Genomic DNA, 115,343 nt, shown 5'->3' on the forward strand with positions numbered 1-115,343 from the left:
TTTTATTGGCGTGGTTCTAGACCGCATAACCAAAGTTTGGGCATTAGCAGCGCTTAGTGGCGGAAAAAACATTGATATTTTTCCACACTTGCTCTCTTTTACTCTTGTTAGGAATCCTGGAGCATCTTTTGGCTTAGGATCTTCTTTTACTTGGGTTATTAGCGTGTTAGCGTGCGCTGCGTGCGCTGCTATGATTGCGGTTATTAAGCACACAAAATCCTTATATTGGACTATTGCGCTTGCTTTAGCTTTTGCTGGAGCTTTTGGAAATCTTATTGATAGAGCGCAATATGCTCAGGGCTTTTTGAACGGAAAAGTCGTAGATTTTATAAACTACGGATGGTCTGTTGGAAATGTTGCAGATATTGAGCTTATGTTTGCAGGAATCGCAGTTATATGCCTTATTTTGATTGGGATTCCTCTTATAGAGCGCGCTGATGAGTGATATTCGTTTTACGGTTACGAGTCAATTTGCAGGATGCAGGTTCGACGTATGTTTGTCGAAGCTTATGGGAGTATCGCGTGCAAACGCAATATCGCTAATCGAAAGTAGCAAAGCAAAAATCCTAAATAGAAAGTCGCAAAAATCGTCTATTTTGCAAGAATCAGATGTGATTGTTGTAAATAAAGAAGACGATTGTGCTTGCGATTGTGCTAGTGCTCGCGATTCTTCCAGTAATGCTCAAAGTAAGCCTTCTATATGCGATTTAGAAATCGTATACAACGATGACGATGTTGTAGTAATAAACAAGCCTGTTGCAATGGCGTCTCACGCAGCAAAAGGGTGGAACGGGCCTACTGTTCCAGAAAGCCTAGAAGCTGCTGGGATTAGAATAAACACAACGCTTTGCGACGAATCACGCAAAGGAATCGTAAGCAGGTTAGACGTTGGAACAAGCGGCCTTATGCTCGTTTGCAAAACGGATTTTGCTTACGAAAAGATGAAGCAGCAATTTGCTAGTCATAGTGTTTCAAAAACTTATACGGCATTAGTGCAAGGAAATTTGGAGCAAAACAAAGCAACTATTGAAGCTCCGATTGGAAGGTCGAAAGTATCTGACTTTAGATTTACTGTAACCAAAAATGGCAAACCAGCTGTAACACATTGGGATGTTTTGGAGCGCTTTGGAATTGCAACTTTAGTTAGCGTAAATTTAGAGACGGGTAGAACTCACCAAATACGCGTGCATTTTTCTTCGATTGGCCATCCATTAGTGGCGGATAAAATGTATGGAGCAAACCCAAAACTCGCAGAAAAACTAGAGTTACAACGCCAATGGCTTCACTCAACTAAGCTAGAATTTAAGCATCCTAGAACAGGAAAATTAGTTAAGCTTGAATCGGAGTATCCGCTAGATTTGCAACACGCTTTACAAGCCGTGCGGCAACTATAAAAGCGAGCATATTTAGCAAAACAGGTCATATTGCATCTATAAAATAGCAAGCATGACTAGGCCAGAAACAAACTTTGTACATTTGCATAATCACACGCATTATTCGCTTTTGGATGGTGCTTCAAAGATACCAGACCTAGTAGCGAGTGCAAAAGAATTGGGTATGCCAGCTATTGCGATTACAGACCACGGCAATATGCATGGAGCATACGAGATGTGGAGCACGGCTGTAAAAGCTGGGATTAAGCCGATTATTGGAATCGAAGCTTATGTGACTCCAGAAACAGCCAGACAAGACAAAAGCCGAGTTCATTGGGGAACGGAAGCGCAAAGAAGCGACGATGTTTCTGGCGGTGGTTTGATTACTCACATGACAATGTGGGCCGAAGATGATGAAGGCTTAACAAATTTACTTAAAGCATCGTCTATAGCCAATTTGGAAGGTCGCGTTATGCGATATCCTCGAATGGATAAAGACGTGCTTTCAAGGTATTCTAAAGGCGTTATAGCGTCTTCTGGATGTCCGTCTGGAATTATTCAAACGCGTCTTCGTCTAGGTCAATTTGATGAGGCTTTACGCGCTGCAGGCGAGTTCCAAGATATTTTTGGTCGAGATAATTTCTTTATTGAGCTTATGAATCACGGGCTTTCTATTGAAACACGTGTTACAAAAGATTTGCTCGAGATTGCTAAGAAGCTGAATGCCCCACTTCTTGCTACAAACGATTTGCACTATGTGCACGAAGAAGATCGCGAAGCGCAAGATGCAATGCTTTGTATTAATTCTGGATCTCGCTTAGATGATCCAGATCGTTTTAAGTTTGACGGTTCTGGCTATTATTTGAAGTCTGCTGAGCAAATGCGTGAGCTTTTTAAGGAGTTTCCAGAAGCTTGCGATAATACTCTTGAGATTGCTCGCCGATGCAATGTTATGTTTGATGACGGCGAAGATGGCGCTTTTATGCCGCAATTTGACTGCCCTAAAGGTTGGGATGAGACTTCGCTATTTCTTAAAAAAGTCGAAGAAGGATTAGAGCGCAGATATAACAAAAACGTTCCTATTGAAGTCTTAAAACAAGCAGACTACGAGTGTGGCGTTATATGCCAAATGCAATTTTGTGGCTACTTTTTAGTTGTTGCAGACTATATTAATTGGGCAAAAGAGCATGGGGTTATGGTTGGCCCTGGCCGAGGAAGTGCAGCAGGCGCAATGGTTGCGTATGCAATGGGCATTACCGAACTAGATCCAATGAAGCATGGCTTGATTTTTGAACGATTCTTAAACCCAGAGCGCGTGTCTTTGCCAGATATTGACGTTGACTTTGACCCAGAAGGTAGAGCCAAAGTTTTGGAATATGTTGGCGAAAAATATGGAAAAGATAAAGTAGCGCAATGCGTGATTTATGGCACAATTAAAACAAAACAAGCACTTAAAGATTCTGCTCGAATAATGGGCTATGAGTTTTCTGTTGGAGAAAAAATTACAAAGATTTTGCCGCCTCCAAAAAACGGCAAAGATATGAGTTTCCACGATATTTTTGACGAAAAGTCAAAGCGTTATGCGGAAGCTCGCGAGTTTCGCGAGATGTATGATAGTGACCCAGATACAAAGCGAATTACAGAAGAAGCAAAGGGTATTGAGGGTCTGATTCGCCAAACGGGTGTACATGCTTGTGCAACGATTATGGGTTCGGAGCCTATTACAGATACATCTCCTCTGTTGGAGCGCACTGATGGCACGATTACAACTACCTTTGAGTATCACACTTGCGAAACGCTTGGCTTAGTTAAGATGGATTTTTTGGGTCTTTCTAATTTAACAGTTATTAGAGATACTCTTAAAAACGTTGAAAATAATGGAAAAGAGCCTATTGACTATACTAAAATTCCGCTTGACGATAAAGAAACATATCAGCTTCTTGCAAGAGGAGATACTTTAGGCGTTTTCCAGCTTGATTCCGACGGTATGCGTGCGCTTCTTCGCACTCTAAAACCAGATAACTTTAACGATATTTCTGCTTTGATTGCGCTTTACAGACCAGGTCCTATGGATATGGATTCGCACACCAATTATGCTAAGCGTAAGAACGGTTTGCAAGATATTACGCCTATTCATCCAGAGGTTGCGGAGCCACTAAAAGATGTTCTTGGAGAAACTTATGGTTTGATTGTGTACCAAGAGCAGGTGCAGTCGGCTGCTCGTATTTTAGCTGGATACAGCCTTGGCAAGGCAGATGTTTTGCGTAGAGCCATGGGTAAAAAGAAGCCAGAAGTGCTAGCTAAAGAGAAAATACCGTTCTTTAAAGGCATGAAGGAACATGGTTATTCAGAAGAAGCTGCCCAAGCTGTTTGGGATGTTCTGGTTCCATTCTCGGGTTACGCGTTTAATAAGGCTCACTCGGCTGCATACGGTTTGATTTCTTATTGGACTGCTTACTTAAAAACGCATTATCCTGTGGAATTTATGGCTGCATTGCTTCAAAACGAGCGCACTAATAAAGATAAGACAGCACTCTACTTAGGCGAAGCAAGGCGCATGGGTATTCGCGTTTTGCAACCAGATATTAATGAGTCGGTTCTTGAATATTCTGCAGTTGGAGATGTTGTGCGCTTTGGCCTTGGAGCTGTACGAAACGTTGGAGATAAAGCAGTTAACGATATTATTAGCGAGAGGGAAAGCGAGCGCGGAAAATTCGTTGATTTTAAGGATTTTGTAAATCGCGTATCGTTTGAATCTCTGAATCGCAGACTTGTTGAATCGCTTATTAAATCTGGTGCTTTTGACTCAATTAGCACTTGTAGGCGAGCACTTTTTGAAGTTTATAATCCACTAATTGACTCAGTTATTTCTATTAAGCGAAAGCAGGCAGGTGGCCAATTTGACCTTTTTGCCGATTTGGATGATTCAAGTAACGAGCTTGGAGACGCACAAATCAATATTCCAGATGTTGAAGAGTGGGATAAAAAAACGAAGCTAAACTTTGAGCGAGAAATGCTTGGACTTTATGTTTCGGATCACCCTTTGAGTGGACTTTCTGCTGTTTTGGCTGGTCTTAGAGAAATGTCGATTGCGCAGCTTCTAAACCGTGCTAGAACTATGAGCGAAAATCAACAAGTAACTCTTGCAGGACTTGTTACTAGCGTAGATAGGCGAGTGTCTAAAAAAGGTAATGCTTGGGCGATTGTAACTATTGAAGACATGGAAAGCTCAATACAATGCATGTTCTTTGGCAAAGTTTACGAGTCTTCTGCTGCAGAACTTGCGATTGATCAAGTTGTGCGAATTAGGGGCCAGGTAGAAGTTCGAGACGAAACTGTTTCTTTAAGAGCTACGGATTTTGAAGTTCCAAGCTTAGAGGCAGAAGACGCTCAACCTGTAACTATTGTTTTGCCTTTGCAAGCGCTAGAAAAGTCTCGTATAAAAGAGCTTGAAAACATTGTTACAAGGCATCCCGGTTGTTGCGAAGTAAATCTTGCTTTGATTGACTCTAAGGGGTGCGCAAAAGTCTTATCTTTTGGAGATAGATTTAGAGTCAAGCGAGATACGTCACTTTTTGCAGAGCTAAAAATATTGTTTGGCCCAGCTTGCTTGCCAAGTGCTTAAAATAAGCGCCTAAAATAAGCTAATCGCGTAGAATATTCTTAGAGTGATTTAGAGTGATTTTAAGCGTTTTAAGAAGTGATAGTTATAAGTAAAGATAAGTGAAGATAAGTAAAAACAAGTAAAGCAAGGCTTTTTAATTTAGAAGGTAAAAGATATGTGTAAAGATAACGACGATTTGAGTAAAAACAATAACGTTAGCGATAATAATAATGGCGTTAATGGCAATAATGGCGTTGGTTCTAATGATTCTAACGATGTTCGTACTTCTTTTACCGATAAAGAGCTGGAAGACGCGTTGCTTGGTTTTGAAAAAGAGTTTAGCGAAGAGCAAAATCGTGATTCAATCGATGATGCTGTAAAAAAGATTGAGCAAGCGGATTTTGAAGAAGATTTGCAAGGTTTGCTTGGAAAAAAGGCAAAGTGCGCGCTGTTCTTAACAGCTATAGAGCCAGGAGAGCTTCTTGCATCTTTTTGCAAAATGGCTGGAGTTAATGCGGATTGTTTTAACGACGAAAATGGTGGAGTCGCAGTTTTACGTGATTTAGACGAAGACAATCCAGAAAAATCAGTTAAAAAATTTACCGACTATTTTCGTGGAATGCCTGCTGTTCTAATGGTAAATCGCGCTAATAAGATTGATGCAAAAGTTTATGAATACAATCGAGGCGTTTTAGACGTTGTTCCTCCTATGATTCTTGCAATGGCTGCTAGATGTGTTGAAGATCTTATGATTTGTTACTCAAGTGTTAAAGATCTTAAAGAATCTGGGATTGAAGTTACAAGTACAGATGATTTAAGCGATGATCAAGCCAAAGAGATTTTTTATAAATATGGCAAAAAGATGTAGTCTATGTTAAATAGATTGCTACTAGATTGCTATTAGATTGTTACATTAAAAATAAGTAAATTCATGCTCATAAAGCTAAATAAAAGCGAAAAGTAAGAGATAATATAATAATTAGTCTCTTAAATATTAGTCAAAGAGTATTAGAGAAAAACACATAGTTACACACTTAAATTGATTGGACTGTAGATATGGATAGACAGCAAGAATTCGCTTTGCGTACAGTTGAAGAGCGTGACGTTCGTTTTATTCGACTATGGTTCACGGATGTTCTTGGAACGCTTAAATCGGTTGCTATTGCTCCAGCAGAGCTTGAAGCTGCGTTTGAAGAGGGTATTGGCTTTGACGGTTCTGCGATTGAAGGCATGACTCGCGTTTTAGAAGACGATATGATTGTTAAGCCAGATCCTTCGACTTTCCAACTTTTGCCATGGCATGGCGGTCCAGAAGGCACGGCGCGCATGTTTTGCGACGTTTTAACGCCAGATGGGGAGCCGTCTCTTGGAGATCCGCGTCACGTTCTTAAAACTGCGCTCGCAAAAGCTAAAGAAAAAGGCTTTACTTTTTACGTTCATCCAGAAATTGAGTTTTACTTATTTGAAGCGCAAGATGATTGGTCTAAGGCGCCTGTTCCTATTGATGAAGGTGGGTATTTTGACCACGTTCCAAGAAGTTCGGCAATGGACTTTCGTCGTAGTGCTGTGAGCATGCTTGAACAGATGGGTATTTCTGTTGAGTATTCTCACCACGAAGGCGGTCCTGGTCAAAACGAGATTGACTTAAGATATGCAGACGCTCTTACTACTGCAGATAACATTATGACTTTCCGCACTGTTGTTAAGGAGATTTCTCTTGAGCGCGGAATGTATGCCAGCTTTATGCCTAAGCCGCTTACAGATCAGCCTGGTTCTGGTATGCACACGCATTTAAGCCTGTTTGAAGGAGATTCCAACGCTTTCTACGAGGCTGGTCAAGAGTTTAATATGTCGCTTATTGCGCGCCAATTTGCGGCTGGTATTTTGCATCATGCTGCAGAAATTTGCGCTGTTACAGATCAATACGTTAATTCTTACAAGCGCTTGTGGGGTGGAGCGGAAGCTCCTAGCTATGTTTGCTGGGGTCATAGCAACCGTTCTGCGCTTTTGCGTGTGCCTCAATATAAGCCAGGCAAAGGCAATTCTTGCCGTATGGAGTTTCGCGCGCTCGACCCTGTGGCGAATCCATATCTTGCATACTCTGTTTTGTTGGCTGCTGGTTTAGATGGCATTGAAAAGCAAATGACTTTGTGTGATCCTACTAGCGACGACGTTTGGGAGCTTACAGATGCTGAACGTCAAGCTATGGGAATTCAGCCTCTTCCTGAGTCTTTGGATGAAGCTTTGAAGATTATGGAGAAGTCTGATTTTGTAGCTAGCGTACTCGGTGAGCATGCGTTTGAATACTTCTTGCGCAATAAGCACAAAGAGTGGGAAGAGTATCGTCGCCAAGTAACGCCTTACGAGCTAGAGAAATACTTGCCTAGACTGTAGGTTTTTGCGTTTAGTTTGTGTTGACTATTAAAATCGCGTGATGTGCTGTGGCGGCGTGTCGCGCGATTTATTTTTAGGTTTTTCTTTGATTATTTTTTAACATTTTTCGCAAAATTTTTTTCATATTGTTATATCTGAATGTTTATGTTTGAATGCTAGTTTCTAAGCATAATTTAAACGTTTGTTTATTTAATTTAACTTTTGTTGGCAATTGAAACATTTTATAACAAAAATCGCAAACTATTGCACAATAAAGAAACAATGATATATCTAAAATTATCCAATTGTAATGTTGATTTTCAAAATTATGATAATAAAATTTTTGCTTGGTTGCATTTGAATAATTTTGAAAATATTCGCGCAATCCATGATTTACAACGACTGTAAGATCATGCCAAATACACAAAGGGAGGTAACTCAAGTGAAGAAGCTGATTCTTGATCTTGATACTGGTGTTGACGATACTCTCGCTATATCTTATGCTCTTGGAAGCCCAGAAATGGAGCTTATTGGCATAACTGGTACGTATGGCAATGTTTTAATGGAGCAAGGTGTTCGTAACGCGCTTGCAATCACAGACTTACTTGGGCATCCAGAAGTAAAAGTTTATAAGGGACTTTCGCACGCAAGCACAAAAGATTCGTTTGAAGTTCTTCCAATTTCTGCATTTATTCACGGAGATAACGGAATTGGCGATGTTGAGATTCCAGATTCTGCACGCAAAGCAGAAGATGAATCAGCTGTTGATTTTATTATCGATTCTGTAAAGAAATATGGCAAGGACTTGGTGTATGTTCCAACAGGACCAATGACAAATATTGCTGCTGCGTTGAAGAAGGCTCCAGAAATCAAGGACGAAATCGGAAAGATTGTTCTTATGGGCGGAGCGCTTACCATTCATGGAAACGTAAACGCTTGGACCGAAGCGAATATATCTCAAGATCCAGATGCTGCAGATGTACTATTCCGCTCTGGTGCTCCAGTAACAATGATTGGTTTGGATGTTACTTTACAGACTTTGCTTACTTACAAGGAGACAAAGCAGTGGCGTGACCTTGGCACAAAGGCTGGCAAGTTCCTTGCAGATATGACCGACTTTTACATTAAGGCATATGAGACAACGGCTCCACACCTTGGCGGATGCGGTTTGCATGATCCTTTGGCAGTGGCTGTAGCTGTGGATCCAACACTTGTTACAACGCTTCCAATCAATATGCAAGTTGATGTTGAAGGCCCAACTCGTGGGCGCACAATTGGTGATGTTACGCGCTTGAATGACCCTGTTAAGACAATGCAAGTTGCTGTTGGTGTTGATGTTCCACGATTCTTGAACGAGTTTATGACGCGCATTTCTGGCTTGGCAAAAATCGCTGGCTGAGTGCGGATTTTACGCGTTTTAATTCCGTTTTAGCTCCGTTTTTTGTTGTTCGACACGCCGCAAATCGCAACATTTTTCGCAATATGCGACGTGTCTTGTTTGCCAATGTAAAAACTAAAAATATTAATTGATTGGATTATTATGACTGAGATTGCAAAATCTAGCGCGGTAGACCCATACGAGGATCCAAAAACCCGCGACAAAGTGGCGATTTACTCGCTAATTTTACTTCTTATAACCTTTATTCTTGGAACATTGTGTTTGCAAGGATTTAATCTGGTATTCGATCAGATTGGTAAAGCTGTTGGCGCGCCTAATCAAGCTTCGCTTATTACGAGTTTGCCAATTATTGTTTTAGGCATTGTATGCTTTATTTACGGCTCTTTGGGTGACTTTGTGTCGCTTCGTAGACTCATAACAATCGGACTTGTAACACTGTTTGTTGGATCGTTGTTTGGTTTTATTGCAAACTTCTTCTTCACTCCAAACTTGTGGACTGTTATTATTGCGCGTATTTTACAAACCGCTGGCGAGCAAGTAGCAGGTTCTTCCTTCCTTGTTATTGCAACTAAGTATTTGCGCAACGATCTTAAGGTAATTTTCTTTGGACTCTTTACTGCTGCTTATCAGCTTTCTGCTTCTATTGGCGTTTTTGCTGCTGGTGCTCTTAGCTCTATTGCTTGGCAGTATTTGTTCTTGATTCCTGCAATTACTATTCTGTTCTTGCCAGTTCTTGTTAAGTTCTTGCCTACAAAGAACGGTATTGGTGGAAAGATAGATAAGCTTGGCTTTACAGTGTTTGGTATTGCTGTTGCATTGCTGACTTTGTTCTTCTCGTACAAGGCATGGGGATTGTTGCTTGGATCCATCGTGCTGTTTGTTGTGTTTGCTGGATACATTATGAAGGCAAAGAACCCGTTTGTAACTCCTGCATTCTTTAAGAATAAGCGTTGGCTTTCGGGCATTATTTTGATCTTCATCTTCTACTTTACTAACTATTGCATGCCTCCAATTTACAATGTTATTGGTGGAGCTTTGTATCATATGAGCACTGAGGCAGTTTCTTCCTACCTTGTATGGGCATTCGTTGTAGCAGCAGTGTTTGGAACATGCTCTGGAACAATTATCGGTTTCATTGGACGTAAAGCTGGCATTATTATAGCTGCTGTTCTTATGATTCTTGGATGGGTTGGAGCTGCTGTATTCATAAATTGCGGATTCCTTGTTCTAACTTTGTGCGCATGCGTCTACTACGCTGGTTGCGGACTTATGTATTCGCCAATCGTTTCAACGGTTCTTAGCGCATTGCCTGTTGAAGAATCGGGTCGTGGATGCGGTATGAACGATTTAGTTATGAATGTTACAGCATCAATCGGTATTTCCATTTTCAGCGGATTCTTTGGCGGAAACTTGCTAAAAGGATTCTCTTTTGCTGGAATCCAAGGCTTAGGTGCAGGCTATTCTAACTTGCTTATGATGGGCGCTATTGTAGCCTTTATTGGCTTAGTAGTTTACATTGCTCGTAGCCTTATGGTTAAAGAGTAATTATTATTTACTCAATATGTTAGTGGTCACTATCTTGCAGTCATCTTTGGCTGCGTGGATAGTGACCACTTTTTTGTAGTCTTATGCCGCGCATTTTTAAACTAACATAGTTTTTACACTAACATAGTTTTTTCATACGCTGAACACTAATCTTTTGATGTTGGATTGGTGAAGCTTATTTCTAATGATTATTTAAATTAATTACCGTTATAGCCAAAATCCTCACTTTTTAATACTTCTTTCCACCATGATTCTCTGCCTAAAACAAAATCATCTTTAACTTTCGCATTATAGTTTTCAAGAATTGAATATTGGAAATGGTCTTCAATATATTTGATTCCCTCAGTTTCAACTAGTTTTATAAGCTTTTTATTTCCGCCATGACCAGTTTCTAAGTAGTCCTTCCAGCGTTTTAGCAACATTTCATTTTCTGAAGTTGCAGAGCCAACATACAATTTACCTGTATTCGTGTCTGTTATTAGATATACTGCCTTTTGATTGCTTAGGGCTGCAATCCAATCATTATAACTGTTTTTAACAATACGTTTTAAATCTGAATATGAAAGTTTAACATTGTCATATCCAGGAAAACTATCATCTCTGAACGTGTCTGGTAAAATTTGAGAAACTTCTAAGTCGCTTTTAAGATTGTTAAGCCATCTAACTAATTGTTCATGTTCATTGTGGAATTTTACAATTATTCTTCCAAAATATTTTTCATATTCCTTTATTGGAGTTCCTTCATAGCCTACTCCATCGTGTTTATTTAAATCTTTGCTGACGGTGTCGATTGTTGTTAATAGCCATTGATCTTTGTTTTTGAGCATGCGTACTAAACATATTGCGATTTGTCCAACTTGGAATAGGGACTTATTACCATTCTTGTAAAGCCATTCTTTATTGATTTTCTCACGATCATCTTGATAAAGCTGAATAGGATCGCAATAGCCATTATTCATATTAAAACGTATTTTTGTATTTGCTGCCTGTTCTTCTGTGAGATTTAGCAAATCATTTAATTTAATCATTTTATTCCTTGCTTCTAAATTATCTGCATAAATCTTCGTTGGTTTTTATGCATGTTTTAGTGCAATCATTGCGCTAATTCTAAGTGTACTGCCACTATTATGTACATATGAATAGATTGAAGAATCTTTATCTAATTTTTTATAGATTGCGTCAATTATGTTATTTGTATCTTTTGTGGAAAGATTTATGCCATTCTCTATGTATATTAAGGCGCCACCTTTTATTAAATTGCTGTCTATGTTATCAATTTGCTCACTAATTTCATCAACGGCATTATTGAGGTCTTTTTGTTCTGATTGAACTAATTTTAGAACAGAGCCTTTTGCAACCAACAAAATATCTTCATTGCTTAAACCCATTTGATTGTTTGGGCTTGTTATGTTTTTTATAAATTCCATAGATTTATTTAATGTTGTGTTAGCATCTTCTGTATCAACTGGTGCAAAAATTAAATCTGTAGTAAGTGAGTCTTTGTTGTTTTTGTTAAATATAGAAGCAGTCAATTTGTAATCTTTATTGTTTTGCATCTTATTATATTCCTTTATTTATGTTGTTAGCTTTTGTGGAATATGACAATTATAAAATGTAAATACAATAGTTAAAACTACTTATGAAAATATTTACATTAATTGATGTTGATGGCCCAACTCGTAGACGCACAATTGGTGATGTTGCGCGCTTGAATGACTATGTTAATGCCACGCAAGTTGCTGTTGGCGTAAATGTTCCACGATTCTTGAACGAGTTTATGACGCGTATTTCTGGCTTGGCAAAAATCGCTGGATGAGTATGCAGATCCTTAACTTTTGTGTTAGAAAATCTTTTTCATACGCTGAATACTAATTGGGTATGCTGTTCCAAGCTCTTGCGCCCAAAGAGAAACATAGAATTCTTCGCACATCCACTTTAGTTTTTGAGCTTTTTCTTGAGCCTCATCTCTATTAGGCCCTGCAGGCAAGCTTTCTGCTCTCTTTTGAGCTTCTAACACAAGCTTATGAGCTTCATCTGCCTGCCAAGCCCATTGAACATCTCGATCTTTGTTTGACTTAGCTTTGTTAAGTCGAATCAAATCCGCATGTAAGTAGCGCTCTATTGAAGTAAGTGCGCTAGAATCTGTTTTTGCAATAAATCCAGGAAAAACAAGCGAAGATGCGTGTTCTTTAATCGATTGAAGAACACTAAGCATTGGCAAGTCGGCTTTGCCGCTAACAGCGGACTCGACTTTAGCAAATCGCTCCAAAATAGCAATAACACTGTGTGCAACGCTATAAACCGTGTCTTCGTAAACCTCGGCAATATTGCCAACAGCTTCTTTAAGCTCAACATCGTTAGTAATTTTTTGCGTATTTGGTATAAGGCGCTTAATAGCAGCCATTTGCAAATCTTGAGCCAAATCTTTAGAAGACTTATAAGGTGCAGAAGCAAGTAGCAAAGCCTCGCTGCCGAGCCATCTAGATGTAATGCGCTTATCGTCTAAAATAAGCATGTTAAGCGCGCCTTGCCAAACCATTTGAGATCTAGAAAGATTAGTCGCACCAGACTTGTGTAACAAATCTGCTCTCTCAACAACATTTCCGGCCTTTGCAGCTTTAATCGCCTTGCTGTTAACAACATTTAATGCACACTCTTGAGCTGATTTTGCAAATCGATGCTGAAGACTTATTAGCGACTTATCTGTTCCTAAAACAGTAGGCTTAATGCGCTTGTTGCTTTGATTATGCGAATTGTTTTGATTAGGTTTGTTTTTATTAGTTTTCTTTTGCTCAACGCTAAAAGTTACGCGCAAATAAGGAGATAACCGTTGCAACTGCTCATCGCTTAAAACCTCTGGGTGGATTTGTGCTCCAATAACACTAATCGCAGCTTTAGTAAAGATTTCGCTAAAATCTTGCCAAACAAAATCTTCTTGTGGATTCTCGTTTATTCCTGGAAGATAATCGTAGTTTTCGTCAATCCACTCGCGGATCTTACGCGCAGTATCTGGAGCTGGCACGAATTGCACGCGCAAAGTCTTAGGAAGAGACTTAATCATGCCAATAATAAGCTCATCTAATAAGCCTGGCACATTCCAAGTAAACTCTTGAGACTTAAGTCGCAAAAGCGCATGAAGCGGAACGTGTACAGTTACGCCATCTAAAGGATTATGCGGATCGTAAATGTAGCTTAAGCGCAAATTAATTTTCTGGCCGTCTGTTCCAATCGTATGCCAAGTATCGGGGTAGTCTGCTAAATCAGTGTCATTTGCGTATTGCAAGCGCTCAACACAATCTGGGTTAAAATCAAGAAAATGCGGGTCTTGAAGTCTGTAATTTTTCCACCATTTAGCTAAATCTGCAATAGTCGTAGCTTCTTGAGGAAGTTTATTATCGTAAAAAGTAAACAAATCCTCGTCATTTACAGTTTCGCTTGCCTGCCTAGTGCGATTTGTTTGATTATCGGCATCGTTCAAAACGTTAATATTTGAGGAGATAAAATCGTTGAATGGAAAACGCTGCTGAACGTTTCCTTCGACTAAGCCTTGACGAATCATTAACATTCGAGATTCGTAAGGGTTGATTTTAGACCATTGAACAGTGCGATTTTGCACAATAGGTAAGCCGTACAAAAGCACTTTCGATTGAGCAATTGCCGCACCTTTGCTTGCGCTCCAATGAGCATCTAAATATGTTACGCGAGTAAGATTCTTAGCTAAAGATTCCGCCCAAGCAGGGTCGATTTGCGCGCAATACCTTGCCCAAAGTCTAGAAGTTTCAACCAATTCCGTACACATAATCCAAGAAGGAGTTGCTTTAGAAACAGATGAAGATGGGAAGATTGAAAATCTTGTGCTTCTAGCGCCTTGATAATCGTTTTTTGCCATTTTTTGAGCGCGCTTAATTGCGCGAATTTTGGCTGTTCCTCGAAGTCCTGCAAAATCCGAAGCCTTAGGCTCGCGAATAACTTGCATGCCAATCATAGAAAGCAAGCCAGAAAGCATAGAAGAGTGGATTCCTTGATAATCCCAAGTGCAGCAAAGACTGTGAGCCGCCTGCTGATTGTTTGGCAATTGGCGGATTTGCAAAGGCGCGCGTTTAATTGGCAGAGCTTCGCCAACATTATAATGGAGTTCTTTGCATAAATCTTTAAGCTGATTAACTAAATCTTTCCACTGTTTTAGGCGTAAAAAGTGGAAAAATTCCTCTTTGCAAAGTCGCCTTAGTGCGTTGTTGCTGATTTCGCCATCTGCCTGGAATATGCGATCCCAAATATTCAATGCTGTTAAAAAGTCACTTAACTCATCGGCGTAACGATTGTGTAATCTATCTGCTTCGTCGCGCTTGTCCTCTGGGCGCTCGCGCGGATCTTGCAAACTCAAAAATGCAACAATCACAAGAATCGCAGCTAAAGTATTAGGCGTAGTGTTGCGCGCAGCTTCAATAATCATGCGGCCTAAACGAATGTCAATTGGAATATGACTAAGCTCGCGGCCAATTCGAGTCAAGCTTATAACACCAGATTTTCTGCTTATTGCGCCAAGCTCGCTAAGCTCGTTAAAGCCGTCGCTCACAGCCTTAATATCTGGAGGATCAATAAATCCAAAATTCGTTATATCTTCGCCAGTTTTAGCAACACCGACAGAGAGCATGTGCAAAACAACAGCGCCGAGTGAAGTGCGCAAAATCTCGGGATCGGTAAAGCGCGGGCGAGTATCGTAATCTTCCCTAGAATACAAGCGAATAGCAATGCCATCTGCAATTCGCCCACAACGACCAGAGCGCTGATCCGCGCTTGCTTGAGAAATAGGTTCTATAGGAAGACGCTGAACTTTAGCAGACTTAGAATAGCGCGAAATTCTAGCAAAACCAGGGTCTACAACGTAGCGAATATCAGGCACTGTAAGAGAAGTTTCTGCAACATTAGTGGCGATTACAATACGCTGATGAGTGTGATGCTCAAAAACGCGATGCTGGTCTTTAGAAGAAAGACGCGCAAAAAGTGGAACAATCTCAATGGCGTCACTGCGATTCATGTCGCTTGTGCGTGTACCGAAATAAGAACGCAACGATGCTTCAAACTCGCGAATATCGCGCTCGCCAGAAGCAAAAACCATAATATCTCGCGCGCCTTGAGTGTGTGTTGAATGAATAACAAGTTGAGCACATGCGCGAGTTACAGCAGAAGCAATGTCTTCATCGCAAATATCTCCGCTTTGCGAAAAACTAGAAAGACTTTGGCTTTGCGCAACGCTTTCATCATCCATAGCAATATCTGCAAAACCTGGAACATGCTTCATAAGCGAAGGCGCGCTTCCAAGCGACTCGTAAAGTACGCGCACGGGGTATGTTCGCCCAGAAACCTCTATAACAGGAACTTTAATGTGCAAAGCTTGCTCAAAATGGTCTTTGAACTTTGCAGAATCGATTGTTGCAGAAGTAATAATAAGCTTTAAGTCTTTGCGCTTTGGCAAAAGAGTTGTTAAATATCCAAGCAAAAAATCAATGTTTAGGCTGCGCTCGTGAGCTTCGTCAATAATAATCGTGTCGTAGCGCGTAAGAAGTGGATCGCGCTGAATTTGAGCAAGTAGAATACCGTCTGTAACTATGCGAAGCTTTGTTTTAGATGAGCTTTCGTCGTTAAAACGCACTTGGTAGCCGATTTCTTCGCCAAGCTTAACACCCATTTCGCTTGCGATTCGCTCGGCAACTGTGCGCGCAGCAAGCCTACGAGGTTGCGTGTGAACAATTTGCTTTCCGCGACCGCCTCTGCCAAGTTCCAAAGCCATTTTTGGGATTTGAGTGGTTTTGCCAGAACCCGTTTGACCAGATACGATTACAACTTGTGACTCTTTAATAGCTTCAATAATCTGGTTGCGTGCGGAACAAATCGGCAGTTCACTAGGATAGTCAAAGTTCATATTCAATCCTGTTAAATCTTGCTAAATCCTGTTAAATCTTATTTTCTTAAGACTTCTATAATCCTGTATCCCTTAGAGCTTGCGTATTTTTCAACGCTAAAATCTTCCCCAAGATTTTTAGAAAGCCAAGGGATTAAGGAGTCGGAACCAAGATTTTTTTGAACAACTAAATAAGCAGCTCCACCAACTTTTAAGCGAGGAAGCCACGTGAGCAAAATATTGTGCAAAACGTCTTTTCCAACGCGGATTGGAGGATTAGACCAAATAAGATCAATGTCTTTTAGCTCATCTTCTTTTAGCGCATCTTCTACAAGATAAGTGTGAATGTTATTTAATCCAGCATTTTTGGCATTAATATTAGTAAGTTCTAGAGCGCGCTCGTTAACGTCTACTGCGTAAATTTGCGCATTAGGGGATTCAAAACCTAAAGCCAAACTAATAGCGCCCCATCCGCAACCGATGTCGCAAAATCGCCCATTTTCTGGGGGTTGTGGAGCGTGCTTAAGAAGAACTGCAGTTCCTAAATCAAGCTTAGAAGAGCTAAAAACTCCGTTAGAAACTTGCACGCTAACTTTGTGACAGCGCAAATCAACTTGCAAAGTTCGTCTTAAGTCTAAAGAATTTGGATTAGCGGAAAAATACTGTTCGCCGCTAGTCTTAGATTCTTTAGTATTTTTGCTTGTTTTAGTAGCATTAATGCTGCTCGTCTTTTTAGTTTTATTAAAAGTGTTAATAGCCATTTTAGTGTTGCGTTAAAAATTATGTCTTCTAGATTCACAATAATAAAACAAACGTTGTAAATCGTGTATTAACTGGGGATTTAGCGTTAGTAGTTAAAGCAAAATAGCAAAGGGCATAGTTTTGGTAGATACTTTAGCAAACAGCGATTTGGCAAGTGGTGATAATAATATGCCTGAGCATAAAAATGAGCATAAAGACTTTCTTTCAGGCCATAGTGAAGTTCTGCTAGACAATGCAAACGCTGGATCAAGTCTAGAAAGTAACGACGAAGCTTGGCAAGAGCGCGAATCAAGAAACGCGTTAAAACGAGTTGCTGGCCTTGGAGAATTACAAGACGTAACCGAAGTAGAGTACAGAAAACTAAGGCTGGAACGCGTTGTTTTAGTAGGTGTGTGGTCTAGCGCTCGCGGAACTTTAAGCCAAGCAGAAGAGTCTCTTAGAGAGTTGGCCGCTCTTGCTAAAACCGCTGGAGCAGTAGTGTGTGACGGCATGTTGCAGCAAAGATATAGGCCAGATGCAGCAACGTATGTTGGTTCTGGAAAAGCGCGTGAACTTGCGGCAGTTGTGGCACAAAATGATGCAGATACGATTGTTGTAGACGACGATCTTCCACCAAGCCAGAGAAGAGCTTTGGAAGATGCCACTAAAGTCAAGGTTGTAGACAGAACGGCTGTTATTCTAGACATTTTCGCTCAACATGCAACAAGTAGGGAAGGAAAGGCACAAGTCGAGCTTGCTCAGCTCCAATACATGCTTCCGCGACTTAGAGGTTGGGGTGCTGCTCTTTCTAGGCAGGCTGGCGGCCGCGCTGCTGGAGACGCTGGAATAGGCTCTAGAGGTCCTGGCGAAACAAAAATCGAGATGGATAGGCGCGCAATTAGGAATCGAATTTCAAAATTGCGTCACGACATTGCGCTAATGGCACCAACTCGCGAGACAAAGCGCGGATCTAGGCGTCGTCAAGATATTCCAACCGTTGCAGTAGTAGGGTATACAAATGCTGGAAAATCTTCGATTATAAATAGGCTTACTGGCTCTAAGGAGCTTGTAGAAAATGCGCTTTTTGCCACTTTGGATACTGCTGTTCGAAAGTCTTTAACTAAAGATGGTCGCGCTTATACGCTTGTAGACACGGTTGGTTTTGTGCGAAGGCTGCCAACTCAGCTAGTAGAAGCGTTTAAGTCCACTTTGGAAGAGGTTGGCCAAGCAGACGTTATTTTGCACGTTGTTGACGGATCTCACCCAGACCCTGTTTCTCAAATTGAAGCAGTTAACGAGGTTTTAGCTCAAATTGATGGAGTGGAAGACATTGCGCAAATTATTGCGTTTAACAAGTCGGATGTTATGCAAGAGCCAATGCGTTTGCGCTTGCAATCGTTGTACCCTGATTCTTTAATTGTGTCTGCTGCAAGTGGAACAAATATTGACCGTTTAAGAACGCGCATAGAAAATTTGTTACCTTCACCACACGTTCATGTTAAAGTTAGGCTTCCTTATAGTGATTATTCTGGATCTTTGCTATCTAAAGTTAGAGAAAATGGCATTGTAAAATCGGCGGAATATAAGGATTCTGGCATAGAATTAGATGCTTTTGTTGGAGATTCTTTGGCGGCAAAACTTATGCAAATTGCGTTTTAAGCAAAACTCCTTAGGTGTGATTAAAGTAAAAACTGTTCATGCATATATCTCTATTATTAGAGCAGCCCTTATATTTTGAGTTATTTATTAGCTAGAGGGCTGATTCGGTTTGTGGAAAAGGGGTTTTCTAATGGTGAATTCTCAGGTTAAGCCAACAAAGCTTGCGATTATTGGTGCTGGCGCAGTAGGTTCTACGCTTGCGTTTGCTGCTGCTCAGCGCGGTGTTGCTCGTGAAATTGTGCTTGAGGATATCGCTAAGGAACGTGTTGAAGCAGAAGTGCTCGATATGCAGCACGGTTCTAGCTTCTACCCAGCTGTTTCTATTGCTGGCTCCGACGATGTTGAAATTTGCCGCGATGCCGATATGGTTGTTATTACTGCTGGCGCTCGTCAAAAGCCTGGACAGACTCGCTTGGAGCTTGCAGGTGCAACCATAAATATTATGAAGTCGATTATTCCTAATGTTGTTAAGGTTGCTCCAAACGCAATTTACATGCTTATTACAAATCCTGTTGATGTTGTTACGCATGTTTCTATGAAGCTTTCTGGTCTTCCTGCTAATCAAATGTTCGGATCTGGTACAAACCTTGATTCTGCACGTTTGCGCTTCCTTATTGCTCAGCACACTGGTGTGAACGTTAAGAACGTTCACGCTTATATTGCTGGCGAGCATGGCGATTCCGAAGTCCCTCTTTGGGCTTCTGCAACTATTGGTGGCGTTCCAATGTGCGAGTGGAATGCTCTTCCAGGACATGAGCCATTGGATGAAGCTAAGCGCGAAGAGATTCATCAGGAAGTTAAGAACGCAGCATACAAGATTATTAACGGTAAAGGCGCTACAAACTACGCTATTGCAATGTCTGGCGTAGATATTGTTGAGGCTGTTCTTCGCGACACCAACCGCATTTTGCCAGTTTCCTCTTTGCTTGAAGACTTCCACGGAATCTCGGATGTTTGCATGTCTGTTCCAACTTTGTTGAACCGCAACGGCGTAAATTCTCGCTTGAATACTCCAGTTTCGGATCGCGAGCTTGCTGCTTTGAAGCGTTCTGCAGAGACTCTTCGTCAAGCTGCGGCACAATTTGGATTCTAATTAGCTTTCTGCTTTATGATTTAAGCGTTTATGCTTTTATGCTTTTATGCTTGGCTGTTCGTAAAGCGCTAATTACTAAGATTTAAGTCTTGAAAGTCGCTCCTTCAATCATTGTTTTGGGGGAGCGGCTTTTAAGTTATAAATTTGATTAAAAGGTGATTTTGAATGTTTAATCATAAAAATCTTGATACAGACTTTGCGCTAATGCGCGATTTTGAAGATTTAAGGCTCCAATTTCCAATTTTAAGTCGCAAAGTGCATTCAAAACCCTTGATTTACTTGGATTCTGCAGCAACTTCTCAAAAGCCGCAAGTTGTAATTAATGCCGAAAGCGAGTTTTATAAAACGATTAATGCTGGAGTGCATAGAGGAGCGCACGAGTTGGCAGCGCTTAGCACAGTTGCGTTTGAAGGAGCGCGCGCAAAGGTTGCAAAACTCGTTGGTGCTTGTAGCAAAGAAGGCAGCGAAGAGATTGTTGTTACGCCTGGCGCTACAGGCGCGTTGAATCTTCTTGCAACTTCTATTGGAAATGCCACTATTAACGCTAAGCTAAATCGCTCTGGTTTTGCGGAAGATAACTTAATTTTGCGCCAGCATTTTGTGATTAATGAGGGAGATAATATTGTTGTTTCTCGCGCAGAGCATCATTCCGTTTTATTGCCATTCCAAGAGCTTGCGATTCGATCGGGTGCGGAGCTTCGCTGGATTGATGTAACTGAAGATGGCCGAGTGCGAGCGGACGCGGATTATTTGAGCACTGTTATTGATGAGCGCACGAAAATCGTTGCAGTTACGCATATTAGCAATGTTACGGGCGCAATCACGGATGTTTCGCCGATTTGCAAGCGCGCGCACCAGGTTGGGGCGATTTTTGTTCTTGACGCTTGTCAGTCCGTTCCGCATATTCCAGTTGATTTTCACGCGCTAGATGTTGATTTTGCAGCCTTTAGTGCTCATAAAATGTACGGACCGACGGGAGTTGGGTTCTTGTATGGTCGACGTGAGTTTCTTCAAGCTCTTCCGCCTGCTAATTTTGGGGGGTCCATGGTGGAGCTTGCGTGGCTTAATAAGCCAGCGCAATATATGGAAGCGCCTTACCGTTTTGAGGCAGGAACTCAGCCAGTTGCGCAAATGGTCGCTGCAGGAGTAGCTGCGGATTGGCTTCGAGAGTTGGGCATGAATCGAGTTGCACAGCATGAGAGTCAGATTGCTGCAGAATTGCTTAAATTGCAAGATGTTCCAGGAGTTCGCGTGCTTGGCCCACTTGATTTAAGCAAGCGCATTGCAACGGTTTCTTTTGAAGTTGAAGGCGTGCATCCGCATGACGTTGGCCAGTTTTTGGATGCGCAAGGGATTGCGATTCGCGTTGGGCATCATTGCGCTCAGCCGATTCATCGCCATTTTGGCGTGTACGCTTCGAATCGCGCGTCTGTTGGAGTTTATAACACAATCGAAGAAGTTCGCGAATTAATCGAAGCTGTTTCCCAAGTTCGCGCATATTTTGGCGCATAGTCGTAATATTTTAATGCAAGGAGAGCGTATGTTTGATATGAGTTTTGATGACGCTAACGGTGCAAGTAACAGCTTAGAAAGCATGTATCAAGAAGTTATTCTAGATGCTGCTAGAAATCCGCACGGAAAAACACATTTTTTAAGCACAGAGAGTCTTTCTAAAGCAGAAGAGCGTGAAGAGAAAGTTGAGGAGGCTTCTGGTAAATCGCAAGCAACCGATGAGCTAAAAAACGATTCTAATATAAAAATTACAAATCATCACGAAAATTGTGCTGTAGAAGCTAATAAAGATTATGCTTTTGGCGAATCTCATCAATTTAACCCAACTTGTGGAGATGAGGTTACAATGCATGTGGAACTCGCTAAAAACGTTGATAATTCAAGCAATGCGCTTATTAAAAGTATTAAGTGGGATGGCCACGGTTGCTCAATTTCGCAGGCGAGTCTTTCGATTATGGTTGATTTGGTTGAGGGGAAAACCGTTGCGGATGCATTGCGATTGGCCGCTCTTTTCCACAAACTTATGGAATCTAGGGGAGTTGGATTAAAAAGCGAGCAAGACGAAGATGAGTTGGAAGATGCTATGGTTTTTCAAGGCGTTTCTAAATATCCAATGCGAATCAAGTGTGCGTTGCTTGCGTGGGAAGGCTTAAAAGACGGTATTGCAAAGGCTATTGAGGCTTTATAAAATCGTATGTAGCTTTATAAAATCGCGTTGTAACACTTAAAAAAATCGCGTTGTAACACTTAAAAATAAGGAACGAGATGGCAGAAAATCAAGCAGAATCAACTCTTAGCGCAAACAATATTGGGCGCGTAACTGAGGAAGATATTCAAGAGGCTTTGCACAATGTTGTGGACCCAGAGCTTGGTATTGATGTTGTTGACTTGGGATTAGTTTACGGGATTGAGATTGACGAGCTTGGTCGCGCGATTCTTACGATGACGCTTACAACGCCTGCTTGCCCGCTTACGGATTTGATTGAAGACGAGTGCGCGAGTGCGCTGGTTGGACTTGTAGACGAATTTAGGATTGATTGGACTTGGAAGCCGCGTTGGAGCGTTGAAAATATTACGGAAGATGGGCGCGCGCAGCTTGAGGCGCTTGGCTATAATTTGAACAATTTGCCTGCTAGCTTTGGGGCTGGGCTTGGGGCTGGGGTTTCTGGCGTTGGTTCTTCTGTAGCTCCTGGCACTTCTGGAATGTCATCCTATGTTGGCGGAATTTCGCCAACCGAATAATTTAGGATTTTTAATGGTTTGTACAGAAGATTTTTCGCATGATCGCGATGATTTTAAGAATAGTGACGATTGCAGGAATAGCGACGCTTATTGCGATTTGTGCGCGCAAAAAATTATTGAAAACGGCATAACAGATGTTGTTTTTGACCTGCATCTTCTTGTTGATTGGGATGCGCGCCGCACATTGGAGTCAGATTACCCAGATTATATTGGCGAAGTTCTGTTTAGTTACGAGCCAGAATGGGGTTTTGAGTTTCACGAAGCTTTGCTAGAGGCGGCATGGAGCAGCCAGCGCGCACTGGAATCGTTTAGCGAGCATCACGGTCCTGCTGTAACTTGGCTTTATCGCCTGTATTTTAAGAATTTTTCACGCGGATTTTTAGGGGAGCGAGCGCGTTTTGCGTCTTTTGCTCGCGATTTAATCGCAAAAGGTGTGCGCGTCTGGGCGCTTGGAAACGCTTCGCAAGAGTGGATGGATTGTGCGCGCGAAACTTGCCCAATACTTAGCGAGATAAATGGCGTTAGTGCATCTTGCGAATCTCATTTGCTAAAGCCGAATATTATGATTTATAGAGATTTTTTGAGCAAAAATGGTTTGCGTGCATCTTCTACTGTTTTTGTTGAATCTGATTTGCGTAGCCTAAAAACTGCGCAAAGAATCGATTGTGCGTTTGCAAAACTATTTACTCTGTAATAAAACTATTCACGCTATAGTTGCCTCAACATTTGTCGGCTGATTCGAGTGAATCGTAGCCATACATGTGCACAGTATTTTCAATAATCATCTGAGTAAGATTTAGATTTTTTGCCGTTAAATCTTCTATAAAAGTTTTATATTTAGCAAAAGTTTCGGCAGAATACGTGCTTAATTCTCCTCTCAAATACGTTTCAAAAGATGTATTTTCTTCTGTATCTTCGCTTGTTTTTAGAACGCGCATTGCAAGACCTAAATGAGGGTAGTGATTGCGAAAATCATCGGCCCACTTAACTTGCGTTAAAATAATCTTCTCTTGCTCGCTTTTTCTAGGCTCTAAAATCGGCTTAATATAAGGCTTAATCGTGCGTTCAAAAATTTCTGGGGCAGTAGACTCCATCATTCTTGCATATTTTTCTGTTATCAAATTTCTGCCATTGCTATTTGCGCGCTCAAGATCTTTTTTATAAGACTCTTGCAAATCCAGAGGCCAAGTTAAAAATTGGCTCATTCGCATAATGTGGAATGTTGGCCAGTTTCCTTGACAATTCGCGCGTCCGCCTTCGTTTTGCGTAAGCTGGAATTGCTGCCATTCTAGTTTTGTAATTTCTTCTGCAAGCTTTTGCGTTTTTGGATTTTGCGTTTTTGGATTTGATAATGAATTGCACATCATAAGCTCCTTAAGCACGCAGCGCGCGAATTAATATGCGCTTCAACATACGGGCGCTGCCATTCTAAAAATGTTTCATTGCAATCGCTCAAACCTTGATATTTAAGCTCTTGCACTACTTCGTTGCACACGTTTTGAATAATCTCGTTTATTTTAGACTCAGATTCGCTGCTTCCTTTTGTGCCTTCGCCAAATCCGATTCCGCCAAAGCATGCCGCACTACTTAGTCGCATAAGCGATTCAAGTTGATTTGCTACGCCAGAAAGCCTAGACGCCATTCGCGCGCTTAGCTTGCGAAGTGCTGCAAATTGCCACTTATAATATGGCAAATATCCTGCGCTTATTGGGTTATTTAGCAAGAACACGATTGAAGCGGTTGCGCGCACAAACTCGTTTATAGAAAGCCACGCTGCAGCTCCGTCTTTTCGCGCTAGCATTCGTGGAACATTGTATTGACCTGCTTGAGCCATCATGCCAAGCCTTCTAGAGATTAGCGAGATTCTCACATCGTCTGGCATAAGCTTAAAACTTTGACGCGTTTTGCTAAATTCTCCAAGTGGGTCTGCAAAAATTTGGCCGTTCGTAGCTGCAGCAAGTGTTGGCTCGCTTAGCGAAAGCCATAAATGCGGCTCGTCTTGGCTTGGAGCGGCGGAAAATCCTGTTATGTTTTCAAAAAATTCGCTTATGCTAAATACTCCGACTCGCTTGCTGCTTTCGCATGATTTAGCGCGCGGCGTTTCTTCGCGAGAGCCAAATCCAGCAAATTCTTGCGGCAAATCGTTGTAAGCTGCTTGCAAATCATAGCCAATTTTCGCATAGTCTTCATCTGTAAGCCATATGCAGAATCCTGGTCCAAAATCATGATCGCGAGAAATCTCGTCGTCAAATCCGTAGCATTCCGATCCGTGGCCAACTAATCCTGCAGCTATGCGGTTTTTATAGTCCCTAAATTTTGGTAATTCCAGTAGTTGCTTTACGTAAGTTTGCCAATATTCTTTTGAAAGTTGCATGCCGTTTTTTATTTTTGGATTATCTTCTGCTTTTTTAGTTCTGCTTGATTTTATAGTGTTATTTGATTGTATAGTTTTATCTATTTTTATGGTTTTATTTGATTCTGGATGCGGCTCATCGGTTTCTGGCGATTTTTCCGCAGCGCACTGAATCGCATCCGCCACGCCAGTCTCCGTAAATTTTTCTGCTGCCTTCTGTGCTTGCTGCAAATTTTCCAACGTAATCGCGTACGACTCACTATCTTTTCCGTAACATTGTGCTATTAAATCAAGCGCTTTACTGTATGCGTCTACAGAATCGGAATACTCTTTTCGTGCGTATTGAACTTGCGCATATCCTGCCAACGCAGAAGCGTAATGCGGTTGATCTTGGTTATTTCCTGCAATGTACATGCGAACGCTAGCTGAAGCGTGTTCAAAAGCAGCGTTAAGACTATTAGATTTGCTATTCGTGCTTTCACTAGGCTGCGAGCATTCTTGCAAAATCGCAATCGCAAGATTTGTGTGAGTTGCTGCTATGTCTATGTCTGTTGAAGGATTGATACTCGATTTTTGCAATATGTCTAATGCTTTTTCAAGCTGATCTATTGCTTCTTTAATTTTGCCTGTTTCGCTATAAAGCATTGAAAGATTGTTGTGAAGGGCAGCGAGCTTTCTATCGTTTGGTTTTAGTGTTTTCGATGATTCTTTAAGAGCTTTAGAATATATTTCTGTTGCGCGCTCATAATCGCCAGCTGCGCGAAGGCTAGTAGCAGCGTTTATAAGTGTTGTTGTGCCAGCTTCACTGCCTGCTAGTTGCATTTTATCTGAAAGTTTTAGCGCACTATCAATGATTGGCTTGTTTTTTGCGTATTCTCCTCTAGACCTATAAAATCCCATCAACTCATTTAACACAGATAGTTGCAATGCTTGAGCGCTTGCTTTTTCTTGGTTTGATTCTTGGCTTGCATCTTGCGGTTCGTCTGGCTCGCAATTTGCTTCGTGCAGAGCATTTAGCAAGTATTTTTCGATTTCTTGTGCGTTTGCGTGATTAGCAAACATATTGTCTAGTTCTTTATACAATTGCGAAACGCTTAACATTTAAGCCACCTTGCTTCTTGCGATTTAATTCCGTTTTGCTCACTACTCAATCATACAAAATTATGCGTTTATACAGAATTATAAGTTTATAAGAGTGTTGCAATACGCGCGATTGTGCAAAAATCAAAAGTCGGGCTGGTGGGATTTGAACCCGCGGCCTCTTCGTCCCGAACGAAGCGCGCTACCAAACTGCGCTACAGCCCGATGTTATTGTGTGAATTCATCTTACGAATACATGATGCAGCTACATGCTGTAATCGCTCATGAAACACTACAATAACTTGGTTATAATAGCGTGAACTTGCTACAAAATATCATTGTGTGTCGCTTGTGCGTTGCTGTGTGTGTCGTTAGTGTGTGTCGCTAGTAAATAAATTTTTTGAGATTTTATTAAAAATTTACTTTCACTTTTTTATAGCTTGCATGCAATCTGCAATATTTGCAAAATCATGTCTCTTTTCGTAAATAATTTTGTATATCTTAATAAAATAATAAAAATTTTTACTGTAAATCTATTTTTCTTCCGAAAACAGAAAAATATAAATATTTCTATAAAAATGTGTATTTGATGTAAAAATGATTCGCACAATCAACTAAATAACGCAATAAAACGTATTTGTTGTGCACTTATCTGTATTACCTAGTAGCTACAATTAGCGACTATGAGTGACACGAATACTACAATGCTCGCTGCGCAAAACGATGCAGCAGAAAATGAATCAACAGACAACGTCAACGAAATTGACACCGTTGAGCATGCCGAAATGCTGCTCGCGCAGGATGAGGTTATTGCTAAGCGTGTAAACGAGGGCGCAAGCCTGGATGAAGCAATTGACCCAAGCAATAAAGAGTTTGGTCCGCTTGCGCACCCAGAGCAGGTGCAAATGCGCGTTGCAAAGCGCGCGATGATGCTTAAGGAAGGCGTGCAACCATACCCGGTGCATCTTAATGTTACGGATACAATCGAAAAAGTTCGCGCTGATTTTGACGGCAAGCTTCAAGCTGGCGAAGAAACCGATACAGAGGTTGGCATTGCTGGGCGCGTTCTTTTCTTGCGTAATGCTGGCGGCTTGTGCTTCGTTAAGCTTTCTGCTGGTGACGGCACTACTATTCAGGCTATGGTTTCCAAGAAGGAAATCGGCGAAGAATCCATTAAAAGCTTCAAGCAGATGGTTGATTTGGGAGACCATTTGTACGTTCGCGGTCGCGTAATTTCTTCAAAGACGGGTGAGCTTTCCGTATTTGCAACAGAGTGGGCGATTGCTGCTAAGGCTTTGCAGCCGCTTCCAGCTTTGCATAAGGAATTAAGTGACGATACTCGTACTCGCAAGCCATATATTGGCATGATTGCAGACGAGAAGATTCGCGATATGGTTCGCAGGCGTTCGCATGCTGTGGCTTCTCTTCGTCGCACTTTCGACAGCCACGACTTCCTTGAGGTTGAGACACCAATGTTGCAAACGGTTCACGGAGGTGCTGCTGCTCGTCCGTTTACAACTCATATGAACGCTTTCGATATTGATCTCTACTTGCGTATTGCTCCAGAGCTTTTCTTGAAGCGTTGCTTGGTTGGTGGCATTGACCGCGTGTTCGAAATCAACCGTGATTTTAGAAACGAAGGCGTGGATGCAACTCACGCACCAGAGTTTACAATGCTCGAGGCATACCAGGCTTACGGCACTTACGATACGATTGGCGCTCTTACTAAAGAGCTGATCCAAAAGGCTGCTGTAGACGCATTCGGCTCCACTAAGGTGACTTTGCTTAATGGCGAAGAGTATGATTTTGGCGGCGAATGGAAGCAAATCACCATGTATGGCTCGCTTTCCGAAGCTTTGGGCGAGGAGATTACACCAGAAACTTCTGTTGAGCATTTGGGCGCAATCGCAGACAAGCTTGGCGTTGAGCGCGACGAAGTGGAGAATCACGGCAAGTTGGTTGAGCACTTGTGGGAGCACTTCTACGAGGACAAGCTTTATGAGCCAACGTTTGTGCGCGACTTCCCAGTGGAGACAAGCCCACTTGTTAAGGGTCACCGCACAAAGCCTGGAATGGTTGAAAAGTGGGATTTGTACGTGCGCGGCTTTGAGCTTGCAACTGGCTACTCCGAGCTTAACGATCCTGTTGTGCAGCGCGAGCGCTTTGTTGCTCAAGCTAAAGATGCTTTGGCTGGAGACGTTGAGGCAATGGATATTGATGAGGACTTTATTGAGGCTCTCGGCGTTGGTATGCCTCCTGCTGGCGGCATGGGAATGGGAATTGACCGCTTGCTAATCGCACTTACGGGCGCAACCATTCGCGAGACGATTACGTTCCCACTCGTAAAGCCACTTCGCTAGTTGTGATTATCGCTAGTTGTATTAGTTATAATCAGTTGAATTAATCTTAAAAGTCGTTGAATGCTATTCAAGTGTTCGGCGACTTTTTTGATTAAATTTTTCGTGTTTGTTTACTTCTTGTAAGTAGTCGTACGAAACGAATAGACTAGGTAATTATGACATATAAATTAGTATTGCTCCGACATGGTCAGAGCGCATGGAATAAGACCAATCAGTTCACTGGTTGGGTTGATGTACCGCTCACTGAGCAGGGTGTTGAGGAAGCTAAGCATGGTGGCGAGCTTCTTAAAGAGAAGAATGTTCTTCCAGACATCGTGTTCACTTCTTTGCTTCGTCGTGCTATCAATACCGCGAATTACGCGCTTGATGCAGCAGACCGCTTGTGGATTCCAGTTCGTCGCAGCTGGCGTTTGAACGAGCGTCATTACGGTGCTTTGCAAGGCAAGAACAAGTCTGAGATTCGTCAGGAATATGGCGATGAGAAGTTTATGATTTGGCGTCGTTCTTACGCAACTCCACCTCCACAGATTGATCCAAACGACGAGTATTCTCAAACGAATGATCCTCGTTACGCAGGCGACCCAGTTCCAGAAACTGAAGCTTTGGCAAACGTTGTGACTCGCGTAACTCCTTACTGGGAGTCCGATATTGTTCCAGAGCTTAAGTCTGGCAAGACTGTAATGATTGCAGCTCACGGCAACAGCTTGCGCGCAATCGTTAAGATGCTCGACAACTTGAGTGAAGAAGAGATTTCCAAGGTGAATATTCCAACGGCTATTCCTCTTCTTTACGAGTTGGACGAGAACTTTAAGCCAATCAAGCCTCGCGGTGAGTATTTGGATCCAGAAGCTGCTGCTGCTGGCGCTGCTGCCGTGGCTGCTCAAGGTCAAAAGTGAGTTTGATTAGCTTAATTATCTTAAATTAACTTAAATAAAAAGTAGGTTTGCAAAATTAATTGCAAGCCTACTTTTGTTTTACAAGCTACTTTTTTAGGTTTCTATTTAAAAATTATGTTCTACGCCACTTGTGTTTTATGCTACAACTGTGTCTTTATCTGGTTCTGGTTTCTTAGTTGGGTCAAATCCCGAAACAATAAATACAACTTGCCTTGCTGCAGCAACTGAATGATCGCCTATGCGTTCCATGAATCTGCTTAGAAGCACCAAGTCAATCAACTGTTTTCTAGTGCCGTTCCAATCTTCGCCTTCTACAAGAGCAAAAATATCTTCGTGCAACTTATCCATTACGTCGTCGCCGTGAATAATTGCATCTGCTACATTAACGTCTCTATTTGAAAGCATGTCTGTTAATTGACCTGCAAGAACATGCAAAAAGTCAACCATTTTTTCAACAGTTTCTTTTGCTTGACTTGGTATTGCGCAATCAGGCCATGTGCGTCTTGCGATTTGTGCAACGTGACTTGTTAAATCGCCCATGCGCTCAAAGGTTGCAGCAAGCCTCATAGTTGCAACTACTTCTCGCAAATCTGTTGCAACTGGATTTTGACGTGCAAGCAATATTAAGCATTGATCTATAACGTTTGCTTCTAGTGCGTCTAGCTTTGCGTCGTTATCTATAACCGTTTGCGCAGCTTCTAAGTCTGCGTTTACTAGAGCGCTTCCAGCATCGTTCATGGCTCTTGCAACAAACTCTGCCATGCGTTCAATGTTTAATGCAACTGCCTTCATCTCTTCGTTGAAAATCACTCGCATGGTGTGTCCTTTCTTGCGTTCAATCGCGCTAAATTGCATTGGAGCATATTCGCGTTTGTTTAGATTGCCCTAACCAAGTATAGACTACTGTGCGCACGTGCGTTAAACGTATTAGTCACTTAAATGTGAGAGCGTTAGAGTATTCTTTAAGAGTATGCTTCAAGATTCGCCATATTCGCCTTTAATGGTGTTTGTTGTTTTTGCTTTGATTGCACTTTGCGTTGCAATTGTTGTGGTTATGTTTGCTTTTGACTTTGTTCTATCGGCATTTCGTAATGTTTTTGTTCCGTTTTTTGATTCTACTTTTAGTCGTATTTTTATGACTTTTAGACGTGGTTCTAAGCGCATTTTTCGCATCATTTTTCATAAGAAAATGCAAAAAGTTTTAGGCGATTCCGATTCTGATTCCGACTTTGATATAGACGATAGTTCCGAAGACATTAGTTCCGACGCTTGCGCTGTTTTAGCTATGCTTCCAGGAGCTACGATTGTTGTTGATAAAAATAACGACGTTTTGCGCGCAAGTTCACAAAGTTACACTCTTGGAGTTGTTTTAGACGATTCGATTGTTCAGCCGCGCGTTTTGCAAGCTGTAAATAATGTGCGTTTCTCTGGAGGCTATGAAAGTTTTGATTTAGTGACTTTTACTCCCAAACAATATGTAACTATTAGTGAAGATAATGATTTTTATGTAGATAATGTAGATAAAACTTCGTATTTGCAATCTTCGGCTGCTTTCGATTCTTCATTAACACAATCTAGTGATTCCGCGTCTAATCCTTCTACAATTTCTAGACCTAATTGGCTTAATATTACAGTTGGAAGTGTTGGAGCCGGCAAAGTTGTTGTTATTATAAACGATTCCAGTGCTGAGCATCTTTTTGAGCAAACGCGAAACGATTTTATAAGCAATGTTTCTAATCAACTTATTAGCTCAACACGCATGATTTCCAGCCTTACTAATGTTTTGCAATGCAAAGATGTTAATGCAAGTCGTATTAAAGATATTGCTGCGTCTGCTCAAAAATCGTCTAAACACTTGGAACATATGTTAGAAGATTTGCTTCTTCTTATGCGAGCGCAAAGTCCTATTGATGCTTCAAAAGCTAGTGTTGTAAACGTTTTGAAAGTGTTGGAAGATGTTAAAAATCTTGTTTCTGCTCTTTCGTCTAGTCAAAATGTTCGCGTAATTATTAAAGCAGATTCTTCACTTAACATTTTAGCGGATTCTAATCAAATAAGCAGTGCGATTAGAAAACTTGTTGAAAACGCTATTATCTATTCTCATAAAAATAGTGTTGTTGCGCTTTGCGCTTTAAAGTCAGAAGATAATAGATTTGCTGTTATTCGCGTTGTTGATTCTGGAATTGGTATTCCGCTAAAAGATCAGCCGCGTATTTTTGAACGTTTTTATAGGTCGAGTAATCAAAATGACTTTAGCAAAGACGGCGTTGGATTGGGTCTTGCTATTGCTAAGCACGTGGCTCTTACGCATCACGGTAGCATAACATTGTGGAGTAGGCCTGGGCAGGGAACTACTGTTAATTTTGCTATTCCTCTTGCAAAGTAGTGTGCAAAGTGGTGCGCAAAGTAGTGCGCTTAATCGTATTAAGTGTTTTACTTTCCTAGTCTTCTATAATCCCAGCGATCAAAGTGTTCCCAGATTAAAAGCAAAATTCCAATTACGAATCCGCTAAGGCAAATCACAGCAAAGAACCACAATAGAAAGTGTAAAACCGCAAGAATAACTGTGATTAATGATGCTATGAGCCAAATAATCGTTCCAGTCATAAATGCTTTGCACAAGTCCACGCGTAATGGCTTTGGTGCTTCTTTGCGTGCATCTGGATTAATAATTGGTGCTAGCTTCATATGATTAACCATACATCTTTGCGTGTTCAATATCAATTTTAAGAATTACATTGCGTATTGTGTTGCGTATTGTGTTGCGTATCCGTACCACATTGTATCCTTTAGATTTGTAAGTGTGAATTTGTGAATACATTTAGAAGATTTTAGGAGCGATTTTATGAAGCATGCTGAGCATGGCGCTAAAGCGAAGGGGCGGTTTAATTCGCCTTTTATGCTTTTTACCTCTGTGCGCGGTTCTCATGCATCTTCTAATAATCGTGCTGCAGCCGTTTTAGCAAATAATGGTGCTGTTGTAAGTCTAGAAAACGTAGATTTAGAGAACGTAAATCAAGAATTTGCTGTTTCGTTATCTCGTCGCCAGCTTCGTTTAGCACGTGTTGCTAAAGAACGTAAGAATCGCATGATTATTTCCGCTTCTTTGTTTGCATTAGTCGGAGCTGCTTTAACTTCTATGACGTTGAACAAGCCTAATAGCATGGATTCTTTGGCTTCTAAACCTTATTCTTCTAAGTTGAGTTTTGTAGACGATTCTTCTGCTCAAGCAGCATCTCGTTCTAGTATGCGAGAAAGCATTAATCGCGCTAATAAATATTTGAACTTTAGCAGCGCAGTTGCTGGACTTGAATCCGATTTAAGCGCATTTTCTACTAAGTCTTCTCATAAGTCTAAGTGGGATTTGGGTTCTAATTCCGATTTTAAGGTGTCGGAAATGTCTAAGTCTGCAGCAAATAATCCGAATGTTGCTGTTTTCTTGGATTCAGACGCAAAGATTGTTCCATCTGGTTTTAATCCAAATCACGATTCTGGCGATTCGGGAAATGCTTACGAATTTAGCCAATGCACTTGGTGGGTTTATGTTCGCAGGCATCAGCTTGGACTTCCTGTTGGATCCAATATGGGAGACGGATGGATGTGGGGCTGGACTGCTCGCAAGCTTGGCTACTGGGTAGATAACACACCTCGTCATGTTGGAGACATAATGGTGTTTGGCCGCGGTCAGGCTGGAGTTAACCGCGCTTATGGCCACGTTGCTATTGTTGAAAAGATTAATCAAGATGGTTCTATAGAAACATCTGAATCTAGTGCCGAATATCATGGTAGAACCTATTCAAGAGTCGTTAGCGCTAAAGATGCTTCCGCTTTTGAGTTTATTCACTACTAAATCTTTTAAGCATTACTCGCATAATATTAGATTTATCAACTTTTGTTGGTTTGCTACGCGTTTTTAGGTGCTTTGTATTGTTAATGTGTTAACATCGCTAATGATGGTTGAGCAAAAGATTAATCAAAATATTAAACAAAATAAGATTTTTTCTTCTATAGTTGCGGGAGCTGTATGCACAACTCTTCTTGCTACTATGGTTCCTTTTGCTTGTGCTTATGCAGAAGAGTCTGCAGTTACTTCTACGCGTTCCTTCCCTAAAGTAACATCTGTTAAGCGCGATTTATTAACAGAATCTACTTCTACAAGCGTTGACTCTAATTCGCATTGGGGCGGTATTGAGTCTTTGAATGTTCCACAAACTAAAAGTGCTGCAGAATTGGCGGCTCAGGCTGCAGCTCAAGCGGCTGCAGAAAATGCGCGTAATGCTGCTCGCAATAATGATGGCGATTACGATTCCGCTGCAAGCCGTTCTGGTGCTAGAGGAACATCGCAAAGCTATTTTGTTGCTCCTCCAGATGGTTCTTCTACGTCGTCAATGCTTAATTTTGCTGCTCAATTCTTAAACAAAGTGCCGTATCGTTCTGGTGGAACAACTCCTGCTGGTTGGGATTGCTCTGGCTTTGTACAATACGTTTTTGCAAATATGGGTGTTTCTTTGCCTAGAACTTCTGGCGCGCAAGCAACAGTTGGCACAGCTGTTCCAAGTCTTGCTCAAGCAGCTCCAGGAGATATTATTGCAAATGGCACTCATGCTGCGATTTACGTAGGCAATGGAATGGTTATTAATTCGCAATATGGCGGAACAAAATATAGCCCTATTCCTTACGTTTTTACATCTGCTTATTCCATTCGCCGAGTTTTCTAGCGTTAGTTTTCTAGCGTTAGTCGCAAGTTGTTTTAGCAGAAATCGGCAATTGGCAAGTCATAAATAGCAAATCTTCTGTGTCGCGATAGACTCAAAACAATTAAACGGCTATTGTAGTATTTAAGCAAAGATTGCAAAATTCGCGCAATACTAGGAGGATCTAGATGACACAGAATGTTATTACACAAGAAAAAGCTGTTCTTGTAGGCGTTGATGGTTCTCATGCAAGCTATAAGGCTGTTTGGTGGGCGTCAAACTACGCTAAGCATGCTGGATTGCAACTTCAAATTGTTTGTGCATACTCTTTGCCAAGTTATGCTGCTGTGTCTTTTGACGCAACTTATACTGCCATCGGAGACGATAATGTTGCTCATCAAGACGCTCAAGAGATTCTTTCTAAAGCTAAAGCTGTAGCTTTAGAGCAGGGTGTGGATGCAACAACTTTGATTGTTACTGGCGACCCATCTTCTGTGTTTGTGGAGCTTTCTAGAAACTATCAACTTATTGTTATTGGAAACCGTGGCAAAGGCGGATTAGCAGAGCGTTTACTTGGCACAACAAGTTCTTCGCTTCCTGCATACGCTTATTGCCCAATTGTTGTTGTTCCATATACGGATGATGATGGTCAACGAATCCACTTGAACAATAAGATTTCTAAGATTGCTGTTGGCTCCGACGAGTCTAAGTGGGGATTAAAGGCACTTGAGATTGCTGCAGATTTGGCAGATAGTTGGAATGCTCAATTAGATGTGATTTCTGCTGTTCCTAGCGTTCAAGGAGCCGAGGGAGATACTGCAGTTATGGGATCTTATATGGAAGATCTTGACGAGCGTGTAAAGCCAATTTTGCAACGCTTGCCAAACTTAAAGATTCATCGTTCTGTAGTTCCTGGCTCTGCTGTAAACGCTTTGACTCAAGCTAGCTTAAACAACGATTTGGTTGTTGTTGGATCTAGGGGCAGGGGTGGATTTACTGGTTTGCTTCTTGGCTCGATTAGTCAAGGTTTGCTTCAGCATTCGTCTAGACCAGTGTATGTTGTTCCTCGCAAGTATGTGGAGCTGAGCGCTGCACAAGTGGCTCAGCAGGCTAAGGTAAGTAACGATACTAGTGCTATTGATTCTATAAGTGGTGTTCATAAAGTTGATGTTCCAAAGGCTGGTGTTGAAGAAGCTAAGCAAATTGAGCAAACAATCGATCCGCTTCACTAAAGTAGTAACGCTAAGTAGTAACACTAAGCGTTAAAACGTAAATCGCGTATAAGGCACTAATTGTGTTTTATACGCGATTTTTCAAACATACATATGCTAATATGCTTTTAGTTTTTCTTAAGCAAGAAACGCGCTCGTCTTGCCTCTCGAGCAGCGCGCTTTTTAGCAAGTTCTTGATTGTTAATGCTGATTGCGCGCTCATAAATCTTAATTAACTCTTGAGCTTGCTTTTTAAAGTCATTATTCTTTGAATATTCAAGAACATTTGCTTTTAGCTGCTCTTGCTCTTCTTTGCTCATATTAAGAACGCGGCTAAACACTTGCTTAAAGTCTTCTTTAGAATCCCATTGGTATCCATTTTTGCCACTAATAATTTGATTTTCATTAGGAGCGTCGTGCTTAACAAGCGCAAATAAGCCAGAGGCCATTGCTTCCAGCATAGAAAGCGAGTGCATCTCTGATAGTGAAGCGGTAGTGTAGTAGTCCATTGCGTGCAAATATTTAGGAATTTGCGTGTGTTCAATAGGTCCTAGAAGGTAGATTCTATCTTCAAATCCTTTGCTTGCTACCTTATTGCGCAAGTCTTCTAGATCAGGGCCTCCGCCAATAACAACAAGTCGAGCTAAATCGCGAGGAAAATCACAATACATAAAGTTGTCAATCAACTCGCTAATGTTCTTTTCGGCTCCGATTCTTCCAACAAAAACAAACAGCTTTGTAGAATCTGCAATGCCGTATTTTTTACGGAATTCTTCTCTAAAAGCAATTCGTTCTGGTGTTGGCAAGAACTTTTTGTATTCAACAGCATTGCTAAGAACAACAACCTTTTTATCAACTTTTTGGCGGTCAATATAAGCTTGAGCCTTAGCAGACATGCTCGTAATAATTGTTGCGTTTTTAGAAAATCGCGTAAAATATTTTGCCGATATATTCCTAGAAAATTCAGTAAAATGCTTTAGACCAATGTAAAACAGGAATTTATCGTATTCGGTGTGTAGCGTGTAAACAACAGGAACATGCTCTTTTTTGGCCACTTCTAGGCCTATTTCTCCAATGCCAAATTCGTTTTGAATGTGAATAACATCTGGCTTAAAGTTAATCGGGAATTTTTTGCGCATGTTTCCAATTGGAATTGCAACTCTATACTTATAAAGCTTTTTCAAAAGAATGCCTGGAACGTACACAACGCCGTCTACAAGCTTGGTTTTACGCTGTTTTTCGGAGCCAACTGTAACAACAAGAACTTCGTGCCCAAGCTCTTCGTACATTTTTTTAAGCATGTAGGATTGTGTTGCTACGCCGTTTATGTATGGTGGATACGTTTCTGTAAAAATCGCGATTTTCAAAGTTTCCTCCGATTACATAAATAGCTTACATAAATAGCTCTAACAACGTTAAAAGTTTAGCATTGTGTTTAGCATTGCGCCACAAATTGTGATTTTTTGCGTTTTTAGCGTTTTATATTTGGTGTTTTTAATGTTTTAGTGTTTTAGTGTCTTAGTGTCTTATATTTACTGTTACACGCACTTGTGCGCCACGTTCAAGAGTGTGCTTAACTGTGCAACCCTTGCTAATATGCTTTTTCATACGCTCTTTTAGTGCTTGTGCATCTTCGTTAGTTAGTGCAGGCTTTGCGCTTGTAGCGTCTACTGTTAAGTCTTCTTGGAATCTTAAGTAAGTTCCTTCTTCTGGGTCGTAAGTGCCATTTACAACTACGCGCGCGCCTTTTCCTTCTCCAATCGTGTGTTCAACAGCGTATTGGCTGCTTAAAGCTGTGCAACCAGCTAGAGCTATTTGCATTAGTTCTACGGGAGAAAATTGCCCTTCGCCTTTGCCAAATTTTAGTGTTGCTCCGTCTTCGCTTTTTGCAATCCAAGAGCCGTCTTCTAAACGCTCAACCCATATTCTTCTAGCCATTTTTGCTCCTTTGCATTTGTTGTGCTTAGCTAAAACAATTATATAGAGATGTACAGTATAAGTATATTTGCACATGCATTGGTAGTGTTGAATTTAGCTAATGATAGAATAAACGTATGGCTTTAACTCAACAAGAACTTGCAGATTTGCGCGCGCGCGTGTCGCAAAAACCAGTGTCAAATATTCCTACTCCTTACGAGGATTTGGTTAGAAAAATCTTTATGGAAGGCACATTAAAATCAGATCGCACTGGTACGGGAACAATATCTCTTTTTGGTCAACAAATTAGATTTGACTTAAGCAAAAGTTTCCCGCTTATAACAACAAAAACTGTGTTCTTTAAGGGGCTTGCATACGAGCTTCTTTGGTTCCTTAAAGGCTCTAGCAATGTGCGCTGGTTGCAAGAAAACGGCGTGCATATTTGGGATGAGTGGGCAGACGAAAATGGCGATTTAGGGCCTGTTTACGGCGTTCAGTGGCGTAGTTGGCCAGCTCCAACCGAGAAAAATCCAAATCGCACAATCGACCAGATTGCAAACGTTATGGATCTTATTAAAAATCATCCTGATTCTAGAAGAATGATTGTTAGCGCTTGGAATCCTGCAGAAGTAGAGAACATGGCTTTGCCTCCGTGCCACTCGCTTTTCCAGTTCTACGTTGCCGATGGCAAGCTTTCTTGCCAGCTTTACCAGCGTTCTTGCGATATGTTCCTTGGCGTGCCATTCAACATTGCTTCTTACTCGCTTTTAACAATGATGATGGCTCAACAAGCAGGATTAGAACCGGGAGAGTTCGTGTGGACTGGTGGCGATTGCCATATTTACGACAATCACGTTGAGCAAGTGCTTGAGCAGCTTTCGCGCGAGCCTTACCCGTATCCGCGGCTTGAGATTCGCAAAGCTGATTCCATTTTTAGCTACGACTATAGCGATTTTAAGGTTGTTGATTATAAGCATCATCCTACGATTAAAGCTCCTGTAGCGGTGTGACTTTTGCTTTGTTTAGTGATTGATTAGTAGGCTTACGTAGGAGTTTTATGACTAACAATATTATGACTAGCAATATTCCTGTGCGCTTAATTTGGGGGCAAGCATACGATTTTGAAGGCCACACAGGCGCGATGGGCGTTAATGGCGGTATGCCTTGGCGACTTTCCCCAGATTTGCGCTATTTTAAGGCAATGACAATCTCTTGCCCAGTAATAATGGGTAGAGGAACTTGGGATTCTATGCCAGAAAAATTTAGGCCTCTTCCTGGTCGAGAAAATATTGTTGTTTCTAGGAATCCAGACTTTAATCCAAATGGAGCAAAAAGTTTTACAAATATTGAAGACGCAATATGCTACGCAAAAAAGTGGATTGAAGATAATCCTATTGAGCATATAGATTCTTTTGATTTGCCAAAAGATGGCAGAGCAATTTGGATTATTGGTGGCGGCGCAATCTTTAGAGAAGTGATTGAGTCACAAATTGTTGACGCATCTTATGTAACTCAAATTGACGCTAGAGTAGAAGCAGACACGTTTGCTCCAAACATTCAAAAACTTGTAGATGATGGATTGTGGAAAGTTGCGCGCGATGGCGATTGGCAGGAATCGCCTATAAAAGTTGGCGAAAAACAATTCAATACAAAATATAAGTTTATGGTTTATGAGCCAGTTAAATCTAAAAAATAAGCTAGATTAAGGATATGTATGGAATCTTTAAGCAAAATTCACGTAGATGCTAAGCATCCGTATGTTGTTATGACAGTTTGCACGGGGAATATTTGCAGATCTCCAATGGCAGAAATTGTTTTGCGTAACGAGTTTAAGCTTAGAGGATTAAGCGATGTTGTTGCTGTAAAATCGTGTGGTGTAAGCGACGAAGAATACGGAAATCCGATTGATAGGCGTGCGCAAAAAGAGCTTAAAAGTAGGGGATATTCTTTGCCATTAAGCCATTTTGCGCATAGGATTGAGCGAGACGAAATAGAAGAGACGAATCTTTTTCTTCCAATGACGGCTTCGCATATGCAATCTTTGCTTAGGATTATTCCGCCGCAAAAGCGTAGTCTTGTACACATGTATAGGTCTTTTGATCCGTCTTTAGAAAAGCCACAAGCTGGTCGCGAAGCTGTTTTAGATTTGGCAGACCCTTGGTATGGTGGTCCTAAAGAGTTTGAGATTGCAATGGATCAAGTGGAGGAGTGCGCTCCGTACATTGTTGATTGGGTTCAGTCGCGTATAACGCGTGAATAGTATTTGCATATAAATCGCAAGTAAAATCGTAAGTAAAATCGCGTATAAATATATTAAAACCAGACGAACCGCTTGGAACGTCTGGTTTATTTTATACGAAAAAACTTAAGAATTTATTTTCCTCTTAAAGCTCTGCGGCTCACGCGTGGAGTATGAGTTGGGTCAATTCCCTTTGGAATTCCAAACCCTTGCTTTCCTTGCAAAGTGCGTAAACGGTCGTTTAGAATCGCAAGCTCTGTTTTAGTAAGGAAGAATCTGCGATTTGGATGAATTGCAGCAAGAGGAGCAAACTTGTGATTTGTAGGAATCAAAGTTTTAGACTTTAGAACTTTACTCCTTAAATCCTTAAGCTTAATTTGATTTTGGCCATTTCCAACGCAAATGCGGTAAACAGGAATATTGGATCCAGCTGTAACACTTTTAATAGCATGCTCTTGGCGTTCCATAGCATGAGTTAGGCGTTCGTAATTGCCTTCTCCAACAAGAAATATTCCGTTAAAACCAGTTCCACGCCAAATTGCATCTTTGGTGCGAGGATCAACCCATACTGGCTGTTGTGGGAAAGTAAAACCGCCTTTATTGATTGCGCTTAAAATTCCAGCTGCAGCTCCAGGTTTACCTTCTAGTTTTGCGTATCCAACTTTATCTGCGCGCTTTGTTAAAACAACAGTAAAAAGCAAAAGACCAAGCATAAGCGCTGTTACAACCATCATAATCCACGTAAAAATGGACCAGCGTAAAATAGCGCCAACTATAACGCATAGCACTACAGGGGCTACGAAAGCCAGGCCAAGCCAAAGCGGAAGCTGCTTATCGTCTGTATGCGTGTACTTGTAAATGCGCACAATTTGTGAAATCATGCCCGATTTCTTAGTGTTCTTTGACTTCTCGTTTGCCATTTTGCGTTTATCCCCTATACGATATTCGCGTTAATTTTGTTTTGTGCTTATTGCAAGGTTTTCTACAACGGGTTTACTACCACATTTGTGCAACTATTACTTAAGTAGCCTTAAGTAGCATGCTACAAACACACATTTCTATAAATCATATCTTTGTTGGTATACTAGCGTTTTACTTTGGCCAATTACCGCGCTTTGGCGTGCTCGGCTTTGGTAGCCTCCATCTGCGCATTTGTATTGCGCGACTGCAAGCATACATTGCAGACCTAGAGCTTTTAGCAACAGCAGCTTGGCCGTACCTTTTAACAAGTTCTTTTCTAAGTTTTCGCCACATTATTAAAACGTCAATAATCGCAGCAAAAAGATACGCGTAAAGAATAATCGCAAGCGCAAAATAAAGAGCAATATACTTAGTAGACAAGAAGTTTTGTGTAAAGAAGATGCAAATCATAATCACGATTGCAAATGGAACAAAAAACTCGCCAATATTAAAGCGCGCATCTACATAATCGCGAATATACACTCTCCAAGGAAGCTGCTCCGACTTTGGCATATGCGCTAAATCGCCGCTTTTCATAGCTTCGTATTGTGCGTTTTCTCTTTCGCGCAATCGTGCTCGCGCAGCCTTTGCGCTAGCTTTTCTATCGGTTGGAACTAGCGGCCTAAGATTTTGCGCTGCAGCTTCGCTTTGCTTTGGAGTTGGAGCGTTTTTTGTGCGAGTTTTTGGCTTATTTTCTACTTTATTTTCGCTATTTTTATTTGCTGATGGTTGATCGCCATTTTGTGCGTTATTATCAGCGTCTTTTTTTACGAATGGATTCCATGTCATGTTTGCAGATTACCCAACAGACTAGACGCGTTCCATAGATTTTGCTGGCTGTTAATGTTGTTAATAGTGTGATAGTGGTTAGATAGTAGTTAACCGCTTGACTATTTGTTTTGGCTATTTGTTTTAAGGAGATTTGTATGGCTAATCTTAATGTGGAAGATGTTAAGAATCGTGTTAGCGCTGCGTGGAATGATGTTATATCCGTTCTTAGTAAAAAGATAGAGCTTGGAGCTGTTTCTGCTAAAGGCATTACTGGGGATCATATGCGCGCCTCGGCTGAATACGTTGCTGGAGTATTGCGCGAAGTGGGCGTTGATGCTCGCGTTGAGCAGTCTCAAAATCCAGATGGAACTCCAGGCGCATTCGAGGTTGTTGGATCTAGAATTGTAAACCCAAGCGCTCCAACTGTTTTGCTCTACGCTCATCACGATGTTCAGCCTGTTCCAGATGCAAGCGAGTGGAACACGAATCCTTTTAAAGGAACCGAGATAGATGGGCGCTTGTATGGTCGCGGCAGCGCGGACGATGGCGGCGGAATTGCCATTCACTATGGTGCTTTGCGCGCTTTAAGTGAAGATTTAGGCGTAAACATTAAAGTGTTTATTGAAGGCGAAGAGGAGATGGGCTCTCCAAGCTTTATTCCTTTTATTGAGTCTCACAAAGATGAGTTTGAATCCGATGTAATTATTGTTGCAGATTCTGGAAATTGGTCTGCAGAAATTCCAAGCCTTACTACTAGCTTGCGCGGAAACACTACTGTAGACGTTAAGGTTAAGGTTCTTAATCATCAAGTTCACTCGGGTCAGTTTGGTGGACCTATTTTAGATGCATACACGCTTGCTTCAATGCTTGTTGCTTCTCTTTACAACAAAGATGGCGATTTGAATGTTCCTGGAATTGAATCGCAAGAGCCTGTTGGTGGCTTGCAACGCGATTTAGACGAATCGCAAGTTAGAGCCGATTCTTCGGTAGTGGATTCATACAAGCTTGCAGGAACTGGATCTTTGGCTGCACGAATGTGGACTAAGCCAAGTTTGACTGTTATTGGAATGGACGCTCATCCTGTAGAGGAAAGCTTTAACGTTATTGCTCACGAGACACGCTTGCGACTTTCGCTTAGAACTGCGCCTTGCCAGCGTCCTGAGGAAGCGCAAAAAGCATTGAGTGACTTTTTGGTTGCAAACGCCCCATTTGGGGCAGAGGTTACTGTAGAGCCTCTAGATAATGGCATGGGTTGGGCTATGGATCCAAATGCAATTGCAACTAAAGATGCGCTCGCTTCTATGAAAGACGCTTTTGGTGTGGATCCTATTAACAAGGGCGAAGGTGGTTCGATTCCATTTATTCCAGAATTGCAACGAATCTTCCCTAAGGCTCAAGTTTTGGTTACGGGTCCAGAAGATCCAAAGTCTAATGCTCATAGCCCAAATGAGTCGATTTCTCTTTCTGGCTTGAAGTCAAATATTGTAACGGAAGCTTTGCTTCTTAGTCGCTTAGCGAAGTAGTGTTGTAAGTTTTAACTCGCGCATAAAAGCACGCGAACATGTTGATTTTGTGCGCGAGTCTACACAATGCCGTAAAATTTTCACTCGACACGGGTGCTTTGCGTTAATTCGTAAAGCTGAGAGAAACCGCTTGAACGTGAATCCAGGTAATACTGGCGCACGGAGATCAGTTTTTCCCGTGCCTAAAAGTAAAAAGGCACAATCATGTCAACAAGCGTCTTCTATGCATATAGCAATTAAATGCTGTGTGCTGTTTAGATTTTTCTAATCAAGTAGGCGTTTTGGGATTGTAGGATTTGCTAAGATTCTAAGATTTGTTAAGATTCTAAAAATCTATAGTAAAGTCTAATAATCCTAAAAATAATTTAATAAATAATTAAATAAAAATCATTGCCATAAAGGATTTGCTATGCCCGATGAATCTAAAACGCAGGTTTTGAACAATACTAACCAGTACAAAGCTGAAACTTTCCTTCCATCGGCTTTTAGTGCTGCTCAGTTGCGTTTTGAGAATTGGGGTTATCGTCATGCCTCTCGCAAAGCGTTTGCTGTTCGTGGTTTGAACCTGACTATTGAAGCAGGGCAGAGAGTATTGCTATTAGGAGCATCGGGCATAGGCAAGTCCACTATTCTTGAAGGTGCTGCTGGATTAATCGGCAGCGATATTATTCTTAAAAGTGATTCAAACGATAAAAATAGTAACTCTTCTTCGCATAATGTTTTAGTTGAAGACGAAGATGGCGGAGTGAGTGAAGGCGCAGTATTTGTAGACGATGTACCAGTTCATAAGGCTCGCGGACGCGTTGGTTTAGTTTTACAAGACCCAGAATCTCAAGCGATTTTTCAACGTTTAGGAGATAACGTTGCGTTTGGTCCAGAAAACATGAATGTTCCGCGTAAAGAGATTTGGAATATTGTTGACGAAAGTCTTAAAGAGGTTGGCTTAGATGGCTTGCAACTTCATCGATCTACTGCACATTTAAGCGGTGGTCAAATGCAGCGACTGGCTCTTGCTGGTGCTCTGGCAATGAAGCCTAGTGTTCTTCTTTTAGATGAGCCTACAGCAAATCTGGATCCAGACGGCGTTGAGCAAATTGTTTCAGCAGTTGGAAAAGTGCTCGACGATACTCACGCAACAATGGTTCTTGTGGAACATCATGCTCAACCGTGGATTGATTTAATTGACCGAGTAATTGTTTTGGGGCTTGAAAATAGCGGTAATAGCGGTAATAGCAAGAATGGCGAAGATAGCGAAGATAGCAAAAACTTTGTTCACGATGACGATATTGCAAGAGGCGAGAGTGCTAAAACAGTAATCGTAGCTGACGGAACTCCAGACGAGGTGTTTAATCGCAAGGATCTTGACTTTGAAAATCTTGGAATATGGCTTCCAGATAAGTATAAGGATTCAAAAGATAGCAATATAGGTAGGATTCATGTTGAAGGAGAGCCTGATTGCGATCCTTCTGTAGGAGATGGGAAAGTAGTTTTATCTACAAAAAACCTTGCGATTAGTCATACGGATACTCCAATAGCTAAAAACATTAATCTTGAATTTAATTCTGGCCAAATAACGGCTTTGGTTGGCGCAAATGGTGCTGGAAAATCAACTTTGTCTCTAACTTTGGCAGGACTAATTCCGTCAATAGAAGGCGAAGTTGTAGCAAGCGAGGATCTTTGTAAAGAGTTAGACTCAAGTGATCCTATAAAGTGGAAGTCAACTGAACTCGCTAAAAGAATATCGTATGTTTTCCAAAATCCAGAACACCAATTTGCTTGCGGAACTGTTTTAGAAGAGGTTATGTTAGGCCCTATTAGAACAGGCATGAGCGAGGAGGATGCTCGAACAAAAGCTCAAGAATTGCTAGAGCGATTCCGATTAGGCAGATATGCCAATGCAAATCCGTACACGCTTTCTGGAGGAGAAAAGCGCAGGCTTACAGTTGCTGCATCTTTGGCTGCAGCTCCAAGAGTTTTGATTTTAGATGAGCCAACTTTTGGCCAAGATCGAAAAACGTGGATGCAAATTATAAAGCTGATTGCAAGCCTTAGAGCAGACGGCGTTAGTGTTATTGTTGTTACTCACGATAAAGAGCTAGTAGACGCTCTGGGCGCGCGTTTGGTTGAACTTTTGCCAGTTAACAATGATAAGAATAGTGATTCTAGAGATTTATCAGATTTACAAGAATCGCAAGCAAAAGAAGCTTTAGAATCATCGCAAAGCTTGTCTTCTACAACTAATTCAACGAATATTTCTCGAATAAAAGTTAGCGCCGTAAATAAGCGTGATGAGAAAGAAAGAGCCGCAAGTTGCTCGCCATTTTTGGCATCGCTAAATCCTGTTTACCGCATGCTTGGAGCTTTTATGCTTTCCATTCCTTTGCTGTTTACTCTTGATTGGCTTTCTTCGACTATTGCACTTGTTTTAGAGTTTATAATTTTATGGATTGTTGGAATGAATCCTTGGCGTGTTGTTAAGCTTTCTTGGCCTGTTTGGGTTGGTGCGCCTGGATCTGCTCTAGCAGTGTGGTTGTATGGTAAATCTGGCGGAGCAACATTGTTTGATTGGGGAATTATTCACGTAAGCGAGCACTCAACAACTCTTGCAATTGCAACGTTTATTCGTATTTTAGCGATTGGTGTTCCTGCAATTGTTACTGTTATTGGTATTGATGCTACTGATTTAGCAGATGCTTTTAGTCAAGTTATGCACTTGCCAGATAAGTTTGTTTATGGCGGATTAGCAGGAATGAGGCTTTTTAGCGTTTTACAAGACGATTGGGCAGCTCTTAGCGCGTCTAGGCGTTCTCGCGGCCTTGGAGACGATAGTAAGATTCGCGCATTTATGCCTCAAGCTTTTGCTCTTCTTGTTCTTTCGATTCGTAGGTCTAGTACTTTAGCAACAGCAATGCAAGCGCGCGGTTTTGGAGGAGAAAATCCAAGATCTCATGCACGCATAAGTCACGTAAATAAGCGCGACTATGTGTTTATGGTTGTGTGCTTAATTATTCCTGCAATTGCATTAATTGCATCTGTTTACTACGGTACGTTTGCGCTTCTTGGTGGAAATTAATTTTGATGTGTCCCATGTGAGACACATGCTGAAAACGTTGAAATAAAGCCATTTTGGGATATTTTGTGGGCTTGATGGGATTTGAACCCACGGCCTTCTGCTCCGGAGGCAGACGCTCTATCCGCTGAGCTACAAGCCCGCAACTTGTGAAAGTATACACGTTGCTAGGGATTGAGGTTGTTTTATATAAGATTAGACATGCGTTTTATGCGCTTACGGCGTTTTGCCTGGAATTGCGCCGATTTAAGTGTGGATATTTTTACGTGTTTTGTGTGATTTTTTGCTAATTTTATCTTTTGTTTGCATTTGTACTTTTATAGTGTTAGCATCGAACACAACACAAACGCATATCGTAAATTTTACGGTGTTAGGTTTGTGATTGACCACATAGGCATTTAGCTTTGCAGCTAAAGTATTTAAGGAGGCGGCTATCATGCGTAACATGAATGCTCAAGCTCGCGATACTTTTGATGCTGCTCGTATGTGGTGGTGGCAGACTTCTCTTTGGCGTAGTTTACTCTAAAGTTTTAGAAGCTGCTTGTTTAGGCTTATAAAAGACCTCTAGGGTAAACCTAGGGGTCTTTTTTATATCCTAAAACGCAAAATCTATTTGGCTTTAATCCAAATCTAAAACAATCTAAACAATCTAAAACTAACAACAATCTAAACCAAAATTGTTGAAAAACAAACAACGTAAAAATTTACGTAAAGGAGAAAATCATGAATCAAGAGTCAACTAACGTAGAAGCTACTAACACAGAGCAAACATCTGCACAGTCCGAAATTAATCAAGCAGCTACTTTGCTAAAAGGCGTAAATGTTAAAAAGCACGCTTTAGATATTACGTCTTTAGTGTTGGTTGCTGTTCTTTTTGCAGCTGGATGCATTCTTGATTTTACAGTTGCAAAGTCGCTTTCGATTGGAAACATTCAGCCAGAGTTTGTTATTGCATCGTTCTGCTTGTCTATTTTGCTTGTTCGTCCAAATGTTATTCAAGGTGCGATTATTGGCGCTTTGGCTGCTACTTTGATTCAATTTAACACTTCGATTCCTGGTCTTGAATACGCTTGCGATATTCCAGCAGCAATCATTATGACGTTAGCGCTTATGGGATATCTAAAAGCTTTCCCTAAGGATGCTGCTAGAAAGTTCAGTGTGTTCCCGTTTATATCTACGTTTGTTGCAACTGTTATTTCTGGAATGATTTTTGCAACAATCGCATCCTTCTTTATTCTTCACTCTCCAAACACTGTTCTTGTTATGCTTCCAATCATTTTGGGAACTGCTGTGTTTAATGCTGTTGTTGTGGAAGTTCTTTACACTCCAATTCGACTCGTTTTGCATAAGTAATCACAAATAAATCGCCATTGAAAATGAGAAATAAATTAACTTGAATCAACGTAAACAAATATAAATAAACGTAAATAAACGTAAATAAACATCAAAAGTCGATAATTAAAACTTGATTATCGCAACATAAAGGAGAAGAATATGAATCAGGGAATTAACGAACATGCAGGTAGCATGATCAATGCTGTAAGTGTTAAAAAGCACGCTTTAGATGTTACGTCTTTAGTGTTGGTTGCTGTTCTTTTTGCAGCAGGATGTATTCTTGACTTTACAGTTGCAAAAGCACTTTCAATTGGAAACATTAAACCAAACTTCTTAATCGCATCGTTCTGTCTTGCGATTTTGCTGGTTCGTCCAAATGTTATTCAGGGTGCGATTATTGGTGCTTTGGCTGCAACTTTAATGCAATTTAACGCATCTATTCCTGGTCTCAATTATGTTTGCGATATTCCAGCAGCAATTGTTATGACTTTGATGATTATGGCTTATGTTCACGTTTTCCCTAAGGATGCTGCTAGAAAGTTTAGTATTTTCCCACTCATAGCAACTTTTATAACTACAGTTGTTTCTGGTTTAATATTTGCTTCTACTGCATCTTTCTTTGTTCTTTATTCTCCTAAGACGATTCTTGTTATGCTTCCAATCATTTTTGGAACTGCTGTGTTTAATGCTGTTGTTGTTGAAGTTCTTTACACTCCAATTCGACTTGTTTTGCACAAGTAAGTGTTTGAATTTGTTCTAGATGATTTGTTCTAGATGATTTGTGTTGGATAATATTTAGCAAGTCATATAATTATCAAAGAATGAATCGTAGAATAAGCATAATCATAGAATAATCATTAGTAATAGTAATTGTTAGGTTTTTAAGAGTTAGGAATTATTGTGCCTTTGCTTGAGTTAAAAGATGTGTCTTTTAAGTATGTGAATCGGAATAAAGATGATTCTTTAGACTCTTCAAAGGCACACGATTCCACTCTTGCGCTAAAAGATGTAAGTCTTAGCATAGAATCTGGCGAATTCGTTGGTATTATTGGCCCTTCTGGGTCTGGAAAAACAACGCTTGCTTCGCTTTTTTCTGGCGCGATTCCGCATCATTATTCTGGAGAACTTTCTGGAAGTGTTAAGATTGCTGGTCAAGACACTAAAAATCTTGCTTTAACTAATATTGCTTGCTTAATTGGATCTGTTATTCAAGACATTGATGCGCAAATGGTTGCTGCAAATGTAGAAGATGAGATTCTTTTTGGCTTAGAAAACTTTGGCGTTGCGCATAGCGAAATACCAAGTCGAATAGATGAAGCTTTGCAAATTGTTGGCATTAGTGATTTGCGCAACCGCGATTTAGATACTCTTTCTGGAGGCCAAAAGCAGAAAGTTGCGATTGCTGCTATTCTTGCGTTAAAGCCTAAAGTTATGGTGTTAGATGAGCCTACGTGCGCTTTAGACCCTGTTTCTTCTAAAATGATTTTTTCGATTCTTAAAGATTTGAATAAGAATTTTGGAATAACAGTTGTGGTAATTGAGCAAAAAGTGGCGCTTTTAAGCGAGTATTGCAAGCGCTTAGTTGTGCTTTCTAATGGCACTTTGTCGCTTGATTTGCCTGTTAGCCAAGCGCTGAAAAACATGGATTTGCTTTATTCTATTGGAATAAATTATCCACGCACTACGCATTTGGTTAATGATTTACAGAGCAAGAATGTTTGTTCTAAAAGCGATTTGCCTGTGTCTGTAGAAGATACAGTAAATACTATTGTTAATACGATTAATAGTGGAAAATCTTTGACTTCACATGTTGATTCGCATAGTGAATTTGATAATAGTGAATGCGATAATAGTGAATGCGATTCAAATAAATCGGCGGTTGCTGGCGACTTTTCCCACGAATCGCAAGTATCCGAACAATCTTATGCGCAATATTCCGCGCAAAATCAATCAAAAAACACTTCTCCGTGTCTTTCGCTTAAAAACGTCAGTTTTTCGTACCCAAGTGGAGTTAGTGCGCTAAAAAACGTGTCTTTTGAAGCTTACGCTGGGGAGCTAGTAACTCTTGTTGGAAGAAATGGCGCTGGAAAAACAACCGTTACTAAGCTAATCAACGGTTTGCTTAAGGCGAGCAGTGGCAACATTTTTATTGATGGTAAAGACACTAGCAACATGAAGATTAGCCAAATTGCTCACTATGTTTCTACGCTTTTCCAAAATCCAGATCGTCAGCTTTGCAAAGATACTGTTTTAGAAGAAGTGGCGTTTAGTTGCATTCTTTTAGGAGAGTCTGTTAAAGATGCTAATGATCATGCAATGCAAATGATTGAAAAGCTAAATCTAGATCCTAAAGCAAGCCCATTTATGCTTTCTAGAGGCCAGCGTCAAATGGTTGCATTGGCTGCAACTGTTGTAACTAAACCTAAGATTCTTGTTTTAGACGAGCCAACGTGTGGCTTAGACTACATGGAATGCTTGCGCATTATGCAAGTTGTAGAAGACCTTAGAGATCACGGTTGTTGCATAATAATGGTTTGCCACGATATGGAAGTGGTTCTTGACTTTGCAACGCGTTTAATCGTAGTAAACGATGGCAAAATTCTAGAAGACGGAAGCATAAGTTGCGTTTTTGAAAACAATGCGATTTGCAAAGAAGCTGCATTATGTGCTCCACTTTTGTGTGCTGTATCTCAAGGCTTAGTCAAAAATGGTTTTGACGCTTGTAAGGGCTTGTATAAGAGGGATATGTTGGTTGATGCTCTTAAAAAGAGTAGCAATTTGTAAAGCAAGGTGTAATTATGCAAACTAAAATCTTAACGTATAACGAAGGCTCAACTTTGCTTCACAAAGCAAATCCTATTGCAAAGCTCATATTAGCTGTAAGCGTTGTTGTGTCTGCTTTTATAGCTCAACAATTCACTGTTCTTGTTGTTATTGCAGCGCTTATTCTTGCTGGTATGGCTATGGCTGGCATTCTTAAAGCGCTGTTTCCTCTTGTGCGCGCAATGCTTATTCTTGGCGTTGTAATGTTCTTTTTACAAACAGTTATTGCTCAAGGCGGAAACTACATGTTCTTATGGTTTAGTACAAAGGGAATTTCTGTTGCATTGCGAGCATCTTTAAGACTTTTTTGCTTTGCATTGCCTCTTGTAAGCGTGCTTAGCATTACAAAACTAAACGATTTAGCTAACGCTGTTGTTCAATACTTACACATTCCATATTGCTATGCTTTTACAATCACTACAGCTGTGCGATTTGTTCCTATTTTTGCGTACGAGATGTCTCAAATTACAGAAGCTCAAATGGCAAGAGGAGTGGAGTTCGATACAAAGAATCCTTTCAAAAAGATTAAGCTTATGATGCCTTTGATTGTGCCTCTTTTAGTTTTGTCTGTTCGTAAAGCAGATAGCTGTGCGCTGGCTGCAGAAGAGCGAGGATTCTATTTGCGCACACGTAAGTCTTCTTTTAGAAAGTATCCTTTTGGCTGGCGTGGATTTGTTCTTCTTGTTATATCTGTTTTAATGATTGCTTTGCCAATTCTTGCGTCTATGTTTGCTCCACAAATAATCTAAAATAGTCTAAACTAATCTAGAATCAATTAAAAAATTCTAGAATTTAGGCGATTTTAATGACTAATATTAAGTTTTGGCTTAAAGGTGCAAGACTTTATACTCTTCCAATTGGAATCGTGCCAGTTGTTATGGCAATTTCGATTTTTGCAAGGTATTTATTTAGCGGTCAAATACTTGTAAAGACTTACAATGTTGAAAATTTTGCTTTGCAAGCGTTTTTGTGTTTGTGTGTTGCTGTTTTTATGCAAATTTCAGTAAACTATGCAAACGATTATTGTGACGGTTTGCGCGGATTAGATAATCAAAGGTCTAAGCGAGATGTAAGCGTAAAAAACAAAGCGTTGTGCGATGTGTCTTGGAGGCTTGCAAACGCTGGTATTAAGCCAAAATCAGTGTTGTATGCTGCTTGCATATCTGCTCTAATATCGTGCGTTTTTGGACTAGTTATTACGATTAGAAGCGGAATTTGGATGTTTATTCCTCTTGGATTAATTTGCGTTATAGCAGCTTGGTTTTATGCAGGAGGATCACACCCATACGGATATAGGGGTTGGGGAGAGCTTAGTGCGTTTTTGTTCTTTGGACCAGTAGCGTTTTTAGGAACATTGTGTGCTCTTTTTTATGCAAGTGGTTTTTCTAAAGACTCAATAACTGCAGCAAGCATTGAGCAAATTGTTTTTTGCGTATTATTATCTTTTATTCCAGGCGGATTTTCTGCTTGCCTTATGATGATTAATAATTTAAGAGATATAGAAAGCGATACGCAACATAAAAAGATTACTGCAATGTCTTTGCTTGGCAAACGCAAGGGCAGTGTTGTATTTACTTGTGTTGCTGTTTTAGTGACGATTTTACAATCATCTTATGTGCTGTTATATTTGTTTGATTCTCGATTTATAGGCGTATTTTTAAGCATTGATAACCCTTATAAAACTGTTTTCGCGTTAAGCAATACATTATTTAATAATGGTGTGTTTGTTGTTTCTTGCATTCTGTTACTATTGATTACTTGCGTGTTTATTAAAAAAGCGTGCTCGCTAATATACGCAGTTATTAATGGGAATTATGCTAGTGCTTTTCCATTGTGCGTACAGTTAGCAATGCTCGGTGCTTTGACTTTTGTATTGTCATTATTTGCATGTGCTTTACCGCATTAAAAAGCGGTTTGTAGCGTATTTTTATACACGCATGCGAGTAAAATCGTTGGCAACGCGCACAGTGTGCTTTTGGTGTTTGTGCATAAAACTTGCATGATGCTAGCCTAAAAATAAACGCAAAGATGGCGAGTATGAGTATTAAGTGTGCGAATGTATGTGTTAGTGGAATGCATAGCGCTGTTGCCTTGTGTTTTGGTAAGGAAATGAGGTTAGAATGTCGGCTGAAAACAGCGATGAAGAGATGGGGAATGCGCCTGTTGTGCTTACAGATGATGAATTGCGTAATGCATATGAATCGTCGAATGGCGTAGAAAGCAATAATAAAAATAGCGAGCAAAAAGAAAACAGCGTTAAAACTGTTGTTGTTGCAGAAGATGAAGCAGTAAACCGTATGGATCTTGTAGCAATGCTAGAAGATAACGGATATAAGGTTGTTGGTCAAGCTGCAAATGGGCAGGAGGCTATTGACCTTACTCGTGAAAATCGTCCAGACGTTGTTTGCATGGACGTTAAAATGCCTGGTGTGGATGGAATTCAAGCGGCTGCTACGATTTGCGACGAAAATATTGCACCTGTTGTTATGCTAACTGCTTTTTCGCAATCGGACTTAGTTAAGCGCGCTACTGGCGCTGGAGCAATGGCGTATGTTACAAAGCCTTACGAAGAGTCAAAGCTTTTGCCAGCTCTAGAAGTTGCAATGGGCAGATTTAGCGAGATTAACGATTTGCTCGATAGTGTTGAACGTACAGAAAACAAGCTTCAAGATGCTCAAGATCAGCTTCGTAAAGCAGAAGAAAAGCTTAAGAAAGCAGAAGATACTCTCGAAGAGCGCAAGCTTGTAGATAGAGCAAAAGGCTTACTTATGGATAAAGCTGGGTTCTCGGAGCAGGGTGCTTTCCGTTGGATCCAAAAAACTTCTATGGATCAGCGTATTCCAAAGAAGCGTCTTGCGTTGGCTATTATCGCTAAGTATGGCGAAGAAAAGCCATCTGACGAAGCGTAGTAAGTCAAAATAATTTTGATAATCGCGGTTTCTTGCGCGAGCTATGCATAAATAATTTCAAAAGTTTATTTTATAAAAAACGCAGGTGGGTGTTAAGTGGATACCAGCATCGTTGCAAACGAGGATTCTTTGAATAATGAGGATTATAAGGGAACGTTGTTGGTGGTAGATGGCCACTCACTTGCGTTTCGTGCTTTTTACGCAATATCGGCAGATAATTTTTCCACAAAATCTGGTTTTGCTACTAATGCAATATGGGGCTTTTCTACTATGCTTTCGCAAGTCATAGAAAAAGAGAAGCCAGATAAGCTTGCGGTTGCTTTCGACGTTAAAGGTGGAACTTTTAGAAACAAGCTTTTGCCGCAATATAAGGGTACTCGTGAAGCTGCTCCAGAAGAACTTATATCTCAGTTGCCCGTTATTCAAAAAATGCTTAGTGCGTTAGGTGTTAAGTACATTACAAAGCAGGGCTACGAAGGCGACGATATTATTGCTACTTTGGCAACTATGGGTGCTAATGCTGGTTATAAAACGCTTGTGCTTTCTGGAGATCGCGATGCTTTTCAGCTAATTAATAACACTATTAACGTGCTGTACCCAGGCAGGCATTTTAAGGATCTAAAGCAAATGGATCCTAATGCGATTGTTGAAAAATACAATGTTACGCCTAGTCAGTATTCAGATTTAGCAGCATTGCGCGGGGAAACGTCTGATAATATTCCAGGAGTTCCAGGAGTTGGAGATGGTTATGCTGCTAAGTGGATTAATCAATTTGGCAGTCTAGAAGGCATTATTGAAAACGCAAGTCAAATCAGTGGTAAAAAAGGCGAGTCTTTACGAGAAAGCATTGATCAGATTCGATTAAATAAAAAAGTTAATACTCTTGTTAAAGATTTAGACCTTGGAGTTAGTGTTAACGATCTTGATTTTGGCAATGTAAACGCTGCGTCTGTTGGAGAGCTGTTCGAAAATCTTGAATTTGGTACACGTACTAGAAGAAAGATTCTAAAAGAGTTTACGCGCGGGAGCAAAGAGCTTTTAGATGAGAATATTAAAACAATGATTTCTGCTGGAAGTGCGCATGCAGAAAATAGTGGTTCTACGGAATCAAATGATTCAGATGATATAGAAGACGTTAAAGCTCTGTTAGATAAAATAAACGTGCATAATATTAATTCCGAGTCTGATGCAGATAATTGGATTAGTATTGCAAAATCTTGTGTTGCGGATTCTTGCGACTTTTCCGACTCGTATATAAATAGTGCAAATCTTATAAGAAACGACTTAGAATGCGCAAAAACAATAAAAGAGCATAAAGAATTAGTAGTATTTGCTGTAGAAGAAAAAAACAACACTAATCAGTTTGGTATTTTTGCAAAAGCATTAATAATCCTAGCTGGTAACGACGCTGCAATTGTGTATGCAAATGTTCTTAATGAAAATAGCGGAATCGCTTCTAAACTAAGAGATTTTATAAAAAAGCATGAGTCTTCAGTTGTTTTGCATGATTATAAAAAGCATATTGCTCTTTTAGCGTCTCTAAGAGTCGTAGAAGATAATTATTCTTTTAGCCCACTAGTCGACACTCGTTTAGCATCTTACTTAATTGAGCCAGATTTTAAGAACGAAAATCTTTGCGATATGGCTGAGCATGTTTTGAATATTCATATAGGCTCTTCGCAATTAAACGATGAACCGACGCAAGGCAAACTTGATTTTGATATTGATAGCAGCCAAGATTCTAAAGAGCAATATTCGCAAAGTCAAGATAACAAAGAATTAGAAGAAAGCATGCTAGAAACAGCTTTGACTATACGTTTGCTTTCTAAACAATATGCGAAAAAGTTGGATGAGCGCAAGCAAACTGGCTTAATGATAGACGTTGAAATGCCTGTTTCTAGAGTTTTAAGGAAGATGGAAGATACGGGCGCTGCTGTAGATATGCTACGACTTGCGTCTATGAAAGATAATTTTGCAAGTGAAGCGAATTTTGCTCAAAAAATGGCGCTAGACGTTGCAGCTAAGCCAATAAATTTGCAAAGTCCTAAGCAAATTCAGCAATTGCTGTTCGAAGACATGGGTCTAAAGCCTACTCGTAGAACAAAAAGTGGCTCATATACTACTAATGCAGAAGCTTTACAAGCGTTGTATGCAAAAATTGATCCAGATGAAAAGTCAAGTCAATTTTTAGGCGCTTTGCTTAAGTATCGAGAAACTAATAAATTAAAGCAAATTGTTCAAAGCCTTATTGATGCTGCAAGATATAAAGACGGTAGGATTCACACAACTTTTGAGCAAACTATTGCTGCTACTGGTCGATTAAGTTCTTCGGACCCAAATTTGCAAAATATACCAAACAAGAATGTTGATGGTAGGGAGATTAGAGCGGCTTTTGTTCCAGGAAGAGACTATGAGCAGCTTATGAGCTGCGATTATTCGCAAGTGGAACTTAGAATTATGGCTCATGCTTCTGAAGATAAAACGCTTATTGATGCTTTCCAGTCTGGTGTTGATTTTCATAAGTTTGTAGCGAGCTTAGTTTATAGGATTCCAATAGAGCAAGTTAGTGCAGATCAGCGTAGCCACGTTAAAGCAATGAGCTACGGGTTAGCGTATGGACTCAGTACGTATGGTCTTGCAAAGCAACTAGGAATTAGTCCTGCTGCTGCAGAAGTTCTTAAAGAAAAGTATTTTAATACTTTTGGTGCAGTACACGACTATTTGGAGTCTTTAGTAGATAAAGCTAGAAAGCTTGGATACACTCAAACAATGTTTGGTAGAAGAAGATATTTCCCAAAGTTAAATTCTACGAACAGGGCATCTAGAGAAGCTGCAGAACGAGCTGCTCTAAACGCTCCTATTCAGGGAAGTGCTGCAGACATTATGAAGCTTGCAATGATTAGAGTAGACGATGATTTGCGAAAAGCTAATGTTAAGAGTCGCGTGATTTTGCAAATCCACGACGAACTTGTTCTTGAGATTGCTCATGGCGAGGCGGATGTTGTAGAAGATATTGTTAAAAATGCTATGGAACATACTGTTGAGCTTTCTGTTCCGCTTAGTGTTTCTACTGGAGTTGGTGCTGATTGGCAGCTTGCTGCGCATTGATTTTGTTTGTGAGAATTATTGTAAAGACCACTGTAGGATTATTGTAGAGGATAGGAATAATGGCAACTTTAGGTGAGATTGTTAATGTTTTAGAAGACTTATATCCTTTAAGTCTTGCTGAGTCTTGGGATAATCCAGGATTAATCGTTGGGAATCCTTCGCATAAAGTTAATAAAATTATTTGCTTATCGGATCCAACTTTAGAAGCTGTTGAAGAATCATGCAAAATGGGTGCTGATTTGATTGTTTCGCACCATCCTTTGTTTTTTAAGTCGGTTCACGAAGTTTCTGGTTTTTCTGTTCGCGGAAAAATAGTTCAAACTCTTATTGAAAATCGTTGCGGATTGTGGGTTGGTCACACTAATGCGGATGCAGCTTTTAGGGGAGTAGCAGATGCTGCGTCTAATGCTTTTGGCCTTAAGGATTTGCACCCTCTTGTTCCAGTAAGCAATAATGACACTTCTCTTGGTCTTGGCAGAGTTGGAGTGCTTGAGCAAAAAATCACGCTTAAAGAGTTTGCTATGCGCGTTTTCAATGCTTTACCTGCTACTAAGCTAGGTGTTCAAGTGTGCGGAGATGTTGATGCAATGGTTAGTAAAATAGCTGTTCTTCCAGGTTCTGGCGATTCCTTATTCGATGAAGTTCGCGCTTGTGGCGCAGACGTGTATGTAACAAGTGATTTAAGACATCATCCTGTAACGGACGCGTACGAGCAAGCTATTTATGAATCGCAACTAACGCACTCTAATATTATTAAGCCTATGCTTATAAACACTCCTCATAGCGCTATTGAATCTTTGTGGTTTAAGTATGCTGTTAAAGATATTCACGATTCTATATATAAGAATTTTGGTGAATCATTAGACGTTTCTTGGATTGGTAGAGCTTTTGACCCTTGGAATTACGTGATTAACTAGCGTGATTAACTAGCGTGATTAGTTAGTGCGATTATTTACGCGATTAGTGTTTGCGAATACGAAACAAAAAAGTCTTGCTGATTTCTCAGCAAGACTTTATTTTGTGTCCGGAGCGGGACTTGAACCCGCACGCCTGTACAAATAGGCACTAGCACCTCAAGCTAGCGCGTCTACCATTCCGCCACCCGGACGGGTGTTTTAGACAACAGATAGAACTATAACATCTTTTTTAACTCTTTGCTTCGGCGTGTTGCAAATTAATTGATTTTTGTAATAATTTCTTTAATTTCGCTAGCATTTTGAGCGTTAATTGGACGATTTGGGTCAAAATCCACTACTACAACTGGAATATTTTGCACTTTTCCACTTAAATCCACTATAGAATGTTGCGGATTTTGGCTGTTGTTATGCTGTGGATAATCCAATCTTGTAAAAGATCCTCTAGATTCATGTCTTGCAAGTGATGCTTGCAAAACTGCTTTTGCAAATGTAATCAAGTTTTTCAATTCCAAAATAGCTGTCAGTTCTTGATTAAAAACAAGATTTTTAGAATGCAAAATAAGCATTTTAGCTTTTGGAATAATAAGCGTATCTATTTTTTGCAAAGCTTCTTTAATGCTCTGTTCGTTGCATCTTACTGCAACAGCTGTTTCCATAATCTCTTCTAGAGCATCTAAAAGCATGTATGGATTTTGCTCATCTTTTGAATCGTTCTCGCTTTGCATAAGAGCGCGTATTTTTTGGATTCGCTTTTTAGCTAACTCGTCTATTTTTGGGGTTTTATTTTGTAAATTATATTGATTATTTTGATTATTTTGTTCTAGAGTTTCTTCTTGATTTTGAGTTTCTTCTTGATTTTGCAAGTTTTTTGCAATAGATTTTCCTGCGATTTTTCCAAATAAGCAAGCGTCAAGAAGTGAGTTTCCGCCAAGGCGATTAGCGCCATGTACTCCCGAGCAAGCGCATTCTCCAGCAGCGTATAATCCCTTTATGCTTTGTTTTTTCCCTCTATCTAATTTATAGACTTGGCTGTTAAGAGTGATTGGTATTCCACCCATTGTGTAATGTGCAGTAGGCTTAATAGGCACAAGATCTTTTGAAGGATCTAAATGTGCATATTTTTCAATCGTCTCAACAACTTGCGGAAGAGCATCTAACATGTGCTGTTTTTCTATATGAGTCATGTCTAGCCAAACGCAATCTTTTTTATCAACGTTGCTAGTTGTGTCTTCCACTCCTCGCGCTGCATCTACTTCTGCTATAATCGCCCTGCTTACAACGTCTCTTGGAGCTAAATCCGCGTGCGTATTGTCGTAGTTCTTCATAAATGCTTCGTTTTTGCAATTCCTAAGCACTCCGCCTTCTCCTCGCGCAGCTTCCGAAAGCAATATTCCAGTGTGCGCTAATCCAGTTGGGTGGAATTGTATAAACTCTATGTCTTCTAATTGCAATCCAGCGTTTAGCGCTAAAGCCATTCCATCTCCAGTTAAATCCCAAGAGTTGGAAGTTGTTGCAAATAATCTTCCAGCGCCTCCAGTTGCAATAAGAACATTGTTTGCGCTTATTTTTTCTACGCTTCCTGTTTTTTCGTTTAGCGCTATAACTCCTTCTACGCTGTTTGTTTCGCTATTTATTGCAATATCTGTAACGTAAATTTCTTCGCTAATGTTAATGTTTTCTTCTAAGCATTTTTGCCACAAACTGTATAGAATTTGGTGACCGATTCTATCTGCAGCGTACGCAGCTCTCCTAACTGGCTGTTTTCCAAAGTCGGCAGTGTGACCTCCAAAGAATCTTTGATTAATGTGGCCGTCTTTTGTTCTAGAAAAAGCAACTCCAAAGTGCTCAAGTTCAATAACTGTGTCTCTAGCTTCTTTTGCCAGCATTTTTGCTGCGTCTTGATCGCTTAGCCAGTCGCCTCCGTGAACAGTGTCGTAATAGTGCCATTGCCAGCAATCTTTTTCTACGTTTCCTAATGATGCTGCGATTCCTCCTTCGGCAGAGCCTGTATGAGATCTTAATGCTTGAAGTTTGCAAATCACTAATATTTTAGGCTGTTTTCCGTGCGTTTTTAGCGTTTGGTACTCTTTAGACTTTACTAAGCCTAATGCAGCTGAAAGTCCTGCAGCTCCAGCTCCAATAATTAAAACGTTATAAAACGAGTTATTTATTTTTATTTGCTCGCTTTTTTCTTGACTTTTTGCGTTTGATTCGCTTTGCTCAAAGTTTGATTGCATAACACTTATTTTCTCATATTTTTTGTATTTTATTTAAGACTTTAGGACTTTTTATTTAAGACTTAAGGCCTAGGATTTTTTATTTAAGACTTTAGACTTAAGTCTTTTTTCGATTTATGCTAAAAACGCCATTTTGACTTTTGATTAATCCATCTAGCTCAAGAATCGCAAGCTCTCCTGATATTTGCGATATTGAAAAATCGCCATTTGTTTCTGATTTTGCAATAACTTCATGAATATTGTCTATATTTGCACATACTTTGTTGTGCTTGCACTTGTGAATCGCTTTTAATATAAGCTTTTGTAAATCATTGCAAGTGTCTGGAATGCTTTCGTTGTTACTTAGTGAATGTGGTAAATAATGATGTGAATTAGGGTAGATGTCTTCTATATCTCGGTGTGAGCATATCATCATAGCTTTTCCGTCATGAATAAGCATGTTGCATCCAGCATTATTTGGCAAAGTTACATCTCCAGGAACTGCATACAATTCTCGGTTTAGTTCCAATGCCCAATTTGCTGTGTTTAACGCTCCCGACCTTAATCTAGCTTGAGAAACTATGACTTTGCTTGCAAGTGCTGCAATAAGGCGGTTTCTTAACAAGAATCTGCGTGCTTCTGGAATAGTTTCTGGGCAAAGTTCGCTTATGTATGCGCCTCCGCTTGCAAGTATTGCGTTAAAAAGTTGAGCATTGCTGCTTGGTCCCATATTGTTTAGTCCTCCAGCAAAAACGACTATTGTTTTGCCTACAGGGCTTGCGTTTATTGCATGGCAATCCAATGCATCTAGTGTTCCCCAATGTGCTGCAGCGTCAATTCCGTAAGCTCCGCCAGAAACAATTGTGTGCCCTTTTTTAGCGCACGATTTTGCGAAAGTAAAGCTAAGCTCGTACCCGTAGTCATTGCATCCTCTAGATCCAACGATTGCAAGTGGTTGTTTGCATTGAATAAGAGCGTTTGGGTCTCCAATTCCCCATAAGCAAAGTGGGGGAGCAACTTTGCATTTTGTTGCTAAATCTTGTAATTGTTTAGGCCAATACTTGCTTTTTGGAGATATAATCCATTGCGATCCGCTTGAGCTAAACCATTTTTTGAGTTTGTTTGCATCCCAAAAAGGTAGTTTTTTCATTCGTAGGCACCATTTTTTAACAGATTTATGCAATACAGCAAAATTATTTACTTCGTTTTTATTGTTTGCACTTTTACCGCCCCAAATTTTAAGACCTTCCAAAAAGCATTTTTCTAAAACTTTGATTTGTGGGTGATTTTTTATAATGTTTGTAAGCACATTGTCTAAATCGTTTGTGCTTGAATCGGTATTGCATTCTTGCTGTTTATTTTCGCTCGAATCTTTTTGATGACTATTTGTTGGAAAATCAAGCTCTAATTGTTTATTGCTTATTTTGCTTGTGTTTTTAGTGATTGATTCGCAAATAGAATATAGTGCATCTACAATGCTTGTAGCATTAACAGTTCCTATAGTAAGCGTGTACATTATTGCGTCTGCTCCATCTACGCAAAACGTTAGTATTGCTCGCGCTAAAGTATCGTCATTTATTGCATAAATATCACTTGTTTGCGTGTTTGTTATATTTGCTGAATTGGCTATATTTACAGCATTTGCATTATTTGCATTATCTGTACTAATCATATTCTTGTCCTTAAGCTAATTGCTTGAGCCATATCGGTTAAATCTGGGCAAGTGCGACCACAAAGATCTGCCAAAGTCCAAGCAAGTCTAAGTGCTCTATCTGCGCCGCGTAAACTCAACTTGTGGTTTTCAAGAGACTTATTTATAAGCTCAATCGCTTTTTGAGATGTGTATTTTCTAAGCCACGTTCCAGAAGCTTGAGCGTTGCAACTCCAACCAAGTTTCTTAAAACGATCTTGTGCAACAAGTCTTGCGTTCTTTACATTTTCACGCATCATTGCGCTAGTCAAAATCTTTTCCGACATTTGACTTGCGCCGTTTTCTAACATGGCTTTTCTGGTTATGATTTTTTCTACTGGTGGAACATCCATTTGAATATCAATCCTGTCTAAAATTGGTCCAGAAAGTCTAGAAAAATAGCGTATGCGTTCCTTCTCTTTGCAAGTGCATCGCTCTCCGTTTCCGTACGCATATCCGCATGGGCACGGGTTTGCTGCTATAACGAGTTGGAATTTAGCAGGATATAGCGTTGTTCCTTTAGATCTAGAAACAGCAATATGACCAGATTCCAATGGTTCTCTAAGTGTTTGCAAAACTCGTGGCGAAAATTCTGGAGCTTCGTCCATAAATAAAACTCCACAATGCGCGCGAGTTATGATTCCAGGCTTGGCTAAACCTGCGCCGCCTCCTATAAGAGATGCTGCAGAAGAAGTGTGATGAGGTGCTTCAAAAGGCGGAACGTCCGTTATTCCGTAGTAGGGAAGTGTTCCGCAAAGCGACCTAATAGATGCCACTTCTAGCTGCTCTCGCTCGTTAAGAGGGCACATTATGCTCGGCATTCTAGAAGCTAGCATTGTTTTTCCAGACCCAGGAGGGCCTATCATCATAACATGGTGTCCTCCAGCTGCCGCCACTTGCAAAGCCCATTTTGTGTGCTCTTGGCCTAATACTTCCGACATGTCACCAATTTCGTTTAATGGTTTATCGTTATTTACAGGCTCAACGCTATCTGCGATGTTTTTGCTCGGGCATTTAATTGCGTTGCTATTAGCATTGCGCAAATCGCCAGCTTTTTCTCTTTCTTCTACTCTAATGTGGTCGTACTTGTTAATCGCATTTAGTGCGCGTTCTCTGTTCTTTTCAGCAATCGGCCTAGCTTCGTCTTCTAATTTTCCATTTAGCTCGTCTACTAAATCCAAAATATGCTTAATGCCAATTGCTTCAATCCCATTTACTAGCTTTGCTTCTGCAAGATTTCCGTATGGAATAATCATTTTTGTAATATTTTTTTGCTTAGCGTATAGTGCGATTGGCAGCATTCCTTGAATTGGTAAAACGGATCCGTCTAAATTAAGCTCGCCTAAAATAATAGTGTTTTCTAGCTCGCTAAGTGGAATAATTCCTCTGGCGCTTAGTATGCTTGCTGCGATTGCAAGGTCGTAAGATGCTCCACTTTTTGGCATAGATGCAGGCGAAAGATTTACTGTTAGTCTTGTGTCTGGCCATTCGCATCGCAAAGACATATATGCTGATTTAACTCGTTCCCTTGCTTCACTTAAAGAAGTATCGGGAAGGCCAATAATTGAGAATCCAGGCAGGCCGCTAGATATAAATGCTTGCAATTGTATTGTAAAGGCCTTTAACCCAAGTAGTCCTACAGATAATGCGTTTCCAATAATCATTAGAATGCTCCTAAAATGTGGTGTATTTGAATGTTTTTGTTTTTGGAAATAAGGATTGATACAACGTCGAATCGTATTCTTCTATGCTTAAACATTTTGTGATTTTCTAGCCAATTAAATGCAGCTTTATGCGTTTTTATGCGTTTTTCTTCTGTTACTGCTTCTAAAGGAGTGCCAAATCTTGTGCTTCGTCGTGTTTTTACTTCAATAAATACGATTATTCCTTCTGTATTCATCATTACAACATCAAGCTCTCCAAAACGACTATGCCAATTTCTATCTAGCAAAATCCAATTTTTAAGCATTAGTTTTAGTGACGTGTATTCTTCGCCAAGGCTGCCTATTGTTTTATTTGGTATTGAAAAGTCGCATAGTTGTTCTTCGACTTTTGCTACGCGGCTTAGCAGTTCTTCTTGTTGTATATTTTCTTGTTGTATATCTAATATCATGTCTTCTTCGTTTATCATGATGCAATTTCATCAAGCTCAAAATCTTTTTTCTAGCTTTTTAGAGCAATGTGGTTAAAGGCTATACTTCGGCGTGTTGCCTTTAATCTAGGGAAAAATCATACTGTTTAATAAAGGATTTTTTTATTTTCTAAAAAAGCTTGCATTATGCAAAAGTTTAATCTTTTTTAAGAATCGCCTTATGTATTGATGAAAACTATATAAATATATGCAATACTTGAATTATGCAAATTAGACCAGGTTCTATGTATCCGCTTGGAGCTACCTACGATGGCGCGGGCGTAAACTTCGCATTGTTTTCCGAAGTAGCAAAGCATGTTGAGTTGTGCTTGTTTGACGAGCAAGACAACGAAACGCGCATCGATATGACTGAGCAGAATTCTTACGTTTGGCATACCTACATATCTGGAATACAGCCAGGCCAAAGATACGGCTATAGAGTTCACGGTCCGTATGATCCAAATCATGGGTTGTGGTGTAATCCAAACAAGCTGCTTTTAGACCCATATGCTAAAGCGATTGAGGGAAATATTGACGGCGACGAGAGCCTGTTTTCTTATTGGTTTGCAAATCCAGATGATTTAGCAGCAATGAACACTTTGGATTCTGCAGATCACACTATGAAAGCTGCTGTTATAAACCCATATTTTGATTGGGGAAACGACCAGCACCCAATGATTCCTTATCACGATAGCGTGATTTACGAAGCTCATGTTAGAGGAATGACGAATCTAAATCGTAATGTTCCTCCCGAAATCCGCGGAACGTATGCTGGATTAGCTCATCCAAGCGTAATATCTTACTTAAAAAAGCTTGGAATTACTGCCATTGAGCTTATGCCTATTCATCAATTTGTAAACGATTCTTTCTTACAAAATAAAGGCTTAAGCAACTATTGGGGATATAACACGATTGGCTTCTTTGCTCCTCAAAACTCGTATTCAAGCTCTGGTCAGCGCGGCGAGCAAGTAAACGAGTTTAAGGCAATGGTTAAGGCATATCATGCTGCAGGAATGGAAGTTATTCTAGACGTTGTTTACAATCACACTGCAGAAGGAAACGATAGAGGTCCAACCTTAAGCTTTAGGGGAATCGACAATCGTGCTTACTATCGCTTAGTAGACAACGATCAGCGTCATTATTTTGACACTACTGGCACAGGAAACTCGCTTCTTATGCGATCTCCTAAAGCCTTGCGATTAATCACAGATAGCTTGCGATATTGGGTAACCGAAATGCACGTAGACGGATTTAGATTCGACTTGGCAGCAACGCTTGCTCGTCAATTCCAAGAAGTAGATAAGCTCTCTGCATTCTTCGACATTATTGAGCAAGACCCTATTATTTCTAGCGTAAAACTTATTGCAGAGCCTTGGGATATTGGCGTTGGCGGATACCAAGTTGGCGGATTCCCTCCAAGCTGGTCCGAGTGGAATGGTCGATACCGTGATTGCGTACGCGATTTTTGGCGCTCGCAGCCTTCGACTTTGCCAGAGTTTGCAAGCCGACTTATGGGAAGCTCCGATTTATATGAGCAAAATGGCCGTAAGCCTGTAGCTTCTGTAAACTTTATTACTGCTCACGACGGCTTTACTATGAACGATTTGGTGAGCTATAACGAAAAGCATAATGAGGCTAATAAAGAAGGTAATAACGACGGTGCTAACGACAATCGTTCGTGGAATTGCGGAGTAGAAGGCCCTACAAATATTCACGATGTTAACGAACTTCGTCAGCGTCAAATGCGAAATCTTTTCTCCACTTTGCTAATGAGCCAGGGCATTCCTATGATTTGCGCTGGAGACGAGATTATGCGTACTCAAAATGGAAACAACAACGCATATTGCCAAGATAATTCTATTTCTTGGATTAATTGGGATTTTGATTCCACTCAAAAAGATATGTTTGACTTTGTTTCTAAGCTTATTCATTTAAGACTAGATCACCCTGTTTTGCATAGGCGTAGATTCTTTATTGGTCGTATGCCTTCGGATGATGCTTCAGAGATTCCGCAAGTAGAGTGGTTTGATCACACGGGTTCCGTAATGGATATGGAAGCTTGGAGTAATACTCATGCGCTTTCGGTGATGATTTATTTGAATGGTTCAGATATTCCAGAAACCGATTGGTACGGAAGTAGAATGGTCGATAATGACTTTATTCTTATTTTCAACGCGCATTACGAGCCTATAACTTTCACTTTGCCAGATAAGCGTTATGGCGAAAAGTGGACTCTTGTTGTAGACACTCATAATCCAAAAGGTCCGCAATTGCATTACGAATCTGGTTTTAATATTGTTGCTCAATCAAGAAGTTTCCTTCTTCTTATGAGTGAGAAGCAAGAATAATATTAAGAATAATATAAGCAAATTAATTAATTGTGACCTATGATTTTGCTGATTTTAGCTGGTTGTAGGTCACATTTTTAATATCTTGATTTAATATCTTGATTTAATGCATTATTTAATACATTATTTAATACATTATTTAAGATTTGACTTAAGACCTTAAACGGTCGCTTTGCATAGCTGCGACTTGCCTTGAAAACACTATTATCCACCCTAAAAATAGTAAACAAGACAAAGCTTCTACATTTGTTAAAGTGTTATTACCGTGAACCCATTGATTTCCAACCCAAGCAGTAAGAATAACAGCTAAATCCGAAGCAACGTAGAATGTTTTAGAAAGCCTAGGGGCAAGCCATGGAAGGCATATAAGCATTGTGCAAATAAGACCAGTAACACCTCTAGCACATAAATCGTGTATAACTGGGTGAGGAGTATAGCGGAACGTTCCAATCCCAATAAACGCTATTCCTCCAAGAATTAGCAAAGCTGCCATAATGGTTGTTCGAGTCTTAAAATGCTTTGTAGTGTTAGTGCCCTTATTTTGCAAGATTTCGTGCTGTGTTGCAACAAACTCGGTTATAGCAAAGTAGCTTGTAATAATAATGCATATTCCAGCTAGAATTAGCGTTGCATTAAACATGCTTGCTGCAAACGTTGTTCTGTCTCCTAGTTGAGAGAAGTTATTGTTGTACCAATACGGGTCGTCGGAAGTTAATCCAGCAGTTGCAGCTCCAGAAATCACAAATAGTGGAAGAAGCGAAGCAACGGTTTTTGCTTCTAAAAGTTCTGCTTGTACAAGAGTTGCGTATCCAACAATTCCGCTTAATGCGCAACAAAGAACAGGAAGATAAGTGTTTACGGCACTTCTTCCAATAATGCTATTGATTATAGAAAGAAGAGCAAAAGACATAAGTAGCATTGTTGCGCCATAAATCGTAGAAAGCGCGATTATTTCAAAAGCGTGTTTTGCGATTTGCAACCAATTCTTTTTAAGTATTCCTTTGTGTGTTCTTAAATATCCGACTACAAAAGTGCACATGCTGCAAGCGGCAACCACTCCAGACGCCATTGTAAACAAGCGTTGTGTAACTTGCCATATTGCTGGCATTGTGTTTATGTATATAGACATTACAATCATGCCAAATAATGCGCACGCTAGAAAAGCGATTAATCCAGCTGCTTCTGCACGTTGAAAACGCCCCATATGAACCTCTAAAATCCGTTTCCTATTTTTCAATGCTTGTTCTATTCTATCGCGCGTGTTGCAAATTTGCGTTTGTCTGCAATGTGCGCTATTGTATTTGATTGTGCTTGGAGCTGGTAATCAGCTAGAAAGCATCGGGGTGTAGCGCAGTTTGGTAGCGCGCCTGCTTTGGGAGCAGGATGTCGCAGGTTCGAATCCTGTCACCCCGACTTTTTTATATCTGCTTGTTTTTTGAACATCTACTATACAAAAAAGCACTCTATGTGTATTCTTGTGTAGGTAAGTTTTTGATGTATTATTTGCATTACATTCTTACACTGTGATTATAAATATTTGACTCGGGAGCCGTTTCTGGCTGAGAGGAAGCGAAAGCTTCGACCGATTGAACGTGTGCTAAGTAATGTTAGCAACGGATGTCGCTCTTTTCCCGTGCCCAAATCTTTCAATATTGAAGAAAGGCACTTATTATGACTAATGTTTCAATGGAACATTCTAATCGCTGGCGTATTCTTGATATCGTCATAGCTGCTATTATCGCTGTTGCATCTGGCGTATTATTCTGGGCTTGGGATATTGTGTGCGCAGCTCCTACTAATCTTTTTGCAAGCTTATTGCCTGGTGCTGAAGGTTTATCTAATGGTTTTTGGCTTTTTGCTGGACCTTTAGCTGCAATAATCGTGCGTAAGCCTGGCGCTGCATTGTTTGCCGAAACGCTTGCTGCTTTTGTGGAACTTATGCTAGGAAATCAGTGGGGTGTTGGCGGATCGTTAATCGTCGGTATTATTCAAGGCGTTGGCGCTGAACTCGCATTCATTTTCTTTATGTACAAAACATGGAATTTGCTTTCCACTGCAATATCTGGATCGTTAGCAGGCGTAGCTTGCTTTATCTACAATTGGGTTAGCGGCGGTCAAGGCTGGAATGCTCAATATGTTATTGCAAATCTCATTACTTCTATTATTTCTGGCCTTATTGTTGCAGGTATTGTTGTGTGGCTTGTTCAAAAGGCATTAGCTGCAACTGGTGTGCTTGATCGTTTTGAATCGGGCCGTCCTCAAGCATTAGTGTGAGTTATATCTAAATACTAATTGCAACTTGTAAACTATCGTGTTTAATGCTCAAAATGCAAAAACACGGTAGTTTACTCGTATGATGCTTATATTTTGTACTTGTTTTATGTTTTATATTTTTTGAAATTGTGTTATGCAATTTTTAGATTTTTAGATTTTGCTATTTTTAGATTTTGCTATGCAATGAAAGTTTGTTTGTATGCAATTTGTTGATAAAAACGAGTGGACTCCAGCGAGCGTAGTTGCTAAAGACTGGGGTTGGAGACACGCTACGCGCAAAGATTTTGTGTTGAGGAATGTAAATATTGATATTAAGCCTGGCGAGCATGTGTTGCTTTTAGGTGCTTCTGGCGCTGGGAAAAGCACGTTTATGGCTGGTTTAGCGGGTGTTTTAGGTGATGAAACAGAAGGTATGGAAGAAGGTAGCCTTCTAATCGGTGGTGTTCATGCTAGAGACGCTCGCGGAAAAGTTGGACTTGTTATGCAAGATCCAGATTCTCAAATCATTCTTGAAAGAGTAGGCGACGACGTAGCTTTTGGAAGTGAGAATCTTGGAGTTAATAGCGAAGAGACTTGGAACCGCGTAAAGCTTTCGCTAAAAGCTGTTGGTTTAGACAATATTACTCAAGGAAGTCAGGGTCTTAGACGCTCAACACAATCTTTATCGGGAGGCCAAAGGCAACGTCTTGCTTTAGCAGGAGTGCTTGCAATGCATCCTGGATTGCTGCTTTTAGATGAGCCTACAGCTAATCTAGATCCTAAAGGTGTCCAGCAAGTTCATGATGCTGTGGCGAATATTCTTAAAAAAACAGGTTCTACAATGATTGTAGTTGAACATCATATTGATGTGTGGCTGGATTTGATTGATAGAGTTATTGTTATTGGAAAAAACGAAAATAATAATGATGCAAATGTAGGATGCGTTATTGCAGACGGTAAGCCTGAGGATGTTTTTGAAAAATATGGCGATATGCTCGCAAAAGGTGGTGCTTGGGTTCCAGGAAGAACAGTTGAATCTTTTGCACCTAAACGTTGCGATAGCGAAATCAATAGCGAAATCAATAGCGAAATCAAAGATGCGGAAGAATCTGTTGCGCTCTATACTAATGATTGCTCTTTTGGAAGAACTCTGCCACTAGCAGAACATGTTAATGTAGCTTTTCGTTTTGGCGAAGTAACGGCTTTAATGGGGCCTAATGGTGCTGGTAAAACCACGCTAGCGTTAACGCTTGCAGGATTATTAAAACCAATTGCTGGCAGTGTGTGCATGATGGAAAAGTATGTTCCAAAACGACGTAAAAATAATCTTTTTACTTGGAAAAGTCAAGAATTGCTAGGGCGAGTTGGCATGGTGTTTCAGGAGCCAGAACATCAATTTATAACATCTTCTGTAAGAGACGAAGTTGCTGTAGGCCCTAAAAAGCAAGGAAAAAGCGAAAAGGAAGCTTACGATATTGCCGATAGCATGCTTGAACGTATGGATTTGAAGCGTTTTGCTCTTGCTAATCCTTATACATTATCTGGAGGAGAAAAACGTAGACTTTCTGTAGCTACGCTTTTAGCTGCCGCTCCGCGTGTTGTTATTATGGATGAGCCTACTTTTGGGCAAGATTTTAGAACTTGGACAGCAATGGTAAAACTTATTGCGCAAATACGCGATAGTGGCTCAGCGGTGATCGTTGTTACTCACGATGATGAGCTTGTAAAGTCTTTAGATGCCAGAGTAATAAGAGTTGAGTCACGAAAAAATCGCAGTGTCCGCTCATAACTATAGTGAAGGGAATGAGTAGAAGTGAATAAAACTAGTAGTGCAGAAGAATCGTCTAGTATTCAAGTTAAAGATTTTGAAAGTTTACTAAAAGTTTCTCATATTGATGTAACAGCGTCTTCTAAACGTTTAGAAAGTGAACGACTAGTTTCGCCTTCTTGGTTTATTCGTAAGCTTAATCCAATAAGTCGTTTTATTGGAGCGTTATTACTCTGCTTGCCTATGTTTGTTACATTAGATATTGTTTCTGCTTCTATTGCATTTGGTTTAGATATACTGTTATTTGCAATTGCTGGAGTAACTCCTTGGTATGTTTTACGCCATACTTGGCCAGTTTGGATTGCTGCTTCGGGTAGCTTTATATCGGTGCTCTTATATGGCCAAAGTTCTGGAGATGATATATTTAAGTTTGGCTGGATGCATATAAGTCAAGGATCATTATATTTGGCAATTTGTACCTTTGTTCGTGTTGCATCTGTAGCAGTTCCAGGCGTTATATTAGCTATTGGATTAGATCCAACTGATTTAGCAGACGGCTTAGTGCAGATTTTGCATTTTTCTCCACGATTTGTGTACGGAGCATTAGCTGGATTGAGAATGTTTAGTCTATTACAAAATGATTGGCGTGCTTTTGGTTTAGCTCGAAGGTCTCGTGGTATATCGGATGGTAAAGCGTTACAGCGCATGCTTTCGCAATCTTTTGGCTTGCTTGTGTTATCTATTCGCAGAGGCACGAAACTTGCTACAGCTATGGAAGCTAGGGCTTTTGGAAGTAGTATTAAACGCGTTCCAGCACGAAAATCGAAGTTAACAGCATACGATTGGATATTTTATGCAATTTGCATTGCTGTTCCTACTATTGCTTTATATGCTTCGATACAAACAGGATATTGGCATAATGCGTTTATTCATATGTAAATCATTTTGAAAATTGCAATGCGTACATATTCATAGATAGTATTCATAATATGAGCGGAATAATGAATTCTTATAATCATGATGATGTTTGGCAAGCTCCATCATGCAATACTCCTTTGAATGCAACAGTGAATATTCCTGGAAGCAAATCATTGTCTAATCGATACTTGATTTTGGCAGCTCTTGGTAAAAAGCCAGTTGTTCTAAAGGGATTGCTGAGATCAAGAGATACGGAACTTATGATTAACGCGCTAAGCGTATTTGGAGTTAAATGCGATTTGCTAAGCCGCGACGGCACAACAGTTTGTGTTATTCCGCCCAAAAATGGCGTTTTTAGCGTAGATGATTGTGCGGTTGTTAATTGTGGCTTGGCTGGAACAGTTATGCGTTTTGTAACAGCTTTAGCGTTGTTTGCAAATAATTGTGTGAAATTTGATGGAGATGAGCAAGCGTATGCTCGTCCAATGAAGCCTGTTCTAGATGGATTGGAGCAGTTGGGCGCAAAAATCGTATATCACGGAAAAGTCGGATTCTTACCATTTAGCGTTATTCCGCCCAAAAATCTTGAATCATATGATGTAAATAGTGCTCAAAATTCTTGCAATAATCGCGTTATTCGTATCGACTCTTCGTCATCGTCTCAATTTATCTCTGCGCTTCTGCTAATTGCATCTCGAATTCCAGGAGGATTACAAATCGAGCATATTGGAAGCAAATTGCCTAGTATGCCTCATATTCAAATGACAATGGAAGATGTGAGCAAAGCTGGCGGAGTAGTAGATATGCCAGAAAGCGGAGTATGGCGTGTTAAAGAACATGATTTGATTTTGCCAGATGAAGTTGTTGTAGAGCCAGATCTTTCTAACGCAGCGCCTTTTATTGGAGCAGCGTTGATTGCTGGCGGATGCGTTAAAATTCCTAATTGGCCGCTTAAAACAACTCAGCCTGGCGGATTATTGCCTGGGATTCTTGAGCAAATGGGCGCAAAAATTGTTTTTGAGCATTCTAGCGCAGATTCTTCAACATTGTGCGTAACTAGTAGCGGCATAATTCGTGCAATTAAGTCGCTTGATTTGGCTGCTGCTGGCGAGGTTGCGCCAAGTATTGCTGCGATTCTTGCGTTTGCAGATGGTGTAAGCGAGTTGCACGGTATTGCGCATTTAAGAGGCCACGAAACGAATCGCTTGAGTGCAATAGTTACGGAACTAAATCGCGTTGGAATAGGTGCTGATGAGCTAGATGATGGAATTCGTATTATTCCTAGCAAAAATATGCATGGGGAAGTGATGGAGACTTATGCGGATCACAGAATGGCAACTTTTGCATCAATGTTAGGTCTTCGTATATCTAATATAAGCGTAAAAAATATTGCCACTACGCGCAAAACGATTCCTGATTTTCCTGGTATGTGGAATAAGATGCTCGAATAGTGAGCTTGAATAGTTAGCTTGAATAGTGAGCCTAAATAACAAATAATCCCGAGTTTTTTTAACCCGGGATTATTTATGTGTTACGTTTTTACGTTACGTTGTTTTACACTACGATTTAGCGCTCAAACTTGTTGCCGTAAGAATCGACTCCAGCTTCTGCGATTTGTGCAGACTTTCGAGCGATTGCCAACTCTTCGTTAGTTGGGATTACAGCAATAATCACAGAGCTATCTGGAGTGGAAATAATGCGTGGCTCCTTAGAACGAACCAAGTTCTTCTCTTTATCGAGCTTAACGCCGAATGGAGCAAGCTTTTCGCATACAAGAGCGCGAACAATCTCGTCGTTTTCGCCAACGCCAGCGGTGAATGTGATAACGTCCACGCCGCCCATTTGAGCTGTGTAGTTGCCAATGTAGCCAACAATGCGGTGAACGTACACGCCAAGAGCAAGCTTAGCGTCTTCGTCGCCTTCTGCGATGAGCTTATGAATATCGCGCAAATCGCCGTGGCCAGTCATGCCCATCATGCCAGAACGCTTGTTAAAGAGCGTATCAAGCTCGTCTACGTTCATGTGAGCGTTGCGAATAAGGTGGAACACTACAGCTGGGTCAATATCTCCAGTGCGGCCGCCCATCATTAAACCTTCGAGAGGCGTTAAGCCCATAGAAGTTTCAATTGGCTTGCCAGAAACCTGAGCAGAAGCAGAAGCGCCATTACCAATGTGCAAAACAATCTGCTTTAAGCCTTCTGCAGGCTTTCCAACAACGCTTGGAACTACAGAGCCAATGTATTCGTGGGAAGTGCCGTGAGCGCCATAGCGACGAATGTGGTACTGGTTTGCAATATCTTTGTTCAATGCGTAAGTCGCAGCAACCTGTGGCAAATCGTGGAAGAACGAAGAGTCAAACACCATAATTTGTGGAACATCTGGCAAAAGTTCAGTCATAACTTCAGCGCCAACAGCTTCTGGGCCGTTGTGAAGTGGAGCCAAAACAGCCAAATCCTTCACCTTATTAATGGTCTTTTTGTTCGCTAATGCAGGCTTAGGGAATGTTAAGCCACCCTGAACAACGCGGTGTCCAACAGCTACGATTCCAGACTTGGAAAGATTTGGACCATATTCCTCGAAGAAACCGAGTACGCGCTTTAAGCCTTGCTCGTGATCGTGCACTGGCTCGTCAAACTCATGCTTTTCGCCATTGAATACGTGCTTGTAGTGTCCGTCAACTGGTTCGCCAATTTTTTCTACAATACCAGATGCAATACCTTCGCCGCTTTCCAAATCGACGAGCTGGTACTTAATAGAACTAGAACCAGAATTGATAACAAGAACGGTTTTTGCCATGAGGGCATCCTCCATAAAGTGTTGATAAGGCTAGTAAATTGCCATGTTTAAGTGTACATGCAAGTTCCTACAATGAATGCCAATAAATGCTTTTGTATTTACTTATTATTACATTTGCAAATCATTGTAAGAACTTGCAATTATTAAATTATTGCTTGATATTATTGCTTGCGATTATTAAAACTGCGCTTCCAATGCTGTAAGAGCAACAGTGTTGATAATATCTTGAACCAACGCTCCTCTAGACAAGTCGTTAACAGGCTTGTTTAAACCTTGCAGGATTGGTCCAACAGCTAAAGCGCCGCTGGAGCGCTGAACGGCCTTGTATCCAATGTTTCCAGCACATAAGTCTGGGAACACAAACACATTTACGTGGCCTGCTACATCATTGCCTTTAGCTTTGGACGCAGCAACAGTTTCGGACCACGCAGCGTCAAACTGAATAGATCCAACAACCTTTAAGTCTGGGTCGCTTTCTTTTACAATCTTTGTTGCTTCTTCTACAAGATCAACGTCTTGGCCTTTTCCAGATCCAAGAGTGGAGTAAGATAGCATGCCAACCTTAGGATCTAAGCCAAAAGCTTTAGCAGTTTGTGCGGATTGAAGAGCAATATCTGCAAGCTGTTGCGCGTCTGGATTAAGGTTGATTGCGCAATCTGCAAATACTGCCACATGATCCTTAAAGCACATAATGAATGCGCCAGAAACAAGCTTAGATCCAGGCTTAGTTTTAATAACTTGAAGAGCAGGGCGCACAGTATTTGCTGTTGAGTTAACAGAGCCAGAAACAAGTCCGTCTGCTAATCCAAGTACTACTAGCATTGTGCCAAAATAGCTTGCGTCTTTAATCTGTTCTCTAGCTTGCTCTTCGGTCATGCCTTTCTTTGCGCGCAATTCGCAAAGCTTGCTAATCATCTTGCTAAGAACAGCCTCGTCGCTCATAGACTGGAAGCTTGCTTTGTTAAGGGACTTTAATCCAAGCTCTTGTGCTCTTGCAAGAATAGATTCGCGTTCTCCAACAATAATGAGGTTTACAATGTCCCGCTCTAGCAAATAATCAGCTGCTTTTAGAATGCGGTCTTCTTCGCCTTCTGGAAGCACAATTGTTTTCTTATTTGCTTTAGCTTTTCCAAGCAGGCTGTATTGGAAGGCGTATGGGGTAGTAGGAGCGGCAAATGGCTGTTGCAAAGCGCTAATGAGTTCTTCGTTTTCAACGTAGTCGCTGAATTTATTAAACTCTGATTCGCTTATAGAAGGCAAAGTCCAAAGTGGAGTGCCATTATTGCTTTGAGCATAGTCTTCTTTTAATTCTTTTGCTAAGTCTTCTTTGCAATCAGTTACAAATACGCCAAATACTTTTGTGTATTCTTTGCTAACGCTTGCGCATTGTGCTTCGATTGTTTGCAAGATTTGCTTGCTATCTCTGCCTTCTGCGCAAACGCTTAAGAACACTGGGGAAGCTAAGTCTGCTGCAACAGATGCATCAAATCTAAATAAGTCTGGGTCAAATACGGAAGTGGAATCGCTTGCTACAATAACGCATCCTTGAGCGTTTGTTGCGCTAATCAGCTCGTTGTAACTAGCTACAATGTCTCCTCTTAGTGTGTCTTTGTTTTTACGAACTGCGCATGGGCATGCTGCGATTGCCTGTTCTAGCGTTGGTTTTGTGTTGCTTGCGGCTATCAATTCGCTTGTAAACGCGTCATCATGCTTTGCAGATGGTCTAAAAACAGTTGTTGAATAATGGCTAGAGAGAGCTTTTGTAACTCCTAGTGCTACAACATTGCGACTTTGCGCGCAATCTGCGCTAATAATAGTTACGTTAACTAACGACACGACTTTTCTCCTTTGATGCGTCTGTGTTTATTCTATTTTGCGTTGCATTTTTATTTTGCTTCGCATTTTCGTTTTTACTATTCTTCGTATTTCAACGTTGAAAATTGCATGTCGAACGAAGAATCCTTAGCTATTTTAAGACTATTTGCAAAACAACAAGCGGAAATTTTGATTTTTATGTGTTTTATTATTAATTTTTTTTTTATTCGACTAATTTTTTAGGGAGCCAACCTTTCGATTGACTCCCTAAAAATCAGCTAAGCAATTTTAGCGTTGATAGCTTAAACTACTCGTTATCGCCAGCGGTTGCGGCGGTAGCGGTAACCGCGCCTGGCTTGTCGGTCTTAACGCCTGGCCATACCCAATCGGTGTAGTCTGGGTGATCAAGACCCTTGTCGACTGCATACTGGAAGGCTTCGAGGCGGAAGTCCTCGAGCTTCTTGATTTCGTCGGCATACTTAGCGGCATCAACCATGCGCAATGCTTCAGCGGTAAGCTCGTAACGATCCATGTCGTTCACGCGAACCATGTCGTATGGCGTGGTGGTGGAGCCCTGCTCCTTGTAGCCATGAACGTTGAAGTTGTCGTGGTTTGGACGATCGTAAATCAAGCCGCGAACGTCATGTGCATAGGAGTGATAAGCGAAGAGGACTGGCTTGTCTGCAGTGAAGAGATCAGTGAACTCTTCGTCAGTCAAAGCTTCGTTATTTTCCTTAGCGGACTGCAACTTGAGCAAGTCAACAACGTTAACAACCTTGAACTTAACGCCAAGCTTGTTCAACTTGTCGGCAGCGGCCATCAATTCCTGCTGTGGAACATCGCCAACACCAGCAAGAACAACCTGAACTTCGTCATTGTTCTTAGCGTTGGAAGCCCACTTCCACTCAGCAGCACCCTTCTCGAGCTCTTCGCGAGCTTCGTCGAGAGTCAACCAAGTAGCAGCTGGCTGCTTACCAGCGAAGATAGCGTTAATCATGTTGGTGGACTTGTAAGACTTTTCAGCAACAGCAAGCAACATGTTGGAATCCACTGGGAAGTAGATGCCGATTACGTGATCGTTGTTGAAGGTCTTGTTCAAGAGCACGGAGGTTACGCCTGGATCCTGGTGCGAGAAGCCGTTGTGATCCTGACGCCATACGTGAGAGGACACAAGCAAGTTCACGGAGGAGATTGGCTTACGCCATGGGATCTCGCGAACTGTAGCCTCAAGCCACTTTGCGTGCTGGTTCAACATGGAGTCGATAACGTGTACGAAGGACTCGTAAGAGCTCCAAATGCCGTGACGACCAGTGAGCAAGTAGCCCTCGAGGAAGCCTTCCATCTGGTGCTCGGAAAGCTGCTCGGTAACCTGGCCAGTAACAGCCATGTGCTCGTCGACTAAGCCAGAAAGGTAGCCTGCGTCCCACTGCTTGTTGGTTACTTCGTAAGCAGCCTGCAAACGGTTGGAAGCGGTCTCATCTGGGCCGAAGATACGGAAGGAATCTGGGTTGTTCTTGATGATGTCGCGAGTGTAAACACCAAGACGACGGGTAGCTTCGAGCTGACCCCAGCCGTGACCGAATTCCTTAACTTCCTTGACTTCGTAATCCTCAAGCTTTGGAAGCTTAAGATCTTCGCGAATACGACCACCATTGGCGTTTGGATTTTCGCCAATACGGAGTTCGCCCTTTGGCATGAAGGAAAGAACGTCTTCCTTAACAGCACCCTTTTCGTCGAAGAGCTCTTCAGGCTTGTAGGACTTCATCCAGTTCTTCAAAACCTCGAAGTGAGCTTCGGTATCGCGAGCGGAAGCCAGTGGAACCTGGTGTGCACGCCAAGAACCTTCGGTCTTCTTGCCGTCGATGAACTTCGGGCAAGTCCAACCCTTTGGAGTGCGGAAGATGATCATTGGGTAGTAAGGGCGAGTTACATCGTTAGTCTGAGCCTCGGCCTTAATATCGCAAATCTCATCGAAGATGGTTTCAAACATATCGGCAAAGCGACGGTGAATGGACATGTGATCCTCGTCGTCGAAGCCAGCAACGAACTCATATGGCTCGTAGCCCATGCCGTGGAAGAACTCGTGAAGCTCTTCGTCGGAAATACGGGAAAGAATGGTTGGGTTAGCAATCTTGTAGCCGTTCAAGTGCAAGATTGGAAGCACGATACCATCGGTACGTGGGTTCACGAGCTTGTTGGACTGCCAACCAGTAGCCAAAGGACCAGTTTCAGCTTCGCCATCGCCAACGATTGCTGGAACGAACAAGCTTGGGTTGTTCATAACAGCGCCGTAAGCGTGGGAGAGAGCGTAACCAAGCTCGCCACCTTCGTGGATGGAACCTGGGGTCTCTGGAGCAAAGTGAGAAGGAATGCCGCCTGGGTAAGAGAACTGACGGAAGAACTTCTGCAAACCAGCTTCGTCCTTGGTGATCTTTGGATAGTACTCAGTGTAGGTACCGTCAAGATAAGACTGAGCAGTACCAGCTGGGCCGCCGTGGCCTGGACCCATGATAATCACGGTATTCTGCTGGTGATCAGCAATAAAGCGGTTGATGTGTCCAATAAGGAAGTTAAGGCCTGGAGTTGTACCCCAGTGGCCGACTAGACGATGCTTAACATCTTCGCGAGTGAATGGCTCCTTCATTAGAGGATTGCTGCGAAGATAAATCTGACCGATAGCGAGGTAATTAGCAACGCGCCAATACTTGTCTACGCCTTCGATGGCCGCCTCGGAAACTGGAGCGTTAAGCTTCTTCCAAGGGGTGCCAATAACAGGACTCGTCATGTGTACTCCTGTACTCAAGCACTTTTCAGTGCGATTTTAATCATTACCATTTGGTTATAGAGGCCAAAAAACAAATGTATTCGCCTCTTTTTCCATCTTTTTCAGTATAGTAACAGCTTTTGACTTTTGTGCGTTTGATTAGTTACTACGTGCGAATTTGTTGAAAAAATGTGTTAAAGTGTTAACAAAAATCACCTTAAAAGTATCAATTATGTTATGTTTGATGTTCACTTTCTTGTTATGTCAAGGTTGTTTATTTTTACAATTTTTATAATTTGTTAAGTTACGGCGTTTCGCACAACGCAACGTCTAAAAGCGCCATTAGTATAAATTGAATCACCTATAAATGTGTTTCTTATATATAAGGAGAATCATGGCAAACGGTCCGGTACTTGTAGTTGACTTCGGTGCCCAATATGCCCAGCTAATCGCTAGAAGAGTGAGGGAAGCAAACGTTTATTCGGAGCTTGTTCCACACTCCATGCCAGTAGAGGAGATGCTGGCAAAAGATCCAAAAGCCATAATTCTTTCTGGCGGCCCTGCCTCCGTTTATGAGCCAGGAGCGCCAAAAATTGACACAAAGATTTTTGAAGCAGGCGTTCCAGTGCTTGGAATTTGCTACGGATTCCAAGTTATGGCTCACGAGCTTGGCGGAGTTGTAGACAAAGCAGCATTGGGCGAGTACGGAAAAACGCATGCAACTATTGATGAAGCAGAAGGATTGCTGGCAAATTCGCCATTAGATCAAAACACTTGGATGAGCCACGGAGTGGCAGTTAAGAGCGCGCCAGAAGGGTTTGAGGTGCTTGCTCATACTCAAGGCGCTCCAGTTGCAGCTATGCAAGACAAAAGTCGCAAGCTTTACGGAGTGCAATGGCATCCAGAAGTCAAGCATACGCCTTTAGGTCAAAAGCTTATTTCTACATTCTTGCATGAATGTGCAGGGTTGGAGAATGATTGGAATCCTTCGAGCATTATAGAAGATCAGGTTGCAAAGATTCGCGCAGAAGTTGGAGATGCACAAGTTATTTGCGGACTTTCTGGAGGAGTCGATTCCGCTGTTGCTGCAGCTCTTGTGCATAAAGCAATCGGAGATCAGCTTACTTGCGTTTTTGTAGACCATGGTCTTCTTCGTAAAGGCGAAGTCGAGCAAGTTAAGCACGATTTTGTTGAGGCAACTGGAATCAAGCTTATTGCAGTAGATGCAGAAGACGACTTTTTAGATGCGCTTAAAGGAGTTAGTGAGCCAGAGCGCAAGCGCAAGATTATTGGCGAAAAGTTTATTCGCACATTCGAAAAAGCGCAGCGTCAAGTTATTGAAGAAGCTGGTAAAACTGGAGCAGAAGTTAAGTTCCTTGTACAAGGCACGCTTTACCCAGATGTTGTTGAGTCTGGCGGCGGAGACGGTGCTGCAAATATTAAGTCGCATCACAATGTTGGCGGCTTACCAAAGGACTTAAAGTTTAAGCTTATTGAGCCTTTGCGCACACTGTTTAAGGATGAGGTCCGCGCAATTGGTACGGAGCTTGGGCTTCCAGATGCTATTGTGTGGCGTCAGCCGTTCCCAGGTCCTGGTTTGGGAATTCGCATTGTTGGCGAGATTACTCGCGAGCGTTTATCTGTGCTTAGAGAGGCAGACGCTATTGCGCGCGAAGAGCTTTCTGCAGCTGGATTAGATCGCGATATTTGGCAATGCCCAGTAGTGCTTTTGGCAGATGTTCACTCTGTTGGAGTTCAAGGAGACGAGCGCACATACGGTTCTCCGATTGTGCTTCGACCAGTAAGCTCTGAGGATGCTATGACCGCTGATTGGTCGCGAGTTCCTTACGATGTGTTGGCAAAGATTTCTACTCGAATCACAAACGAATGTCGTCAGATTAATCGCGTTGTGTTAGACGTTACATCTAAACCACCAGCAACAATTGAGTGGGAATAGATGAGCCTAATATAGTGAGGTAGAATCTAGCTCTAAAAAGAACAAAGTAAGAACAAGGTAAGAGCAAAGCAAAGCCGCAATTCTTGCAGAAAGGAACAATGATGATCCGCAACATAGAAGTATTTACGAGCTTCAATAAAAAGACGCTTGTAAAGTTAAAGTTTGTGTTGGCAAGAGTTGCGGCTATAACATCTTGTTTTGCTACGATTTTGGCGGGAGCAGTAATCGCAAGCAGCCCAGCGATTGCAAATGAGAGCGCAAAATCATCTCAAAAAACTACACAAAAAGGCGTAATCGTAACAGCATTCCAACAAAATTGGAAAAGTATAGCAAAGGAATGCAAAAAAACGTACGGCCCAGAGGGTGTAAAATACGTGCAAGTTTCTCCTCCGCAAGATCATATTAAGGGCGATCAATGGTGGACAAGTTATCAACCTGTAAGTTATAAGCTGAATTCAAAACTTGGCACAGAAGACGAGTTTAAAAAGATGATTACAACTTGCAAAGCTTCGGGTGTTGGAATTATTGCAGATGCGGTAATAAACCACACAACTGGTTTTTCAAACAAAGACACACTTGGCGTTGGCGGAAGCAAGTATGATGCTGCAAATCAGTCGTTCCCAGATGCTGGATATACAAAAGACGATTTTCACAAGTCAACGGAAGATATAAACACGTATAGAAAAGCAGAAATCGTTTGGACGCATCGACTTGTTGGACTGCTTGATTTGGACACTTCTAATCCTCATGTGCAAAAAACTTTGGGAGAGTACTTTGCGCATATGCTAAAGCTTGGAGTGGCTGGGTTTAGAGTTGATGCAGCAAAACACATGTCTCCGCAAGACGTAAAGGGCATAAAAGCTGCGGCTGCAGATGCTGCTGGAACAACGCCAGATAAGATTTGGTGGATGCAAGAAACAATAGGGTTCCCCGAGCAAGACCCTAGAATTCAGCCAGACCAATATTTGCAAACTGGCGAAGTGAACGAATTTGAGTACTCTTATAGGCTTAGAAACTATTTTTATGGGTCTATTGAGAATCTTAAACATATTACAGATAAGCTGATTCCAAGCAAAAAAGCTGCGATTTTCGTTACGAATTGGGATACTGAGCGAGACAATGCAAACAGAGTTTTGACGTATAAAGATGGCAAAAAGTATGAGCTTGCAAACGCGTTTATGCTTGCGTATCCTTATGGAACTCCAAATGTGTTTTCGGGTTATGAGTTTACAAAACGAGATGAGGGAGCGCCTGGATCTACGCAGACTTCGATTCCTGATGTGAATTGTGCAAAGGATTCTAAATGGCAATGCACGCAGAGGTTAACTTCGATTCGCGGAATGATTGGGTTCTACAACGCTGTTAGAGGCACTAAGGTTACTAATTGGCAAGATGATGACGATAATAACGTTGCGTTTAGCCGAGGAAACAAGGGTTTTCTTGCGATTAACAACACGGAAAAGCCGCAAAAAGTGAGTTATAAAACCGACTTGCCAGATGGTGAATATTGCAATGTTTATGAGTCTAAAGATTGCACTAAAACTGTGAGCGTTAGTGGCGGAAAAGTAGAGACCGCTGTTGATGCGGAATCTGCTGTTGCTCTTCATGCTAATGCTGTAAAAAGTCTTGGAAATGCTAGAGCTAGAAACGTTACAATATTTATTTGCGTGTTTGTTGCGTCAATTTGTACGTTTGTTGTTAATAGAAGATTTGTTGAAAAATCGAAGAAGCTTTCTAAAGGCAATAGTGGTGATGCTAAAACAGATGAAACTAAAGGTAAGTGAGTCTGGAATAAGCTCTAGGTGAGCTTTAGTTGAGTCTGGAATAAATCAATATTTTAAAACAGGTTGACTCTGTTAAAACGTTTATTTATAATGATTATTCTGGCTTTATGCCAGTATTTAATTGATAGTTTGATAAATCAAAAGGGGTCGATCGGTTTCGACGGTGATCTGTTCGCCGTGGGGAAGCGTGCCGAGAATGCGAAAGTCCACTCGTAAACGTCCTTTCGCAAAAGAATAAGTGCTAAATCTAATCGCACTGAGTTCGCTCTTGCTGCCTGAGCTTCGCGCCAGGATTAACCAGTGAGCAGCTGCTCCGTTCACCCACTCACGTCTTCGGAGTGGTGCTGAACGTCATTAGAAGACTTGCTTGAATTGCCGAGCTGCAGGGTAGTTCAGGGACTTTTACTGTAGATATGCTCGCCATGAATTGTCTGCGATAACATGGGGGCAGAAAAACTGCCGAATGGCCAGCAGACTACGCACGTAGAAGACCAAGGGTACGGTTTCCGGACCGGGGTTCAATTCCCCGCGACTCCACAAACGCAAAAACGCCACTGCTAAAACAGTGGCGTTTTTTGTTGTTGTTCTAGTGTTTAACATATCATGAACTGCTGTAAAGTCGCGCAAAATGCGTTAACTATCTTTGCTTTTTGCGGACTTTCCGTTGGATTCACTATTTCTGTTGGCTTCATCTTTTCCGCTGGCTGCAGCTTTTTTGCCAGTCATAGTGTTTGTGCTGGTTTTAGCTTTTTTACCAGTCTTATCTACGTTTGCGTTAGTTGCAGTGTTTTTGCTGGCTGCATTAGTGCTGCTAGAGCCAGTCGTAGTGCTTACGCTTATCGTAGTTTTTCCACCAGTCGTAGTGTTCGTGCTGTTTGCAGTGTTTGCACTGTTTGTAGTCGTGTTTGTACTCGTGTTTTGAGTCGTGTTTTGTTGTTTTACTGCTTCTAGGTTATGTTGAAAGTTTTGGCGTTTAATCTCGTTCTTCTCGTATTCGCATAATTGTTTTCCTAGGCTTCTAGCTATCATGCGTGCTCGAGTTTTAATATTATTATCCGACATGTTTTTGAACTCGTTTAGCATGCTGATTTTACGCATGACCATGTTTTCAGCGTCTATGAGTTCTTTACAATGATTATTAACCGCGTGCGCTTGATTTTGTGCTTCTAGTTTTTCTTTTTCTGCTTGCTTGCATTTTTTAAGATGCGCGTCTCTTAGACGGCGTATAGCGTTTTCAACGCTTCTACTTCTTGTGTTCGCGCGCCCTTCGGCAATTACAGGGTTTTTCGCATAATAGTCGTGGATGATTTTATGTGATAGTTCAGTATCGCATGCGTTGTTAGTGTCAACGCCTCTTCTAGCGTCAACCCATGGTAGTTCACTGCGCGCTCTGGCGGCTAAGTCTTGTGTAGTGTAATCTTTTAACGCTTCGCAAACGGCGTATACTACGCGTAGTTGGGAGCGGTTAAATGTTTTGTATAGTTCGATTGGGCTGAAGATAATATTGTTTTCGCTTACTTCGTCTTGTGTTAGGTAGCATATGTTAAATAGTTCTAGGCATACTGGCCCGTTTTTCCATGCTTGGAATGAGTTGGGGAATAATTGTATGCTTGTTGTGGATAAGTATTGTGCTTGACAGTAGTATGTGAGTAGTTCTAGTCTTTCGTGGCTCATTTTTCCGTAATTGTGTAGTATTGCGTATGCTACGCGTTTGATTGTAGACATTTTAGTATTCCTTTCACCGTTGAAAAGATATGACTATTGGTGGGGTAATGGTTTTTATTTTGCGAAAACGTTACCATACGAGTTGCGTATGGTACAAACTGGCGGCGTGTCGCGAATCGACTTGCATGGGCGTTTTGACTGAACTTGAAATTGCATAACGCATTTCAAGCTCATTCAAAGCGTGATTTGGCTCAAATGTAAAGTCCAGTGGACTTTACATGCGGCGAAGACGTTCGCGCGCTGTAACGCGAGAACGACATGACCTGCCTGAGCGCTTAGGCCTCGCAAGCGACGCGACACACCCGAAAATCCTTTTCTTAAAAAAACCTGGGAAAATTCTTCAAAAACCTTGAAATGCGTATTTTTACGGTTTAAGTGTTGTTTATCAACAAATTTTACGGCAATAGTGGCCTTAATTGTGGATTAGTTTGTGTATAACATCATTTTTTTCGGTTTGGCATGTGTGGCTGAGGCTTGACTTTTTCAAACGGGGGGGGGGTATGTTAATAGCAACATCACACGGTGGATAACCGTTGGTGGAAATGCGCGAACGCGTGTTTGATTATTTTTCCCCGCCGCTTGCGGATTGGCTGCATGCGCGTGGGGGAGAAGAAGAAAGGAAATAAAATGATGAATAAGAAGGCTATCGCCGCTTTCGCTGCTGGCGCAACTTTGCTTGCCGGCTTCGCAATGGCAACCCCAGCTTTTGCTGCTGATGCTGCTAAGACTCCTGATCAGATTTACGCTGAAGATACCGCGTCGCTTAAGGCATTGGATGATGCTATTAAGACTCAGGAAGGTGTTGTTGCTCCGCTAAAGAAGGCTGTTGAAGAGGCTAAGGCTAAGAATGAAGCAATGAAGACTGCCCTTGGTGATCAGTATAGTGCTACTACTGCTGGCAAGGGTAAGGAACAGGCTGATGCTGTCACTACTGCTGAGAATGCACTTAAGCCTGAGCAGACCAAGTTGGATGGTATGTACAACCGTGCTTATTATGAGCTTAAGGAAAAGGTAGCACAGGAGAAGGCTGATAAGGAAGCTCGTGATGCTGCTGCTGATAAGGCTGCTCATTCCAAGGCTCATCACGTTGCTGTTGTTTCTGGTGCTAAGTCTAAGCTTGATTCTGCTGCTGCTGATAAGGCTGATAAGCTTAAGACTTACGATGAGAAGTTTGAGGCTTTGGAGAAGGCTGAGGCTGCTTTGAAGATGGCTCAGGCTAACTTCAAGGCTGCTCAGAAGGCTGTTTCTGATGCTGTGGCTAGTGGTTTGAATCTTAAGGATCCAACTGCTTACAATGCTTTAGTTGATGCTGAGAATCGTGCTTCTGCTGAGCAGACTGCTGCTGATAAGGATTTCCAGAAGGCTAATAAAGAGTTTGGTAAGGCTAAGTCTGAGGCTGAGGCTGCTTCTCTTGCTTACAATAATGCTTTGGAAGCCTACAAGGCTGCTTACAATGCTGCTGTTCGCGACGGTGTAAAGCTTCCAGCTGATCTTCCACAGATTACTGACCCATTGGTTCCAACTACTCTTCCTGGTGTTCCAGGCGTTGTGACCCCTGCTCCTGCTAAGCCAGGTCAGGCTGCTGGCCAGGCTGGCGCTAATGCTGCTGCTGGTGCTAAGACCACTGTGGTTGAGAAGAAGAAGGATGGCGGTAAGAAGTTGCCTGGTACTGGTGTTGGCGTAACTTTGACCGCTTTGGCTGCCACCATGCTTGCTGGCATGGGTGCTGCTGTTCGCAAGGCTCGTCACTAAGCACTGCGCGCGCACTTATGCTAAGTGTGTGAGTGCGTGCTTATGCTCTTTTAGAGTTTGCACTTAACGACTGGTGTGGTGTTTTGTAGGGAAATGCCACACTGGTTTTGCTCTTGATTCTTGCACTTTTGTTTTAATTCTGGTTTGCTATTATTTTCTTTTCTTCCCAGAGTTAGGGCGTTGGTTGCGGGGTTTTGAGTGTTGAGTGTGTTGCTTTCGGTTTTTGTTTGCTACTAGGGGCATCTAAAACCGAAAGCTTTTTTGTTTTTCACTTTTGGCCTATAACCCTCACTTTTTGTCTAAACTGTTTTTTTGTCTATAGCTAACCACTGTTTTTTGTAGCGTTTTTGTTATTTTGTATTATTATTTGTTGTTTTTTCTTGAACAAGAGTATAGTGTTACTAAATTTGTAGAATAAGCTATTGGATTTGTGTAGTTTGTAGTGAATTATTTAAGTTTGATAGTGATTTGCGAGTAGTTATGCATTTGCAGAAACTTGCATTATGATTTTCGATTTTGCAAGAGCTTTAAGGGAGAGTTGGTTGCTGTGAAGTCAATTTTTAGTAAGAATAATATTTTTATTCGCATGAGATCTATTAGTCCAGCATTGCGATGGGCTTTGGTTGGCTTCTGTTTTTCTATGCTTGGCAATCAAGCGTATGAGGGTTCGGTTTTGCCTTCTATTATTATTGTTGGCTTGCCGGCTTGGGTGATTGGTTTTCGTAAGACTTTCATGACGGTTGCCGATTTTCTTTCGCCATGCTCTGGTTGGATTGTTGATAAGCTTGGCGGTTTTCGCGCTCTTGCTATGACTGAAGGCGTAGAAGGCGTGCTCAGTTTACTACCGCTTCTTATGCTTGGCTCTCCTGCGTGGAAGTGGTCGCTGGTGGCTCTTTCTTGCGCATTGCTGATTACAGGTCAAGTGATTGATATTGCTAGCGAAGTTTTCGAGGTTGATGCTGCCGGCGGTGATGACGGCATGATTGTAAACTACAGCGGCATTGTGAGTATTTTGGCAAGTATTACAGGAACCTTGCTCGGCTCTCCGCTTGGATCTTGGATTGCAAGCTGGTCGATTCCTGCGGTTTTGATTTTCTCGTCCGTGACTTCTTTTGCGGCTTGTGCTACGCGATTTATTATGAAACAAGACATTGCGCAAGCATCTTGCGAAGTAGCGGAAGCGCAGCAAGAGGTAGAGAATGAATCGCAAGAATTGCAGGAATCGCAGACGGAACTGGAAAATAAAGCAGATTCCAAATCTGCAGATAATCAATCTAAAGTTAAGCAATCTGCGAATCCATTACTAAAGAGTAAAATCATGCTTCTTGCCGGGTCTCTCTTGGTTGCTTTTATTCCTGCATGCTCTGTTTCATATATTCTTCTTGGTTTAGGTAAGCAATATGGCTCTAAATCTTTGACGATATTGTATATTTTCACTGGTGTAGGAAGCGTGCTCGCATCCGTTTTGTATGCGCATTCGTCTCAAAAGCTCGGTTTAAGAAAAGTTGCTATTTTAGGCATTATTGTGAGCGCATTTGCTTATTGCTTTATGTTTATTAATCTTTTGCCAATAATGTGCTTTGCATTCTTACTTGAAGCGATTGGCGGAATGCTACTAGTAGAGCCGATTATTGTTTCGCGTCAGATTCTGTTTAAGGGAAGTACTCTCGCTAAGTTTTCTGGTTGGGCGCGCCTTGCGTTTGCGATTGGTGCTACTACTGGTTCTTGGATTGGATTTGCATTCTCATCTACGTTCCAATGGCAGCTTTTGCCTATACTCGCGTTGATTTTTACAGCAGGATTGCTTGTTGTTTTGCCTCAATTACCAAATACTAGTTATGCAGATTAGGTGATTAATGACGATTAATAAGGATTAATAAGGACTAATTTTAAGCAAAAGGCATTGTTAAATCGCTAAAACCTAACGATTTGCATACGTATGCATGCATGTGTATAATATGTAAAAATAGAAAATCTTGCGAGTATGAATACAAATAAAAGAGTATAAAATATTCTGCACAAACTAAATTACAGGAGACTCTCATGCACAAGATTGTTCAAAAGTGGAATAGCATTGACCTTATTTTGCGTATTGTTATTGGTCTTTTTCTTGGCGCTGCACTTGGTCTTTTTGTGCCAGCTCACGTTTACGTGCTAGATCTTATGGGAAAGCTGTTTGTAAGCGCACTTAAATCTGTTGCTCCGATTTTGGTATTCTGCCTGGTGATTGGCGCGCTTGCAAAAGCAAAAAGTGTTGGAAACATGAAGCTAGTAATCGTGTTGTATGCGCTTTCCACATTTATTGCAAGCCTTATAGCTGTTTGCGCAGCTATGATTTTCCCTGTTGACTTCACTTTTGCGCATGTTGAAGCAGCATCTTCTCCATCTCCTCAAGGAATTGGTGAAGTTCTTAATTCTCTTGTGTTAAATATTGTTGTAAATCCTGTAGATGCTCTTGCTAAGGGCAATTTTATTGGTATTTTATTCTGGGCAATCGCCTTTGGTGTAGCGCTTCGTTTGGCTGAGCCTTCCACTAAAGCATTCTTTGACAACGTTTCGTCTGCTATTGGAAAAATTGTCCACTGGATTATTAACGCAGCGCCTTTTGGCATTATGGGTCTTGTTTATGCAACGGTGGCAAGCAATGGTCTTCGTATTTTTAGTGAATACGGTTCCGTTATTGCCTTGTTAGTATGCACTATGGCTGTTGTTGCTTTGATTGTAAATCCTATTTTGGTTTTTGTTCTTACTGGCAAGAATCCGTATCCTCTTGTATTAAGAACATTGCGCGATTCGGGAGTTACAGCGTTCTTTATGCGTTCTTCTGCGGCGAATATTCCTGTAAATATGAATTTGTGCGAAAAGCTTGGCTTTAACAAAGACAATTACTCGGTTTCCATACCGCTTGGATCAACCATTAATATGAGTGGTGCTGCTATAACGATTTCGATTATGGCTTTGTGCGCTGCTCACACTCTTGGGATTTATGTTGATATTCCAACAGCTGTTATTCTGTCTGCTCTCTCTGCTGTTAGTGCTGCAGGTGCATCTGGTGTAGCTGGTGGCTCGCTTTTGCTTATACCTCTTGCGTGCTCGTCGTTTGGTATTTCAAATGATATTGCTATGCAAGTAGTTGCAATTGGCCTTATTATTGGCGTGATTCAGGATTCGTGTGAAACCGCTCTTAACTCTTCAACAGATGTTCTCTTTACGGCAGTTGGTGAATATCGCATGTGGCAGCGTGCAGGTCTTAAATTTAAGATGGGCATGGATCACGAGACTGTGCAACTTAACAAGTAGCTGTTGTAGCTGTTGCAACCGTTGCATCTGTTGTAGCGGTTACTAAGTATTCTTACAAGTACGCGTTCTTACGTTTTTATGTTTTTACATTTTTACGTTTTAGAATCGCGTACTTTTGCTATATTTTGCGAGGTGTTATTGTAAATGAATTTAACAGACGTGCAAATAAAAGAGTATAAAAAATATAATAGCAAAGATATTTTAAGACTATATGATTCTGTTGGTTGGTCTTCATATACAGATGATTTACCCGCCTTGGAAAATGGCTTTAATAATTCGCTCAAGGTTTTAGCTGCGTATAAAAATGATGAGCTGGTCGGCATTGCTAGAGCTGTTGGCGATGGATACACGGTTGTTCTTATTCAAGATATTCTCGTTTTGCCAGAGTATCAACGCCAGGGGATAGGCTCTGCTTTGTTAAATGCGATTGTGGATTGTTACCCTAATGTTCGTCAAATTCAATTGACTACGGATTGCACCGAAAAAACTATTGCTTTTTATAAATCTGCTGGTTTTATTGAGTTAGCAGAAATTGAGTGCTGCGGTTTTATAAAAGACAGAGCATGATAGCGTATTAGGCTTTAGGAAAGTGGTAGGTTGTGTTTGCAGGAATGCTGCGGTTAATCCATGCATTTGCTGCGATTATACTTCCGCTGCCGATTGTGGTTTCTCCGCCTAAGATTGTTGCGTTTGCGTAGATTACAACATTATCTCCAATATTCGGATGCCGCTTTCCGCCTTTTACAGGATTTCCACAATTATCTAGCGCAAAACTTTTTGCACCCAGTGTTACGCCTTGGTAAAGCTTAACATGCTCGCCGATTACAGTTGTTTCGCCGATTACAATACCAGTTCCGTGATCTATGCAGAAATGTGCGCCAATTTTTGCTCCTGGATGAATGTCGATTCCAGTTTTTCTGTGTGCATATTCGCTCATAAGTCTAGGAATTAGCGGTACATTAAGTTCGTAGAGTGCGTGCGCTGTGCGGTGAATAAGCATTGCATAAAAACCAGGGTATGCGAGCGTGACTTCTACTTTACTTGTGCAAGCAGGATCGCCTTCGTATATGGCTTGAATATCTGTTAAAAGTAGCTTTTTAATTGCAGGAAGAGTATTTATAAATTGATCGCAAGTTTCTCGAATTTTAATTGTGTTGTTTGTGTAGCATTGAAGTTCGTGGAATATAATGCGTTCTATAGTGTCTAACGCGTTTGAAGCAATTGTATTCAAACTAGCGTTATTATTCAAACTAGCGTTGAGTTGCGTAGTCTCGTTGCTTTCATTGCGCACATGCAACTCAGGCAAAAGTAGAGCCTGAGTTGCATGTATGAGTGCAATAATATTGCGGTAATTAGGTATGAATGTAGCTTGCCTTATGTCTGAATCGTTAATTGAGTTTAGTTGATTTATAAGGTCAAGGCGATCACTCATACATTTCTCCCGTTATTTTTATTATTTTCCTTTATTTTATAGTTTTGATCATTATCTAATAATGTTATTTATTATCCATTTATTATCCATATATTATTTAATCAAAACTTGCGTATTTACAGTAGTGCTCCTAAATTTAGTTAGTCTTCAAATAATGCTGTAGACAAGTATCGATCTCCTGAATCGGGAAGTATTGCAACAATGGTTTTGCCAGCGTTTTCTTCTCTTTTTGCTTCTTGGATTGCTGCCCAGATTGCAGCTCCAGAAGAAATACCCACTAGCACGCCTTCTTTTTTGCTTATAAGCTTGCCGCTTTCGATTGCGTCTTCATTTGTTACGTGAACAATGCGATTATAAATGTTTTGGTTAAGCACATCTGGAACGAATCCTGCGCCGATTCCTTGAATCTTGTGCGCTCCTGGCTTTCCGCCTGCGAGCACAGGGGAGTCGGCTGGTTCTACTGCGATTACTTCAAGATGCGGATTTTTCTCTTTTAAGTATGTGCCAGTACCAGTGATTGTGCCGCCTGTTCCAACGCCTGCAATAAGAATATCCACGTTTCCGTCAGTGTCTTGCCAAATTTCTGGACCTGTTGTGTTGTAGTGTGCGTGCACATTTGCTTGATTGGTAAATTGCCCAGGAGTCCACGCGTTTGGCGTGCTTTCAACGATTTCCTTCGCTTTGGCGATTGCGCCTTTCATTCCATCTTTAGCAGGTGTGAGCACGAGTTCGGCGCCGTATGCTTTCATAAGTTTTCGGCGTTCAATAGACATGCTTTCTGGCATAACAATAATGCTTTTGTATCCTTTTGTTTGCGCAATCATTGAAAGACCAATGCCAGTATTTCCAGAAGTTGGCTCAACAATTACTGAGCCTGGTTTAATCGTGCCTGCGTCTTCTGCTTCTTCAATCATCTGCTTTGCAATGCGGTCTTTTACAGAGCCTGCTGGGTTAAAGTATTCGAGTTTTACGAGGATTTTTGCTGCTAGATTGTACTCTTTTTCAATGTGCGTAAGCTCCATAAGTGGAGTGTGACCTACGAGTTCTTGCACGGACTTGTAGATATTAGACATAATATTTCCCCTTACTTGTTTGTTGTTTTACTTGTTTGTTTTTGTTTTGTTTAATTTGTTTTTAATTTTTAAAAATAATTTTTATTAATAAAGCGACTACTGTTTTATTATTTGTTTCTAAAGATGCCATTATTCGTTTTAATATTTATTCGTTTTAACATTAACACGTATTAAATTGTTATTTTTTTTAACGTTATATTCGATTTTTGGCATAAAAAAAAGAAACAGCGCGCTGTTTCTTGAATCATAATTCGCTGTGTTTTAACGTAGATGCTTTTAACACAGGCTAGATGTTATGCATACTTAGTGCTTGCAAACATCATTTCGATTAAGAAATGCGCAATAGCATACGTTACAACAACAATTTGTCATCATATTTGTATGATACATGTGCACTCCTTTACTCGTCGAAATGGTGATAAGTGAAGACTATAGCGAATGGATTTGTGTTTGTCAAATTTGATTTGCGTTTGCTGATATTAATGTGTATTAACAAATGCTAATTTTAAGAAACTACGCGATTTGTGCATTTGCTTTCTTTGCTGCTTCATTTGATAGTCGGTAGTTTTATTGTTCGTAATAGTCGTTCACAAATTCTTCAACAGATAGGAACGTATATTCATAACCCAGTTTCTCGCACAGCTTCACAACATCTGGCTTATCGAGTTGTGCGATAGAAAGTATGTTATCTTGCATAAATGCGTCTCGCGTAGTGCCGTCAAAAAGAACCTTGCCATTGGAAAGCACAACAACTCGATTAAATACTCGAGCCACAAAATTCATATCGTGAAGAACAGCTATAACAGTTTTTCCTTGCAAAACAAGGTGTTTAATAATTGATTCAATACAATTTTTGCCGCAATTGTCCTGAGCAATCGTAGGCTCATCTAAAATAACGACTTGCGTATCCATTGCTAGAATCGACGCAATAGAAACCATTTTCCTTTCACAAAGACTTAAATCGTAAGGATTTACCTCGCTTTTATCTAAAAGTCCTACAAGTTTTAGACTTTCTTTTGCTTGAATCAATGCTTGACTCTTATCAATTCCAATTTTTAAAAGTCCAAACATTACTTCGCGTATAACAGTTGATTCAAAAATCTGGTCATCTGGATTCTGGAATACAAATCCAATATCTTTAGCAAGAGAGGGAACAGTACATTCTGCAATATCTTTACCATTTAATAAAACGCTTCCAGATTTTGGCGTAAGAAGACCTCTAAGGATTTTAAGTAAAGTTGTTTTTCCAGTGCCATTTTGACCAACAATAGCGCATGCTCCAGGAGCAAAAGATAAATTGAGATCATCGAATATTTGTGATGTTGGAGTATGAGAAAAAGACACATTTCGTATTTCAATAGTAGGAGTCATTATAAGCGATTCCCTTCGTGCGAGCGTAAAATTCGTGACGTTTGCTCAAGAGTTATTGGATACAAGCCATTATTGTTTTTTAACGAAAGTTTTTTGCAAATTTGAGTATAAACAGGAGAATTTACGCCATATTCTTCCAAGTCTTCGCGAGAAAAGATTTTTTGCGGAGTATCAAAATCAATGAGTTTTCCTTCGCTTAAAAGCATTACGCGGTCGCTGTATTGCGCGATTTTTTCCATTTTGTGCTCAACCATAATAATAGTTTGGCCCTGATTTTTTAAGGATTCTACTGCTTTAAAAACCTCTTCGGAACCTTTAGGATCAAGCTGCGAAGTTGGCTCGTCTAAAATTATTATTTCTGGTTGCATAACTAAAATAGCGGCAATAGACATGCGCTGCATTTGACCGCCAGATAAATCGTATGGAGAACAATCTTTAAGATTAGAAATGTTAAGCATCTCCATAATCTTCTCTACGCGATTTTGCATCTCGTTTTGCTCAATGCCAATATTTTCCAGACCAAAAGCAATCTCCTCGTACACAGTAAGCTTCGAGCCTGTAATTTGATTAAAAGGATTTTGAAAAACCAGCCCAACTTTTTTGCAAAGACTGTCTATTGGAGTAGTTTTTGCGTTAAGACCGTCTACTTCGACTTTTCCGCCGTACGCTCCGTGGTAAAGATTTGGAACAAGACCTAAAATCGCTTGAGATAATGTTGATTTTCCAGCTCCATTAGCGCCTATTATTCCAATAAATTCGCCTTTATGAATATCGCAAGAAATGTCATTAAGTGCAAGAGTTTTACTATAAGGATAGCGATATTTTAAGTGCTCTATATGAATAGCTGCCATGCTACATATCCTAAATTATTAAGTAACGCATAAATAATAGATGCGATTATTACTATTAAACAAGCGCATAAAAATAGCGTATTGTATTTACTTGGCTTAAATGGTTTTATGAATGTTTTTTGATTATTGCACGAAAATCCGCGAACTTCTAAAGCTATAGTTCTTTCTTTAGAACTCATAAACGAAGACATTATAATCGGGGATATTAAAGGCAAAAAAGCTTTGAAACGAGTTATTAGGGAACCTTTTGTTTGTAATCCTCTGCTTCTTTGAGCGTCAACAATAGTCGAAGTTTGCTGTGTTATTTGAGGAATGATTTGAAATAGCGAGACAAAAACATAGCCCATTTTAGGTGGTAAACCAGCTTGTATCATCTCTTGCATCATATTAGAAGGTTTAGTTGTAAGAGTTAAAACACAAAATGCAAACGAAATATTTAATATATTTAGCACAATCTTCATTGCTACTTCAAAACCTTCTTTGCGAGCAATCAAAGGTCCTAGTTTGAATAAAATCGTGTAGTTTCCCGATCTAAAGAAAGTTTGAACTATAAAAATAGTTACAATAATAAAACCAGTAACTTGTATTACGATTTTTATTTTTGCTAGAACCTTTGATGTTGCAAGTAATATTAGGCTCAAAATAATAAAGATAGCGAAAGAAGTATAGCCTCCAAGCAAACTCGGCGTGATTGTAGCGCATATTACGTATGCAAGCTTGGTTTTTGCAGATAATCCGTTTAGAAACGAATTCTTATCTTCAAATAGGCTGATGCTTTTCATAGTATCTCGTCTTATTGCGCTTATAAAAACTTGTAGAACTTAACGTTTATGCGATTTATTTGCTTGAGATAAACGTTTATTTATCAAGATCTTCGTCATCGGATTGATAGATGGCTATTAAACTCTTAGGAAGAACTTTATAGATTCCAGCTGCAAGGAACAAAACAACAATCTTATCTGGTATATCTACAACAAGCTCATCTACGAATGATGCAAAGAAGCCTTTGGAACCCATTGCTGCAAAAACAGCGTCACCCCAAACGTTTCCAGTGGTTCCACCCCAATAAATCATGTTTAGAGGTGTAGAGATGATTATTGCGATTGCTGCAACAATAAGACTTGTTATAAAAATGTGTAGGCCTTTGTTCATGTACTTTAGTCGTGCAGCGATTCCAACGCTTACGCCAATTGCTGCAGCTGTAATGCTATAGACTGTAGAAATTGGATCAATCGTTAAGCCGTAAACAATATTAGTTAAAAATCCTGCAATTCCGCCTACAACTGGTCCTGCTAAGCAAGCTGAAATGCAAGTGCCTAGTGTGCCAAGCCAAAGTGGTAGTTTTAGCATGCTTGCAAATAGTTTTGCAACATAATTTATGCCGATTGCAGCTGGTATTAGTACGAGTGAAGCAGTAGTTAATTTAACGCTCCAAATATTTTTTAGTTTCTGTACCATTTTGGAATTTCCTATCAGTTAAGGAATAAATTCAAGTTCATTATACGCTTTGCCAAATGTTATTAAAGTAGTTGAAAATTAATGTGTTATAAATTGTTATATTGTTTATTTTGTGTTATTTTGTTCTTTACTATTTGTTTTGTATTAAATCTTTATTGAAAATAATCACATTTAAGATACTTTGCTAGCAAAATCAAAGTGGCTCAAAATCAAAGTGGTTATTATTTCACTATTTCAAATTCAACTATCACAAATCTTACTATTCCAAATAATGGTTATTTATGATAAAAAAATATAAGAGCCTTTTATGCCTTTTGCAAAAATGTTGTTATAAAAATGTTGTTATAAAAATGTTGTTATAAAAATATTGGCGATTATAAGAGGGAGATGACGATGAATGTAAAGCATAGTAGCGTGTTTACAGATTCCGAAGTTTTAGAAAGACTTAATAAATTAGAAAAATCTCCCCAAATGCAAGGGAAATTAAATGAGTTAAAAGAAGGCGTAAAAAACAACGCTTTTGACCCAATGCGTTTGATTCCATTAATACCAGTAGTCCTGATTATTGGTGCTGTTGGCAATTATCTGCCTTCACTTGATTACTCTACTTATAAATATCCTTTACTCATAGTAATTGCTTTTGTTGTTTGCTTTGCTGGCAAGTTTTTTGTAACAAATAAGGTTGATGTAAGCTCGCTATACGCGGATAATGTTTTAACGCCGATTTTGAATGCGATTCTGCCTGGAACTGTATTAGAAAATTCCGAAGGAATTGACAATAGCATTTTTAATAATCTTCTGCCAATATCTAGTAGGTATTATTCAAACAAACACATAATTTTTGGCGATGAATCTAAAACTGAATTTTCAAATATGCAAGCAATGCACTTTTCTAGAACTGAAAGTGGAAAAACTGTCAAAAAAACTGATTTTATTGGTCAAGTCTTATTAATAAACGCAAAAACCAATATAAATGGTCATATTAGAATTGTTCCCGTTACTGGAAAGACCTTTATGGGGCAAAAACTAAATGGATACTATGGCAAAAAAACAAAAGGGGAGAGTGAAGTTCAAACAGAATCCATTGAGTTTAACAACTCGTATTCAATCTTTTCTACAGACGATTTTTATACAAAGCTTGTGTTGGATCCAAGTTTTATAGAAGTATTGAATAATTTGCAAAAACGAATGAGAGTTTGCATATATATAGATAGCGAGCATATTATTGCATCTTTTGACTCTGGTCGGTATATATTAGGAAATCCTGGAAAATCTGGAATAGAAAACCTATCTTTAACAAGAGAATATGCAAGATTTAGGGATGTTTTGGCTGAGTATTATGAAGTAATCAACGTAATTAAAGAAAAATTGCAAAATTAGAAGCTAGAAAATTGCAATACTCGTGAATTGCAAAAGTGGAAAATACTAGCGAATTGTAAAATTATAGACAATTAGGACTAGAAAGAGCTAAAAATAAAGGAGACATTATGGATTATGAGATTATTTTAATAGTCATTGCGGCAGTGCTTGTAGTGGCTATTGGCTGGTTTATTGGCACGTTAAATAGACTAAGAAAATATAAAGTGATTATAGAAGAGTCGCAAAAAAATGTTGACATTGCGCTCGCTAAAAGGTACGACACGATTTGCCAAATGCTTAAAGTTGCGCAATCGTTTGCAAAATACGAAAAAACAACATTAGTTGATTTGGTGAGTTTAAGAGAAGGATTAAACTCTGCGGATTCTAGCGAAGCAATGAAAAATCAGAATCATGCAATAGGGAAGATTTATGCTTTGGCAGAAGCTTACCCAGAATTAAAGTCTTCAGAACAATTTTTGAATTTGCAAGAAGAAGTAAATGACGAAAACGAGCAATTGGCTGCAGCAAAAAGAATAGTAAATAGTAACATCAGTGCGCTTAATCAAAATATTGTTACATTCCCAATTTCGCTTATTGCAAGATTAAGTGGAATAAAGCAGATGGATTTTCTTGATGAAGATGATCTAAGCAATAAGAAGAATATTGATAGCATGTTTAGCTAGATAACATATCTTAAGTGGCCAATCGTTGCAGATTTGTAGCGATTGGCTATTTTTATGATCTTTACGTACTAATGCGTGTGTTTGTATATAGGATTGAGTTGCTTGTAGGATGGAGCTGATTGTATTAAGGAGCTGATTGTATGGCAGAATATGATTTGCCGATTTTAGAGTATGATTCCGATAAAAGCGCAGTTTTAATGCCAAATCACGATAATATTTCCGTCCAGCTTCCATCTAAAGCGGTTTTTGCTTTCTTAGGCGATGAAATCGATCAGTATGCTTTAAGTAGGAAAGCTACGATTGTAGCAAATTTTGAATCTGCAACTAAAGTATATCCGATATATGTTTTGGAAGAAAAAGTAGGAGATACAGTAAGAGAAAATACAAACAGCGAAATAGAAGAAAAAACGCAAAAAATCTGCTTAGTACAGGCTCCAGTTGGCGCTCCTGCCGCTGTTCAGATCTTAGATTGGTTGATTTCTTACGGCGTTAGGGAAGTTATTAGTGCTGGTTCTTGCGGATCGCTAGTTGATTATGCGGAAAACGTTTTTCTGGTTCCGTATAAAGCTTTAAGAGATGAGGGAACTTCTTATCATTATTTGCCTCCAAGTCGTTATGTTGACGTTTCAGAGCGCTCGAGGCATGCTATTTTGCAAACCTTGCAGGCGCATAATTTGCCTTATCATGAAGTTAAAACGTGGACTACGGATGGGTTTTTCCGTGAAACTAAGACGAAAGTTGCTAGTCGTAAGCAGGAGGGCTGTGCGGTTGTGGAGATGGAGTGTTCTGCTTTAGCTGCGTGTGCGCAAATGCGTGAGATTGTTTGGGGTGAGATTCTTTATACTGCAGATACTTTGCATGATGTTGAAAATTACGATGAGCGCAATTGGGGTGGGGATTCTAAAGCGTATGCGCTTGAGCTTTGTATTGAAGCAGTGTTGCGCATTTGATTTTTGTACGCGTTTACAGAGCTAATTAATGGGCTCGACGTGTATCAAACTTTGCCTGTTTTTTACAATTTGGGGTAGTGAAGAAAATAGCCGCAAATGGCAAAAATCTTCACCAGCGTTTATTAGATGTATATTGTTGGTGACTTTCAGCTAAATGCTAAATAAACTGCGATATTACAATGCCTGCAGCCATAAGTGGAATGTTAAAAATAAGGAATGTTGGAACACAAGTATCCCAAATGTGGCTGTGCTGACCATCTGCATTTAAGCCAGAAGTAGGACCAAGCGTTGTATCGGAAGCAGGAGAACCTGCGTCTCCAAGAGCTGCAGCGGAAGACATAAGAAGAATTGTTGCAGGAGTGCTAAAACCAATGCTTTGGCAAAGCGGTACGAACAAAACTGCAAGAATAGGAACCGTGCCAAACGAGGTGCCGATGCCCATAGTAACAAGCAAGCCAATAATCGTAATAACGAATGCAGCGATTAGCTTGTTTTGACCCATAAAAGCAACGCCAAGGTGTACAAGCTCATTAACTCCGCCTGTAGCTTGAATCACGTTAGCGTAGCCTCCAGCAATTAGCATAATAAATGCAATAAGACCCATAAGCTTAACGCCGCCCATAAGCTGCTTGTCGATGTCTTTCCACTTTATTGCGCCAAAAATAATCATGGTTGCAAGACCTGCAAGAGAAGAAAGCGAAAGATCCTTACTAATAACTTGCACTACTACAACAACAATAATCGCAAGAATGGTTACGTAGTGTGCTTTAGTAAGCGGGCCAACAACAGCGTCCGAAGCGCGAGTATCTGCTTCGGTTGTTTTATATTCGCGAGGCTTGCGGTATAGAACAAAAACTGCAAACAGTAAAGCTGCAAGCATTGCAGCACCTAAATACCAATTCACAGCGCTAACGTCTGAAACGCTAACTTTCATGCCGTTTTTAGAAAGATTAGTTGCAATAACTGTTTGGAAAATTAAGCCAAAGCCAAATGGAATAGCAATGTATGGAACTTCTAGGCCGAACGCAGTACAGCAAGCGGCAGCACGGCGATCTAGCTTAAGCTTGTTCATAATGGAAAGAATTGGTGGAATAAGAATAGGAATATAAGCAATATGAACTGGCACAATATTTTGAGACATGCATGCAATAATCGTTAGAACTGCAAGAAGAATAAATTTGTTTGCGCCAATAAGTTTACTGATTTTTTTAGAAATGATTTGAGCTAGACCAGTTGCTGTAATGGCTTCTGCAAAAGTACCAAGAAGAATGTAGGCGAGCGCAGTTTGCGCGTTTGTGGAAAATCCATCGCAAAGCAGCGCCATAATAGTATGGCTTCCATCTCCAAAAAGAGGGAGATGGCCGGCAATGCCGCCTGCAACGCACGCAACAATCATTGCGAGTAAAACATTGAGTTTAGCGAGACTTAACGCGCATAACACTACAACCGATACAATTACTGGGTTGCATAGAATGTTTAAAATTTGCATACTCTTTCACCTCTTTTTAAAGTTATCTTCATTTTGATGTTTGTAATAATATGTTTTTCAATTTTTATAATTTTTAAATTTTAATAATTAAAGACAATATCATAAAGACTTACGTAAAGTTTTATTCGTAAAGTAAAACTTAGATTACGCTTTTATAAATCACTCTTTAAAAGTTAAATACATTAATACATTAATGCAGATTCGTTCACAATAGTTTGTTAGCAATAGCATTTAAGAGTAGGCTCAGCTGTGTTGTTATCTCTAGTACCCAATCACCGCAAAATTGCACCTAATGGTTACTAGCGCTGCTTCAGAATTTATTGCGCTAAATTGCACAGCGCAAGCCAATCCAAAACCAGCGCAACACTATTACATAGACACAGTATAAAGCGAGTAGAAGTAAGCCTTCTGATTCATAAGCTCCTCAAAGCTTCCGCGCTCAATAAGTTCGCCGCTTTTCATCACAAGAATCTCATCATATTGCTTAAGTGAGTTAGCGTCCAAGCGGTGAGTGACCACAAGTCGAAGAATTCCTTGCAAATCCAAGATAGATTGCGTTACGTTCGCGCTCGTCTCGTTATCTAGCGCGCTCGTTGCCTCGTCGACCAGCAGAATCTCGGACTTTTTAAGCAAGCTTCGCGCAATAGCAATACGCTGCTTTTCGCCGCCTGAAAGATGACTACCGTTCTCGCCGCACTGATAGTCTTTGCCTTTAGCAGCAATCAAATCATCCAAGCCAGCCAGGTGAATCACGCGATCCACTTCCGCATCTGGGAACGGCTTAAAAAGCGTAATATTATCTAAAATCGAAGCATCAAACATAAACACAGACTGCTGCATAAGAGTCGTCTTATCATAAAGCGAACTCTTGCTCACATTGCTAAGTTCGTGATTATTCAGCTGCACGCTACCCTTATAATCCTTGTAGTAGCCCATAAGCAGATTAATCAAACTACTCTTACCAGCACCAGAAGGCCCTACTATCGCGTAAGATTTTCCAGCTTGCAAAGTTAGATTTACGTTTTTCAAGACTTTACGATCCGCATCATAAGCGTATGAAACATCTCGCAAAACAACACTTTTAATCGGATCGTCAATGATCTCGCCAGAATCCTCTTTAGCGTTACTCATGTAATCAGCCATCTTACTAATAAGCTTCTTAGCACCCTTCATCTCGCCAAGCATTTGTGGAAGACTTGCAATAGGCTGAAGTACGCCATTCATCAAATTAGTGAAAGCTAAAACCATTCCAGCAGTAATAACACCAACATGAGCGTTAACCATCCAAGCGCCAACAAGCATTACGCCAAGCTGAGTTGCAAGGCTGGAAATTGTGCCAAGAGCAGAAACAGTAGTCATCGTTTTTTCGCGAAGATTCTTTGTATGCTCAAGCTCCATCGACTGATTCTGATAACGGTTAATAACCTCCTGCTCCGCCTTAAAACTCTTAATAACCGAAACTCCGTTCAAAACATCCTTCGTCAGGGCCGTATAAGACTCATTCGATTTAGAAACCTGCTCCTCACGAGTGGCAATTCCGTTAGCTGTAAGAATCGAGCACGCCATTGGAAGCACAGAAATAATAAGAGCAATAACAGTGAGCAACGGACTATAGTAAATCATAAGAGCTAGCGAGCTTACAAGCATAAGAACGTCTTGAACAAAATCAAAAATCTTCTTCAAATACTTTTCTTGAATGCGCTCGCAATCATTAGTGAGCACAGAAAGATATGTTCCAGAATTTGCAAGCGAAAAATCGCTATAACTCTTTTTTAACAGCCTTTTAATAACAGACTCTTTATACTGATTCATTGCTTTTTCAAGAAAGCGAGGATACGCGCTGCGCTTTAACGCGAAAATCAGGGAGATTGCCAGCATAAAGGAAACTACAAGCAGCAAAATAGTAGCTAAAGAAAAAGCTCCTTTACCAGCCATATAATCGAAAATAATTTGCAAAATCCAAGAAATAGCAGTGTAAATCATAGACAAGGCAATAAAAACTATCATCGAAAGAAAAGCTACAAGCTTGTTTTCTTTGAAAAATAGTTTTACGTAATTTTTTACGTCGGGATGTAGTTTGGATGATTGCTGATTCGCAGGCGATTGCTGATTCGACGCAGTATTTTGATTTGCGCGTGAATTCTGATTTGCCGTGTTGTCAGTTTTGCTCATTCTCGCTACCTCTCGCTTCCTTTATATCTATTTTGCTATTTTGCTATTTTTCTCTAATGGTATTTTTGTAGCTAGCATTTTCGCTTCTGTTTTTCTGATTCGCTCGCTACAAAACGTTGAAAGCTACATTATCATACTCATTCTGATTGGTCACAATTATCTACTTGACAACATATGACAACACATATAAATACTTATATAAATACTTAGACAAACTTATAGGTAATGTTCACCAGAAATAATATTAGAAGTCACACGATTAAATCAAAAATGTGAGATTTTGTTATATATAGCGTGTTTTTATGACCAAAACATAGACAAATGAACAAAATGTTCAAAAATAAGTTAGTATTTGTTCACCTTGAAGAGTACAATGAAAGTACTTTCGGGGGATTGACGTCAATAATTGGCCTCTTTATTTATAACCTTTTGTTGCAACATAGCAATATGAGGTAGTCGCCAAAATCATTGTAGGCGATATCAGAATTAAATATTGAGTCTGAAGTTAGGAAAATCAAAAAATCAAAAAATTGAAAAATCAAAAAATTGAAAAATTGAAAAATTGAAAAATTGAAAAATTGAAAAAGTTAGATACAAAGGAGGAATGCATAGCAATTTCGATAGCAACATTAAAAATGTATACCATTTAGAAATGTATACCATCGGTATTTTGCAGCAAACAAATCATGCAAATTATGCAAGAAGAACAAACGCTTATAGAAGCGAAAGAATTAGGTTTACAAATATTTAGAAGAACACCATTTTGGGACGTATCGTTAAAAGTAGAGCCTCATCAAATCGTTGCAATATCAGGCGAACACGGCTCTGGAAAATCAGCTTTGCTGCTTGCATTGTCTGGTTATATGAAATTTACGAACGGAACTCTTACTATTGCGGACGCAACTCTTCCTAACGATTTTAAAGAATCGCGTAAATATGTGGGATTGGGATTATTCAACGGAATTAACGAATTCTACAAAATGCAAACAATAGAAGAAGTTCTTATGAGCGAGCTGAAACTAGCAGCGCGTTCGCCTCTATTTTTGAAGCAATACAAAAATGATGTTAAAAACCGTGAAGCTTTACAGCAGTACGCTTACAACGTGCTAACTCAATGGAAAGTATTTTCTCCTCACAAAACAGCAATAGGAGAGTTGACTCCGTGCGAGCGCATGCGCTTGGCAATTGCGTTGGCTTTGCTAAAAAAGCCGTGGCTGCTATTTGTTGATGGAATTGAGATGGAGCTTACTAGTGAGCAAAGCGAATGCTTACTTGCAGACATTCGCGAATATGTTAGCAAAAACTACTGCTCCTGCCTTGTTGGAGTTTTGCAAAGTGAGTTAGAAAAGCAAGCGGATCAAGTCTTAAGACTTATGCCAAATAATGAGAAAACAGAAAATTCTCATACTGATTCTCAACTTGCTACAAGTGAAGCAAATGGTGGTGAAAACAATGCACGTTAATACTATTGCTCTTGCATTTCGTGAGATTAACAATACGATGAAAGGAAAAGCTAGAAAGCTTGTTATTGGAACCGTAGCTTTGATTCCACTTTTATACGGATCGCTTTACTTGTGGGCGTTTACAAATCCTTACAAAACGCTAGACACCGTTCCAGTCGCTTTTGTTGTGGAAGATGACGGTGCGATGATAAACGGCAAAATGCGCAATGTTGGCGATGAAATCAAGAATCGTTTAAAGAATCAAAAAGATGGAAGTGAAGGATTCCAGTGGAACTTTGTAGATAGCGCTAAAGCAAATAAAGGCCTTAAAAATGGCGATTATTTTATGGTAGCAACTATTCCATCGTCTTTTAGTAAGTGCATTGCTTCTGCGCAATACGATACTCCTACTAAAGCAAAGCTTCACGTAAAATACGATCAAGCAAGCAATATGCTGGCTTCACAAATCGGTAAAACTGCTTTCCGCACTATGCGAAGCGAAATTAGTGAGGCGATTGTTCAAGAATATTGGGAGCATATGTTTGAAAAAGTAAATTCTGCTTCTGATTCTCTTAATTCAGCAGTGAGTGGTTCTGGCGATTTAAGCGCTGGAATGCAATCGCTTAATGGCGGAGTAGATAAGCTTGCTTATGGATCGATTAAGCTTACTCAGTCTTTGCAAAAACTACAAAACGGATTAAGCGAACTTCAAAAGGGAGCGCAATCGCTTAAAAATGCAAATGCGCAAAGCAAAGATGGAGCGCAATTCTTAGCTCAAAAAACTAACGATTTGGCAAATGGCGCAAATCAGCTAAATAGTGGAGCGCAAACGTTATATAACGCTACAGACGAACTATATAATGGTGCTCAAAAGCTTTCAGATTCTAGTGCGCAGCTTGAACAGCATGTTAAGGCTGGAAACGAGGCTACAAAAAATCAGCTTGCTCAATTGCTTGTTGAAGCGCAAAATCCGCTTGTAACAAAAGAGCTTGTGTTAGAAAAATTGCAAGGTCTTGCAGGAGGATTAAGCGAAAATTCTAAGCTCTTAGAGACGAATCTTTCGGCGTTGAGCCAAGGTGCTGGAGCACTTTCTTCTGGTAGCTTGAAGATAAAAGCTGGAGTTGACGCCGTTTCTAAAGGAATATCAAGCGTTCGAGGTGGCTCATCGCAGCTTTCCGCTGGAGCAAATAAGCTGGCGGAAGGTCTTAGCGCTGTAAGCAACGGAAGTGAAAAGCTCAATAATGGTATTAATTCTGCTGCGCTTGGGTCTGCAAAAATAGTTGATGGATCAAGTCAATTGAATTCTGGAGTTCAAAAGCTTTCTGAAAATACTCCAAAGCTTGCTGATGGAGCTAAAAAGTTACATGAAGGTCTTAAAAGCGCACAAAACTCTAGCAAAATCAACAATATTAAGCAAAAAAGTAAGATGATGAGCGCACCAGTTTCCTTGGAGGAGCACGAGTATTCGCACGTTGAAAACTACGGTACCGGTTTTGCACCTTACTTTATTTCTATCGCCCTTTGGGTTGGTGCTCTTATGACAACATTCGTTTTGAGAGTTATGGATAGGCGAGCGATACTAAACGGCATGAATCCGCTTAAAAGCGCGCTTGTTAGCTTGACGCCGTTTGTGATTATGGGCGTAGTGCAAGCGATTATTCTTATGGGCGTTGTTCAAGGAGCGTTGAAGTTCCAAATCGATAATGTTGGTGCATTCTACGCGCTGGGGATTATAGCGTCAATAGTCTTTATGGCAATAATGCAAATGATTATGGTGGTGTTCCGAATGCCAGGGCGAATAGTTGCTATTGTGCTTCTTATGTTGCAAATCACAAGCTCTGCAGGAACGTTCCCAGTACAAATGACGCCATCGTTCTTTAGAGCTGTTCACCCATATTTGCCAATGACGTACTCGATTATGGGGTTGCGTCAAGCAATGTCTGGAAAGAACAGTGGTGAAATAGTCTCTGGCGTTGGAATGCTTGTGCTTTTCGGCGTTATTGCGATTGCTATAACAAGCATTGCCTTCCGCATGAAGCGTACTGTAAAAATGTTTGATTTGCATCCTGTAATTACATTGGATGCATGAGAATACGACAATGAGTAGGGAGTAATTACTGTGATTGCTGAAGTTACTGAAGTTACCATAATATAAAAATTGCAACCGAGTGCTGCTCAAATTTGTACCCAAGTTAAGTATGACTACTTATGATATTGTTCATACTAGCGTAGTTGTTCAGCTGGGTGTACGAGCAGTGCTCGGTTGTGCATAACTATACGACTATATGTGAACCGTATATGACGTAACTTGTATGGCTAACGCAACTATGCGCAATTATATTAAGCTACCTAAGGGCTTATATGAGTTACAGAGGGAAAGGACGTGTCAATGACTGCACGATTTACCGACGAATTAAAAAATGAGAATATCGAAACATGGGATGCTGCTATTCATCATCGTTTTGTTAACGAGTTAGTTGAGGGCACTATTCATGATGCTGTATTAGCTGGATATTTAATTCAAGACTACCGATTTTTAGATAGTTTCTTGGCTTTGCTTGGTGCTGCAGTTACGACAGCAGACACACTTGATTCTCGTCTCGTGTTTTCGAAATATATTGGTGAGGTAGCTGGAGATGAGAATACGTATTTTGTGGATGCGTTTAACGAATTTAATACTCCTGAATCTTTCCGCAATAAAATTCCAGACACTGAAGCAACTCGCGAATTTAAAAAGATGTTTTTAGACGCGGCTCACAGTGGACATTATGCTGCCGTGCTAGCCGTGTTAAACGTTACGGAATGGATATATCTTACGTGGGCATCAAACGCTGAAGGTAAGCGTCCTGAACGCAAGGTTCATTACCAGTGGATCGACCTGCATGATTATGAAGGATTCCACAAGTTTGTAGGGTTCTTGCGTGATGAGTTGGATCGTATTGGTCCTAAGGATGCTGATATTGCTCGAGAATATTTTGCGCGTGCAGTAAAGCTGGAGCGCATGTTCTTCGATAATTCGTATGAAACTCCTGCGGCAATCTAACGAACAGCATTCTAACGAATGGACGGAAATCTAACGGACGGAAATCTAACGAAGTAAGCAAGCTGTGAGAATAAAAATAGACCCTACAAGATTTGTAGGGTCTACCTTTGAGAAGATGAGAAATTTTCGTTAATAATTGAAAATCTCACTGTTAACTATATATTAGAAAGTAGATGCGTAAACTTCGGCAATAGCATCTTCGCTCATATTTATGTACGAATTCTTCAAAAGTCGTTGCTGCTCTTTAACAACGCTTGCAGCCCAGCTTTGAATCATATCTTCGCTCATGCCATACTCGTGAAGCTTGTGCTTAGTCAAAATTGTGTTAAGAACTTCGTCAAGCTTATCTAATACATCTGCCTTTTGGCATTCAAGAACATTTGCCATAAAGTCAAAAAGCTTAGAAAGCTCAGTGTTTTCGGCGCTAGTACTGTTTTCTGCATCATGCTTAGCATAGTAGCGCAAAACGCTTGTAAGAAGAGCAGCATTTGTTTCGCCATGAGCCACGTGGAAAGTGCCGCCAAGTGGATAAGCCATAGCGTGCACGCAACCGCAGCCAGCGTTACCAAAAGCAATGCCAGCGTAAAGACTTGCAGAAACCAAGTCGCTTACAACTTGACTTTTTGCGCTGCTGCCTTCTTTAACAACTCGCATATAGCTTTGCAAAATAAGTCCGCAAGACTTGTAACTAAACATTTTTGTAAGCTCTGTTGCAATAGGGGAGAGCACAGACTCAATCGAATGAGTAAGAGCGTCAATAGAGCTGGTTGCAAAAACGTAATCTGGAAGGCTCTTTAATAATTCTGGAATAAGAACTGCGTCTGTAGCGTAGCAAGCATCGTTTGCCAAACCCTTTTTAGTGTTGCGTTTTGTAAGAGAGAACACGGCAACGTTGGTAACTTCGGATCCAGTGCCGCAAGTAGTTGGAACAAGAATAAGATCCGCGCCTTTTTGCGCAGGAATCTTGCCATCAATCAAGTCTTCGAGTGGGCTTGTTTGCTTTAACGCGCAAACTTTAGAAATATCCAAAACGGTGCCGCCGCCAATGCCAATCACGCGCTTTGGGGTAGTGTGAATATCGCGAACAATCGCATCAACCATTTCGTCGCTTGGCTCGCCCTTGCCGTAGTTTTCCTGGAAAATCACATTGCAGTCAAGGTTCAAGCTGCCAAAATAAGGCTCCCAAATGTACTTGTTTGTAATAACCAAATCGTCTTTGCAAAGTTTGAATTCTTGCGCAAAATCGTGCGTATTTTCAAATTTGTGAATAGTTGGCTTAATAGAGAGCTGCTTCATCCTAGACTCCTTTGTGTTGATTTGTACGTCTTACGCTAATATGCGCGTTTTTGTTCGCGATTTGTGCGCGGATGATTAAAAAACCAAGCAACTGCTCCATTATAGAACAAATTGCTTGGTTTAATAAACGCGATTTAAGCTAATCATAAGCTAATCAGCAAAAAGCGATTCAGCCTAAGCTAATCAGATATTAATCAGCCCTTCAACAAAGCCGTGTAAGCTGCCATCGTAATGTAGTTGTATGGCTGGTTGAAGTGAGGCATAAAGAAGATATCGCACAAAGCAAGTTCCTTAATCGTGACTTTCTTTTGAATAGCAAGCGAGAACAGGTGGATTGCTGCAGACATATCGTAGTTAGACGCCAGTTGGCATCCAACAATCACCTTGGTGTCTTTCTTATAAACAATGCGAATCTTCACCTTTGGATTCTCAACTTCCATAAACGCAGGCTTTTGAGTATCCTCAAAATCAACGTAGTCAACGTCCATGCCCTCTTTTTGAGCAGCAGTCAAGCTCAAACCAGTGCAAACAAGCTTGTAATCGTAAATCATCATTGCGCTAGAGCCTTGCACGCCCTCAGTTTCTACAGGAGTTCCGCAAACGTTGTGGCCTGCAATCAAGCCGCTTCGAACGGCATTAGTGGCGAGAGCAATGTAGTTTACGCGGCTTCGAGCGTTGTCGTAGATTGTAGCGCAATCGCCAATAGCGTACACATCTGGGTCGGAAGTTTGCTGCTTCTTGTCAACTAGGAAAGCGCCATTTTCGTATTGCTTCAAATGATCTTTTCCAAGAGCAACATTTGGGTGGAATCCAATGGCACAAATCACCATGTCGGCATCGTAAGTGCCCTTGCTTGTTTTAACAGCCTTAACTTCAGTGTCTCCAACAATCTCTTCAACAGCTTGACCAAGCTCAAAGTGAATGCCCTTATCTTCCATAATTCTCTTCAAATTATCGGAAAACTCTGGGTCAAAGTAGCCGTTAAGAATATGGTCTTCCATGTCAATAAGAGTCACGTTCTTGCCAAGGCGCTTAAAAGCTTCCGCAAGTTCCACACCAATGTAGCCGCCGCCAAGAACCACAACGTTATTAAAATCGCGCTCTTGAAGCTTAGCAATAACAGTTTGCGCGTTCTGGAAAAGCTTTACCATTTGCACGTTTTCCAAGTCAATGCCCTTAATGCGTGGCTTGTTTGGAAGGCTGCCAGTAGCTAGAACGAGTTTATCGTAAGAATCGTGAATAACAGTGCCGTCTTTAAGCTCGACTGTTACTTCTTTCTTTGCGTAATCAATGTCGAGAACTTTGCTTTCAAGATTTACCTTAGCGCCCTTTTTAACGAAATCTTCTGGCTTCTGGTAGAACAGGCCATCGCTGCTTTGAATCTGCTTGCCAATCCACAAAGCCATACCGCAGCCAAGGAAGGAAATGTTGCTATTCTGATCGTAAATTGTAAGATCGTTTCCTGGGTAGCTCAAAATGGTGTTAGCGCAGGCAGTGCCAGCATGATTTGCGCCAATCTGAATAATCTTGGTCATCGGTAATCCCTTTTCATCATTGATTTTTGATTTATCTATATTTTCTGTATTTATATGGTTTTATGCGCGCTGTTAACAACATTGTTCGTTAAGCACGCGCTAGTAGCTAATCATATTACACTACGACGAGTCTTGCTAATCGTGAGCCTAGGTGTGTTGTTTTGCGATTATTGTATAAGTTGTAATTACCATTTAATCTTTGCTATAAAAGTGAAATAAGTAATAGAATCATGAATGTTTTATACAAGTGCATTCGTGTATATACAGTTTTTGCAATGCATTTTTATAAAGTTTTATAAAGTTTAATAAAGTTTGATAAGTGAGAGTTGTATGAGGGGGTATTTTAATGCGTATTTTGATTACTGGTTTTACGCCGTTTGATAATGAGTCTATAAATCCTTCGTGGGAGATTGCGCAATCAGTGTATGCGCCTGAGGGTGTGGAACTTGTTCGTTTGCAGATTCCTACGGAATTTAACAAGGGCGCGCAAAAAGTTATTGAGAAAATAGAGGAAGTTAACCCTAATGCTGTGCTTTCGTTAGGGCAATTTGGCGGTTCTGCTTGTTTTAACGTTGAGTATGTTGGCATTAACTGTAGAGCTGCACGCATACCAGATAATAGTGGATATAAGCCTTGGTATGAGCCTGTTGTGCAGGATGGTGATGTGGCTTATAAAGCGACTTTGCCAGTTGTGAACATAGTTGACGCTTTAAATAAAGCGAAATTGCCTGCGGCTGTGTCTTTTTCTGCTGGCGCATACGTGTGTAATGACGTGCTTTACAGTGTTTGTAATTATTGCCAGACTAAAAAATTGCCGATTAAGAGCGGTTTTATTCACGTTCCGTATTTGCCTGAGCAGATTCTTGATAAGCCGAGTACGAGTTCTATGAGTTTAGATGATATGCTTCGAGGTATTGAAGTTGCGTTGCAAGTGATTGCGAGTGATTGCGAGTGATTGCAGATAAATCGCCAGCAAATCTTTAATTCGTAAGTAATTGCTAATAAATAGTATGAAGTATTTATTGTCTATACTTGCTCAAGCACGCGCCTACTTTCCAGGATCTTGCTGGCCTTCGTTAGACCTGTTTGGATCTGGCTGAGAAACAGTAGGCTTTTCGGTAATAGGCTTCTTTTGATCAGCTTCTTGCTTTGCTAAATCTTTACGCATATCGGTCGTAGTTTTGCTAGCATTGTCAATGTCTTCGCAAATCTTCATAACCCATTTTCTTAAATCGGTTGCATATTTTGGCATAAGCTCATTAACCCACATTACAGACGTGTAGCTTCTGCCAGCAGTCCCAGTCAAAATGCTAATATCGTCGCCTTTACGCTGACTATTGCTTATAAGTACGTCGAATTTTCGCTCTTCAATAAGCTTTTGGAATTCATCTATATTAGCTTTGCCTACTTCTTCTCCTTGCGCTACTTGCTGAGCGTATGCCTTAGGCGCAGAATCGCTTATTCCCATATCGGACATAAGCCAGAAAAGAACAGGATTTATTGAAGCGTACTTAAACTTTTTGTGACTTTTAGCGAAGTTTGCAAGATATTCGTCAAGCTTATTTTCTTGCGATTTAACTGCGTCAAGTCTTTTAGCAAAAACCTTCTTTTTTGAAGGAAGGACTTTAGAAAAAGCGTTGCAAATGCTAGAAGCCATCTCGTTTCTAGCATCTTTTGAGAACCAAAGATAAGGGTTATCGCCATTTAGTGCTCCGACTGTGGAGGCTGCGTTTACAATCTCGCTGCTTTTAGACGTATGCTTTGCAACCCAACTATCGTAGCCAGCGCCATTTGACACAACAACTTGCGCAGAATACAACTTTTGCAAATCTTTGCTAGACGGCTTAAATGCAGAGATGTCGGTATCTGGATTGGTGATTATAGATTGCACTTCAACATCGTTTCCGCCGATTTCTCTAGCCAAACTTGCCCAAGATTCAAGAGTGGAAACAACCTTGATTTGTTTAACTTCTTTTTTGGGTTGTGTTGGAGCTTTAGAAGATTGCGAGCTTGCACCACACCCAGCTATACCAATCAACATTGATGGAACAATTATGCACGCTAAAACAGCTTTGCATATTTTCTTTGCGCGAGTTAAATGAAAAATATTTTCGCACATCTTTGCGCCCCTTCCGTCAGTGTTATTAGCATTAGCACTTGTTAAAACTCGTTGTAGCTTGCTGCAAGGTTTATTGTAGCTAAGGTTTATTGTAGCTTTCTTATGCAATACAAATACCATTCTATTATAATATTCAGTTATTAACAGTTGTGTCGCGCACTTCGATACCTCACGATAGCCTAATCCTACGCGTACGAATTGTGTTAGAAGATTTGTAAGTTGAACATAAGAATTAACATGCGAGTTGGGAGCGAATCATGGTTGTTGTGTTAGATGGAAAAGCGCTAGCTGCAAGTATTAAAAGCGACTTAAAAAATAGAGTAGAAAAGCTTAAAGAAAAAGGCATTAATCCAGGGCTTGGAACGCTTTTAGTTGGAAGCGACCCTGGCTCGCTGAAGTATGTTGCTGGAAAACACAAGGATTGCGAAGAAGTGGGGATTCGCTCAATCCGCTGCGATTTGCCAGAAGACGCTAGCGAAGACGAAATTCTTAAAGCCGTAAATCAGCTTAATAATGACCCTTCTTGCACGGGTTTTATTGTGCAATTGCCTTTGCCAAAAGGCGTTGATTCCCAGAAGATTATTGAGGCAGTAGACCCTGCAAAAGATTGCGATGGAATGCATCCGTACAATTTGGGCGAGCTGGTTATGCATATTTCGGGAGATATTGTTACGACTCTTCCATGCACGCCGCGAGGAATTTTGGCGCTTTTAGATGCTTATAACATTGATCTTGAAGGCAAAAATGTGTGCGTACTTGGACGAGGAATCACGGTTGGCCGAACAATCGGGCTCCTTCTTACGCGCAGGGGAGTAGACGCAACTGTAACATTGTGCCACACTCGCACTCGTGATTTGCACGATATTATGATGCGCTCCGACGTTATTATTGCGGCAATGGGCAGCGCGGGATTTGTAAAGCCGTGCGATGTTAAGCCTGGAGCCGTGTTGGTTGACGTTGGTGTTTCGCGCGTTTTTGATGAAGAAGTGGGAAGATATCGCGTAAAAGGCGATGTTGATGTTGCTTGTAGAGAAGTCGCGGGAGCGTATTCGCCAAATCCTGGTGGAGTTGGACCAATGACTCGCGCAATGCTATTGGCTAATGTTGTTGACATGGCTGAGCGAGCAGCGAGTGGCAAGTAAGTGTTAAGTAGCAAATATCAAGTCGCACGACACGCCCGAAGTAAAACGGCGTTTTTGGCTATGCCTGTATATAACATTGACAGAGCGCGTGCATAGTGCGCGTGCAAAAGTCATAATTTAATATCGAGTAATATCCACCCCAAGAAGAAACCACTAATAAGTAATGGCAGAGAATAATAACGAAGTCGCCAAGGTTGCGATTAATGATATTGGCACCGAAGAAGACTTCATCAAGGCAGTCGATTCAACCATCAAGAATTTTGATGATGGTGATTTAGTTGAAGGTACCGTCGTAAAGATTGATCACGACGAAGTATTATTGGATATCGGCTACAAAACTGAAGGTGTAATCCCTTCCCGTGAACTTTCCATCAAGAAAGACGTTGATCCAGATGATGTTGTTGAAGTTGGCGACACCATCGAAGCCCTTGTTGTAACTAAGGAAGACAAGGAAGGACGTCTTATTCTCTCCAAGAAGCGTGCACAGTACGAGCGTGCTTGGGGTGATATTGAGAAGATCAAGGATGCAGACGGCATTGTTGAAGGTACCGTTATTGAGGCTGTTAAGGGCGGCTTGATTGTAGACATCGGTTTGCGCGGCTTCTTGCCAGCTTCCCTCGTTGAAATGCGTCGCGTTCGCGATCTTTCCCCATACATTGGTCAGAAGATTAAGGCTAAGATTCTTGAGCTCGATAAGAACCGCAACAATGTTGTGCTTTCTCGTCGTCAGTTCCTCGAGGAAACCCAGTCCGAAGTTCGCGAGACCTTCCTCTCGCAGCTTAAGAAGGGTCAGATTCGCGAAGGCGTTGTGTCTTCTATCGTAAACTTCGGCGCGTTTGTTGACCTCGGCGGTGTTGACGGCCTCATTCACGTTTCCGAGCTTTCCTGGAAGCACATCGATCACCCATCTGAGGTTGTTAAGGTTGGCGATAAGGTTACCGTTGAGGTTCTCGACGTTGATCTCGATCGCGAACGCATCTCCCTCTCCCTTAAGGCAACTCAGGAAGATCCATGGCAGCGCTTCGCTCGCACCCATGTTCCTGGACAGGTTGTTAAGGGCAAGGTTACCAAGATTGTTCAGTTCGGTGTGTTCATCTCCGTTGAAGACGGCATCGAAGGCTTGGTTCACATTTCCGAGCTTGCTAACCGTCATGTAGAGAACCCAGAAACTGTTGTTAAGGGTGGCGAAGAAGTATTCGTTAAGGTTATTGACGTAGACCTCGATCGTCGCAGGATCTCGCTCTCCTTGAAGCAGGCTAACGAGGCTGTTGATCCAAATTCTGAAGATTTCGATCCAGCTCTCTACGGCATGCCAGCTGAGTATGACGAAGAAGGAAACTACAAGTACCCAGAAGGCTTCGATCCAAACACTAATGAGTGGATTGCTGGTTACGAGCAGCAGCGCGAAGAGTGGGAAGCACAGTATGCAGCAGCTCACGAATTGTGGGAGCAGCACAAGGTGTTCGCCGCTAAGGAACTCGCAGCTGCAGCAGAATCCGCAGCCGCTGATGGTCAGAGTGAAGAAGCTGAAGAAAAGAAGCCAGCTAAGGAAGAGAAGAAGGAAGAAGTTGCTTCCAACTATTCTTCTGAGGCAGCTAACGAAGGTGCTTTAGCTGATTCCGATCAGCTCGCAGCTTTGCGCGAACAGCTTTTGAGCGAAAAGAAGTAGTTTCTACTTTCTACTAGACGCTTATTAACAATTGCCCTGGTGAGTGATCATCGGGGCAATTTTGTAATTAAATATAGGTACAATAGATTTTCTTTTAAGAATCGTGATTATATGATGTAAAACGTTAATCGTCTTTATTAAAAGGATTGGTGAAGATTATGAGCACGTTTGACAACAATCAGCAAAATGCTCAGTTTCCTTCGTACGATGGGAATATTGAGGAGAACACTAAAGCAACTTTAGTAAGCTCGCGCAATAAAATTGTTGCAGGTTTGCTAGCGATTTTCTTAGGATTTTTAGGTATTCACAATTTTTATCTTGGTTTTAAAGGAAAGGCGATTGCGCAGCTGCTTATTTCTGTTCTTTCTTTTGGTTTCCTGTTGATTATTACGGGAATATGGGCATTGGTTGAGGGTATTTTGATTCTTTGCTCAAAGCCTGGAAGTAAGTGGCACAAAGATGCTGATGGTGCTGAGCTAAAAGACTAAAATAAATATTTAGTATTAAGATTTATAAGTAATTTTACAAATAAAAGATGCGTTTTAGAATTCAATTTCCAAAACGCATCTTTTATTTTTTATGCCTAAAACATTAGAACAAATGAATAATATAGCAAATACACTTATTCTTTAATATTGCATATTTTTTAATTTCATTAATGCTGCAGAGATAGCTATTAATAGAATCATTAAAGCATAAGGAATAGCTGTGTTGATTCCAGTTTTTTGCATCATTCCTCTATTCTTTGCTAAAGCATTGCCAGATTTACTATAATTCTTATCATTATTTTCATTATCAATGCTGTTATTATTCACATTGTAATTATCATGTTTTGCTTTTGAAGAGTAATGATAATTCGTTCTGGAATTGTCTGTATTGGAATAATCCTTTCTGTAATTTTGAGAATATTCTTCATCTATGTTAAATGTACTGCTGTTCTGTTTATTGTTATTCTTATTTGGAATTATATTTGGACTAATATTCTTATTTATCTCCTTTTCAGATTGTGTTGTTTCAGAATCTTTGCTGATTTGTATATCAGTATGTGATTGATCGTTAGGTAGAGGATCTGTTTGAGTACTAGAATTTTTAGTTTCACTTACAACATTTAAGGTTATAGTCGTTTCAAATGATAATTCTGTGTTTGAACGATCTTGATTTTTATTTGCAGACGCAATACGAATTTTTGCAGTAAGTTTATCTCCAACTTTTGCTGTTTTAGGCACTTCAATTTTCAAAGGAATATATGTAGTTTTATTCGCTTCGATTGTTACAGAATCGCTTGATGCAGTAAAATCACTTGTGTTTATAGATGTAACTTTAATATTTTCATATTTAGTACTCGTAGGATTTACCACAGGAAGACTTATCTCTTTGGTGGATAGATTGATTTTAGTTGTAGAACCTAAGGTTATGTTAGGACGTATACTTAACCATTCAGCAGAAATTCTCGTATACATTATGTCATTATTATCGCCCTCATATAGAAGACCATAGCCGCCTCCTGCTTTTTGACTTAAAGCTTGAATAGTGGAGTAAGCCATTGCGCCATTCTTGAATCCTTTTTCTTCTGTCCAACTTTCTCCATCATTATATGAGACACGTATCAAACCATTTGCTCTTCCAGAACCAGAAGAAGATGAATATAAGAGGATTTTAGCTGCATCAGATCCAATTGGAGCATCTGGGAATGCTCTTGTTATTTGAGCGTTATTACCTGGATCTGGCAGTGTCTCATCTTTGTATGCTTTACCATACGTTTCTCCGCCATCATTAGAAAAAGCAATGATTCTATGATTATTTGCACCACCTTCATGCGGTCTAGAGTTTAACATAATTCTTCCATCAGAAAGCTCTACAACCTTATTTTCATCCATATGGCTTTGTTCTTTACCTAGTCCAACTGGATTTCCAGCTTTCCAAGTTACTCCATGGTCATCAGAGTATACAGATACGGCTTGCCACTTCTCATTGTTTCTTTGCACACTTCCATTGGAACTGTTTACTATTGCGTATTGTTGTATTAAACGACCTTTATATTTTCCGTATTTTAGTTGAATTCCATGTCCAGAAGTAGCAAATCTAGCTCGTTCATTTTTTGGATATTTAGTTATGTCTTTAGTTATAACTTTTGGTTCGCTCCAAGTTAAACCGTTATCTTTTGAGCAAGTAACAGCAGCATCTAAAATATGTCTATCACTTTGATTAGTGCTAGCTGTAGAATCCCATACTCCACCATCGTATGATTTGACGAAGAATAAGAAAATATTGCCTGTTTCTTGGTCTACAACATATGAAGGGTCAGAGAATCCATATTTATTTGGGTTTTCTTTTCCTTTTGCTACAATTTGTATTTTTTCAAAAGTTTTTCCACCATCTTTAGATATTCTTTGAACAATAGAATTTGGATTAGGAGCATCATATGCACTATTT

86 protein-coding genes, 4 tRNA genes, 1 other RNA gene and 2 pseudogenes (2 of these 93 running past the window's edge) are annotated in these 115,343 nt (G+C 40.6%); 56 read left to right on the forward strand and 37 right to left on the reverse strand.

Going from position 1 to position 115,343, the window contains the following annotated elements:
• The 7 genes from MAF46_RS00845 to MAF46_RS00875 all read left to right on the forward strand — a co-directional run.
• Positions 1-445, forward strand: partial view of a signal peptidase II gene (locus tag MAF46_RS00845; RefSeq protein WP_004132600.1) — the 3' portion only. The gene continues 50 nt to the left of window position 1, outside the view; the window shows 445 of its 495 coding nt (coding positions 51-495); its start codon lies beyond the left edge, outside the window; the stop codon is at positions 443-445.
• The gene (locus MAF46_RS00850; RefSeq protein ID WP_004132599.1) at positions 438-1,394 is read left to right on the forward strand and encodes an RluA family pseudouridine synthase; all 957 of its coding nucleotides are present in this window, start codon (positions 438-440) and stop codon (positions 1,392-1,394) included. The genes MAF46_RS00845 and MAF46_RS00850 overlap by 8 nt, the downstream gene beginning before the upstream one ends.
• Positions 1,395-1,446: 52 nt before the next feature.
• A complete protein-coding gene (gene dnaE, locus MAF46_RS00855; RefSeq protein ID WP_060785565.1) occupies positions 1,447-4,998 on the forward strand; it encodes a DNA polymerase III subunit alpha in 3,552 nt (1,183 codons plus the stop codon).
• Positions 4,999-5,152: 154 nt separating this feature from the next.
• A complete protein-coding gene (locus tag MAF46_RS00860) occupies positions 5,153-5,845 on the forward strand; it encodes a hypothetical protein (protein ID WP_004130326.1) in 693 nt (230 codons plus the stop codon).
• A gap of 188 nt (positions 5,846-6,033) precedes the next feature.
• Complete coding sequence (gene glnA, locus MAF46_RS00865) at positions 6,034-7,371, forward strand: type I glutamate--ammonia ligase (protein ID WP_004130324.1); 1,338 nt, start codon at positions 6,034-6,036, stop codon at positions 7,369-7,371.
• A gap of 421 nt (positions 7,372-7,792) precedes the next feature.
• Positions 7,793-8,749, forward strand: a complete 957-nt coding sequence (locus MAF46_RS00870) for a nucleoside hydrolase (RefSeq protein WP_004132582.1) — start codon at positions 7,793-7,795, stop codon at positions 8,747-8,749.
• A 141-nt stretch (positions 8,750-8,890) separates the two neighbouring features.
• The gene (locus tag MAF46_RS00875; RefSeq protein ID WP_060785564.1) at positions 8,891-10,294 is read left to right on the forward strand and encodes an MFS transporter; all 1,404 of its coding nucleotides are present in this window, start codon (positions 8,891-8,893) and stop codon (positions 10,292-10,294) included.
• A 197-nt stretch (positions 10,295-10,491) separates the two neighbouring features.
• Here the strand turns inward: MAF46_RS00875 and MAF46_RS00880 are convergent, their stop codons facing one another.
• Both MAF46_RS00880 and MAF46_RS00885 read right to left on the reverse strand, forming a co-directional pair.
• Positions 10,492-11,322 (reverse strand): GIY-YIG nuclease family protein, encoded by an 831-nt coding sequence (locus MAF46_RS00880; RefSeq protein WP_018616205.1) that lies wholly within the window; start codon positions 11,320-11,322, stop codon positions 10,492-10,494.
• Positions 11,323-11,367: 45 nt separating this feature from the next.
• Positions 11,368-11,850, reverse strand: a complete 483-nt coding sequence (locus tag MAF46_RS00885; RefSeq protein ID WP_018616207.1) for a hypothetical protein — start codon at positions 11,848-11,850, stop codon at positions 11,368-11,370.
• A 101-nt stretch (positions 11,851-11,951) separates the two neighbouring features.
• Here MAF46_RS00885 and MAF46_RS00890 point away from each other — a divergent pair.
• Positions 11,952-12,110, forward strand: a pseudogene (locus MAF46_RS00890) (nucleoside hydrolase); the annotation flags it as partial.
• A 24-nt stretch (positions 12,111-12,134) separates the two neighbouring features.
• On the opposite strand, the gene hrpA reads toward MAF46_RS00890, so the two are convergent.
• Both hrpA and MAF46_RS00900 read right to left on the reverse strand, forming a co-directional pair.
• A complete protein-coding gene (hrpA, locus tag MAF46_RS00895) occupies positions 12,135-16,217 on the reverse strand; it encodes an ATP-dependent RNA helicase HrpA (protein ID WP_060785562.1) in 4,083 nt (1,360 codons plus the stop codon).
• A gap of 38 nt (positions 16,218-16,255) precedes the next feature.
• Positions 16,256-16,957, reverse strand: coding sequence for a class I SAM-dependent methyltransferase (locus tag MAF46_RS00900; RefSeq protein WP_004132574.1), 702 nt, complete (start codon positions 16,955-16,957; stop codon positions 16,256-16,258).
• Positions 16,958-17,126: 169 nt separating this feature from the next.
• Between MAF46_RS00900 and hflX the strand changes: the two genes are divergently transcribed.
• The 6 genes from hflX (at position 17,127) to MAF46_RS00930 (ending at position 23,137) form a co-directional block, all read left to right on the forward strand.
• Positions 17,127-18,596, forward strand: a complete 1,470-nt coding sequence (hflX, locus tag MAF46_RS00905; RefSeq protein WP_032835880.1) for a GTPase HflX — start codon at positions 17,127-17,129, stop codon at positions 18,594-18,596.
• Between the two features lie 130 nt (positions 18,597-18,726).
• Positions 18,727-19,689: an L-lactate dehydrogenase gene (locus tag MAF46_RS00910; protein ID WP_004130300.1), complete on the forward strand. Its 963-nt coding sequence runs from the start codon at positions 18,727-18,729 to the stop codon at positions 19,687-19,689.
• A gap of 165 nt (positions 19,690-19,854) precedes the next feature.
• Positions 19,855-21,201: a SufS family cysteine desulfurase gene (locus tag MAF46_RS00915; RefSeq protein WP_081090773.1), complete on the forward strand. Its 1,347-nt coding sequence runs from the start codon at positions 19,855-19,857 to the stop codon at positions 21,199-21,201.
• Positions 21,202-21,229: 28 nt separating this feature from the next.
• Positions 21,230-21,889: a Fe-S cluster assembly sulfur transfer protein SufU gene (gene sufU / locus MAF46_RS00920; RefSeq protein ID WP_060785561.1), complete on the forward strand. Its 660-nt coding sequence runs from the start codon at positions 21,230-21,232 to the stop codon at positions 21,887-21,889.
• Positions 21,890-21,966: 77 nt separating this feature from the next.
• The gene (locus tag MAF46_RS00925) at positions 21,967-22,443 is read left to right on the forward strand and encodes a metal-sulfur cluster assembly factor (protein ID WP_004130295.1); all 477 of its coding nucleotides are present in this window, start codon (positions 21,967-21,969) and stop codon (positions 22,441-22,443) included.
• A 13-nt stretch (positions 22,444-22,456) separates the two neighbouring features.
• Complete coding sequence (locus tag MAF46_RS00930; RefSeq protein ID WP_004130294.1) at positions 22,457-23,137, forward strand: HAD family hydrolase; 681 nt, start codon at positions 22,457-22,459, stop codon at positions 23,135-23,137.
• A gap of 25 nt (positions 23,138-23,162) precedes the next feature.
• Here MAF46_RS00930 and MAF46_RS00935 read toward each other — a convergent pair whose 3' ends face one another.
• The 3 genes from MAF46_RS00935 to MAF46_RS00945 form a co-directional block, all read right to left on the reverse strand.
• Positions 23,163-23,807 carry a DUF4125 family protein gene (locus MAF46_RS00935; RefSeq protein ID WP_060785560.1) on the reverse strand — a complete coding sequence of 215 codons (645 nt, stop codon included), beginning with the start codon at positions 23,805-23,807 and terminating at the stop codon, positions 23,163-23,165.
• Entirely contained in the window at positions 23,807-25,897 is a 2,091-nt protein-coding gene (locus MAF46_RS00940; protein WP_060785559.1) for a DUF4037 domain-containing protein, read from the reverse strand. The genes MAF46_RS00935 and MAF46_RS00940 overlap by 1 nt, the downstream gene beginning before the upstream one ends.
• A 130-nt stretch (positions 25,898-26,027) precedes the next feature.
• Positions 26,028-26,101, reverse strand: a tRNA-Pro gene (locus MAF46_RS00945).
• Between the two features lie 458 nt (positions 26,102-26,559).
• On the opposite strand from MAF46_RS00945, the gene lysS reads away from it, so the two are divergent.
• Complete coding sequence (lysS, locus tag MAF46_RS00950; protein WP_060785558.1) at positions 26,560-28,236, forward strand: lysine--tRNA ligase; 1,677 nt, start codon at positions 26,560-26,562, stop codon at positions 28,234-28,236.
• Positions 28,237-28,391: 155 nt separating this feature from the next.
• Positions 28,392-29,132 (forward strand): phosphoglyceromutase, encoded by a 741-nt coding sequence (locus tag MAF46_RS00955; protein WP_004130287.1) that lies wholly within the window; start codon positions 28,392-28,394, stop codon positions 29,130-29,132.
• Positions 29,133-29,267: 135 nt separating this feature from the next.
• Here MAF46_RS00955 and phoU read toward each other — a convergent pair whose 3' ends face one another.
• Positions 29,268-29,948 carry a phosphate signaling complex protein PhoU gene (gene phoU, locus MAF46_RS00960; RefSeq protein ID WP_016787418.1) on the reverse strand — a complete coding sequence of 227 codons (681 nt, stop codon included), beginning with the start codon at positions 29,946-29,948 and terminating at the stop codon, positions 29,268-29,270.
• Positions 29,949-30,102: 154 nt separating this feature from the next.
• Between phoU and MAF46_RS00965 the strand changes: the two genes are divergently transcribed.
• Positions 30,103-31,518, forward strand: a complete 1,416-nt coding sequence (locus MAF46_RS00965) for a sensor histidine kinase (RefSeq protein ID WP_060785557.1) — start codon at positions 30,103-30,105, stop codon at positions 31,516-31,518.
• Positions 31,519-31,565: 47 nt separating this feature from the next.
• Here the strand turns inward: MAF46_RS00965 and MAF46_RS00970 are convergent, their stop codons facing one another.
• On the reverse strand, positions 31,566-31,820 hold the full coding sequence (locus tag MAF46_RS00970) for a hypothetical protein (protein ID WP_060785587.1): 255 nt from the start codon (positions 31,818-31,820) through the stop codon (positions 31,566-31,568).
• 157 nt (positions 31,821-31,977) lie between these two features.
• Between MAF46_RS00970 and MAF46_RS00975 the strand changes: the two genes are divergently transcribed.
• The 3 genes from MAF46_RS00975 to MAF46_RS00985 all read left to right on the forward strand — a co-directional run bounded on the left by MAF46_RS00975 (position 31,978) and on the right by MAF46_RS00985 (position 35,058).
• Complete coding sequence (locus MAF46_RS00975; RefSeq protein ID WP_060785556.1) at positions 31,978-32,982, forward strand: CHAP domain-containing protein; 1,005 nt, start codon at positions 31,978-31,980, stop codon at positions 32,980-32,982.
• A gap of 100 nt (positions 32,983-33,082) precedes the next feature.
• Positions 33,083-33,850, forward strand: coding sequence for a C40 family peptidase (locus tag MAF46_RS00980; RefSeq protein WP_060785555.1), 768 nt, complete (start codon positions 33,083-33,085; stop codon positions 33,848-33,850).
• A 164-nt stretch (positions 33,851-34,014) separates the two neighbouring features.
• Positions 34,015-35,058 (forward strand): universal stress protein, encoded by a 1,044-nt coding sequence (locus MAF46_RS00985; protein ID WP_004132552.1) that lies wholly within the window; start codon positions 34,015-34,017, stop codon positions 35,056-35,058.
• 107 nt (positions 35,059-35,165) lie between these two features.
• Here MAF46_RS00985 and MAF46_RS00990 read toward each other — a convergent pair whose 3' ends face one another.
• Both MAF46_RS00990 and MAF46_RS00995 read right to left on the reverse strand, forming a co-directional pair.
• Positions 35,166-36,404: a glycosyltransferase gene (locus MAF46_RS00990; RefSeq protein ID WP_004130279.1), complete on the reverse strand. Its 1,239-nt coding sequence runs from the start codon at positions 36,402-36,404 to the stop codon at positions 35,166-35,168.
• A 151-nt stretch (positions 36,405-36,555) separates the two neighbouring features.
• The gene (locus MAF46_RS00995; RefSeq protein ID WP_060785554.1) at positions 36,556-36,975 is read right to left on the reverse strand and encodes an OsmC family protein; all 420 of its coding nucleotides are present in this window, start codon (positions 36,973-36,975) and stop codon (positions 36,556-36,558) included.
• Between the two features lie 116 nt (positions 36,976-37,091).
• Here MAF46_RS00995 and MAF46_RS01000 point away from each other — a divergent pair, with 116 nt between their 5' ends.
• The 3 genes from MAF46_RS01000 (at position 37,092) to MAF46_RS01010 (ending at position 39,214) form a co-directional block, all read left to right on the forward strand.
• On the forward strand, positions 37,092-37,964 hold the full coding sequence (locus MAF46_RS01000; protein ID WP_060785553.1) for a thymidylate synthase: 873 nt from the start codon (positions 37,092-37,094) through the stop codon (positions 37,962-37,964).
• A 62-nt stretch (positions 37,965-38,026) separates the two neighbouring features.
• Complete coding sequence (locus MAF46_RS01005) at positions 38,027-38,650, forward strand: dihydrofolate reductase (RefSeq protein WP_060785586.1); 624 nt, start codon at positions 38,027-38,029, stop codon at positions 38,648-38,650.
• 18 nt (positions 38,651-38,668) lie between these two features.
• Entirely contained in the window at positions 38,669-39,214 is a 546-nt protein-coding gene (locus tag MAF46_RS01010) for a low molecular weight protein-tyrosine-phosphatase (RefSeq protein WP_004130272.1), read from the forward strand.
• A gap of 113 nt (positions 39,215-39,327) precedes the next feature.
• Here MAF46_RS01010 and MAF46_RS01015 read toward each other — a convergent pair whose 3' ends face one another.
• Both MAF46_RS01015 and MAF46_RS01020 read right to left on the reverse strand, forming a co-directional pair.
• Positions 39,328-40,113, reverse strand: a complete 786-nt coding sequence (locus tag MAF46_RS01015) for a DUF4191 domain-containing protein (RefSeq protein ID WP_004130271.1) — start codon at positions 40,111-40,113, stop codon at positions 39,328-39,330.
• 172 nt (positions 40,114-40,285) lie between these two features.
• A complete protein-coding gene (locus MAF46_RS01020; protein ID WP_004130270.1) occupies positions 40,286-40,942 on the reverse strand; it encodes a DUF3043 domain-containing protein in 657 nt (218 codons plus the stop codon).
• Between the two features lie 137 nt (positions 40,943-41,079).
• On the opposite strand from MAF46_RS01020, the gene MAF46_RS01025 reads away from it, so the two are divergent.
• Positions 41,080-42,447 (forward strand): dipeptidase, encoded by a 1,368-nt coding sequence (locus MAF46_RS01025; protein ID WP_060785552.1) that lies wholly within the window; start codon positions 41,080-41,082, stop codon positions 42,445-42,447.
• A 409-nt stretch (positions 42,448-42,856) separates the two neighbouring features.
• Positions 42,857-45,520 carry an ATP-binding cassette domain-containing protein gene (locus MAF46_RS01030; RefSeq protein ID WP_060785551.1) on the forward strand — a complete coding sequence of 888 codons (2,664 nt, stop codon included), beginning with the start codon at positions 42,857-42,859 and terminating at the stop codon, positions 45,518-45,520.
• A 66-nt stretch (positions 45,521-45,586) separates the two neighbouring features.
• On the opposite strand, the gene MAF46_RS01035 is transcribed toward MAF46_RS01030, so the two are convergent.
• Positions 45,587-45,659: transfer RNA gene (locus MAF46_RS01035), tRNA-Arg, on the reverse strand.
• 581 nt (positions 45,660-46,240) lie between these two features.
• Here MAF46_RS01035 and MAF46_RS01040 point away from each other — a divergent pair.
• The 8 genes from MAF46_RS01040 to MAF46_RS01075 all read left to right on the forward strand — a co-directional run bounded on the left by MAF46_RS01040 (position 46,241) and on the right by MAF46_RS01075 (position 56,609).
• Positions 46,241-46,870, forward strand: coding sequence for a hypothetical protein (locus MAF46_RS01040; RefSeq protein WP_004130264.1), 630 nt, complete (start codon positions 46,241-46,243; stop codon positions 46,868-46,870).
• A gap of 141 nt (positions 46,871-47,011) precedes the next feature.
• Complete coding sequence (locus MAF46_RS01045; RefSeq protein WP_004132537.1) at positions 47,012-47,593, forward strand: tryptophan transporter; 582 nt, start codon at positions 47,012-47,014, stop codon at positions 47,591-47,593.
• A gap of 159 nt (positions 47,594-47,752) precedes the next feature.
• The gene (locus tag MAF46_RS01050; RefSeq protein ID WP_060785549.1) at positions 47,753-49,636 is read left to right on the forward strand and encodes an ABC transporter ATP-binding protein; all 1,884 of its coding nucleotides are present in this window, start codon (positions 47,753-47,755) and stop codon (positions 49,634-49,636) included.
• Positions 49,637-49,650: 14 nt separating this feature from the next.
• The gene (locus MAF46_RS01055; RefSeq protein ID WP_004130258.1) at positions 49,651-50,424 is read left to right on the forward strand and encodes an energy-coupling factor transporter transmembrane component T family protein; all 774 of its coding nucleotides are present in this window, start codon (positions 49,651-49,653) and stop codon (positions 50,422-50,424) included.
• 56 nt (positions 50,425-50,480) lie between these two features.
• The gene (gene menA / locus MAF46_RS01060) at positions 50,481-51,581 is read left to right on the forward strand and encodes a 1,4-dihydroxy-2-naphthoate octaprenyltransferase (RefSeq protein WP_060785548.1); all 1,101 of its coding nucleotides are present in this window, start codon (positions 50,481-50,483) and stop codon (positions 51,579-51,581) included.
• A 214-nt stretch (positions 51,582-51,795) separates the two neighbouring features.
• Positions 51,796-52,584, forward strand: a complete 789-nt coding sequence (locus MAF46_RS01065) for an ANTAR domain-containing response regulator (RefSeq protein WP_004130254.1) — start codon at positions 51,796-51,798, stop codon at positions 52,582-52,584.
• A gap of 96 nt (positions 52,585-52,680) precedes the next feature.
• Positions 52,681-55,692, forward strand: coding sequence for a DNA polymerase I (gene polA, locus MAF46_RS01070; protein ID WP_004132529.1), 3,012 nt, complete (start codon positions 52,681-52,683; stop codon positions 55,690-55,692).
• Positions 55,693-55,751: 59 nt separating this feature from the next.
• A complete protein-coding gene (locus tag MAF46_RS01075; protein ID WP_060785547.1) occupies positions 55,752-56,609 on the forward strand; it encodes a Nif3-like dinuclear metal center hexameric protein in 858 nt (285 codons plus the stop codon).
• A 104-nt stretch (positions 56,610-56,713) separates the two neighbouring features.
• On the opposite strand, the gene MAF46_RS01080 is transcribed toward MAF46_RS01075, so the two are convergent.
• From MAF46_RS01080 to MAF46_RS01100, 6 genes and pseudogenes are all read right to left on the reverse strand, one after another.
• Positions 56,714-56,800, reverse strand: a tRNA-Leu gene (locus MAF46_RS01080).
• A gap of 66 nt (positions 56,801-56,866) precedes the next feature.
• Positions 56,867-58,846: an FAD-binding protein gene (locus MAF46_RS01085; RefSeq protein ID WP_060785546.1), complete on the reverse strand. Its 1,980-nt coding sequence runs from the start codon at positions 58,844-58,846 to the stop codon at positions 56,867-56,869.
• A gap of 97 nt (positions 58,847-58,943) precedes the next feature.
• Positions 58,944-60,497, reverse strand: coding sequence for a DNA-processing protein DprA (locus MAF46_RS01090; protein ID WP_060785545.1), 1,554 nt, complete (start codon positions 60,495-60,497; stop codon positions 58,944-58,946).
• On the reverse strand, positions 60,494-60,868 hold the full coding sequence (locus MAF46_RS06040) for a magnesium chelatase subunit ChlI family protein (protein ID WP_420843128.1): 375 nt from the start codon (positions 60,866-60,868) through the stop codon (positions 60,494-60,496). Before MAF46_RS06040 ends, MAF46_RS01090 begins: the two co-directional genes overlap by 4 nt.
• Positions 60,842-62,179: pseudogene (locus MAF46_RS01095) on the reverse strand (YifB family Mg chelatase-like AAA ATPase); the annotation flags it as partial. The gene MAF46_RS06040 and the pseudogene MAF46_RS01095, both read right to left, overlap by 27 nt.
• Positions 62,179-62,646 carry a YraN family protein gene (locus MAF46_RS01100; protein WP_060785543.1) on the reverse strand — a complete coding sequence of 156 codons (468 nt, stop codon included), beginning with the start codon at positions 62,644-62,646 and terminating at the stop codon, positions 62,179-62,181. The pseudogene MAF46_RS01095 and the gene MAF46_RS01100, both read right to left, overlap by 1 nt.
• Positions 62,647-62,870: 224 nt before the next feature.
• Here MAF46_RS01100 and glgX point away from each other — a divergent pair, with 224 nt between their 5' ends.
• The gene (gene glgX / locus MAF46_RS01105) at positions 62,871-64,994 is read left to right on the forward strand and encodes a glycogen debranching protein GlgX (RefSeq protein WP_032835868.1); all 2,124 of its coding nucleotides are present in this window, start codon (positions 62,871-62,873) and stop codon (positions 64,992-64,994) included.
• 151 nt (positions 64,995-65,145) lie between these two features.
• Here the strand turns inward: glgX and MAF46_RS01110 are convergent, their stop codons facing one another.
• Complete coding sequence (locus tag MAF46_RS01110; RefSeq protein WP_020758097.1) at positions 65,146-66,198, reverse strand: hypothetical protein; 1,053 nt, start codon at positions 66,196-66,198, stop codon at positions 65,146-65,148.
• A 135-nt stretch (positions 66,199-66,333) separates the two neighbouring features.
• On the opposite strand from MAF46_RS01110, the gene MAF46_RS01115 reads away from it, so the two are divergent.
• The 5 genes from MAF46_RS01115 to aroA all read left to right on the forward strand — a co-directional run bounded on the left by MAF46_RS01115 (position 66,334) and on the right by aroA (position 71,384).
• Positions 66,334-66,407: transfer RNA gene (locus MAF46_RS01115), tRNA-Pro, on the forward strand.
• Between the two features lie 258 nt (positions 66,408-66,665).
• Positions 66,666-67,268 (forward strand): ECF transporter S component, encoded by a 603-nt coding sequence (locus MAF46_RS01120; protein WP_004130237.1) that lies wholly within the window; start codon positions 66,666-66,668, stop codon positions 67,266-67,268.
• 199 nt (positions 67,269-67,467) lie between these two features.
• Positions 67,468-69,036 carry an ABC transporter ATP-binding protein gene (locus MAF46_RS01125; RefSeq protein ID WP_004130235.1) on the forward strand — a complete coding sequence of 523 codons (1,569 nt, stop codon included), beginning with the start codon at positions 67,468-67,470 and terminating at the stop codon, positions 69,034-69,036.
• 24 nt (positions 69,037-69,060) lie between these two features.
• Positions 69,061-69,954 carry an energy-coupling factor transporter transmembrane component T family protein gene (locus tag MAF46_RS01130; RefSeq protein ID WP_004132515.1) on the forward strand — a complete coding sequence of 298 codons (894 nt, stop codon included), beginning with the start codon at positions 69,061-69,063 and terminating at the stop codon, positions 69,952-69,954.
• 62 nt (positions 69,955-70,016) lie between these two features.
• A complete protein-coding gene (gene aroA / locus MAF46_RS01135) occupies positions 70,017-71,384 on the forward strand; it encodes a 3-phosphoshikimate 1-carboxyvinyltransferase (RefSeq protein WP_060785542.1) in 1,368 nt (455 codons plus the stop codon).
• A gap of 115 nt (positions 71,385-71,499) precedes the next feature.
• Here the strand turns inward: aroA and MAF46_RS01140 are convergent, their stop codons facing one another.
• The 3 genes from MAF46_RS01140 to MAF46_RS01150 all read right to left on the reverse strand — a co-directional run bounded on the left by MAF46_RS01140 (position 71,500) and on the right by MAF46_RS01150 (position 77,329).
• Positions 71,500-72,729 carry an acetate/propionate family kinase gene (locus tag MAF46_RS01140; protein ID WP_060785541.1) on the reverse strand — a complete coding sequence of 410 codons (1,230 nt, stop codon included), beginning with the start codon at positions 72,727-72,729 and terminating at the stop codon, positions 71,500-71,502.
• Between the two features lie 177 nt (positions 72,730-72,906).
• Positions 72,907-74,565 (reverse strand): phosphate acetyltransferase, encoded by a 1,659-nt coding sequence (pta, locus tag MAF46_RS01145; protein WP_060785540.1) that lies wholly within the window; start codon positions 74,563-74,565, stop codon positions 72,907-72,909.
• Positions 74,566-74,851: 286 nt separating this feature from the next.
• Positions 74,852-77,329 carry a phosphoketolase gene (locus MAF46_RS01150; protein WP_060785539.1) on the reverse strand — a complete coding sequence of 826 codons (2,478 nt, stop codon included), beginning with the start codon at positions 77,327-77,329 and terminating at the stop codon, positions 74,852-74,854.
• A gap of 373 nt (positions 77,330-77,702) precedes the next feature.
• On the opposite strand from MAF46_RS01150, the gene guaA reads away from it, so the two are divergent.
• From guaA to ssrA, 3 genes are all read left to right on the forward strand, one after another.
• The gene (gene guaA / locus MAF46_RS01155; RefSeq protein ID WP_060785538.1) at positions 77,703-79,265 is read left to right on the forward strand and encodes a glutamine-hydrolyzing GMP synthase; all 1,563 of its coding nucleotides are present in this window, start codon (positions 77,703-77,705) and stop codon (positions 79,263-79,265) included.
• 101 nt (positions 79,266-79,366) lie between these two features.
• A complete protein-coding gene (locus MAF46_RS01160; RefSeq protein WP_060785537.1) occupies positions 79,367-81,049 on the forward strand; it encodes an alpha-amylase in 1,683 nt (560 codons plus the stop codon).
• Between the two features lie 143 nt (positions 81,050-81,192).
• Positions 81,193-81,589: a transfer-messenger RNA gene (gene ssrA, locus MAF46_RS01165) on the forward strand.
• 93 nt (positions 81,590-81,682) lie between these two features.
• Here the strand turns inward: ssrA and MAF46_RS01170 are convergent.
• Positions 81,683-82,774 (reverse strand): Panacea domain-containing protein, encoded by a 1,092-nt coding sequence (locus MAF46_RS01170; RefSeq protein ID WP_060785536.1) that lies wholly within the window; start codon positions 82,772-82,774, stop codon positions 81,683-81,685.
• A gap of 627 nt (positions 82,775-83,401) precedes the next feature.
• Between MAF46_RS01170 and MAF46_RS01175 the strand changes: the two genes are divergently transcribed.
• The 4 genes from MAF46_RS01175 (at position 83,402) to MAF46_RS01190 (ending at position 88,393) form a co-directional block, all read left to right on the forward strand.
• Positions 83,402-84,526, forward strand: coding sequence for a hypothetical protein (locus MAF46_RS01175; RefSeq protein ID WP_230953872.1), 1,125 nt, complete (start codon positions 83,402-83,404; stop codon positions 84,524-84,526).
• Positions 84,527-85,073: 547 nt separating this feature from the next.
• Positions 85,074-86,375 carry an MFS transporter gene (locus tag MAF46_RS01180; protein WP_032839296.1) on the forward strand — a complete coding sequence of 434 codons (1,302 nt, stop codon included), beginning with the start codon at positions 85,074-85,076 and terminating at the stop codon, positions 86,373-86,375.
• A gap of 194 nt (positions 86,376-86,569) precedes the next feature.
• Positions 86,570-87,826: a serine/threonine transporter SstT gene (gene sstT, locus MAF46_RS01185; RefSeq protein WP_060785535.1), complete on the forward strand. Its 1,257-nt coding sequence runs from the start codon at positions 86,570-86,572 to the stop codon at positions 87,824-87,826.
• Positions 87,827-87,970: 144 nt separating this feature from the next.
• The gene (locus MAF46_RS01190) at positions 87,971-88,393 is read left to right on the forward strand and encodes a GNAT family N-acetyltransferase (protein ID WP_018638233.1); all 423 of its coding nucleotides are present in this window, start codon (positions 87,971-87,973) and stop codon (positions 88,391-88,393) included.
• A 7-nt stretch (positions 88,394-88,400) separates the two neighbouring features.
• Here MAF46_RS01190 and epsC read toward each other — a convergent pair whose 3' ends face one another.
• The 6 genes from epsC to MAF46_RS01220 form a co-directional block, all read right to left on the reverse strand.
• Positions 88,401-89,258, reverse strand: coding sequence for a serine O-acetyltransferase EpsC (gene epsC / locus MAF46_RS01195; protein WP_060785534.1), 858 nt, complete (start codon positions 89,256-89,258; stop codon positions 88,401-88,403).
• A gap of 140 nt (positions 89,259-89,398) precedes the next feature.
• Entirely contained in the window at positions 89,399-90,331 is a 933-nt protein-coding gene (cysK, locus tag MAF46_RS01200) for a cysteine synthase A (protein ID WP_060785533.1), read from the reverse strand.
• Between the two features lie 567 nt (positions 90,332-90,898).
• The gene (locus MAF46_RS01205; protein WP_060785532.1) at positions 90,899-91,702 is read right to left on the reverse strand and encodes an energy-coupling factor ABC transporter ATP-binding protein; all 804 of its coding nucleotides are present in this window, start codon (positions 91,700-91,702) and stop codon (positions 90,899-90,901) included.
• Positions 91,702-92,553 (reverse strand): energy-coupling factor ABC transporter ATP-binding protein, encoded by an 852-nt coding sequence (locus MAF46_RS01210; RefSeq protein ID WP_060785531.1) that lies wholly within the window; start codon positions 92,551-92,553, stop codon positions 91,702-91,704. The genes MAF46_RS01205 and MAF46_RS01210 overlap by 1 nt, the downstream gene beginning before the upstream one ends.
• Positions 92,535-93,335 (reverse strand): energy-coupling factor transporter transmembrane component T family protein, encoded by an 801-nt coding sequence (locus MAF46_RS01215; protein ID WP_060785530.1) that lies wholly within the window; start codon positions 93,333-93,335, stop codon positions 92,535-92,537. Before MAF46_RS01215 ends, MAF46_RS01210 begins: the two co-directional genes overlap by 19 nt.
• A gap of 76 nt (positions 93,336-93,411) precedes the next feature.
• Positions 93,412-94,011 (reverse strand): sensor histidine kinase, encoded by a 600-nt coding sequence (locus MAF46_RS01220; protein WP_004130184.1) that lies wholly within the window; start codon positions 94,009-94,011, stop codon positions 93,412-93,414.
• Between the two features lie 393 nt (positions 94,012-94,404).
• On the opposite strand from MAF46_RS01220, the gene MAF46_RS01225 reads away from it, so the two are divergent.
• The 3 genes from MAF46_RS01225 to MAF46_RS01235 all read left to right on the forward strand — a co-directional run bounded on the left by MAF46_RS01225 (position 94,405) and on the right by MAF46_RS01235 (position 97,003).
• The gene (locus tag MAF46_RS01225) at positions 94,405-95,391 is read left to right on the forward strand and encodes a DUF3137 domain-containing protein (RefSeq protein ID WP_004130182.1); all 987 of its coding nucleotides are present in this window, start codon (positions 94,405-94,407) and stop codon (positions 95,389-95,391) included.
• 107 nt (positions 95,392-95,498) lie between these two features.
• Entirely contained in the window at positions 95,499-96,053 is a 555-nt protein-coding gene (locus tag MAF46_RS01230; RefSeq protein WP_060785529.1) for a LemA family protein, read from the forward strand.
• A 140-nt stretch (positions 96,054-96,193) separates the two neighbouring features.
• On the forward strand, positions 96,194-97,003 hold the full coding sequence (locus tag MAF46_RS01235; protein ID WP_004130177.1) for a nucleoside phosphorylase: 810 nt from the start codon (positions 96,194-96,196) through the stop codon (positions 97,001-97,003).
• A 157-nt stretch (positions 97,004-97,160) separates the two neighbouring features.
• Here MAF46_RS01235 and MAF46_RS01240 read toward each other — a convergent pair whose 3' ends face one another.
• Together MAF46_RS01240 and MAF46_RS01245 are read right to left on the reverse strand one after the other, a co-directional pair.
• Positions 97,161-98,492: a Na+/H+ antiporter family protein gene (locus MAF46_RS01240; protein WP_060785528.1), complete on the reverse strand. Its 1,332-nt coding sequence runs from the start codon at positions 98,490-98,492 to the stop codon at positions 97,161-97,163.
• Between the two features lie 369 nt (positions 98,493-98,861).
• The gene (locus MAF46_RS01245; RefSeq protein ID WP_060785527.1) at positions 98,862-100,664 is read right to left on the reverse strand and encodes an ABC transporter ATP-binding protein; all 1,803 of its coding nucleotides are present in this window, start codon (positions 100,662-100,664) and stop codon (positions 98,862-98,864) included.
• 695 nt (positions 100,665-101,359) lie between these two features.
• Here MAF46_RS01245 and MAF46_RS01250 point away from each other — a divergent pair.
• The 3 genes from MAF46_RS01250 (at position 101,360) to MAF46_RS01260 (ending at position 105,149) form a co-directional block, all read left to right on the forward strand.
• Entirely contained in the window at positions 101,360-102,127 is a 768-nt protein-coding gene (locus MAF46_RS01250; RefSeq protein ID WP_032819532.1) for an ATP-binding cassette domain-containing protein, read from the forward strand.
• Positions 102,117-104,195 carry a YhgE/Pip domain-containing protein gene (locus tag MAF46_RS01255; RefSeq protein ID WP_004130169.1) on the forward strand — a complete coding sequence of 693 codons (2,079 nt, stop codon included), beginning with the start codon at positions 102,117-102,119 and terminating at the stop codon, positions 104,193-104,195. The genes MAF46_RS01250 and MAF46_RS01255 overlap by 11 nt, the downstream gene beginning before the upstream one ends.
• Before the next feature lie 300 nt (positions 104,196-104,495).
• Complete coding sequence (locus tag MAF46_RS01260) at positions 104,496-105,149, forward strand: TenA family protein (protein ID WP_004130167.1); 654 nt, start codon at positions 104,496-104,498, stop codon at positions 105,147-105,149.
• Between the two features lie 162 nt (positions 105,150-105,311).
• On the opposite strand, the gene MAF46_RS01265 is transcribed toward MAF46_RS01260, so the two are convergent.
• Positions 105,312-106,445, reverse strand: a complete 1,134-nt coding sequence (locus tag MAF46_RS01265) for a 4-hydroxybutyrate dehydrogenase (RefSeq protein WP_060785526.1) — start codon at positions 106,443-106,445, stop codon at positions 105,312-105,314.
• A 194-nt stretch (positions 106,446-106,639) separates the two neighbouring features.
• The gene (gene nox / locus MAF46_RS01270; protein ID WP_060785525.1) at positions 106,640-107,980 is read right to left on the reverse strand and encodes a H2O-forming NADH oxidase; all 1,341 of its coding nucleotides are present in this window, start codon (positions 107,978-107,980) and stop codon (positions 106,640-106,642) included.
• A gap of 346 nt (positions 107,981-108,326) precedes the next feature.
• Here nox and MAF46_RS01275 point away from each other — a divergent pair, with 346 nt between their 5' ends.
• A complete protein-coding gene (locus MAF46_RS01275; protein ID WP_060785524.1) occupies positions 108,327-108,935 on the forward strand; it encodes a pyroglutamyl-peptidase I in 609 nt (202 codons plus the stop codon).
• Between the two features lie 93 nt (positions 108,936-109,028).
• Here MAF46_RS01275 and MAF46_RS01280 read toward each other — a convergent pair whose 3' ends face one another.
• Positions 109,029-110,099 (reverse strand): metal ABC transporter solute-binding protein, Zn/Mn family, encoded by a 1,071-nt coding sequence (locus MAF46_RS01280; RefSeq protein ID WP_060785523.1) that lies wholly within the window; start codon positions 110,097-110,099, stop codon positions 109,029-109,031.
• 257 nt (positions 110,100-110,356) lie between these two features.
• Here MAF46_RS01280 and MAF46_RS01285 point away from each other — a divergent pair, with 257 nt between their 5' ends.
• The 3 genes from MAF46_RS01285 (at position 110,357) to MAF46_RS01295 (ending at position 113,398) form a co-directional block, all read left to right on the forward strand.
• Complete coding sequence (locus tag MAF46_RS01285) at positions 110,357-111,241, forward strand: bifunctional methylenetetrahydrofolate dehydrogenase/methenyltetrahydrofolate cyclohydrolase (RefSeq protein WP_004130520.1); 885 nt, start codon at positions 110,357-110,359, stop codon at positions 111,239-111,241.
• A gap of 163 nt (positions 111,242-111,404) precedes the next feature.
• Entirely contained in the window at positions 111,405-112,910 is a 1,506-nt protein-coding gene (rpsA, locus tag MAF46_RS01290) for a 30S ribosomal protein S1 (RefSeq protein ID WP_004130522.1), read from the forward strand.
• Between the two features lie 158 nt (positions 112,911-113,068).
• Positions 113,069-113,398, forward strand: coding sequence for a TM2 domain-containing protein (locus MAF46_RS01295; RefSeq protein WP_060785522.1), 330 nt, complete (start codon positions 113,069-113,071; stop codon positions 113,396-113,398).
• A gap of 141 nt (positions 113,399-113,539) precedes the next feature.
• Here MAF46_RS01295 and MAF46_RS01300 read toward each other — a convergent pair whose 3' ends face one another.
• Positions 113,540-115,343: the 3' portion of a sialidase family protein gene (locus tag MAF46_RS01300; protein ID WP_060785584.1), read on the reverse strand. Its footprint extends 404 nt past the window's final position; only the last 1,804 of its 2,208 coding nucleotides appear in the window; its start codon lies beyond the right edge, outside the window; its stop codon occupies positions 113,540-113,542.

Origin of the sequence: Gardnerella pickettii (assembly GCF_029226345.1) — a bacterium.
Taxonomy (GTDB): Bacteria; Actinomycetota; Actinomycetes; order Actinomycetales; family Bifidobacteriaceae; genus Bifidobacterium; species Bifidobacterium piotii.

Coding starts and splice junctions, on each gene's coding strand:
- MAF46_RS00850 (WP_004132599.1), top strand. CDS start 438: ATGAGTGATATTCGTTTTACGGTTACGAGTCAATTTGCAGGATGCAGG.
- dnaE (WP_060785565.1), top strand. CDS start 1,447: ATGACTAGGCCAGAAACAAACTTTGTACATTTGCATAATCACACGCAT.
- MAF46_RS00860 (WP_004130326.1), top strand. CDS start 5,153: ATGTGTAAAGATAACGACGATTTGAGTAAAAACAATAACGTTAGCGAT.
- glnA (WP_004130324.1), top strand. CDS start 6,034: ATGGATAGACAGCAAGAATTCGCTTTGCGTACAGTTGAAGAGCGTGAC.
- MAF46_RS00875 (WP_060785564.1), top strand. CDS start 8,891: ATGACTGAGATTGCAAAATCTAGCGCGGTAGACCCATACGAGGATCCA.
- MAF46_RS00880 (WP_018616205.1), bottom strand. CDS start 11,322: ATGATTAAATTAAATGATTTGCTAAATCTCACAGAAGAACAGGCAGCA.
- MAF46_RS00885 (WP_018616207.1), bottom strand. CDS start 11,850: ATGCAAAACAATAAAGATTACAAATTGACTGCTTCTATATTTAACAAA.
- hrpA (WP_060785562.1), bottom strand. CDS start 16,217: ATGAACTTTGACTATCCTAGTGAACTGCCGATTTGTTCCGCACGCAAC.
- MAF46_RS00900 (WP_004132574.1), bottom strand. CDS start 16,957: ATGGCTATTAACACTTTTAATAAAACTAAAAAGACGAGCAGCATTAAT.
- hflX (WP_032835880.1), top strand. CDS start 17,127: ATGCCTGAGCATAAAAATGAGCATAAAGACTTTCTTTCAGGCCATAGT.
- MAF46_RS00910 (WP_004130300.1), top strand. CDS start 18,727: ATGGTGAATTCTCAGGTTAAGCCAACAAAGCTTGCGATTATTGGTGCT.
- MAF46_RS00915 (WP_081090773.1), top strand. CDS start 19,855: ATGTTTAATCATAAAAATCTTGATACAGACTTTGCGCTAATGCGCGAT.
- sufU (WP_060785561.1), top strand. CDS start 21,230: ATGTTTGATATGAGTTTTGATGACGCTAACGGTGCAAGTAACAGCTTA.
- MAF46_RS00925 (WP_004130295.1), top strand. CDS start 21,967: ATGGCAGAAAATCAAGCAGAATCAACTCTTAGCGCAAACAATATTGGG.
- MAF46_RS00930 (WP_004130294.1), top strand. CDS start 22,457: ATGGTTTGTACAGAAGATTTTTCGCATGATCGCGATGATTTTAAGAAT.
- MAF46_RS00935 (WP_060785560.1), bottom strand. CDS start 23,807: ATGTGCAATTCATTATCAAATCCAAAAACGCAAAATCCAAAAACGCAA.
- MAF46_RS00940 (WP_060785559.1), bottom strand. CDS start 25,897: ATGTTAAGCGTTTCGCAATTGTATAAAGAACTAGACAATATGTTTGCT.
- lysS (WP_060785558.1), top strand. CDS start 26,560: ATGAGTGACACGAATACTACAATGCTCGCTGCGCAAAACGATGCAGCA.
- MAF46_RS00955 (WP_004130287.1), top strand. CDS start 28,392: ATGACATATAAATTAGTATTGCTCCGACATGGTCAGAGCGCATGGAAT.
- phoU (WP_016787418.1), bottom strand. CDS start 29,948: ATGCGAGTGATTTTCAACGAAGAGATGAAGGCAGTTGCATTAAACATT.
- MAF46_RS00965 (WP_060785557.1), top strand. CDS start 30,103: ATGCTTCAAGATTCGCCATATTCGCCTTTAATGGTGTTTGTTGTTTTT.
- MAF46_RS00970 (WP_060785587.1), bottom strand. CDS start 31,820: ATGAAGCTAGCACCAATTATTAATCCAGATGCACGCAAAGAAGCACCA.
- MAF46_RS00975 (WP_060785556.1), top strand. CDS start 31,978: ATGAAGCATGCTGAGCATGGCGCTAAAGCGAAGGGGCGGTTTAATTCG.
- MAF46_RS00980 (WP_060785555.1), top strand. CDS start 33,083: ATGATGGTTGAGCAAAAGATTAATCAAAATATTAAACAAAATAAGATT.
- MAF46_RS00985 (WP_004132552.1), top strand. CDS start 34,015: ATGACACAGAATGTTATTACACAAGAAAAAGCTGTTCTTGTAGGCGTT.
- MAF46_RS00995 (WP_060785554.1), bottom strand. CDS start 36,975: ATGGCTAGAAGAATATGGGTTGAGCGTTTAGAAGACGGCTCTTGGATT.
- MAF46_RS01000 (WP_060785553.1), top strand. CDS start 37,092: ATGGCTTTAACTCAACAAGAACTTGCAGATTTGCGCGCGCGCGTGTCG.
- MAF46_RS01005 (WP_060785586.1), top strand. CDS start 38,027: ATGACTAGCAATATTCCTGTGCGCTTAATTTGGGGGCAAGCATACGAT.
- MAF46_RS01010 (WP_004130272.1), top strand. CDS start 38,669: ATGGAATCTTTAAGCAAAATTCACGTAGATGCTAAGCATCCGTATGTT.
- MAF46_RS01015 (WP_004130271.1), bottom strand. CDS start 40,113: ATGGCAAACGAGAAGTCAAAGAACACTAAGAAATCGGGCATGATTTCA.
- MAF46_RS01020 (WP_004130270.1), bottom strand. CDS start 40,942: ATGACATGGAATCCATTCGTAAAAAAAGACGCTGATAATAACGCACAA.
- MAF46_RS01025 (WP_060785552.1), top strand. CDS start 41,080: ATGGCTAATCTTAATGTGGAAGATGTTAAGAATCGTGTTAGCGCTGCG.
- MAF46_RS01030 (WP_060785551.1), top strand. CDS start 42,857: ATGCCCGATGAATCTAAAACGCAGGTTTTGAACAATACTAACCAGTAC.
- MAF46_RS01040 (WP_004130264.1), top strand. CDS start 46,241: ATGAATCAAGAGTCAACTAACGTAGAAGCTACTAACACAGAGCAAACA.
- MAF46_RS01045 (WP_004132537.1), top strand. CDS start 47,012: ATGAATCAGGGAATTAACGAACATGCAGGTAGCATGATCAATGCTGTA.
- MAF46_RS01055 (WP_004130258.1), top strand. CDS start 49,651: ATGCAAACTAAAATCTTAACGTATAACGAAGGCTCAACTTTGCTTCAC.
- menA (WP_060785548.1), top strand. CDS start 50,481: ATGACTAATATTAAGTTTTGGCTTAAAGGTGCAAGACTTTATACTCTT.
- MAF46_RS01065 (WP_004130254.1), top strand. CDS start 51,796: ATGTCGGCTGAAAACAGCGATGAAGAGATGGGGAATGCGCCTGTTGTG.
- MAF46_RS01075 (WP_060785547.1), top strand. CDS start 55,752: ATGGCAACTTTAGGTGAGATTGTTAATGTTTTAGAAGACTTATATCCT.
- MAF46_RS01085 (WP_060785546.1), bottom strand. CDS start 58,846: ATGCAATCAAACTTTGAGCAAAGCGAATCAAACGCAAAAAGTCAAGAA.
- MAF46_RS01090 (WP_060785545.1), bottom strand. CDS start 60,497: ATGATTAGTACAGATAATGCAAATAATGCAAATGCTGTAAATATAGCC.
- MAF46_RS06040 (WP_420843128.1), bottom strand. CDS start 60,868: ATGGATGTTCCACCAGTAGAAAAAATCATAACCAGAAAAGCCATGTTA.
- MAF46_RS01100 (WP_060785543.1), bottom strand. CDS start 62,646: ATGATAAACGAAGAAGACATGATATTAGATATACAACAAGAAAATATA.
- glgX (WP_032835868.1), top strand. CDS start 62,871: ATGCAAATTAGACCAGGTTCTATGTATCCGCTTGGAGCTACCTACGAT.
- MAF46_RS01110 (WP_020758097.1), bottom strand. CDS start 66,198: ATGGGGCGTTTTCAACGTGCAGAAGCAGCTGGATTAATCGCTTTTCTA.
- MAF46_RS01120 (WP_004130237.1), top strand. CDS start 66,666: ATGACTAATGTTTCAATGGAACATTCTAATCGCTGGCGTATTCTTGAT.
- MAF46_RS01125 (WP_004130235.1), top strand. CDS start 67,468: ATGCAATTTGTTGATAAAAACGAGTGGACTCCAGCGAGCGTAGTTGCT.
- aroA (WP_060785542.1), top strand. CDS start 70,017: ATGAATTCTTATAATCATGATGATGTTTGGCAAGCTCCATCATGCAAT.
- MAF46_RS01140 (WP_060785541.1), bottom strand. CDS start 72,729: ATGGCAAAAACCGTTCTTGTTATCAATTCTGGTTCTAGTTCTATTAAG.
- MAF46_RS01150 (WP_060785539.1), bottom strand. CDS start 77,329: ATGACGAGTCCTGTTATTGGCACCCCTTGGAAGAAGCTTAACGCTCCA.
- guaA (WP_060785538.1), top strand. CDS start 77,703: ATGGCAAACGGTCCGGTACTTGTAGTTGACTTCGGTGCCCAATATGCC.
- MAF46_RS01160 (WP_060785537.1), top strand. CDS start 79,367: ATGATCCGCAACATAGAAGTATTTACGAGCTTCAATAAAAAGACGCTT.
- MAF46_RS01170 (WP_060785536.1), bottom strand. CDS start 82,774: ATGTCTACAATCAAACGCGTAGCATACGCAATACTACACAATTACGGA.
- MAF46_RS01175 (WP_230953872.1), top strand. CDS start 83,402: ATGATGAATAAGAAGGCTATCGCCGCTTTCGCTGCTGGCGCAACTTTG.
- sstT (WP_060785535.1), top strand. CDS start 86,570: ATGCACAAGATTGTTCAAAAGTGGAATAGCATTGACCTTATTTTGCGT.
- MAF46_RS01190 (WP_018638233.1), top strand. CDS start 87,971: ATGAATTTAACAGACGTGCAAATAAAAGAGTATAAAAAATATAATAGC.
- epsC (WP_060785534.1), bottom strand. CDS start 89,258: ATGAGTGATCGCCTTGACCTTATAAATCAACTAAACTCAATTAACGAT.
- cysK (WP_060785533.1), bottom strand. CDS start 90,331: ATGTCTAATATCTACAAGTCCGTGCAAGAACTCGTAGGTCACACTCCA.
- MAF46_RS01205 (WP_060785532.1), bottom strand. CDS start 91,702: ATGACTCCTACTATTGAAATACGAAATGTGTCTTTTTCTCATACTCCA.
- MAF46_RS01210 (WP_060785531.1), bottom strand. CDS start 92,553: ATGGCAGCTATTCATATAGAGCACTTAAAATATCGCTATCCTTATAGT.
- MAF46_RS01215 (WP_060785530.1), bottom strand. CDS start 93,335: ATGAAAAGCATCAGCCTATTTGAAGATAAGAATTCGTTTCTAAACGGA.
- MAF46_RS01220 (WP_004130184.1), bottom strand. CDS start 94,011: ATGGTACAGAAACTAAAAAATATTTGGAGCGTTAAATTAACTACTGCT.
- MAF46_RS01225 (WP_004130182.1), top strand. CDS start 94,405: ATGAATGTAAAGCATAGTAGCGTGTTTACAGATTCCGAAGTTTTAGAA.
- MAF46_RS01230 (WP_060785529.1), top strand. CDS start 95,499: ATGGATTATGAGATTATTTTAATAGTCATTGCGGCAGTGCTTGTAGTG.
- MAF46_RS01235 (WP_004130177.1), top strand. CDS start 96,194: ATGGCAGAATATGATTTGCCGATTTTAGAGTATGATTCCGATAAAAGC.
- MAF46_RS01240 (WP_060785528.1), bottom strand. CDS start 98,492: ATGCAAATTTTAAACATTCTATGCAACCCAGTAATTGTATCGGTTGTA.
- MAF46_RS01245 (WP_060785527.1), bottom strand. CDS start 100,664: ATGAGCAAAACTGACAACACGGCAAATCAGAATTCACGCGCAAATCAA.
- MAF46_RS01250 (WP_032819532.1), top strand. CDS start 101,360: ATGCAAGAAGAACAAACGCTTATAGAAGCGAAAGAATTAGGTTTACAA.
- MAF46_RS01255 (WP_004130169.1), top strand. CDS start 102,117: ATGCACGTTAATACTATTGCTCTTGCATTTCGTGAGATTAACAATACG.
- MAF46_RS01260 (WP_004130167.1), top strand. CDS start 104,496: ATGACTGCACGATTTACCGACGAATTAAAAAATGAGAATATCGAAACA.
- MAF46_RS01265 (WP_060785526.1), bottom strand. CDS start 106,445: ATGAAGCAGCTCTCTATTAAGCCAACTATTCACAAATTTGAAAATACG.
- nox (WP_060785525.1), bottom strand. CDS start 107,980: ATGACCAAGATTATTCAGATTGGCGCAAATCATGCTGGCACTGCCTGC.
- MAF46_RS01275 (WP_060785524.1), top strand. CDS start 108,327: ATGCGTATTTTGATTACTGGTTTTACGCCGTTTGATAATGAGTCTATA.
- MAF46_RS01280 (WP_060785523.1), bottom strand. CDS start 110,099: ATGTGCGAAAATATTTTTCATTTAACTCGCGCAAAGAAAATATGCAAA.
- MAF46_RS01285 (WP_004130520.1), top strand. CDS start 110,357: ATGGTTGTTGTGTTAGATGGAAAAGCGCTAGCTGCAAGTATTAAAAGC.
- rpsA (WP_004130522.1), top strand. CDS start 111,405: ATGGCAGAGAATAATAACGAAGTCGCCAAGGTTGCGATTAATGATATT.
- MAF46_RS01295 (WP_060785522.1), top strand. CDS start 113,069: ATGAGCACGTTTGACAACAATCAGCAAAATGCTCAGTTTCCTTCGTAC.